This window comes from Phytobacter cepae, assembly GCF_054165735.1.
This window is the reverse complement of the sequence record NZ_CM135107.1, coordinates 3,208,075-3,323,417: the sequence shown is the minus strand read 5'-3', so window position 1 is coordinate 3,323,417 and position 115,343 is coordinate 3,208,075. Positions and strand designations below refer to the sequence as shown.

Here is a 115,343-nt window from a genome sequence, read left to right as displayed (position 1 = left end):
GAAGAATGTTTTGTGTGAAGCCGCGCACATTTACCGGGTCATAAGTTTTAGACATTGCGGCGCGTGTCACTGAATGATAAAACCGATATCCACTGTTATAACTTATTGCTTTTAGCGTGGTGAGGGGAAATGGCTCAGGTCTTTAATTTCAGTTCAGGTCCGGCAATGTTACCGGCGGATGTGCTCAAACAAGCTCAACAAGAGTTATGTGACTGGCAAGGTCTTGGTACATCGGTGATGGAAATCAGCCACCGTGGAAAAGAATTTATTCAGGTGGCAGAAGAAGCCGAAAAGGATTTTCGTGACCTGCTGAATATCCCCTCGAACTACAAAGTTCTCTTTTGCCATGGCGGTGGCCGTGGTCAGTTTGCCGGTATTCCGCTGAATATTCTGGGCGACAAAACGACTGCAGATTATGTTGATGCGGGCTACTGGGCAGCAAGCGCGGTAAAAGAAGCCAAAAAATACTGTGCGCCGAACGTGATTGACGCGAAAATCACCGTTGATGGTCTGCGTGGCGTGAAGCCAATGAGCGAGTGGCAACTGACCGACAACAGTGCTTACCTCCACTACTGCCCGAACGAAACCATTGACGGTATTGCCATTGATGAAACGCCGAACTTTGGCAGCGATGTTGTCGTGGCCGCTGATTACTCCTCAACCATCCTGTCGCGTCCACTGGATATCAGCCGTTACGGCGTGATCTATGCCGGTGCGCAGAAGAATATCGGCCCTGCTGGTTTGACACTCGTCATCGTCCGGGATGATCTGCTGGGCAAAGCGCATCAAAGCTGTCCGTCAATTCTGGACTACAGCGTTCTGGCTGAAAATGATTCCATGTTTAACACGCCTCCGACATTTGCCTGGTATCTGGCAGGCCTGGTCTTCAAATGGCTGAAAAATAACGGTGGCGTAACGGCAATGGATAAAATCAATCAGCAAAAAGCCGAGCTGCTTTATGGCGTGATTGATAGCAGTGACTTTTACCGTAACGACGTGGCAAAAGCGAACCGTTCACGCATGAACATCCCGTTCCAGTTGGCTGACAGCGCGCTGGATAAACTCTTCCTTGAAGAGTCCCTTGCTGCAGGTTTGCACGCTCTGAAAGGCCACCGTGTGGTGGGGGGAATGCGTGCTTCAATCTACAACGCCATGCCGCTGGAAGGCGTGAAAGCACTGACTGACTTTATGGCCGACTTCGAACGCCGTCGCGGTTAATCCTCTTTTTCTTCCGACCCCCGTGGCCTGCTGCGGGGGTTTTTATTCCGTTCTTGCAGAGAGTTTAGTTTCATGGAATCCCTGACGTTACAACCCATTGCGCGAGTAGATGGCACCATCAATCTGCCTGGCTCTAAAAGTGTCTCCAACCGCGCCTTGTTACTGGCGGCGTTCGCTGAGGGCACGACCGTACTGACCAATCTGCTGGACAGTGACGATGTGCGCCATATGCTGAACGCGCTGAGTGCGTTGGGCGTCTCATTTACGCTTTCAGACGATCGCACGCGCTGTGAAGTCACGGGTGTCGGTGGCCCCCTGGTTTCTGATAAACCGCTGGAGTTATTCCTGGGTAATGCTGGCACGGCGATGCGCCCACTGGCGGCGGCACTGTGTCCGGGCAATAACGACCTGGTACTGACCGGCGAGCCGCGCATGAAAGAGCGACCCATTGGTCATTTGGTCGATGCGCTGAGACAAGGTGGCGCGCAGATTGAGTATCTGGAGCAGGAAAATTACCCTCCGTTGCGTTTGCGCGGTGGGTTTGTGGGAGGGGCCGTTGAGGTTGATGGCAGTGTTTCCAGCCAGTTCCTGACCGCCTTGCTGATGACCGCGCCCGTGGCGCTGCAGGATACAACCATCACCATCAAAGGTGATTTAGTCTCTAAACCTTATATCGATATCACGCTGAACCTGATGAAAACCTTCGGCGTAGAGGTAGAAAATCAGGCGTACCAGCGATTTGTAGTCCGTGGGAATCAGCGTTATCAGTCTCCGGGTCACTATCTGGTAGAAGGTGACGCCTCTTCAGCGTCTTACTTCCTCGCCGCCGCCGCAATTAAAGGCGGTACGGTGAAGGTCACGGGCATTGGCCGTAACAGCGTGCAGGGTGATATTCGTTTTGCTGACGTGCTGGAAAAAATGGGCGCGCAGGTGGTATGGGGCGATGACTTTATCTCCTGTACCCGCGGTGAACTGAACGCCGTCGATATGGATATGAACCATATTCCGGATGCAGCCATGACCATTGCCACGACGGCACTGTTCGCGCGTGGCACCACAACGATTCGCAATATTTATAACTGGCGTGTGAAAGAGACCGATCGTCTCTTTGCAATGGCAACCGAGCTGCGCAAAGTCGGCGCCGAAGTGGAAGAGGGTGAAGACTATATTCGCGTCACGCCGCCTGCTCACATTCAGTACGCGGAAATTGGGACCTACAACGATCACCGCATGGCGATGTGTTTCTCGCTGGTGGCATTGTCAGACACGCCGGTGACCATTCTCGATCCGAAGTGTACGGCCAAAACCTTCCCTGATTATTTTGAGCAGTTAGCGCGTATCAGTACCCTCGCTTGATATGCCGGGCTGCCCTGTAACATATTGCAGGGTGGCCCGCACCTGTCATTTTTTGGTTATAACAACATCACCTTATAGTGTTAATCTCTGCGCGGTTTTTTCCTAATGGTGTCATTGATTAATACAAGGATGATGTAATGAAAAATAAAAAAGTACTCTTAAGTTGCCTGGTTGCGGCAACACTGATCTCTGGCTGTAAAACAATGAGTCTCGATCCTAATTCGCTGGCGAAATCAGGCATGTCTGCATATAAAGCCGCGACATTAAGCGACGCAGACGTTAAAACGCTGTCAAATGAAGCGTGTGCGGAGATGGATAAACAGAACACCGTTGCTCCGGCCTCGAGTTCTTATACCAAACGACTGGCAAAAATCTCCAAAGCGCTTGGTAGTTCCATCGACGGGACCCCGGTTAATTACAAAGTCTATGCCACTAAAGATGTGAATGCGTGGGCAATGGCCAACGGTTGTATTCGCGTTTATAGCGGCCTGATGGACATGATGACCGATAATGAAGTTGAAGCAGTGCTGGGTCATGAGATGGGACATGTTGCGTTGGGTCATACCCGTAAAGCCATGCAAACCGCGTATGCGACGCTGGCTGCACGCGATGCCATTTCTGCGAGCAGCGCCGTCGGTGCCCAGCTTTCGAATTCTCAACTTGGGGAACTGGGGGAGAAAATGATTAACTCCGCGTTCTCCCGTAGCCAGGAATCGGATGCTGATGACTTCTCCTACGATCTGCTTAAAAAGCGTAAGATTAGCACTCAGGGCTTAGTCACCAGCTTTGAGAAACTGGCTAAGCTGGATGCGGGCTCAGAAAAATCCATGTTTGACTCACACCCGCCTTCAGCAGAGCGCGCTCAGCATATTCGCGATCGCATCGCTGCCGATAAAAAGTAAATAATTGTCACTTTCGGGCTGGTGTTCTGCCAGCCCTCTATAATTGCGCAAACCTTCTTCACTCAATCCGATTCAATTCGTTATTTGCATACGGGAGTAACGGTTATTCACGTTGCAGCGTATAATGCGCGGCGTTCATGTTAATGGTACGCCTCAATGAAGGAGAAAAAGATGACAGCAATTGCCCCGGTAATCACCATTGATGGGCCAAGCGGTGCGGGGAAAGGCACCCTGTGCAAAGCGATGGCTGAAGCGTTGCAATGGCATCTACTGGATTCAGGCGCAATCTATCGTGTGCTGGCACTGGCTGCGTTGCACCACCATGTTGATGTCAATTCGGAAGAGGTTCTGGTTCCGCTGGCGGCTCACCTGGATGTGCGTTTTATCTCAACGAATGGCAACCTTGAAGTGATTCTCGAAGGAGAAGACGTGAGTGGCGAAATCCGCACCCAGGAAGTGGCGAATGCCGCCTCTCAGGTCGCTGCATTCCCGCGCGTCCGCGAAGCATTATTGCGTCGTCAACGTGCTTTCCGCGAAGCACCTGGCCTTATCGCCGACGGGCGCGACATGGGAACGGTTGTGTTTCCTGATGCGCCAGTAAAAATTTTCCTTGACGCCTCTTCTGAAGAACGCGCCCATCGCCGCATGCTTCAGTTGCAGGAAAAAGGCTTTAGTGTTAACTTTGATCGCCTTTTGGCCGAGATCAAAGAACGTGACGATCGCGATAGAAATCGTCCCGTTGCGCCGCTTATTCCCGCTGCTGATGCCTTAGTTCTGGATTCTACCAGTTTAAGTATTGAGCAAGTGATTGAAAAAGCGTTACAATATGCGCGCCAAAAATTGGCTCTCGCGTAAAGCGACCGAATTTGCAGTACCCCCGCAGCAATGGAATGTTAGCGGGTATGTTAAACAACCCCATCCGGCACGGAGCCAGGTGGACGTTAAATATGAAACCTGAAGATTAAACATGACTGAATCTTTTGCTCAACTATTTGAAGAATCCTTAAAAACAATCGAAACCCGTCCGGGTTCCATCGTTCGTGGTGTTGTTGTTGCTATTGACAAAGATATCGTACTGGTTGACGCCGGTCTGAAATCTGAGTCCGCCATTCCGGCAGAGCAGTTCAAAAACGCCCAGGGCGAGCTGGAAATCCAGGTTGGTGACGAAGTTGACGTTGCTCTGGATGCAGTGGAAGACGGCTTCGGTGAAACCCTGCTGTCCCGTGAAAAAGCTAAACGTCACGAAGCTTGGATCACGCTGGAAAAAGCTTACGAAGACGCTGAAACTGTGGTCGGTGTTATCAACGGCAAAGTTAAAGGTGGCTTCACTGTTGAGCTGAACGGTATTCGTGCGTTCCTGCCAGGTTCACTGGTAGACGTTCGTCCGGTGCGCGACACGCTGCACCTGGAAGGCAAAGAGCTTGAATTCAAAGTCATCAAGCTGGACCAGAAACGTAACAACGTCGTTGTTTCTCGTCGTGCCGTTATCGAATCCGAAAACAGCGCAGAGCGCGATCAGCTGCTGGAAAACCTGCAGGAAGGCATGGAAGTCAAAGGTATCGTTAAGAACCTCACTGACTACGGTGCATTCGTTGATCTGGGCGGCGTTGACGGCCTGCTGCACATCACCGACATGGCGTGGAAACGCGTTAAGCACCCAAGCGAAATCGTGAACGTTGGCGACGAAATCACTGTTAAAGTGCTGAAGTTTGACCGTGAGCGTACTCGTGTCTCCCTGGGCCTGAAACAGCTGGGCGAAGATCCATGGGTCGCTATCGCTAAGCGTTATCCGGAAGGTACCAAACTGACTGGTCGCGTGACCAACCTGACCGACTACGGCTGCTTCGTTGAAATCGAAGAAGGCGTTGAAGGCCTGGTTCACGTTTCCGAAATGGATTGGACCAACAAAAACATCCACCCGTCCAAAGTTGTTAACGTTGGCGATGTAGTGGAAGTAATGGTTCTGGATATCGACGAAGAACGTCGTCGTATCTCCCTGGGTCTGAAGCAGTGCAAAAACAACCCATGGCAGCAGTTCGCGGAAACCCACAACAAGGGCGACCGTGTTGAAGGTAAAATCAAGTCTATCACTGACTTCGGTATCTTCATCGGCCTGGACGGCGGCATCGATGGCCTGGTTCACCTGTCTGACATCTCCTGGAACGTTACAGGCGAAGAAGCAGTTCGTGAATACAAAAAAGGCGACGAAATCGCAGCAGTTGTTCTGCAGGTTGACGCAGAACGTGAGCGTATCTCCCTGGGCGTTAAACAGCTCGCAGAAGATCCGTTCAACAACTGGGTTGCAGTGAACAAGAAAGGCGCAATCGTAAACGGTAAAGTCACTGCAGTTGACGCTAAAGGCGCAACCGTAGAACTGGCTGACGGCGTTGAAGGTTACCTGCGCGCTTCTGAAGCTTCCCGTGACCGCGTTGAAGATGCCACTCTGGTTCTGAACGTTGGTGATGATGTAGAAGCTAAGTTCACCGGTGTTGATCGTAAGAACCGTGCAATCAGCCTGTCTGTTCGTGCTAAAGATGAAGCTGACGAGAAAGATGCTATCGCGACTGTTAACAACAAACAGGAAGAAGGCAACTTCTCTAACGCTATGGCTGAAGCCTTCAAAGCAGCTAAAGGCGAGTAATGCTCTGAAACCTCGGGCGTTTTGTCCCGAAGTATGATGAGTTTACTTGACAGATCACAGGATTCGTCCTGTAATCAAGCACAAAGGGCGGCTACGGCCGCCCTTGTTCAAGCTGTTAAGCTAATTTGCCTTGAAGGAAACCGGAGGAATCATGACCAAGTCAGAATTGATCGAAAGACTTGCCAGCCAGCACTCGCACATTCCCGCTAAAGCCGTGGAAGATGCAGTAAAAGAGATGCTTGAGCATATGGCCTCTACTCTTGCCCAGGGTGAGCGTATTGAGATCCGCGGTTTCGGTAGTTTTTCTCTGCACTATCGTGCACCTCGCACCGGACGTAACCCAAAAACGGGCGATAAAGTGGATCTGGAAGGTAAGTACGTTCCGCACTTTAAGCCGGGTAAAGAACTACGTGACCGCGCCAATATTTATGAGTAAGTTTTGCTTTTATTGAAACTTAGCCATCGTAAAAAGCACCGATAAGGTGCTTTTTTCGTTTCTGCGGTAGGCGAAGGAATAATGGAATGCGCTTCGCAGATTGAATGTCTGCCACGGCAAAGAGCTGGATAGGACTCAGCACTCGCCGCAAATCCCAATAATCCGAACAGACAGGGTTCATTAACCTGTTCACACTGCCCCTAACAAGGAGGTGTGGATGCCGTTACCTGCGCTGGCGATATGTCTCAATCTGGGGCTGTTACCGCTCTTATTTTTGCCCGGATTACCCGAACTCTCTCAACTTTGGTTGATTATCCCGCTGGCCTGCGTGTTGACTATGTTTCGGGCGAGTATGCTGAAATACAGTGGCCTCACGTTGCTTTTTTTCGTGTGGGGAGTACTGGCTGCCTTACAGCAAATCTGGCCAATGGAACACATTGCCGGACGCAATCAAAACGTGCATGTCATCATTACGGATACGGATCATGCAACAACCCACTATGCAAAAATTATCCATCTGAATGGTAAACGTCTGTATCCCGCGCCTGGAATCGTCTTGTATGGCCAATATCTACCTGAAACCGTATGTGTCGGCCAACAATGGGAGATGACGATCAGGGCGAGGGCGGTGCATGGTCAACTTAATGACGGCGGTTTCGATACCCAACGACACGCACTGTCCAATCATCAACCCCTCACGGGACGCTTTTTAAGCGCAACCGTCATCAATCGTGATTGCAACTGGCGCGGACTGTTCCTGCAATCGTTGAGCACGCGGCTTGAGCCATTTCAATGGCGCTCCGTGATTCTGGCCTTAGGCTTAGGCGAACGCTCCGCGCTGGCATCAGAAACAAAAGACATTATGCGCGAGACCGGTACGGCGCATTTAATGGCCATATCCGGGCTGCATATCGCACTCACCGCTATCCTGGGAGGACTACTTGCAAGAGGGATGCAATTTTTCTTTCAGGCAAGGTGGATTAACTGGCGATTACCACTCTGGGTGGGGCTCCTGTGTGCGGTGAATTATGCCTGGCTTACGGGGTTGCAGCCTCCTGCTTTTCGCACCGCCATATCGCTATTTGTCTGGGCTGCGTTGCGCCTGTCTGGACGACAGTGGACCGCCTGGCAAGTCTGGGTATGCTGCGTGGCCAGCATCTTATTGGTCGATCCTGTTGCCATACTGTCGCAGAGCCTTTGGCTGTCGGCTTTTGCTGTCGCTGCCCTGATTTTTTGGTACCAATGGCTACCCCTGAAAACGGACGCGATGGCCGGTTGGTATCGCTGGCTGGTCAACTTGCTGTATTTGCAGGCCGGGATGACGTTGCTGCTATTACCGTTGCAGATTCTCTCTTTTCATGGCATCAGCATAACGTCACTTGTGGCGAATCTTTTGGCGGTACCCCTGGTGACATTCGTTACCGTGCCGCTGATCCTGCTGGGCATGTTGCTCCATCTCACCGGGCCAATAGAAGCAGAAAGGGCGATCTGGTGGCTGGCTGACGGGTCGCTGCAATTCCTGTTCGGCTTTCTTGAACGATTGCCGCAAGGATGGGTTGAGGCGGATGCACGCTGGCTGGGACTGGCATGGCTACCCTGGCTGTTCCTGATTGCCAGGCGATTACAGCTCTATCGAACCGTACCTCTCCTTTGTCTGGCGATCATGATATTGCTGATATTCCCCCTCGTTCGTGAGCAGCGAGCGGATACCTGGCGCGTGCATATGCTGGATGTGGGGCAGGGACTCGCAATGGTTATCGAACGTAACGGTAAAGCCATTTTGTATGATACCGGTTTGGCCTGGCCCGGCGGTGACAGTGCGAAGCAATTGATTATACCCTGGCTTCGTTGGCACCATTTAAAGCCTGAAGGCATCATCCTCAGCCATGAGCATCTCGACCATCGTGGCGGATTAACGTCGTTATTGAATATCTGGCCTGAACTGTGGGTACGCAGTCCTATGGGATGGGAAAATCACCGCCCCTGTTTTCGTGGTGAAACCTGGCAGTGGCAGGGGCTGACGTTCAGTGCTCACTGGCCTGTAAAGCATGCGTTGATGCGTGGGAATAACCTCTCCTGTGTCGTTAAGGTAGATGATGGTAAGCAAAGTATTTTACTCACCGGCGATATCGAAACGCCGGCGGAGCTCGCGATGATGAGCCATTACTGGCAGCATCTTGCGGCAACGATTATTCAGGTTCCCCATCATGGTAGTAATACTTCATCAACCCTGCCTTTCATTCAACGGGTTAAGGGTGAGGCCGCTCTGGCTTCGGCATCACGCTATAATTCCTGGCGATTGCCTTCTGAAAAAGTAAAGGCACGCTATCTTAAAGATGGATACAACTGGTTTGACACCCCGCACCATGGGCAACTTACCGCCTCATTTTATCCGGAGGGTTGGGAAATCGTTAGCCTGCGAGAGCAAATTTTGCCTCGATGGTATCATCAGTGGTTTGGCGTACCTGGCGATAACAGGTAGAATATGCGGCTATTTCAACAAGTGCTGGTTTTTTGAATGCATAACGACAAAGATCTCTCTACATGGCAAACATTCCGCCGCCTCTGGCCTATGATTGCGCCGTTTAAAGCGGGGTTGTTCGTTTCGGGAGTCGCGTTAATCCTCAACGCCGCCAGCGATACCTTCATGCTATCGCTTCTTAAACCGTTACTGGACGATGGTTTTGGTAAAACGGACCGCTCAGTGTTGCTATGGATGCCGCTGGTGGTTATCGGGCTGATGATTTTACGCGGTATCACCAGCTATATCTCAAGTTACTGTATCTCTTGGGTTTCCGGCAAAGTGGTCATGACCATGCGCCGTCGTTTGTTCAGCCATATGATGGGCATGCCTGTCTCCTACTTCGATAAACAGTCGACCGGGACATTGCTGTCGCGTATCACCTACGATTCAGAGCAGGTTGCGTCATCCTCTTCCAGCGCGTTGATTACCGTCGTGCGTGAAGGTGCGTCAATCATTGGCCTTTTCATCATGATGTTCTATTACAGCTGGCAGCTTTCGGTCATTTTGATCGTCCTGGCGCCGGTTGTTTCTTTTGCTATTCGTATTGTCTCGAAGCGTTTTCGCAATATCAGCAAAAATATGCAAAACACGATGGGGCAGGTGACCACCAGTGCCGAGCAGATGCTGAAAGGGCACAAAGAAGTGCTGATGTTTGGCGGGCAACAGGTTGAAACCAGCCGCTTTGATAAAGTGAGCAATAAAATGCGTCTGCAGGGCATGAAGATGGTGTCTGCCTCTTCCATTTCGGACCCCATCATTCAGCTGATTGCCTCTCTGGCACTGGCGTTCGTCCTGTATGCCGCAAGCTTCCCGAGCGTTATGGAGACGCTGACCGCCGGTACCATTACCGTGGTCTTCTCCTCCATGATTGCCCTGATGCGCCCGCTGAAATCACTGACAAACGTCAATGCCCAGTTCCAGCGCGGTATGGCGGCCTGTCAGACGTTGTTCGCCATTCTGGACAGCGAGCAGGAAAAAGATGAAGGCAAGCGGGTCATTGAACGTGCGCAAGGTGACATTGAGTTTCGCAACGTGACCTTCACTTACCCGGGTCGTGAAACGCCGGCGCTGCGTAACATCAATCTGAAAATTCCGGCAGGGAAAACCGTTGCCCTGGTAGGGCGTTCGGGTTCCGGCAAGTCGACAATGGCCAGCCTCATCACGCGATTTTATGACATTGATGAAGGCGAAATCCTGATGGATGGCCACGATCTGCGCGAGTATAAACTGACCTCTCTGCGTAATCAGGTGGCCCTGGTCTCGCAAAATGTCCATCTGTTCAATGATACCGTTGCGAATAACATCGCTTACGCTCGCACGGAAGAGTTCAGTCGTGAACAGGTAGAGCAGGCGGCGAAAATGGCTTATGCCATGGACTTTATCCGTAAGATGGATAACGGGCTGGACACCATTATTGGCGAGAACGGCGTATTGCTTTCCGGTGGTCAGCGTCAACGTATCGCTATTGCCCGCGCGCTGTTGCGTGACAGCCCGATTCTGATTCTTGATGAAGCAACCTCCGCGCTGGATACCGAATCTGAACGCGCAATTCAGGCAGCGCTCAATGAGCTGCAGAAAAACCGCACCTCACTGGTCATTGCCCACCGACTGTCTACCATAGAACAGGCGGATGAAATCGTCGTCGTGGAGGATGGCCGTATCGTTGAACGAGGAAGCCATGCTGAGCTTCTTGAGCAGCGCGGCGTATATGCGCAATTGCATAAAATGCAGTTTGGCGAATGATAGCGCGCATCTGGTCCGGTGAGTCGCCGCTCTGGCTGCTTTTGCTGCCGCTCTCCTGGTTGTATGGCCTGGTGAGCGGCATCATTCGACTGAGCTGGCGATGCGGGCTGAGAAAACCGTGGCGCGCGCCGGTACCGGTTGTGGTGGTGGGTAATCTAACGGCGGGGGGGAACGGTAAAACCCCTGTCGTGGTCTGGCTTGTAGAACAACTGCAACAACGTGGCATACGCGTCGGGGTAGTTTCACGGGGGTACGGTGGAAAAGCGCCACACTACCCGCTAGTGCTGACGCCAGAGACCACCACCGTTCAGGCGGGTGACGAGCCGGTACTCATCTATCAGCGTACCGGAGCACCGGTTGCCGTTTCTCCTGTCAGGGTTGAGGCGGTACAGGCTTTGCTGTCACAGCATCCCGTGCAAATAATCGTCACTGACGATGGTTTGCAGCATTACCGTCTGCATCGTGATAAAGAGATCGTGGTCATTGATGGTGTGCGTCGTTTCGGCAATGGCTGGTGGTTACCCGCAGGCCCAATGCGTGAACGGGCATCGCGTCTGAAAACGGTTGATGCAGTGATCGCTAACGGCGGTGTGGCTTTCGCCTCTGAGATAGCCATGCAGCTTAAGCCCGGAAAAGCGGTGAACCTGTGTACGGGTGAACATCGCGATGTTCGCGAACTCCACCATCTTGTCGCTATGGCAGGTATCGGCCATCCTCCTCGTTTTTTCGCGACCCTGGCCCAATGTGGCGTAATCCCTGAATCTACTGTCGCGCTTGCCGATCATCAGGCCCTGACTCACGCGGGTGTAAAAAACCTTGTTAAACCGGGGCAAACGCTGATCATGACCGAAAAAGATGCCGTTAAGTGCCGCGCCTTTGCTGAAGATAACTGGTGGTATCTGCCCGTTGATGCTCAACTTGATGGCGAGCCAGCGGAAAAACTGCTGCAGGAATTGTTAACCCTGGTGCGCTAGTGTGTTGGCGGTGCACCTTGCTTTATAACAGGAAGCCTATGTCACTGCCGCATATCTCATTGCAAGTCGCCCGTAATCTGCATCTCGCCGCACAGGGATTACTGCGAAAACCCTCACGAAAAGCCAAACCCGCAGACATTCTCTCTATCATCCGGCAGATGTCATTGCTGCAAATCGATACCATCAATATTGTTGCCAGAAGTCCCTATCTGGTGTTGTTCAGCCGTCTTGGGCAGTACGCCCCTGAGTGGCTTGATGCTGCACTGGCGCGCGGTGATCTTATGGAATACTGGGCTCATGAGGCCTGTTTTCTGCCGCGCGAGGATTTTCAGCTTATCCGCCACCGCATGCTGGCGCCGGACAACATGGGCTGGAAATATCGTAAAGAGTGGATGCAAGAACATGCGGAAGAGATTGAGGCGCTGATCGCCCATATTCAGCAGAACGGTCCGGTACGTTCAGCAGATTTTGAACATCCTCGTAAAGGTGTGAGCGGCTGGTGGGAATGGAAACCGCATAAACGCCATCTCGAAGGATTGTTTACCGCCGGTAAAGTAATGGTCGTTGAGCGTCGGAATTTTCAGCGCGTCTATGATCTGACCAGCCGCGTGATGCCACACTGGGATGATGAACGTGATTTCCTTTCTCAAGCGCAGGCAGAGCACCTTATGCTGGTTAATAGCGCACGCAGCCTGGGAATTTTTCGTGCGCAATGGCTGGCAGACTATTATCGTTTACGCCAACCGTCTCTTCCTCTGTTACTCGACAGGCTACAAGAGGAGCAGGTTATTGTTCCGGTCAATGTTGAAGAACTCGGGCCAGCCTGGTTGCACGCTGATCTGCTACCGTTACTGGAGCAGGGAATAGCCGGAAAACTCAGTGCAACGCATAGCGCCGTGCTTTCACCTTTCGACCCGGTTGTCTGGGATCGTAAACGGGCAGAACAACTCTTCCATTTCAGCTATCGTCTGGAATGTTATACCCCTGCCCCTAAGCGCCAGTATGGTTACTTTGTTTTACCTCTACTGCATCGTGGAAGACTGGTGGGCAGAATGGATGCCAAAATGCATCGAAAAGAGGAGGTACTGGAAATTATTGCCCTCTATCTTGAGTCGGATGTGAAACCGACAGCTGGACTTGAACGCGGGCTCTTAACCGCAATCACTGAATTTGCTCGCTGGCAGGGGGCACAACGCATCACCTTTGGTCAATTGCCAGGCGGAATTTTTACTGAACAACGTAACGGACTGGAAATAGACGTAGCCTGAGAATCGATTATGTTAAGATTTGACGATTACACGTCCGGTCCATCAGGAGGAAATATGGATCATCGGTTACTGGAAATAATTGCCTGCCCGGTTTGTAACGGCAAACTGTATTACAGCCAGGACAAACAAGAACTGATCTGCAAACTGGATAGCCTTGCCTACCCGGTACGTGAAGGGATCCCGGTGCTTTTAGAAACAGAAGCCCGTCTCATGACAGAGGAAGAGAGTAGACCATGAGTTTCGTTGTTATTATTCCCGCTCGTTTTGCATCAACCCGTTTGCCAGGCAAGCCGCTGGTCGATATCAATGGCAAACCGATGGTGGTGCATGTGCTGGAACGCGCACGTGAATCAGGTGCTGCACGTATCATTGTGGCAACCGATCACGATGAAGTCGCGAAGGCCGTAGAAGCTGCAGGCGGTGAAGTCTGTATGACACGCGCCGATCATCAGTCCGGCACGGAGCGGTTAGCTGAAGTGGTGGAAAAATGTGGGTTCAGTGATGACACGGTCATTGTTAACGTTCAGGGCGATGAGCCGATGATCCCACCGTCCATCATCCGTCAGGTTGCGGAAAATCTGGCCGCACGTAAGGTTGGGATGGCGACACTGGCTGCTCCCATTCATAGCGCGGAAGAGGCTTTTAATCCTAATGCGGTAAAAGTGGTTCTGGATGCTGAAGGTTACGCGCTCTATTTCTCGCGCGCTACCATTCCGTGGGATCGTGACCGTTTCGCCGTTTCCAAAGAGACGATCGGCGAGACCTTGTTGCGTCATCTGGGTATCTACGGCTATCGCGCTGGGTTTATTCGTCGTTACGTTAGCTGGGAAGCCAGCCCGCTGGAAAATATAGAAATGCTTGAGCAGCTTCGTGTGCTCTGGTACGGCGAGAAAATTCATGTCGCGGTAGCGGCGGAGATCCCTGGCACGGGCGTTGACACCCCGGAAGATCTGGCGCGTGTACGCGCTGAAATGCGTTAAATTCTCCTTCTGTCCCCTCCGCCCGGAGGGGATTTATCCTTTTCCGCCAGATTCTCACGTTGATTTGATCTCATCAGGGTGACATCCCTCTGACAGGCGCTCATTATAAAAGCAGTGGTCTTCATGAGGGTAATCTTATATGGAACAACTGCGCGCTGAACTGAGCCACCTGCTGGGTGAAAGGCTGAGTCGAATGGAGTGTGTCAGTGAACGGCCTGACACGGCCTTATGGTCACTTTATGACAGTCAGGGAAACGCAATGCCCTTGCTCGCGAGAAGCTTCACCACCCCGGGGCTGGCGAGGCAACTGGCATGGAAAATCTCCATGCTTGCGCGCAGTGGGACCGTGCGTATGCCTGTCGTGTATGGCGTGATGACGCATGAAGATCATCCAGGCCCGGATGTGCTACTGATAGAGCGTTTGCGTGGTGTGCCAGTTGAAGCACCTGCGCGCACCCCCGAACGCTGGGAACAACTCAAAGATCAAATTGTTGAGGGATTACTGGCCTGGCACCGGCAGGACAGTCGCGGATGTGTGGGGACCGTCGACAGTACCCAGGAGAATATCTGGCCCTCCTGGTATCGCCAGCGGGTCGAGGTCCTCTGGACCACGCTAAACCAGTATCATAATACCGGGCTGACCATGCAGGATAAGCGCATTCTGTTTCGGACCCGCGAATGCCTGCCCGCCCTGTTTGACGGATTCAATGACAATTGTGTTCTGGTCCATGGGAATTTTAATCTGCGTAGCATGCTGAAAGATGCCCGCAGCGATCAACTGCTGGCAATGGTCGGGCCGGGCATTATGTTATGGGCACCCCGGGAATATGAGCTTTTCCGCCTCACTGACGGTCCTCTCTCCGACGGGCTGTTCTGGCATTATCTGCAGCGCGCGCCGGTGGCAGAAGCCTTCATGTGGCGGCGCTGGCTCTATTTGCTCTGGGACGAAGTGGCGCAGTTGGTGAACACCGGCCATTTCAATCGCAGTCATTTCGACTTAGCCTCTAAATCACTCCTGCCCTGGCTCGCCTGATTTGCCCTTGAGCCACTGCCAGATTTGGCCCAGCGTTTCGTAACCGACCCGGTCGCTGTGCATCAGCCAGACCGGGGAGGGAATGAGCCGTTCCCACGGATTAAGCGGGGAGTCGATCGCCAGTTGATTAGCGGGCGCAGGCAGAGGATGCAGACCCGCCTGACGGAAGAAGTTCATCGCCCTTTGCATATGCGATGCGGAGGTCACTAACAGGAAAGGCACATCTCCAATCTTCGCTTTAACCGCGTCGGCCTCTTCTTCCGTATCTTTAGGACGCTCAAGCGTGATGATATCGCTGCGAGGAACGCCGAGGCTCTCCGCCACGCGTGCCCCTGCCTCTGCAGTGCTGACGGGATTGGTTCGTGCGGCGGCACCGGTGAAAATCAATTTTGCCCCTGGATTGTCCCGCCATAAGCGAATAGCTTCATTCAGGCGAGGCAGGCTGTTGTTAATGAGGTTTGAACTTGGCGCCCACGCATCATTCCAGGTATAGCCCCCACCCAGAACGACAATATAATTGACCTTCTGCTCGCCACGCCACGTGGGGTAACGGTTCTCAATCGGGCGAAGCAGATTATCGGCGACGGGCTGCAAACTGATAAGCAATAAAACCAGCCAGCTTGCCGTGACCAGGCTTTTTCCGGTCTTTTGCCAACGACTGCACCAGACCATCAATAGCCCTAATCCCATCATCAGCAGCAAAAAAGGGAGGGGCAACATCAGGCCGCCAATGTATTTTTTGAGGGTGAAAAGCACGGCTTCCGTCTCCTTTTTGACCATACAGCTTGTGTTTCACGGCGATATTACACCAGGTGGGTTCATTCTCCGCACGGCTGTGACAAAATAGCGGTTTTGTCAGGATCGTGGAGCGGTCATGAAGGATCGTAATTTCGACGGCATCGCAGAAAAGTTCTCACGCAATATTTATGGCACCACCAAAGGCCAACTGCGTCAGGCGATCCTCTGGCAGGACCTGGAGACGTTGCTCTCCGGGTTGGGTGAGCAAAAGCTTCGCGTGCTGGATGCTGGCGGGGGAGAAGGGCAGACAGCTATACAGATGGCGCAACGTGGTCATCATGTGACGCTCTGCGATCTCTCTTCAGAAATGATCGCGCGCGCGCGGTTGGCAGCAGAAGAGAAAGGTGTGAGCGGTAACATGCATTTTGTACAATGCGCCGTTCAGGATATCGCGCAGCATTTGGAATCGCCGGTTGATCTGATATTGTTCCATGCGGTACTGGAATGGGTTGCTGAACCCGTTGAGGCTTTACGTACGCTTTGGTCGGTAATGTCGCCGGGCGGTGCGTTGTCGCTGATGTTTTACAATGCGAACGGACTGCTGATGCGCAATATGGTCGTCGGCAATTTCGACTATGTATTAGCCGGGATGCCGAAGAAGAAAAAGCGCACCTTGTCTCCGGATTACCCACGCAAGCCGGAAGAGGTTTATGGCTGGTTGAGGGAAATCGGCTGGCATATCACCGGCAAAACCGGTGTCCGTGTTTTTCACGACTATCTGCGAGATAAACAGCAGCAGCATGACTGCTATGCCGCATTACTTGAACTTGAAACGCACTACTGCCGTCAGGAGCCCTACTTAAGCCTGGGTCGTTATATTCACGTGACCGCGCTCAAGCCGCAGAGAGATGAAAGGATGAACGATGAGTGAATTTTCCCAGACAGTTCCAGAACTGGTTGCCTGGGCCAGAAAAAATGATTTTTCCATCGCACTACCGGTGGACAGACTCTCATTTTTACTGGCGGTCGCCACGTTAAACAGTGAACGACTGGATGGTGAAATGAGCGAGGGAGTGCTGGTGGACGCGTTTCGTCACGTCAGCGATGCGTTCGAGCAAAGCAGTGAAACCATCACCCAGCGCGCCAATAACGCCATCAATGACATGGTGCGTCAGCGTTTGTTGAACCGCTTTACCAGCGAACAGGCTGAAGGTAACGCCATATACCGACTGACGCCACTGGGCATTGGTATCACCGATTATTATATCCGTCAGCGTGAGTTTTCAACGTTGCGTCTTTCTATGCAGCTCTCCATTGTGGCAAGCGAACTAAAACGCGCCGCCGATGCTGCTGATGAAGGGGGGGACGAATTCCACTGGCATCGCAATGTTTATGCGCCGCTGAAGTATTCGGTGGCCGAGATTTTTGACAGCATCGATTTAACCCAACGTCTGATGGACGAACAACAGCAGTTGGTTAAAGACGACATTGCCCAGTTGCTTAATAAAGACTGGCGGGCGGCTATTTCCAGTTGCGAGCTCTTACTGTCAGAAACCTCCGGTACGCTGCGTGAGCTGCAGGATACGCTGGATGCAGCGGGAGACAAACTGCAGGCGAATCTGTTGCAGATTCAGGATGCTACGCTCGCGCATAACAACCTTGAATTTGTCGATCGCCTGGTCTTTGACCTGCAGAGCAAGCTGGACCGTATTGTCAGTTGGGGCCAGCAGGCCATCGACTTATGGATCGGTTATGACCGCCACGTACACAAATTTATCCGTACCGCCATCGATATGGACAAAAACCGCGTGTTTGCCCAGCGTCTTCGCCAGTCCGTCCAGACTTACTTCGATGCGCCATGGACACTCACCTATGCCAATGCCGACAGGCTGTTGGATATGCGTGATGAAGAGATGACACTGCGTGATGAAGAGGTCATGGGAGAGCTTCCTGCGGATCTCGAGTACGAAGAATTCAATGAAATTCGCGAACAGCTTGCGGCAATGATCGAAGAACAGCTGGCAATCTATAAAACCAGAGAAACCCCACTGGATCTCGGCCTGGTTGTGCGCGAGTATCTGCAGCGCTATCCACGTGCGCGGCATTTTGATGTTGCAAGGATCGTCATCGATCAGGCGGTACGCCTTGGCGTGGCGCAAGCAGATTTCACCGGCCTGCCACCCACATGGCAGCCGATTAATGATTACGGAGCCAAGGTACAGGCACATGTCATTGACAAATATTGAACAAATGATGCCGGTTAAACTGGCCCAGGCACTTTCTAATCCTCTTTTTCCGGCACTTGATAGCGCATTGCGTTCGGGTCGTCACATCGGTCTTGATGAGCTGGATAATCACGCTTTCCTGATGGATTTTCAGGAGTATCTCGAGGAGTTCTACGCCCGCTATAACGTAGAACTGCTGCGCGCGCCCGAAGGCTTTTTCTATCTGCGCCCTCGTTCGACGACCCTGATCCCGCGCTCCGTGCTGTCTGAACTGGATATGATGGTAGGGAAAATTCTCTGCTACCTCTATCTCAGCCCGGAGCGTCTGGCGAATGAAGGGATCTTCACCCAGCAGGAACTCTACGATGAGCTGCTGTCACTGGCTGATGAGAGCCGGTTACTTAAACTGGTGAACAACCGCTCGACGGGTTCCGATCTGGATCGGCAGAAACTCCAGGAAAAAGTGCGCTCATCCCTCAACCGCCTCCGCCGTCTCGGCATGGTCTGGTTTATGGGTAATGACAGCAGCAAGTTCCGGATAACCGAGTCCGTGTTCCGCTTTGGCGCTGATGTGCGCTCCGGGGACGACGCCCGTGAAGCGCAGCGTCGCTTGATCCGTGACGGCGAAGCGATGCCTGTCGAAAATCACCTGCAGCTCAATGATGAGCCCGAAGAAAGTCAGCCGGAAAGTGGAGAGGAAGAATAATGATTGATCGCGGTAAATTTCGCTCACTGACGCTGATTAACTGGAACGGTTTTTTTGCCCGTACGTTCGATCTGGATGAGCTGGTCACCACCTTATCCGGCGGCAACGGTGCCGGTAAATCCACCACCATGGCGGCATTTGTCACGGCGCTGATTCCGGATTTAACGCTGCTTCACTTCCGTAATACCACCGAAGCCGGAGCAACCTCAGGTTCACGTGATAAAGGCCTGCACGGCAAACTCAAGGCGGGCGTCTGTTATGCCGTGCTGGATGTGATTAACTCACGTCATCAGCGGGTGCTGGTGGGTGTGCGTTTGCAGCAGGTCGCCGGTCGCGACCGTAAAGTAGATATCAAACCTTTTGCGATTCAGGGTCTGCCAACCGCCTTTTTACCCACGCAGCTGTTGACTGAAACGTTGAATGAGCGTCAGGCGCGTGTACTGCCTTTACAGGAAGTCAAAGACAAACTGGAGGCGATGGAAGGGGTGCAGTTCAAGCAGTTCAACTCCATTACCGACTACCATGCACTGATGTTTGACTTGGGTATCGTGGCCCGTCGTCTGCGTACCGCCTCTGACCGTAGTAAATTCTATCGCCTGATTGAAGCGTCGCTCTATGGCGGTATTTCCAGCGCAATTACCCGCTCTCTGCGTGACTATCTGTTGCCGGAAAACAGCGGCGTGCGTAAAGCGTTCCAGGATATGGAAGCCGCGTTGCGTGAAAACCGAATGACGCTGGAAGCCATTCGCGTCACTCAGTCTGACCGTGATCTTTTTAAACATCTCATCAGTGAAGCGACGAATTATGTGGCCGCAGATTATATGCGCCATGCTAATGAGCGCCGCATTCATCTGGACAAAGCGCTGACCGATCGCCGCGATCTGTTCTCCTCGCGTCAACAGCTTGCCGCAGAGCAGTACAAGCATGTGGACATGGCACGTGAACTGGCTGAGCAGAACGGTGCGGAAGGGGACCTGGAGGCCGATTATCAGGCGGCCAGCGATCACCTGAATCTTGTGCAAACCGCACTGCGTCAGCAGGAAAAAATTGAGCGCTACGAGTCGGATCTGGAAGAGTTGCAGATTCGTCTTGAAGAGCAAACTGAAGTGGTCGCCGAAGCGGCCGACCGTCAGGAAGAGAACGAAGCCCGTGCCGAAGCGGCTGAGCTGGAAGTGGATGAGCTGAAAAACCAGCTAGCCGATTACCAGCAGGCGCTGGATGTGCAGCAGACTCGCGCCATTCAATACAATCAGGCGCTGCAGGCGCTTCAGCGTGCGAAAGATCTGTGTAAGCTGCCGGATCTGACTTCAGAAACCGCGGATGAATGGCTGGACACCTTCCAGGCGAAAGAGATCGAAGCCACCGAAAAGCTGCTGATGCTCGATCAACGCATGAGCGTGGCGCAAACCGCGCACAGTCAGTTTGAACAAGCCTATCAACTGGTGGTTGCCATTCATGGCCCACTGGCGCGCGGCGATGCCTGGAACGTTGCGCGCGATCTACTGCGTGACAGCGCCAACCAGCGTCATCTGGCGGGAGAGGCTTCCTCTCTGCGTATGCGTCTCAACGAGCTTGAACAGCGTTTACGTGAGCAGCAGGATGCCGAACGACTGCTGGCAGATTTCTGTAAACGTCAGGGCAAACATTATGACCCTGACGAACTGGAGTCGCTCCATCAGGAACTGGAAGCGCAAATTGCGGCATTGTCAGACAATGTCGCTAATGCCGGTGAGCAGCGTATGGCGCTGCGTCAGGAACTGGAACAACTGCAATCACGCATTCAGACGCTGACCCGGCGTGCGCCAGTCTGGCTGGCTGCGCAAAACAGCCTCACGCAGCTGTGCGAGCAGAGCGGCGAGCAGTTTGAATCCGGGCAGGACGTCACCGAGTACCTTCAGCAACTGCTGGAGCGCGAACGTGAAGGGATTGTCGAGCGCGATGAAGTCGGCGCACGCAAACGTGCTGTCGATGAAGAAATTGAACGACTCAGCCAGCCGGGCGGGGCGGAAGATGGGCGTCTCAATGCTCTGGCAGAGCGCTTTGGCGGCGTGTTGCTGTCTGAAATTTATGATGACGTCAGCCTCGAAGATGCCCCTTACTACTCTGCATTGTATGGTCCTTCCCGACACGCGATCGTGGTACCGGATTTATCTCTGGTATCGGAATTGCTTGAAGGCCTTGAGGAGTGCCCGGAAGATCTCTATCTGATCGAAGGGGACCCGCAATCCTTTGATGACAGCGTCTTCAGCGTGGATGAGCTGGAAAAAGCCGTGGTGGTCAAAATTGCCGACAGGCAGTGGCGCTACTCACGTTTTCCGTCTGTCCCCCTGTTTGGGCGTGCGGCCCGTGAAAGCCGTATTGAGAGTCTTCATGCTGAGCGGGAAGCGTTGGCAGAGCGTTTTGCCACCTTGTCTTTTGATGTGCAGAAGACACAGCGCCTGCATCAGGCATTCAGCCGCTTTATCGGCAGCCATCTGGCGGTGGCGTTTGATGCCGACCCGGAAGCGGAAATCCGCACCCTTAACGGTCGCCGCGGTGAGCTTGAGCGGGCTATCAGCGCGCATGAAAATGACAACCAGCAAAACCGGACCCAGTTTGAACAAGCGAAAGAGGGCGTTGCCCAGCTGAACCGCTTGCTGCCGCGTCTGAGTCTGTTGGCGGATGAAACGCTTGCCGACCGCGTGGACGAGATTCAGGAACGTCTGGACGAAGCCCAGGAGGCCGCGCGCTATATTCAGCAGTTTGGTCAACAACTGGCGAAGCTGGAGCCCATGGTCTCCGTATTGCAGAATGACCCGGAGCAGTTTGAACAGCTGAAAGAAGATTATGCCTTGTCGCAGCAGGCGCAGCGTGATGCCCGTCAACAGGCATTCGCCCTGACGGAAGTGGTTCAGCGTCGCGCGCACTTTAGCTATTCTGACTCAGCGGAAATGCTCAGCGGCAATAACGACCTCAATGAAAAACTCCGTCAGCGCCTGGAGCAAGCTGAAGCTGAGCGTAGCCGCTCACGTGAAGCACTGCGTAGCCATGCTGCCCAACTTGGTCAGTACAATCAGGTGATGGCATCGTTGAAAAGCTCGTTTGATACCAAAAAAGAGCTGCTTAACGATCTGCAAAAAGAGCTGCAGGATATTGGCGTTCGTGCGGACAACGGTGCCGAAGAGCGCGCGCGTATCCGTCGTGACGAATTGCATGCTCAGCTTTCCGGCAACCGTGCACGCCGTAACCAACTGGAAAAAGCGCTGACCTTCTGTGAAGCGGAGATGGATAACCTGACCCGTAAGCTTCGCCGTCTCGAGCGCGATTACCATGAGATGCGTGAGCAGGTCGTCACGGCGAAAGCGGGCTGGTGTGCGGTCATGCGCATGGTCAAAGACAATGGCGTTGAACGCCGCCTGCATCGCCGCGAACTGGCTTATCTCTCCGGGGACGAATTGCGTTCCATGTCGGATAAAGCCTTGGGTGCCTTGCGTCTGGCGGTGGCCGATAACGAGCATCTGCGTGATGTGCTGCGTATGTCTGAAGATCCGAAACGCCCTGAGCGCAAGATTCAGTTCTTTGTTGCGGTTTATCAGCATCTGCGTGAGCGCATTCGCCAGGATATTATTCGCACTGACGACCCGGTTGAAGCCATCGAACAGATGGAGATTGAGCTGAGTCGCCTGACGGAAGAGCTGACCTCCCGCGAGCAAAAACTTGCCATCAGCTCCCGTAGCGTGGCGAACATTATTCGCAAAACTATCCAGCGTGAGCAGAACCGTATTCGTCAGTTGAACCAGGGGCTGCAAAGCGTGTCCTTTGGCCAGGTCAACAGCGTGCGGCTGAACGTTAACGTGCGTGAAACCCATGCTACCTTGCTGACGGTGCTTTCCGAACAACATGAGCAGCATCAGGATCTGTTTAACAGTAACCGTCTGTCCTTCTCTGAAGCGCTGGCAAAACTGTATCAGCGTCTGAATCCGCAAATTGACCTTGGTCAGCGTACGCCGCAAACCATCGGCGAAGAGCTTCTTGATTACCGTAACTATCTTGAAATGGAAGTGGAAGTTAACCGTGGCTCCGATGGCTGGTTACGTGCGGAGTCCGGAGCGCTTTCTACCGGCGAAGCTATCGGTACAGGGATGTCGATTCTGGTGATGGTCGTGCAGAGTTGGGAAGATGAAGCGCGTCGTCTGCGTGGGAAAGACATTTCCCCTTGCCGACTGCTGTTCCTTGATGAAGCAGCACGTCTCGATGCCCGATCCATTGCGACCTTGTTCGAGCTATGTGAGCGTCTGGAAATGCAGCTGATCATTGCCGCGCCAGAAAATATCAGTCCGGAGAAAGGCACCACCTACAAGCTGGTGCGTAAAGTGGTGAACAATAACGAACATGTTCATGTGGTGGGGCTGCGTGGTTTTGCCGCCCAACTGCCGGAGACGCTTCCGGGCACCGCTGACGCATCCTGACCGTTATCTCCTCTTCAAGGGCTGCCGATGTGCCGCCCTTTGTCTTTTCTGAAACAGGTCCGCTGAGCGAGGGTTAGTCTTTAAACTTCTTTACATTTGGCAAGGCAAATGCTTTTTTGTCTTTATATAATTAGAGAAAGACTTAAATGATATTGGTTTACTGAGAAACAGGGGGCAAGGGATGTTGCTTATGAAGTCGTATGGTCGTCGGATGTCTGCACTAGGTTTATGCCTGACATTCGCACTCGCTCCACTGTTTAATGCGCAGGCTGATGAGCCTGAAGTGGTTCCGGTTGATAGCTCCGCAACGGCTGGCGATCAACCGGGCTTATTGCCCCAGCCGCTGGCGCAATCTCCCGTGACAGCGATGATGGCGGGGTTAGCGCCTTTCCCGACCGAAAATGCAGCCGCTTCGGCGCGCGCGTCATTGCAGGAGCTCCTGCCAGCTAACTGGACACCCGTCTACATGAATTCACTCGCTGCGCTTTACGCGGCTCGCGAGATGAAGCCTCTGTGGGAAAACCGGGAAGCGGTTCAGGCGTTCCAGCAGCAACTGGCGGAGGTGGCGATTGCCGGTTTCCAGCCGCAATTCACCGCATGGGTCGAGTTGCTCACCGATCCTGGTGTCACTGGCATGGCAAGGGATGTCGTGCTGTCAGACGCCATGATGGGTTACCTGCATTTTGTGGCCAGCATTCCTGTTAAAGGCAATCGCTGGCTTTACAGTACCAAACCTTATTCACTGGAAACGCCGCCGCTGTCGGTGATTAACCAGTGGCAGGTTGCCCTGGATAACGGCTATCTTCCCCGCTTTGTTCAGAGCCTCGCTCCTCATCATCCGCAGTATGAAGCTATGCATCAGTCACTCCTGACGCTGGTGGCGGATAATAATGCCTGGCCGCAACTCACGGGAACGACCTCGCTGCGCCCCGGTCAGTGGAGCATTGATGTGCCCGCGCTGCGTGAAATCTTGCAACGCAGTGGAATGATGGAAGAGCAACCGAAAATTGCCCTGCCTGGCGATACTGCCGGTGACGATGTTATCAGCCCGTCTGCGATTGCTGTTGAAGAGAGCAAAGCAGCAACGCCAGTGCCCGTTCAGCAAGGCAAAAAGCGCCAGCCGGTGACAGCGGTGCGCAGCGAATATGACCGCAAGCTGGTAGAGGCGGTGAAACGCTTCCAGACGGCGCAAGGTCTGCATGCGGATGGCGTTATTGGCACCGCGACCCGTGACTGGCTTAACGTGACACCTGCACAACGTGCTGGCGTACTGGCGCTCAACATTCAGCGTTTACGGTTGCTACCGGCTAAACTGTCCACCGGCATTATGGTGAATATTCCTGAGTACTCACTGGTTTATTACCAGAACGGTAACGAGGTGTTAGCCTCCCGCGTCATTGTGGGCCGACCGGATCGCAAAACGCCGATGATGAGCAGCGCATTAAACAATGTGGTCGTGAACCCGCCGTGGAACGTTCCACCCACGCTGGCGCGCAAAGATATTCTGCCAAAAGTCTGGAATGACCCGGGGTATCTTGAACGCCACGGTTATACGGTCATGCGTGGCTGGAATAGCAAAGAAGCCATAGACCCGTGGATGGTCGACTGGGCGACGATTTCGCCATCGAATCTTCCCTTCCGTTTCCAGCAGGCGCCGGGCGCGCATAATTCACTCGGTCGCTACAAGTTCAATATGCCGAGTTCTGATGCCATTTACTTGCATGACACCCCAAACCACAACCTGTTCCAGAAAGAGGCGCGAGCATTGAGCTCAGGCTGCGTGAGGGTGAATAAAGCCTCTGAGCTTGCCAATATGCTGTTACAGGATGCCGGCTGGAATGATTCCCGCATTTCCGACGCGTTGAAAGAAGGGGATACCCGTTACGTTAATATTCGTCACAACATCCCGGTGAATCTTTATTACCTGACGGCATTCGTGGGCGCAGACGGTCGCACGCAATATCGTACAGATATTTACAATTATGATTTACCGGCGCGATCCGGTGCACAAATTCTGGCGAAAGCGGAACAATTAATCAGGTAAATGAAGACGTTCTGAAAACATTGTTGTCGTAATACCTGAGGAAAACGGGCGAGATCTGTTGCAACGCCCGTATTTCCTGGGGTCAGGCTGCCTTGACGTGGGGGTTTTTGCCCGGTAAGGTGCCTTTCGTGCGCAATAAAAGTGCATAAAATACGATCACTTTGCTTTCTTGAAGACCTGAAAATCATGGACAAATTTGACGCTAATCGCCGCAAATTGTTGGCGTTAGGTGGTATTGCCCTTGGTGCAGCCATCTTACCTCAACGTGCATTTGCAACCCTATCCACGCCACGCCCACGTATTTTAACGCTGAATAATCTTCATACCGGCGAAACGATTAAAACCGAATTTTTCGATGGCAAGGGCTATATTCAGGATGAATTAGCAAAACTAAACCATTTTTTCCGTGACTATCGCGCGAATAAAATAAAGACCATCGATCCGCAATTGTTTGATCAGCTTTTCCGCCTGCAGGGGTTGCTGGGAACACGCAAACCGGTGCAACTGATTTCGGGGTATCGTTCCATTGATACCAACAACGAACTTCGTGCTCACAGCCGTGGAGTAGCCAAAAAAAGCTATCACACCAAGGGGCAGGCGATGGATTTCCATATCGAAGGGATTTCTCTGAGCAATGTTCGCAAAGCCGCGTTATCTATGCGCGCTGGTGGTGTAGGATATTACCCCAGCAGTGACTTTGTGCATATTGATACCGGGCCGTTACGGCACTGGTAATTCTCAGACAGAAAAACAGGAGCAGTATGAACTATCGTATTATTCCGGTAACGGCATTCTCGCAGAATTGTTCGTTAATCTGGTGTGAAGAAACCCGGCAGGCTGCCGTGGTCGATCCCGGCGGCGATGCAGAACGCATCATGAAAGAAGTCGATGCCTCCGGCGTAACCTTGACACAGATTTTGCTCACGCATGGTCACCTGGATCATGTGGGAGCAGCCGCCGAACTGGCGCAGCACTATTGTGTGCCGATTATCGGTCCGGAAAAGGAAGATGAGTTCTGGCTGCAGGGCTTACCCGCCCAGAGCCGTATGTTTGGCCTGGAAGATTGCCAGCCGTTGACCCCCGATCGTTGGTTAGATGAAGGGGAGACGGTGAACGTCGGCAACGTGAATTTGCAGGTGCTGCATTGTCCGGGTCATACCCCGGGGCATATTGTCTTTTTTGATGCGCAGTCAAGACTGCTGGTATCCGGTGACGTGATTTTTAAAGGCGGCGTCGGACGCAGTGATTTCCCGAAAGGCGATCATGCCCAGTTGATTGATGCCATTAAAAGGAAGCTATTGCCATTGGGCGATGACGTGACCTTTATTCCAGGACACGGACCCATCTCAACGCTGGGTAATGAGCGACTGCATAACCCCTTCCTGCAAGACGAGTTACCCGTCTGGTAAACAAAAAAAGCCGCGATAGCGGCTTTTTTCTTATTTCACATCGCTCAGAGTACGGCGACGATAGCTTCACACAACGGCGACATATTATCCGGCGTCATTCCCGCTACGTTAATACGGCCTGAGGCGACCGCATATACGCCAAACTCTTCGCGCAGGCGCAAAACTTGCTCCTTGGTCAGCCCACTGAAAGAGAACATACCGTTCTGCCTGGTGATAAAGCTGAAATCGCGGTTTGCGCCTTTCTCCTGCAGCGTGTTGACGAATAACAAACGCATGCGTTGAATACGCTGGCGCATATCCGTCAGCTCTTGCTCCCAGATTGCGCGCAGTGCGTCATTACCCAGAATGGTCGCCACCACGGATGCCCCATGCGCTGGTGGGTTGGAGTAGTTAGCGCGGATGGTAGCCTTCATCTGGCTGAAAGCACGGTCGGCGGTTTCGCTATTGGCGGTCACCAGCGTACAGGCGCCAACACGTTCGTTATAGAGGCCGAAGTTCTTAGAGAAGGAGCTGGCGACAATCAGTTCATCGTGAAGCGCTGCGAACGCGCGCAGGCCTTCAGCATCTTCTTCCAGACCACGGGCAAAGCCCTGGTAAGCAAAATCAAACAGCGGCAACCAGCCTTTTTCAACGGACAATTTGGCCAGGATTTCCCACTGCTCAAGCGTAGGATCGATGCCGGTTGGGTTATGGCAGCAGCCATGGAACAGCACTACGTCGCCCGCAGCCGCGGCTTCGAGGCTCGCCAGCATGCCCTCGAAATCCAGCGCATGTTTATCTGCATCGTAATAAGCGTAGTCGCATACTTCCAGACCAGCGGAATTAAACACGCCCTTATGGTTTGGCCAGCTCGGATTGCTTACCCAGATGCGTTTTGCAGAGGTATTTTTTGCCAGGAAATCCGCAGCAACACGCAGGCCACCGGTGCCGCCAGGCGTCTGCGCGGTACGTGCACGTTTGTCATTAATAATGACGCTGCCCTTGCCGAACAGTAATTCCTGGGTGCAACGACCAAATTCAGGAATACCATCGATACCGAGGTAATTCTTCGTAGTTTCATTTTCCAGCAGATATTGTTCAGCTTTTTTTACGCTGGTCAGAACAGGCGTTTTGCCGGTTTCGTCTTTGTAGACACCAATACCCAGGTTGATTTTGGTTGGACGTTCATCGGCGCGAAACAGATCGGCCAGACCCAGAATAGGATCGGCAGGGGCAGCGGTAATATTCTCAAACATGACGAGGTTCCATTTTGGTGACAGAAGGGAGGTCCGCTATCAGGTTAACGGGAGAACCGGTGATTGCCAACCGTTTGCAATAAAAAGCACGCCTCTTTTTGCAGGATAATTTTTTTGAGCCGCTGAAAACAAAAAAACAGGGCCGAAGCCCTGTTTCATATGCATATAACAACGAGTTCTGCTAATTAGAACTGGTAAGTTACACCCAGAGTAACCTGGTCGGAAGTACCAACCCAGGAGTAGTACTGGCTGTCTTTGTCGTCCAGCAGGTTGATACGGTAGTCACCGTATACGTTGAAGTTCTTGTTGAAGTAGTAGTAAGTACCTACAGTCACGTATTTAGCCAGGTCGTTGGAAACGCTGTTGCCGTTGTCATCCAGACCCAGTGCTTTGCCTTTGGACTGAACGTAAGAGATGGACGGACGCAGGCCGAAGTCGAACTGGTACTGTGCGATAACTTCGAAGTTCTGAGTTTTGTTAGCAATAGACTTGTCGTCGTTAACGTCAGTCAGGATGCTGGTGTTACGGGTTTCTGCGTAAACAGTTGCCAGGTAGATGTTGTTCGCATCATATTTTGCGCCAACAGCCCAGGTCTCTGCTTTCTCGCCTTTACCATCAGCTTTCTGGTATTTGGTACGGTTAGCGGTGCTGTATGCGCCGATCACGCCGAAGCCTTCACCGAACTCATAGCCCAGAGAGGTACCGAAACCGTCACCGTTGCCACGTTCAATGTCGTCGCTACGGTCGTTTTTACCCTGATACTGCAGCGCCAGGCTCAGACCATCAGCCAGACCGAAGAAGTTGCTGTTACGGTAGGTCAGAACACCGGTAGAACGGCTGGTCATGTAGTTGTCGGTGTTACCGCCGCCCCAGGTTTCGCCGGAGAAGGACGGAGCCATATCGGTGTAAGATTCTACATCGTAAACCACGCCGTAGTTACGGCCGTAGTCCAGAGAACCCGCGTCAGTCACTTTGATACCAGCGAATGCCAGACGAGTTACGTTGTCCTGGTTGCCTTCAGCTTTGCCCGCTTTGGTACGGTATTCCCATTGGCCGTAACCGGTAACATCGCTGTTTACCTGAGTTTCGCCTTTGAAGCCGATCTGGCCGTAAGAAGAGTCCTGGTTAGAAGTGCTGTCGCCGGAGGTGGTGAAGCCGTGCTCACCAACAACTTTACCGTACAGGTCCAGTTTGTTGCCGTTTTTATTGTAAACTTCAGCAGCGTTTGCTGCGCCAGCTACCAGCAGGGCAGGGATAACCACTGCCAGGATATTGCGCTTCATCATTATTTATTACCCTCATTGGTTTTTTTGAACACCTGCCACTGCCTCCAATAATTTCCGTCAATAATAATTTACGGAACTATTGATGAGAGTTTGGTGTCTTTCTGTGTCTGAGAGGCATCTTTCCATTCATATAATCGTTTCGCTAGCCTGAAAGTGCTACAAATGTCTTAAAGCAGTAACAGAAAGCAATAATGTGTAAGAATTTATGAATTTTAAGGAACTTTGTGAACCAACTCAAAGTTCAGGACATCTCGGAGCAAAAAATCATCATTCCTTTCCTATTTATATGAATTACTTATAATTAATAGAGATAATGGCAATTCTTATCCAATAATCATTCTCATCCCGGTTTTGCTTATACCTAAATTCAGACGTCTGGATTGCTGAGTGAATTTTATCCAAATGTGCTATCAGATGAGGAAAAACTAATCCACAAAACAGGTAGGGGTTATTTTTTGTTCAGAAATGTTTCAGTGCAGAAGTGTAAATTCAGGTCAGAATGGGTAAGTTTGCGTCAGTACTGGAGTGAGGGATAACGAAATAATGGCTAAAAAAAAGGCCAGCAGGTGCTGGCCTTAAAACATTTTAGAATGTTGCGCTGCGCGGTGTGCGCGGGAAAGGAATAACGTCACGTACGTTTTGTACGCCGGTGACGTAAGCGATAAGACGCTCGAAGCCTAAACCGAAGCCAGAATGAGGTACGGTGCCGTAACGACGCAGGTCGCGATACCACCAGTAGTCTTCTTTATTGAGCCCCATTTCTGCCATACGCGCATCCAGCACATCCAGACGCTCTTCACGCTGAGAACCACCGATGATTTCACCAATCCCCGGCGCCAGAACGTCCATTGCGGCCACGGTCTTACCGTCATCATTAAGGCGCATGTAGAAGGCTTTAATGTCTTTCGGATAGTTTTTAACCACAACCGGTGCTTTAAAGTGTTTTTCAGCAAGATAGCGTTCATGTTCGGAAGAGAGATCAACGCCCCAGTAAACCGGGTTTTCGAACGTCTGACCGCAGTTTTCCAGAATGGTTACTGCATCGGTGTAGTCAACCTGTGCGAAGTCCGCTGCGACGAAACGCTCAAGACGGGCGATGGCATCTTTATCTACGCGTTCTGCGAAGAACTTAAGATCATCCATACGTTCCGTCAGTACGGCGTTAAAGGCGTACTTCAGCATCGCTTCTGCCAGACGGGCGTTATCTTCCAAATCGGCAAAGGCGACTTCCGGCTCCAGCATCCAGAACTCGGCCAGATGGCGGCTGGTGTTGGAGTTTTCAGCACGGAAGGTTGGACCGAAGGTGTAAATTTTGGACAAGGCACAGGCATAAGTTTCGCCGTTGAGCTGACCGGATACGGTGAGGAATGACTCTTTACCGAAGAAATCTTTGTCGTAATCCACTTTACCCTGATCGTTACGCGGCAGATTTTCCAGATCCAGAGTGGAGACGCGGAACATCTCGCCAGCGCCTTCGGTATCGGATGCGGTAATCAACGGGGTAGAGACCCAGAAGAAGCCCTGCTCGTCGAAGAAACGGTGCAGCGCTTGTGCCAGCGTGTGGCGAACACGTGCGACGGCACCAATCATGTTGGTACGCGGGCGCAGGTGAGCAACTTCACGCAGGTATTCAATGCTATGACGTTTCGCCGCCATCGGGTAGGTGTCGGGATCTTCAACCCAGCCGGTCACTTCTACTTTTGTCGCCTGAATTTCAAAGCTCTGGCCTTCACCCGGCGATTCCACCACAACACCGGTAACAACCACGGAGCAGCCGGTGGTGAGACGCAAAACGTCTTCATTATAATTGGGCAGAGAATTATTAATAACGGCCTGTACAGGATCAAAGCAGGAACCGTCATAAACGGCGAGGAAGGAGATGCCAGCTTTTGAATCTCGGCGGGTGCGCACCCATCCGCGTACGGTGACTTCTTGGTCAACGGCAACGCGGCTATGGATTACGTCGGCTACAGGCACAACGCTCATAATATTCTCTCTGTTAATTGTCTGGAAAAAATAATCATTTATCCGCCCGAAAAAGGGGGGATACCTATGTTACCTGGCGTGCGCCATCAGACAAGCAGAATTAGCAGTGGAAGAAGATATTTCGGAAATTAATCGTGCCAGAGCGGCATTTGCGCCTTCCAGGTAGATGCCCGTGCTCCGATGAAAGACTTATTCGATGATTACCGTCATCTGCTGCTTAGCATTCTGCATCGAGACAATCGTATTGAATGTTTTGATGTTTCCGCAGGCAAAAAACAGTTCTCGGGTCAGGGTTTCATATTCGGCCATGTCACGGACGTTGATAACCAGCAGAAAGTCGAAATCGCCAGTCACGTAATAAACCTGCTGAACCTGAGGGCACTTAACAAAGCGTGATTTGGTCTCCTCAAGAAGATCGAGACGTTCATTTTCAATTTTTACCTGCACCATAATGGTAATAGGGCGACCCACAAGACTTGCGTTGATCACGCTCACGTTGGCGCTGATGATGCCAGCCGCTTCTAGCGCCGCAATACGTCGATTTACTGCTGAAGGCGACAAATTCACCCGATCGGCAATCTCGCGCTGAGAGAGGCGATTGTCGCACTGTAACAAGGTAAGAATTTTTTTATCCCAGGCGTCGAGCTTCATGGTTTCTGACCCACCTCTTAGAGTGTGATAACGATCGCAGTGCGCAACATCGTTGCATCTACTGGCGCAATAAGGATGAAAATTGCGTACATAAGAACAATTTTGCGCCATTTAATTGGTTTACGCATAGTACCATTTCAAACAGTTGAGTAACTAGCTGACGGAATATTTTCGTTAAATTACCTCAGTACGTTTATTTATTTTTACGTGATCGTCAGCTGATTTATTTGCTAGTGGTGACGTTGAATAATCATTTTATCATCCATTTAAATACCTATAAATAACAAGGTCTGGATATGACGAATGTAATAGATGTTCAATTTAACGGCAGTATAAAACCCTATGGGCAGGGTGTAGATTTAAATGTGTTAAATGAAAATGTTGGTCGAGAAGTTTTGGCATTTCATAAAAGCTTCTCTCAATACACAGTGACACCTTTGCGCTGCTTACCTTATTTAAGTCATCGACTGGGGCTGGGCGCGTTGCATATAAAAGATGAATCCTGCCGTTTTGGTCTTAATGCTTTCAAAGGACTGGGAGGATCATACGCTGTCGGAAAATATCTGGCACAAAAGCTTGGGCGGGATATTCAATCGCTAACGTTTGCTGATCTTAATGTACCGGAAGTTAAATCGCATATTGCTGATAGCGTTTTTGTCACTGCGACAGATGGCAACCATGGGCGCGGTGTAGCCTGGGCGGCGCAACAGCTGGGATTAAAAGCCGTGGTGTTCATGCCCAAAGGCTCTTCTCCCGTGCGGGCGGAAAACATTCGTCAACATGGTGCCGAATGCACTATTACCGATCTTAACTACGACGATACCGTGCGTCTTGCGAACAAAATGGCACAGGAGAAAGGATGGGTTTTATTACAGGACACGGCATGGGAGGGCTATGAGCAGATTCCCACCTGGATTATGCAAGGGTATATGACACTGGCGATGGAGGCCTATGACCAGTTGCTGGAAAGTGGCAATGGGCTGCCTACCCATCTGATTTTACAGGCAGGGGTTGGTTCCTTTGCTGGCAGCATCATGGGCTTTTTTATCGAAAAAATGAAAGAGAAAGCCCCGACGGTGATACTCGTTGAGCCGCATAAAGCGAATTGTCTTTATCGTTCAGCGGTAATAAACGACGGTGATCCTCATTCTGTCAGCGGTGATATGGCAACGCTGATGGCCGGGCTTGCCTGCGGTGAGCCCAACACGATCAGTTGGCCGATAATTCGTGACAATACGTCCTGCTTTATCTCTGCCGACGACAGACTTGCAGCCAATGGTATGCGAATTTTAGCGGCACCACGGCCGGGTACGGATGCTCCTTTTATTTCTGGAGAATCCGGGGCTATTGGTACCGGACTGATCTATGAACTCATGAGTCAGGACTGTTACCGGGAAATAAGAGAACGTCTGAACCTTAATATACATTCGCGTGTTCTGTTGATTAGCACGGAAGGTGATACCTCACCGGATGTCTATGAAGATATTGTCTGGTTTGGACGCAACGCCTGAAATAATAAATAAAAGCGCAAGGGTACCCTACATACCCGCTGAATAAAAACTCTCAAATTAATAAAAATGCACTATAGTGCGAAACGAGAAAGAGAATATCAGCCATGAAAAATGAAATAATATCAGTAAAACGAGATTATCAGGATGTATCCCGCTGGCATAATGAAGACACCATTTGGGTTTTAGGATTATTTGGTACCGCAATCGGGGCGGGGGTGCTTTTTCTACCTATAAATGCAGGCATCGGTGGGTTCTGGCCATTGTTGATTGTATTTGTCCTTGCCTTTCCCATTACTTATCTGGCGCATCGCGGTTTAGCACGCTTCATTTTTTCATCCAATACGCCAGAAAGCACTATAACCGATGCTATTGGTGAACACTTTGGTACCCTGGCGGGGAGGGCATTTACCCTCATCTACTTTTTTGCCATTTATACCATCCTCATTATGTACGCGGTCGCGGTGACGAATACCGCCCAAAGCTTTATCACTCATCAGTTAGGGCTGCCCGAACCGCCAAGAGGAGCCGTGTCGTTGCTACTGATTCTCGGCCTGATGTTTGTGGTTCGCCTGGGGCAACAGATCATCATGCGGGTGATGAGCACGTTGGTTTACCCGTTTATTGCTTCACTGATTTTCATGTCGCTGTTTCTCATCCCACACTGGAACGGCGCTATTTTACAAACACTTAGCCCCAGTTATTCGGGAAGCGGGCAAGGGATCGGTATGACACTCTGGATGACCTTTCCGGTGCTGGTGATGTCGTTTAATCACTATCCCATTATTTCCCCGATGGTAGTGCGGCAGAAACAGCGTTATGGCAAAGAAGTGGCTGATAAGAAGTGTGGGCAAATCCAGCGCCGTGGGATCCTGTTGATGGTTGTAGTGGTGCTGTTTTTTGTTCTGAGCTGTGTGCTAAGCCTCTCTCCTGTACAGCTTGCCGAGGCGAAAGCGCAAAATTTATCCATTCTTTCCTACCTGGCGAATCATTTTGATAATCCAGTCATTGCCTGGTTATCGCCGATTATTGCTTTTGTTGCCATCACTAAATCTTTTCTTGGTCACTATATAGGCGCTTATGAATCTTTGCGCGACATCATTCTGGACCGTGCCGCCGCAAGAGGAAAATCGTTAACCCTTCGCAGCGTAAACACCGTCATCTTTATAGTGATGGTACTGACCTGTTGGTTCGCTGCTTACAAGAACCCCAGCATTCTGGGCATTATCGAAAGCATTAGCGGCCCGACCGGGGCGGCGATTCTCCTTTTGTTACCCATGTATGCCATTCATAAGATCCCAGCGCTTGCACCCTGGCGCGGCAAAATCAGCAACATCTTTGTCACCCTAATCGGGCTTATCACGGTATCGGCCATTTTCTACGCGATGGTGAAATAGAAACGCAATTACAAGGAAACACATTCATGAGTCATCTTTTGAGAATCAACGGGCAGCGGCTGGTGGATTCACTGTTTGAACTGGGCCGTTGTGGCGCGCTGGAGGGCGGTGGGGTTTGCCGCCTGGCGGCAACAGCAGAAGATAAAGCGGGTCGCGACTTTGTGGTGGCGAGAATGAAAGCCCTGGGGCTGGCCATTCGTATTGATGCCATTGGTAACGTCACCGGTATTTATGCCGGCGAGCAGGATCTCCCGATGGTAATGATGGGGTCACATATTGATACCGTTGCGACGGGAGGGCTTTACGACGGCAACTATGGGGTAATGGCAGGGCTGGAAGTTATTGCCACCTTGCAAGAATCGGGTATTCGTCCTTTACGCCCTATCGCGGTGACGTTTTTTACTAACGAAGAGGGCGTACGCTTTCAGCCAGACATGATGGGAAGCGCCGTATTTGCTGGTAACTATCCTCTTGAGGCGGCTCTGGCAGCAAAAGATCGCGACGGTATCACCCTCGACGAAGCCCTTAGTGCCATTGGCTATAAAGGAAAGCACAAACCTGGTGACATGGCGGTCGACAGCTATGTTGAATTGCATATTGAGCAAGGCCCGGTTCTGGATAGAGAAGGGACGGATATTGGTGTTGTGACCGGCGTACAAGGCATCTCCTGGCGTGAATTTACCCTGACGGGTGTCTCCAATCATGCCGGGACAACGCCCATGGCAATGCGTCACGATGCTGGTCTGGTGGCCGCAAAAATTGCGGTATTTGCCCGCGTTCTGGCAAAAGAGATAGGTGGTCATCAGGTCTCAACGGTTGGCCATATGACTTTCAAACCCAATCTTATCAACGTTATTCCCAACCACGTGGTGATGACGGTGGATCTTCGCAATACCGATAACGCTGAGCTCATTCGCGCAGAAAAAAGGCTGAAAGAGTATGTCGAAAAAACGGCGCAGGAGGAGAGGGTAACAGTGAGTTCACGTTCGCTGGTGCGTTTTAATCCAGTTATTTTTGCCGAGGATATTGTCACGGCTATTCAGGCAGAAGCGGAGTCTCAGGGCTTTTCTCACCGCTGCTTGCCAAGTGGTGCCGGTCATGACGCCCAATTTATGGCGTCCGTTTGCCCCGCTGGCATGATTTTTGTGCCCTGCGTGGGCGGCGTCAGTCACAACATTCATGAGCACACCAAACCTGCCGATTTGATTGCAGGTGGCAATGTGCTGTTGCAGGTGATTTTAGAGCGTGCGCAGAGAGCCGCGTAATAAATAAAGGATGAAGAGATGAATCAGGAACAACTCAGGCAGCAACTTATTACGTGGCGTCACTATCTTCATGCTCACCCGGAAAGCGCATTCGAAGAGATTAAGACCGCGGATTTTATCGCATCCAGACTCGAAGAGATGGGCATTGAAGTACATCGGCAAATTGGTCAAACCGGTCTGGTAGGTGTACTCAAGTGTGGTGATGGCAAAGAGGTGATTGGCATTCGCGCCGATATTGATTGCATTCAACTCAGCGAACAGGGCGAACTGGACTATCGCTCAACCATACCTGAGCGGATGCATGGCTGTGGTCATGACGGCCACACCTGCATCGCACTGGGGGCGGCTCATCTGCTCAAAGAGCGTCAAAACTTCAATGGTACCGTCTGTTTCGTCTTTCAACCCGCGGAAGAGCCGGGTTACGGTGCTACCGCCATGATGAAAGATGGGTTACTGGAACGTTTTGGTATTATGGAGATCTACGGTTTGCACAATATGCCGGGTATGAAACTGGGAACAATAGCGACCCGCACAGACGGTATTATGGCCAGTGAAGACAACTTTGTTATCAAAATTAAAGGGCAGGGATCCCATGCCGCCCGCCCGCATATGGCGAAAGATCCACTGATCATCGCAGCGGAAATCATTCTGGCATTACAAACCATTGTGTCACGTAATGTTGATCCTAACCTACCGGCGGTCATCTCTTGTACCGAACTCCACACGGATGGGATTCGTAATGCGATTCCTACCCATGTTGAGATCAAAGGAGATACACGCAGTTATACACCCAACGTCCAGACGTTACTGGAAGAGCGGATGCGGACGGTTTGCGAAGCCATTTGTACCATGCACGGGGCTGAGTGTGATTTTTCTTATACCCATGAATTTGCGCCGACGGTGAATCACGCCTCCTGTGTCGAGGTGGCCATAAAGGCGGCACAAAGCGTGGTGGGCGTTGAGAATGTGGATGGCAACGTAGCACAGATGATGATCTCAGAAGATTTCGGCGCCTTCTTACAGCATATTCCCGGCTGCTTTGTCTTCCTGGGCAATGGAGACGAAACGGATGAGAAGGGCAATATTCCGCTCCATAACGCCTGCTACGATTTTAATGATGAGATATTACTGACGGGAGCAGCTTTTTTTGCGGAGATAATCGCAACACGTTTACCGCAGCAGGGGTAATGATTGCCCCTGTTATTGAGAAAGCCAGCGTCAGCTGGCTTTTTTAATCTGTGGCAGGTCGAAGGCTTCGCGCAACGCCCTGACGAAGGCTTTATCGTGGCAGATAGTTTTACCCGGACTGTCGGATAATTTTGCTACCGGCTTGCCATTACACTCCACCAGCTTGATGACAATGTTCAGGGGTTTGACATCCGGGATGTCGCAGGTCAGGCGAGTGCCAATACCAAAGCCGAGCTTCACCCGTGCAGCGAAGTGACGGTAAAGATCGAGGGCTTTATTGAGATCCAGATTGTCAGAGAAAATCAGCGTCTTCGACAGGGGATCGATACCGAGTTTTTCATAATGGGCAATGGCTTTTTCACCCCATTCAACCGGATCCCCCGAGTCATGGCGTAAACCCTGATAACGCTCAGCAAATTCAGGACCGAAATCGCGCAGGAAAGCGTCCATGGTAATGCAGTCGGTGAGGGCGATACCGAGTTGGGTTGGGTACTCTTCGAGCCAGGCTGCCAGCGCTGCCCGTTGGCTTGTTGCAAGGTCAGGGCTTATCTGCTGATGCGCCTGGAACCATTCATGGGCCTGCGTCCCCATGGGAGTTAATGATAAGCGACGCGCCAGATCGTAATTACTGGTGCCGATAAACCAGGGTTCCTGTTTGAGACGGGCGACGATGGCGTGCTGAACATCGCGTGAGAAGCGGCGGCGGGTGCCGAAATCCATCAAACGGAAAGCGGACATATCCAGATCCTGAGTGCGGGCAGCGAAATCCGCCAGTTTTGTCTCAAGATGCAGAAGAGCCTGCTGAACATCCGCCTGCGGAGAACGATAACGGTGAACCAGTTCGCTAATCACCGCCAGCAGAGGCACTTCCCACATGATGACTTCGCGCCACGGGCCTGACAGGCGGATGTGTAACTTACCGTTGTCATTACTTACAACCACCTGACGGGGATCGTAGCGAAACGCCCGCAGCCAGTTGAGATAGTCCGGTTTAAAGAAGGGGAGTCCCGAAAGCCACTGATACTCATCATCCTGCAGGTGCAGGTATTGCATGGCCTCAACTTCTTCCCGAATAGCCTCCGCGTAAATGCCGAGCAGGTCGTCGCCACGGCAGCGGAATTCTGCCGTTACATGCACATCATAGTAGTGGTGATACACCGCCTGCTGCATATGCAATTTGTAGGCATCAGTATCCAGCAGTGTCTGCAGAATAGGGTGAGCAAATTGAGTCATAGTGCGCCGTGGCATCCTCTCACAGGAGCGTTTAGTACAATAAACAAAGCAGCGGGAGTATAACCTGTTTATTGATTTATTGAACCCCGATCACACCATATAGCGCAAAACGGGTCGAGGGCATTTCGTGCCGCATGTTAGCCAAATGTAGCAAACAAAGCCTTTCTGTCTGAAAAGTTAAACATTCTGCGTGGCGGGATTCTGGCAACAGGAATAGACTGGAGACGTAACCAACAGAAGATGCTAAAGGTTTTTTATGACACAACAGCCACAAGCCAAATACCGCCACGATTACCGTGCGCCGGATTACCTGATTAGCGATATTGACTTGACCTTTGATTTGGATGCCGCAAAAACCGTCGTCACGGCGGTGAGTGTCGTCACCCGTCAAAACGCGACTGCCGTGCCACTGCGTCTGGACGGCGAAGACCTGACGCTCATCTCCCTTCATGTTAACGACCAGCCGTGGACTCACTATAAAGAAGAAGATAACCAACTGGTCATCGACAATCTGCCGGAACATTTTACCCTGCGCATCGTCAATGAAATCAGTCCGGCGGCGAATACGGCGCTGGAAGGGCTCTACAAATCAGGGGAAGCGTTGTGTACTCAGTGTGAGGCTGAAGGTTTCCGCCATATCACCTGGTATCTTGACCGCCCGGATGTGCTGGCCCGCTTCACCACGACGCTGATTGCTGATAAAGCCGAGTACCCGTTCCTGCTTTCCAACGGTAACCGCGTCGATCAGGGCGAGCTGGAGAACGGCCGCCACTGGATGAAATGGGAAGACCCGTTCCCGAAACCCTGCTATCTGTTCGCCCTGGTTGCCGGGGACTTCGACGTGCTGCGTGATACGTTTACCACCCGTTCCGGTCGTGAAGTGGCGCTGGAACTGTACGTCGACCGCGGTAATCTCGACCGTGCGCCCTGGGCGATGACCTCGCTGAAAAACTCGATGAAATGGGATGAAACCCGTTTTGGTCTCGAGTATGACCTCGACATTTATATGATTGTCGCCGTCGACTTCTTTAATATGGGCGCGATGGAAAACAAAGGCCTGAACGTCTTTAACTCCAAATACGTGCTGGCGCGTACCGATACCGCCACCGATAAAGACTATCTTGATATCGAACGTGTCATTGGTCACGAATATTTCCACAACTGGACCGGAAATCGCGTAACCTGCCGTGACTGGTTCCAGCTCAGTTTGAAAGAGGGTCTGACGGTATTCCGCGATCAGGAATTCAGCTCTGACCTGGGCTCGCGTGCCGTTAACCGTATCAGTAACGTGCGTACCATGCGTGGTCTGCAGTTTGCGGAAGACGCCAGCCCGATGGCGCACCCAATTCGCCCGGATAAAGTCATTGAAATGAACAACTTCTACACCCTGACGGTGTACGAGAAGGGTTCAGAAATTATCCGCATGATCCACACTCTGCTGGGCGAAGCGAACTTCCAGAAAGGGATGCAGCTCTATTTCGAGCGCCATGACGGCAGCGCCGCCACCTGTGACGACTTTGTCCAGGCGATGGAAGATGCCTCCAATGTCGATCTGTCCCACTTCCGCCGCTGGTACAGCCAGGCCGGGACACCGATTGTGTCTGTTCATGATGACTACAATCCGGCAACCGAGCAGTACACCTTAACCATTAGCCAGCGCACGCCGCCAACGGCAGAGCAGCAGGAGAAACATCCGCTGCACATCCCCTTCGACATTGAGCTCTACGATAATGAAGGAAAGGTGATTCCCCTGCAAAAAGAGGGTCACCCGGTCCACCATGTGCTGAATGTGACCCAGCCGGAGCAAACTTTTGTTTTCGATAACGTCTACTTCCAGCCGGTGCCTTCGCTGCTGCGTGAGTTCTCTGCCCCGGTTAAACTGGAGTATAAATGGAGCGATCAGCAGCTGACGTTCCTGATGCGCCACGCCAGCAATGATTTCTCCCGTTGGGACGCTGCGCAAAGCCTGCTTGCCACCCACATCAAACTTAACGTTGCCCGCCAGCAGCAGGGTCAGCCGCTGTCGCTACCGTTGCATGTTGCCGACGCCTTCCGCGCCATTCTGCTGGATGAAAAGATTGATCCGGCGCTGGCCGCAGAAATCCTGACGCTGCCATCCGCCAATGAAATCGCCGAACTGTTCGAGGTTATCGATCCCATAGCGATTACCGCGGTACGTGAAGCATTGACCCGCACGCTGGCTACTGAACTGGCGGATGAAGTGCTGGCGATTTATAACGCCAACAAACTTCAGACATACCGAGTGGAGCATGAGGATATCGGCAAACGTTCCTTACGTAACACCTGCCTGCGCTATATCGCCTTTGGTGATGCTGAGCTTGCCGATAAGCTTGTCAGCCAGCAATACCACCAGGCCGATAACATGACCGATGCGCTCGCCGCACTCTCCGCTGCCGTCGCCGCGCAGCTACCGTGTCGTGATGCGTTGATGCAGGAATACGATGATAAGTGGCACCACGATGGCCTGGTGATGGATAAGTGGTTCATTCTGCAGGCAACCAGTCCGGCTGAGAACGCACTGCAAACCGTACGTGAGTTACTGCAACATCGCTCGTTCAGTCTTAGTAACCCGAACCGTATTCGTTCGCTGATCGGCGCGTTCGCGGGCAGCAACCCGGCGGCTTTCCATGCGGAAGACGGCAGCGGTTATCAGTTCCTGGTCGAGATGTTAACCGAGCTTAATCAACGTAACCCGCAGGTCGCGTCACGACTCATCGAGCCGCTGATCCGCTTGAAACGTTATGATGCGAAGCGGCAGGCGTTGATGCGCGCTGCGCTGGAACAACTGAAAGGGCTGGAGAATCTCTCCGGGGATTTGTTCGAAAAAGTCAGTAAAGCACTGGCGTAATCTCAGGCCGGGTGGGCAACGATGCCTGCCCGGCTTTCCCTGCATTATCCTTCGATTCGCTGTCTCAGCGCAGAATTCACCTGTCGGAATGACGGTGCCTGAAAGTCACGCCGATGCAATGCCTGCCAGAATGTTTCCAGAGAAGCGTCCAGGCGCGCCTGTAAACACGGAGTAAAGCTCGGTTTATGTTGATAATCAATAATCTGACTGTCGTCGGCGAAGACGCCGTGCAGGATCTCCTGTGCTTTAAGGGCGTTAAGCACCGGTTTAAGGGCATAATCCACTGCCAGCATATGGGCAACCGTCCCGCCGGTGGCGACCGGTAGCACTACTTTTCCTGCCAGCGCCCGCTCAGGCAGCATATCCAGTAATGTTTTCAGCGCACCTGAAAAGGACGCTTTATAAACGGGCGTGGCGACGATCATACCGTCGGCCTCCGCGAGTTGTTCAATCAGCGCCTGCAAAGCCGGGCTTTCGAAGCGGGCATAAAGTAAATCTTCCGGGACGAAGTTATGCAGGTGCCAGTGACAGACCTCAACGTCCAGGGCGCTCAGCCGCTCACGGGCATATTCCAGCAATGCGCTGGAACGTGAAGGGTAGCGTGGGCTGCCCGCCAAAGTAACCACTCGCATGAATGCTCCTTATAACCGTTAGTTGTCATTTAACTATCTTTGATAACAAATAAGAGCAGTGTGGCAGAGGTGGGTTATTCCCTTAAATATTTTATTCGACGTAAAACAGCCAAAAAAAGCATATCAAAAGTCGTAAAGGGAAACGATTGCGTTCAGTTAACGTTTTTTTGCCCCAGGTCAATTCCCTTTTCCCAACGAATCACAGATAATACGCCCCCGGTTTGCACACCGGGAATCCAGGAGAGTTCATGTACTACCCCTTCGTTCGTAAAGCCCTTTTTCAGCTCGATCCAGAGCGCGCTCATGAATTTATCTTCCAGCAATTACGTCGTATCTCAGGAACGCCGCTCGAAGCGCTTGTGCGCCAGCGTCTGCCGGAAAAACCGGTGCAATGCATGGGCCTGACGTTTAAAAATCCGCTCGGTCTGGCGGCCGGGCTTGATAAAAACGGTGAATGCATTGATGCCCTGGGCGCAATGGGTTTTGGTGCGATTGAAATTGGCACTGTCACGCCGCGTCCGCAGCCGGGTAACGACAAGCCACGTATCTTCCGTCTGGTGGATGCGGAGGGATTAATCAACCGAATGGGCTTTAATAACCACGGCGTTGATAACCTCGTCGAAAACGTGAAAAAAGCCCATTTCGATGGCGTGCTCGGCATTAATATCGGCAAAAATAAAGATACACCTGTCGAGCAGGGCAAAGATGACTACCTGATTTGCATGGAAAAAATCTATGCTTACGCCGGTTACATTGCTATTAATATTTCCTCGCCAAATACGCCAGGCCTGCGCACGTTACAATATGGCGAAGCGCTGGATGACCTGTTAACGGCGATAAAAAATAAGCAATCTGCGCTGCAACAGATTCACCATAAATATGTTCCTGTCGCCGTGAAGATCGCCCCGGATCTTTCTGAAGAGGAATTGATCCAGGTCGCTGACAGTTTAGTTCGCCACAATATTGATGGCGTCATTGCGACCAATACCACGCTCGAAAGATCGTTGGTTCAGGGAATGAAACATTGTGATGAAACGGGTGGGTTGAGTGGTCGTCCGCTGCAATTAAAAAGTACAGAAATTATTCGCCGTCTCTCCGGAGAATTAAAAGGTCGTTTGCCGATTATCGGTGTGGGCGGCATCGATTCTGTGATTGCCGCCCGCGAGAAGCTGGAAGCAGGGGCATCACTGGTGCAGATCTATTCTGGCTTTATTTTTAAAGGTCCGCCGTTGATTAAAGAAATCATCTCTCATAACTAATCTTTTCTCTCTGATTTGCCTTACCAGGGCTTTATTTCGAGTCCTGGTTGATTTATATTCCCTCATTGTTGCTAATTTGTACATTTTAGTCTTTTCTTAATTTGGTAATAAGCGAAGCGGCAAAAAGGACTTTAGGGTCAGGGATGAATACGGGGAGGGGAGAACAGCATGCGAATTAAACCTGATGATAACTGGCGTTGGTTTTTTGATGATGAGCACGATCGTATGATGCTCGATTTAGCCAACGGCATGATTTTCCGCTCACGGTTTGCCCGCAAAATGCTTACCCCTGATGCGTTTTCTCCCAGTGGTTTTTGTGTTGATGATGCCGCACTCTTTTTCTCCTTTGATGAGAAATGCCGTGATTTGATGCTATCCAATGAGCAGCGTGCAGAGCTGGTACTTAATGCGTTGGTCGCCATTCGCTTCCTGAAACCGCAAATGCCCAAAAGCTGGCACTTCCAGAACCACAACGCACCGTGGTCTCCTGCTGCAGGCATGGCCGCCAGCGTTTCGTTAAGTGATACCGGTGAATCAGTGAATTTGCTGGTGGTCGAGTCCGGCGAAAACGCAGCACTTTGCCTACTGGCGCAACCCGGTGTGGTGATTGCCGGGCGCACCATGCAGTTGGGTGATGCCATTAAAGTAATGAATGACCGACTGAAGCCGCAATGTCACATTGACAGCTTCAGCTTTGAGCAGGCGGTTTAACTTTCCAGTCGTAACGATGTTTTGGGTACACAGCTGCAACTCAGAATTGTACCGTCAGCGGAAACGGCTGATTTCTTTAATGGGCTCACTTCACCTTCGATAAGCGTCATACGACAGCAGCCACAGATCCCCGCCCGACAAGAGTAGGGGACGCGGATGCCCTGGTTTTCCAGCTGTTCAAGTAATATCTGCTGATTATTCCCACGGAATTTCTGTCCTTTCCAGACAATATCGACCTCGCCTGCCGCTTGCGGTTCCGCTTCAACGGCTTCTGCGACCTTGCCTGCGCCATAGGGTTTGGCCGGGGCGCGGCTCAGAACGACAACCTCATCGCCAACACGGACAACGCCGCTGTTGCGGGCGATTAAATTTTGCCCGAAATCGACATCGCCATTGTCCTGGGCGGTGCGAAAACCCGTTAACGTGGTGAGTGGTTCACCCGCCGGATGCTTTTGCCCCCGTTCCGGACTGACGGTCGTAAACACGCAGCGGCTGCAAGGTTTAACCACATCAAATATGACTTCGCCAATACGAATCACTTTCCAGCTATCTTCTTCCCAGGCTTGTGCGCCAGTGACCACGAGGTTGGGGCGAAATTGCTCCATCGTTACGCTTGCCGGGCAGCGGTGCTGCAGATCGCGCAGCGACGCTTCGTTGGTCAGTAAGAAGGGAAAACCATCGGCGAAGGAGAGCGGGACATCGTCAAAACGTTTTACCCGGCGCGTCAGTTGTGGGCCCACCCAGCGTAACTGTACTTCCCGGCCAAAAAAGCCACTGAGCCAGAGATTAATGGCATCGGGTGCGACCAGAGCGGTGAAATGGTTCCCCCAGACCTCGGTCGGTTCGCCCTGCGGGGCAAAATCAGCGAAACGTACCACCGCACTGGTGCCATCTGGCGCGGTTAAATGCAGACCATCAGTAAGGGGAGAGGGGAGAAAGCGAACCATCTGCGGATACTGGCGCGCGGTAATAAAGGTGCCATCTTTTTGCGTGACCATAAAAACGCGGTCAAATGATAAACCACTGCTGTCTGCCAGCGCGTGTGTCAGGCTAATTCCGCGCATAGATTTAACCGGGTGAATAAAAAGACGCGAGAGCGTTGCCACGCTAATTCCTCTGACGACGAAAATAAGCCCTCAACTTTATGACATGCACGCCAGATTGGCTATAATGCGCAACAATTTTCTTCAAAGTTAAGTGACCTTATGATTTCTCTGTTTGCCAGTACGGCCCGTGGGCTGGAAGAGCTGTTAAAAACTGAACTGGAAAACCTGGGTGCTACAGAGTGCCAGGTGGTTCAGGGGGGCGTCCATTTCCATGGTGACACCCGGCTTGTCTATGCAAGCCTGATGTGGAGCCGTCTGGCCTCGCGCATTATGATGCCGCTGGGTGAGTGCAAGGTGTATAGCGATCTTGATCTCTATCTGGGCGTGCAGGCGATCAACTGGACGGAGATTTTCAACACCGATGCGACCTTTGCCGTGCACTTCAGCGGGCTGAACGACGAGATCCGAAACAGTCAGTATGGCGCACTGAAAGTGAAAGATGCCATCGTTGACAGCTTCACGCGTAAAAATTTACCGCGACCAAATGTCGATCGTGAGCAGCCCGATCTGCGTATTAACGTCTGGCTGAATAAAGAGACGGCACACATCTCTCTGGATCTGAGCGGCGAAGGTCTACATCTGCGTGGCTACCGCGATCGCACTGGTATCGCACCGATCAAAGAAAACCTGGCGGCGGCAATCGTCATGCGTTCCGGCTGGCAGCCGGGAACGCCACTGCTGGATCCAATGTGTGGTTCCGGTACGCTATTGATCGAAGCCGCGATGTGGGCGACCGATCGTGCCCCTGGTCTGCACCGTGGTCACTGGGGCTTTAGCGGTTGGGCGCAGCATGACGAAACGCTCTGGCAGGAAGTGAAAGCAGATGCGCAGGTCCGTGCGCGTAAAGGGCTTGCTGACTATCAGTCCCATTTTTATGGTTCTGACAACGACGCACGCGTGATTGAGCGCGCGCAGCGCAACGCCCGCCGCGCTGGTATTGCCGACCTGGTCACTTTTGAGGTGAAGGATGCAGCAAAACTGACCAATCCGCTGCCTAAGGGGCCGTATGGCACAATCATCAGCAACCCGCCTTACGGTGAGCGCCTGGAGAGCGAACCGGCGCTCATCGCCCTGCATAGCTTGCTGGGGCGCACCCTTAAATCGCAGTTTGGCGGCTGGAATCTCTCCTTATTCAGCGCTTCTGTCGATTTGCTTAACTGCCTGCAATTGCGTGCTGACCGCCAGTTCAAGGCTAAAAACGGTCCACTGGACTGCGTGCAGAAAAACTATCATCTGGCTGAAAACACCGGTGAAGTGCGTGCGCCGTCAATGGCAGACGATTATGCCAACCGTCTGCGCAAGAACGTTAAAAAGCTGGAGAAGTGGGCACGACAGGAAGGCATTGAATGCTATCGCCTGTATGATGCCGATCTGCCGGATTACAATGTTGCCGTTGACCGCTACGGTGAATGGGTCGTTGTTCAGGAATATGCTGCCCCGAAAACCATTGATGCGAATAAAGCCCGTCAGCGCCTGTTCGATATCATTGCTGCCACCATCGCCGTCCTGGAAATCGCACCGAATAAACTGGTGCTGAAAACCCGTGAACGGCAGAAAGGCACCAATCAGTATCAGAAAATGAACGAGAAGGGCGAGTTCCTGGAGGTCGGCGAATACAACGCGCGCCTGTGGGTCAACCTGACGGATTATCTTGATACCGGCCTGTTCCTTGACCACCGTATCGCCCGTCGTATGCTCGGGCAGATGAGCAAGGGAAAAGATTTCCTCAATCTGTTTGCGTACACCGGCAGTGCCAGCGTTCACGCGGGTCTTGGCGGAGCGAAAAGCACGACCACGGTTGATATGTCCCGCACCTATCTGGAGTGGGCAGAGCGTAACCTGCGTCTTAATGGCCTGAGCGGCCGTGCACATCGTTTGCTGCAGGCGGATGTGCTGGGCTGGTTGCGCGAGACTAACGAACAGTTCGATCTGATCTTTATCGATCCGCCAACGTTCTCCAACTCGAAACGAATGGAAGAGTCATTTGACGTCCAGCGCGATCACCTGGCGTTAATGAAAGATCTCAAACGTATGCTGCGTAAAGGCGGCACTATCATGTTCTCTAACAACAAACGCGGTTTCCGCATGGATCTCGACGGACTGGCAGAGCTTGGGTTAATAGCACAAGAAATCACCCAAAAAACGCAATCGCAAGATTTTGCCCGTAACCGCCAAATCCATAACTGCTGGCTGATTACCTCAGCCTGAAAGGATAAATAAATGTCATTAATCAGTATGCATGGCGCATGGCTGTCTTTCAGCGATGCCCCTCTCCTCGATAATGCTGAGTTGCATATCGAAGAAAACGAACGCGTCTGTCTCGTTGGTCGTAACGGCGCGGGCAAATCAACCCTCATGAAAATCCTTAATCGTGAACAAGGCCTGGATGATGGTCGCATTGTTTATGAGCAGGATCTGGTAGTTGCCCGTTTGCAGCAGGACCCACCGCGTAATGTGAGCGGCAGTGTCTACGACTTCGTGGCCGAGGGGATTGAAGAGCAGGCGGAGTATCTCAAACGCTACCACGACATTTCCCATCTGGTGATGACCGATCCGAGCGATAAAAACCTCAGCGAGATGGCACGCCTGCAGGATCTGCTTGACCATCATGGTCTGTGGCAGCTTGAAAGTCGTATCAACGAGGTGCTGGCGCAACTCGGGCTGGAGGCGGATATGCCGCTGGCCTCCCTTTCCGGCGGCTGGTTGCGTAAAGCCGCGCTGGGCCGCGCACTGGTCAGCGGGCCACGCGTGCTGCTCCTCGATGAACCAACTAACCACCTTGATATTGAAACCATCGACTGGCTGGAAGGATTCCTGAAAACCTTCAGCGGGACGATCATTTTCATCTCGCACGACCGTTCCTTTATTCGCAACATGGCGACACGCATTGTCGATCTCGATCGCGGCAAACTGGTGACCTATCCGGGCGATTACGACACCTATCTGCTGGAAAAAGAAGAGAACCTGCGCGTTGAAGAACTGCAAAATGCGGAGTTCGATCGCAAGCTGGCGCAGGAAGAAGTATGGATTCGCCAGGGCATCAAAGCGCGCCGTACACGTAACGAAGGCCGCGTGCGCGCACTGAAAGCGATGCGTAATGAACGTAGCCAGCGCCGTGAAGTAATGGGCAGTGCGAAAATGCAGGTCGAGGAAGCCTCCCGTTCCGGCAAAATCGTCTTCGAAATGGAAAATGTTGATTATCAGGTCGATGGCAAAGTGCTGGTGAAAGATTTCTCCGCGCAGGTCCAGCGTGGCGACAAAATCGCCCTGATTGGGCCTAACGGCTGTGGTAAAACCACGTTGCTGAAATTGATGCTAAGTCAGTTGCAGGCAGACAGCGGTCGCGTTCACTGCGGCACCAAGCTTGAAGTGGCCTACTTTGACCAACACCGCGCTGAACTCGATCCCGACAGAACGGTCATGGACAACCTGGCAGAAGGTAAGCAGGAAGTGATGGTCAACGGTAAACCGCGCCATGTGCTCGGTTATCTGCAGGATTTCCTGTTCCACCCAAAACGCGCAATGACGCCCGTACGCGCTTTGTCCGGTGGGGAACGTAACCGTCTGCTGCTGGCGCGTTTGTTCCTGAAACCCAGTAACCTGTTGATTCTCGATGAACCGACAAACGATCTGGATGTCGAAACCCTGGAACTGCTTGAAGAGCTGATTGATGGCTATCAGGGCACCGTGATGCTGGTGAGCCACGACCGTCAGTTTGTTGATAATACCGTTACTGAATGCTGGATCTTCGAAGGCGGCGGCCGTATCGGTCAGTACGTCGGCGGCTATCACGATGCGCGCGGCCAACAGTCTGCGTCGCAGGCGTTCAAAGCGCAGCCAGTGAAGAAAGAGGCAGAACAAGCGGTTGCCAAATCTGAGGCTGTCAAACGTGGCGCGAACAAACTAAGCTATAACCTGCAACGTGAGCTGGAACAGTTGCCACAAAAACTGGAAAAGCTGGAAGCAGAGCTGGAAGCGCTGCAGGCCCAGGTGGCAGACAACAGCTTCTTTAGTCAGCCTCACGATCACACGCAAAAAGTCTTAGCCGAACTGGCTTCGGCGGAGCAGGCGCTGGAAGAAGCGTTTGAGCGCTGGGAGTCGCTGGAGGCTCTTAAAAACGGCGCATAATTCAGGAAGCCAGTATGTGCGAACATCATCATGCCACTCATCACATTCTCTGTACGCAATGTGATCTGCTGGTCGCGCTGCCAGCGTTGCAACATGGCCACAAGGCGGCATGCCCGCGTTGTGGCACCACTTTGACCACGCGATGGGACGAGCCTCGGCAACGTCCCACGGCTTATGCTTTGGTGGCATTGTTCATGCTGCTGCTCTCGAATCTTTTCCCCTTTGTGAATATGAAAGTGGCCGGGGTCACCAGTGAGGTGACTCTGCTACAAATTCCCGGCGTGATGTTCTCGGAAGATTACGCCAGCCTTGGCACCTTTTTCTTACTTTTTGTCCAGTTTGTTCCGGCGTTTTGCCTGGTCACCATTTTATTACTGGTGAATCGCGTTCCGCTGTCGTTACGCACCAAAATCTTTCTGGCGCGGATTCTTTTTCAGCTAAGAACCTGGGGAATGGCGGAAATCTTTCTCGCCGGGGTGCTGGTGAGTTTTGTGAAACTGATGGCCTATGGTGACGTGGGTATTGGCAGCAGTTTTATCCCGTGGTGTCTGTTTTGCATTCTGCAGCTCAGAACGGTGCAGTGTGTTGACCGCCACTGGTTATGGGATGACATCGCACCCGCACCCGTTGTGACCAAAACGCTGCGCGTGGGTGTACCGGGTATTCATCAGGGCTTACGCAGTTGCCCCTGCTGCACGGCGATTGTGGCAGCGGAAAATCCGGTTTGTCCACGTTGCCATACGCGCGGATTTGTCCGGCGCAGGAACAGCCTGCAATGGACAATGGCGCTGCTCATTACCTCAATCATGCTCTATCTTCCGGCCAATATTCTGCCAATCATGATTACCGATCTGCTCGGCGACCAAATGCCATCTACGATACTGGCGGGCGTTGTGCTGCTCTGGAGTGAGGGCTCATACCCCGTGGCACTGGTGATTTTCATTGCCAGTATTATGGTGCCAACCCTCAAAATGATTGCGATAGCCTGGCTGTGTTGGGATGCAAAAGGGCACGGCCGGCGTGACAGTGAACGCATGCATTTTGTGTATGAAATTGTGGAGTTCGTCGGCCGCTGGTCGATGATTGATGTGTTTGTGATTGCCGTCTTGTCGGCGCTGGTACGTATGGGTGGGCTGATGAACATTTATCCGGCCATTGGTGCATTAATGTTTGCGTTAGTGGTGATCGTCACCATGTTTGCGGCCATGACGTTTGATCCACGTCTTAGCTGGGACCGGGATCCTGAATCAAGCCATGAGGAGCAGTAGGACATGGAGAAAAACAGTGGGGAGGCGAAAGTGCAGAAAGTAAAAAACTGGTCGCCGGTATGGATTTTCCCGATCGTGACAGCCCTGATTGGCGCCTGGATCCTCTTTTATCATTACAGCCACCAGGGGCCTGAGGTCACACTCATCACCACCAATGCTGAAGGTATCGTTGGCGGAAAAACGACCATCAAAAGCCGTAGCGTGGACGTGGGGGTTGTCGAAAGCACTACGCTAACCGACGACTTGACGCATGTGGAAATTAAAGCTCGCCTTAACACCGGGATGGAAAAATTGCTCCATAGCGATTCGGTGTTTTGGGTGGTGAAACCGCAGGTAGGTCGCGAAGGTATCAGTGGACTAGGGACGTTGCTGTCCGGAGCATACATTGAACTGCAGCCAGGAAAGAAGGGCAGTCAGCCTGAGGATTATAAGCTGCTGGACGCACCACCGCTTGCACCACCGGATGCCAAAGGGATCCGGGTCATTCTCGACAGCAAAAAAGCCGGGCAGCTCTCGCCGGGGGACCCGGTGCTGTTCCGTGGCTATCGCGTCGGTTCGGTGGAAACCAGTACCTTTGACACGCAAAAGCGCACCATTACCTATCAGCTCTTTATCAATGCACCTAACGACAGACTGGTGACCAGCAACGTGCGCTTCTGGAAAGACAGCGGCATTGCCGTGGATCTGACCTCTGCAGGAATGCGGGTTGAGATGGGGTCTCTGAGCACCTTGTTTGGCGGCGGAGTCAGCTTTGATGTGCCGGAAGGCAATGAACTGGGTGAACCGGTAGCAGAGAAAACGGCCTTTATGCTGTTTGACGACCAGCGGAGTATCCAGGAGTCTCTGTATACAGCGCATACCGATTATCTGATGTTCTTCAAGGATTCCATTCGCGGCCTGCAGCCAGGTGCGCCTGTTGAATTCCGTGGTATTCGTCTGGGAACCGTAGAGAAAGTCCCTTACTTCACGCCAGAGATGCGACAGAAACTCAATGATGATTATCGAATTCCTATTTTGATTCGTATTGAGCCTGAGCGGATTGCCAATCAGTTTGGTGGCGATGCGGACATTGATGGGCATCTTACCGAGCTGATGAAGCGTGGTCTGCGAGCAGCATTGAAGACGGGTAATATCGTCACCGGTGCGCTGTATGTTGATCTCGACTTCTACCCCAAAGCGCCGGCGATAAACGAAATGCCGGAGTTCGGTGGGCATCGTATTATTCCGACGGTCAGCGGCGGTCTGGCGCAAATTCAGCAGCGATTGATGGATACGCTCGATAAGATCAACAATCTGCCGCTCAATCCGATGATTGAACAGGCGACCAATACGCTCACCCAGAGCCAACAGACGATGCGACGTCTGCAGACGACGCTCGATAATCTCAACAAACTGACAGCCAGCCAGTCTATGCAGCAGCTCCCTGCGGATATGCAAGGCACGCTGCGTGAACTAAACCGCAGCATGCAAGGCTTCCAGCCTGGTTCTGCGGCCTATAACAAAATGGTGGCCGATATGCAGCGCCTCGATCAGGTTTTACGCGAGCTGCAACCGGTGCTCAAGACCCTGAACGAGAAGAGCAACGCGCTGGTATTTGAATCAAAAGGCAAAGACGATCCGCAGCCGAAGAGGGCGAAAGAATGAAGAAAGGCGCAGTAGCACTTCTGGCGGTCTTGCTGACCGCCTGTAGCGCGGGTGGTGACAACAAGAGCTATTACCAGTTGCCTTCTCCCACAGTCACCAGCCCGGCCCCTGCAGTCACGAGTGGGCAGCGTTTATTGTGGGTTGAACAGGTCAGTGTGCCGGATTATCTGGCTGGCAACGGCGTGGTCTATCAGACTTCAGACGTTAAATACGTTATTGCGGCCAACAATTTGTGGGCCAGTCCATTGGATCAGCAGCTGCGAACCACGCTGGTCGCTAATCTCAGCAACCAGTTGCCTGGCTGGGTCGTCGCCTCGCAGCCGCTTGGCAGCGTGCAGGATACGTTGAATGTTACGGTGACGGGTTTTCACGGCCGCTACGATGGGCGAGTCATTGTGAGCGGAGAGTGGTTGCTTAACCACCAGGGCCAGTTAACCAAGCGACCGTTCCACATTGAGCTTAAACAGCAGCAGGATGGCTATGACGAAATGGTCAAAGTGCTGGCTCAGGCATGGCAGCAGGAAGCGGCGAGCATAGCGGGTGAACTTTCGCGCTTACGATAAGTAGCATTCATGCAGTTTAAAAGCCGTCACGCTTTTTTGGGTGACGGTTTTTTTCGTTTTATGCCCAGTCAGTTACTTGTACTGGCTCACATTTTTTGTACAAATGAACTTATTTCCAGGTCACATTTATGACACTGGCGTGAATTTTGCGCATTGACGTCGCCCGCTATCCAGGGTATTCGTACCCTGTGGTTGCATGAATTATGACCACTGTTTTCTTTTCCACCAGACCAAAAGATGAGGGAAACGAGGCATGAAGAGACAAAAACGTGATCGCCTGGAACGGGCACATCAACGTGGATATCAGGCCGGTATTTCGGGACGGCCTAAAGAAATGTGTCCTTATCAGACGCTGAATCAGAGGTCCTATTGGCTCGGAGGCTGGCGAGAGGCCATGGGGGACAGGGCCGTAATTGCCTGATTCTGTCTCTTTAGAAAAAGAAACCTCCGCATAGCGGAGGTTTCGCGTTTCAGGAGCCGGGTAATCAGAACGCGGATGTGTCCTGGAACAGGCCCACTTTCAGGTCAGAAGCGGTATAGATGACGCGGCCATCAACCAGTACTTCCCCATCTGCCAGACCCATGACCAAACGACGGTTAATCACGCGTTTGAAATGAATGCGATAGGTGACTTTTTTAGCGGTAGGCAGAATCTGACCGGTGAATTTCACTTCACCCACGCCCAGGGCGCGGCCTTTACCTTCGGCACCCAGCCAGCCCAGATAAAAACCAACCAGCTGCCACATTGCGTCCAGACCGAGGCAGCCTGGCATAACGGGATCGCCAATGAAATGGCAACCGAAGAACCACAGGTCTGGATTGATATCCAGCTCGGCTTCGACATAGCCTTTGTCAAAATTCCCGCCGGTCTCGGTCATTTTGACCACACGGTCCATCATCAGCATGCTTGGTGCCGGCAATTGCGGGCCTTTCGCGCCAAACAGCTCTCCGCGACCAGAGGCAAGAAGGTCTTCTTTTGTATAGGATTCGCGTTTATCTACCATGTTCTCAGTAAGCCTTATTGTGAGTTTCGGACGCAGGATAGCTAACACGTGTACGCTGAACAAGTCCGATCAGTTCGGGCTGAACCAGCCAAGCCAGCGCAGCGGCCACGGATAACGATGACGTGCATCTTGTTGCGTTGCCAGGGCAATACGTTCAAGTATTGTTTGCTTCAGCGTAGTCTGTCCTTCTTCATCCCACACTAATTGGGTCAGAAGCGGCAGCGCATCCATTACGTCTTCAATAGCCCAGACAGAGAACTGCCCTGCCTGAACGGCTTCCAGTATGTCCTGACGCAGGCAGAGATGGCGCACGTTAGAGACCGGGATTATGACCCCTTGTTTACCGTCCAGCCCACGACTCTGGCAGACGGTAAAGAAGCCTTCAATTTTTTCGTTAAGCCCGCCCACCGGCTGCGAACGACCGAACTGATCGACTGAACCGGTAATGGCAATACTTTGCGTGACCGGTACGTCAGCCAGTGCGCTGATTAATGCGCATAGCTCGGCCATGGAGGCACTGTCGCCATCCACTTCGCTGTAGGATTGTTCGAACGTGAGCGAGGCTGAGAAGGGGATCTGCTGCTCGAGATCCAGCTCTGACATCAAAAATGCCTGCATGATCATCATGCCTTTCGCATGAATATTTCCGCCCAGCTCTGCCTTGCGTTCAATGTCATTAAACTCGCCGTCTCCAATATGGACGACGCAGCTAATACGCGAAGGCTCACCGAAGGCACGCGGATGCCCAGGAAATTCAATGACGGAGAGCGCATTAATCTGTCCGACACGCTCACCTTCGGTTTCGATGAGGATCTGTTCAAGTAGGATCTCGTCCTGCATGCGTTCGGCCAGATAGCCTTCACGCCACTCACGTTGGGTGAGCATGGTGGTGAATTGCTCAGCCGTGAAACGTTCACTGTCTGCAAATGCAGCCACTTCACGTAACTGGCGGGTAAGCCAGAGGAAACAGAGCGGGAGCGTTTCCTGATCGCCGGTGTAGCGAACCGCCTCACGGATCAGTACTGGCCAGGCATCAGCGGCGGGCGAGGGGAGCTCGGCGTTTTGTGCAATCAACAGTACCCACTGGCTCCAGAGTGCCATCGTTTCCGCATCGGCAATCTGTAGATTCTCTTCGTATTCGCTATAAATGGATTGTGCCGCAACTTCCGGCTCCATCTCCTGGAAGTCCGCCAGCGAATCACGCTCCCCCACCAGAATCACTTTGAGTTCCAGCGGCATGGAAGGCACGGAAACGGGCAACGGTCGCGATTCGTCGAAAGAGACCCAGTCGAAACGACCGCGCGTGATCATGGTCTTCAGACGCATCCAGAGCAGCGGCTGTGCCATAAGTGTGCGCAGTGAAATAACAAGGATACCGCCGTTGGCTTCATGAACGAGGCCAGGTTGCAGCGTAATTTCGTTATTAAACTGACGCACGCAACCAAATAGCTGCTCCGCTTCAATCCAGTCGGCAATGACCGCCTGCTGTTTTCCAGCAAAACGAGCCAGCGCATCCTTGGCCGGTTCAAACGTCACCGTCGAACCAGAAACCTGATAATCGCCGCCAACCACTTCCGACGTCTCAGGAAGCAGGTCTTGTAATGCCTGCGCAAGAACCCCGAGGTATTCTGCTTCTTCCGGCGCTTTGACCAGCATGAAATGCGAATCAGAGGACGGATGAAGGAATTGCTCCAGCGCGTACTGTAAACGGGGTTGGGTATCGCCCAGGAATAGGGCAGAGTCTTCGGATAATTCGGCCTGACTGAATAGGTCCTGATGACTTTCGGTCTCAGGAATCAGATCATTCCATTCAAGTTTTGTAATGGTCAAAGTCGTTTTTTTAGTCTGAAGTAAAGGGCGGGATTATACCGTAAACCTCTGTACGGCACACACGGATTACACGTTTTCCTTTCGCTGAATGACGGCTCTCGTCCGCAGAATGTGATTTCTTTGCAGCAGAGCAGGAAAAAACTGATATTCTGAACAGAGTTACACGGTAACGTTGAGATCGCAATGAAATATCAACAACTCGAAAACCTTGAAAGCGGCTGGAAGTGGAAATATCTGGTGAAGAAGCATCGTGAAGGCGAGCTCATCACACGATACATTGAAGCCAGCGCAGCCAAAGACGCTGTCGATGTATTGCTGACCCTCGAGAATGAACCGGTTCAGGTCAACGCGTGGATTGAAAAACATATCAATGCTTCGCTTATTAACCGCATGAAACAAACCATCCGGGCCAGGCGTAAACGTCATTTCAATGCTGAACATCAGCACACGCGTAAGAAATCCATCGATCTCGAATTTGTTGTCTGGCAACGGCTTGCGGGGCTCGCGCAGCGTCGCGGCAAAACACTCTCGGAGACGGTTGTGCAACTGATCGAAGATGCCGAGCATAAAGAAAAGTACGCAACAACCATGTCTTCGCTGAAGCAGGATTTGCAGGCGTTATTAGGTAAAGAGCAATAAAACGCTTTTTCAGGCAATAAAAAACCCCGCAATGCGGGGTTTTTTTATAAGACGTGGAAAACTTAAGCCTGCGGCTGAGTTACAACGTCTTTAACGCCTTTAACTTCGATCTCTACGCGACGGTCCGGCGCCAGGCAATCGATCAGCGCAGGACGCGCTTTCACGTTGTCACAGGTGGAGCCAGTAACTGGGTTGGATTCACCCATGCCACGTGCGGAGATTTTGTTAGACGGGATACCTTTAGAGATCAGGTAATCAACCACGGACTGAGCACGTTTCTCAGACAGACCCTGGTTGTAAGCGTCAGAACCGATGCGGTCAGTGAAGCCCAGAACAACAACGGAACCGTCTTTCGGATCCAGGTTGCTCAGCTGGCTGTACATCTGATCCAGTGCCTGCTGGCCTTCCGGTTTCAGGGTGGCTTTGTTGAAGTTGAACAGAACATCAGACTTCAGAGTGAAGTGTTTGGTCTGTACTTCTGGAGCCGGTGCCGGAGCCGGAGCAACAACTGGTGCTACGTCTTCCTGCTGGCCGAAACGGTAGGAAACACCTACGCTCAGCAGACCGTTGTCCTGACGGGTACCAACGGTGTTAGCATCACCGATGTTGTTAACCCACTGGTATTCCAGACGGGTAGCGATGTCGCGGGTAACTGCCCACTCAACACCACCAGCGAATACTGGGGAAACACCGGTGTCGTGATCTTTGAAGTGAGCGCCTGCAGCAGGAACATTTGCTTTAGAGTCTGCACGCCAAACCATACCACCCAGACGGGTGTAGATGTCCAGATCGTCTGCTACCGGGTAGCTCAGCTTAGCGGTCAGCTGTACGCCTTGAGCTTTAAAAGCACCGTTAACGGTATCGCCTTTATACTCTTCACGGCCCAGCCAGTCGTAGCCCATTTCGAAGCCAACATACGGGTTAACCTGATAGCCACCGAACGCGCCAGCACCCAGTTGGTTTTCATGAGTCGGGCCATCGTTAGGGATGAAGCCAGTATCATGGAACTGAGACCAGCCCAGTTTACCACCTGCATACCAGGTATTATCTTTCGGTGCGGCCTGCGCTACGGTAGCGAAACCAGCCAGTGCCACTGCAATCGCGATAGCTGTCTTTTTCATTTTTTGCGCCTCGTTATCATCCAAAAATCGCCATGGAAATCTCGGAGAGAAATCACGGTTAAATCCTTCACCGGGGGCCTTGCTCACTTGTTACTCAGCAGATATCTTCACGATATCTTTGGCTTATGCCGAGCACCCCTGGCGATGTAAAGTCTACAACGTAGTTGGAAACTTACAAGTGTGAACTCCGTCAGGCATATGAAAAAAAAGGCTTTGTATACACATTATTTAACAATTATGCGCAAGCAATCATCAGTGTGTAAACGCTGGAAGGCGCGGCGCGCATGACCTGGCGCGCTATTTAGTTGATAAACCTGCAAAGGGCATCAGAAGTAAAATTAATGCCAGGATTTATCTTATTTTTACTCAATGATACAAATTTGAGTGAATTTTTATCCCGGAATGCTGTCTGGCATGCTGAGGATCGCGACGCACTGGTCGCATCACAAACCCAATCGCATTTCCTTCTTCTGCCGCCACGGCCAGTTGATGATGCTCATCATCCGTCAATTCTTCGGCATGCCAGCCAATAACAACACTGTAATTACCCGTACGCAATGCACGAATCATGGATTCGAGCGTGACGTCAGGAGAAAGCTGGCTGATTTGCATCACTTTGGTTAAAGGTAGCCCGGCAGATTGCACCCACTCACGGCTCAGTTTCTGCTGCGGCGTGAGCCAGAGTTGCCAGCGTGACTGCTGACCGAGTTGCTGCAACAGCGGCAATAGTAGCAATTGGGTCATTGCGGGCTGGTCTTCACGATAAACCACCTCACTGATAAGCCCGGTTGGAGCATCGATGATTTGTGCACGAGGTGCGGAAGTGAATTGTGTTGAACGATTTGCACGGCTTAATGAGTGGTACATGATCAGCCCAGCCCTGGTAGTTACTGTATGTTTATACAGTAACCCTGGTGCGTTTAAAGATCAACCTCATTTTCTGAAAGAGGCTCGCAATTTTGCTGCCTTATTATCTACAAGCGTAAAATTTTCTTGCTGAGCGCCGCGGACTTGCCTATGTTCCTGAATAACGGATCCGTTAACGAAGATGCTGTTTTACTCCATGATTTACAAGGAAATAATCATGAAAAGCATATCCTATCAAAGGATCTATTTATCTCAGGAATACCTCGCCCCATTGGGAAAAGTTCAATCCCGGGCCCTGTTTGGCGGCTATAGCCTGGCGGTTGATAACGTTGTTTTTGCCATGGTCTCGAAGGGGGAACTGTACTTACGCGTATGTGAAGAAAGTGCAACTTATACAGTAAAACGACAGTCACCGTTACTGACCTATCAGAAGCGTGGTCGTGATATCTATCTCAATTACTATTACGTCGATGAAACCTTATGGCGGGATATCCCCCTGCTGGTGCGACTGTCTTCCTGTTCACTGAACGCAGCGCGCTCTGAAATCAAGCAGCGGAAGGCCATGTTACGACTGAAGGATTTGCCAAATCTGACGTTTCAACTGGAAGCGCTCCTCTGTGAAGCCGGCGTACGAGACGTGAAAATGCTTCGCATGCTGGGAGCGAAAGTCTGCTGGCTACGCATTAAAAAGATGAATAAAAATCTGGGAGTTAAAGTGCTTCTGGCCCTGGAAGGCGCCATTTTCGGTCTTCATGAAGCCGCGCTCCCGGCAACTAAGCGCCAGGAGCTTATAGACTGGTTCAACGCTCTGGACAGCAAAGTCTGGGAACATCACTGAACGACTTGTTGCTGTAAGTGACACATTTCAGGTAAGAGGGCGATCAGTAAACCAATTTGCTGCAACACAAGAGGCTCTTTACTGTCAGGCCGCGGTTCCAGATGTTTAATTCGTCGTGAAAGGTCTGCCAGCGCCAATTTTACGCGCTCTTCATCGGCAGGTTGATGATGCAGCGCGTCATCGACATAGCACACCGCATCATCTAACAGACGTAGAATAGCCGGATGCGTGAGCTGCTCACGATGCGCGCCCAAAGCGGAGATATAGCTGGTGAACGTATGGTTCAGACAAAGTAGACGGAATGCGACTTCGCGCTGTTGGGCTAACGTACCCGGTTCAGAGGCCATATTAGAGACAACAGAGGCCAGCTCCGCATCGCGATGATAGGCCCCACGGCGAGCAACACGGTATGTCAAACGGTTGTCCCGCCCCTGATGGTATTGCTCGAGAATAGCATCCAGATAGCGACAATTTGCATTGAAAGCCTGATCAATAACGCGCGCGAGATTCCGAAAGCGCCAGTCCGGCCAGATAAAACTCACCGCTGCCCATGCAATAGCACAACCTATCAGGGTGTCGATAACACGCGGCATAGCCACTTCGAACCCTTCACCAAGCAGGTTGAAGCAGAGTAAAACCAGTAACGTAATAAACATGGTGGCCTGTGCATATTGCACAAGACGAAAGGCAAAGAAGAGCACGCCGGTAATGACTATCAGGATCAATTGCCCCTCAAGGGAGGGAACGAAGTACAGCACCGGCAGACCCAGCGCAACGCCCGCCAGAGTCCCCATGATTCGCAGCGTCAGGCGATGGCGTGTTGCATTATAGTTAGGCTGGCAGACAAACAGGCTGGTCAGCAGAATCCAGTATCCATGGTGTAGCCCCATGATCTGAATCACGCCATAGCCCACGCACAATACAACTGACATGCGCACCGCATGGCGGAAAAGGGCAGATTCCGGGGTCAGGTTGCTGCGTAGCCGTAACCAGACATCACTTAACCCATGCAAGCTGTCGTCAGCCAGCATGCTCTCCGTTTCATTTAGCAACGACGTTTGCGGCTGGGCTGATTCAATTGATGCCAGTTGCGCATCAATCGCCCTCAGGTTATCCAGCAGAAACCCAAGCGCCTTGAGTTGTTCACTGGGTGTGGTTCCACTGGCTCGGATTCTGTCGAGTGCGGCATCAAGATGAATAAAGGCACGTTCAAATCGATTGTCGTGCTGATACGGTTTGCGCAATAAGATAGCCTGCGCAAGATGCGCGCAGGCCTGAGACTGCTGAGAGATCAGGCGCTGAAAGCGAAACATGATGTCGCTATAACGAAAGTGCTCTCTCAATGCCTGGTACTGAATATGCGATGAGCTAGCGCGTTCGTGAATATCCTGAGCGGTGAAATAATAACGCAACGTTCTGCGCGTGCCACGTTGACCACGGTCCCCACGCAAACGTGTTAACAGCGACGCCTTAGTCTGGTTCAGCGTCGTGACCAGTTGCCCGTTAGCCAGCGCCAGTTCATACAACGGCGCTTTGCTTTCATCTTCGATATCAGGATCAAAAAGGCGTGACTTAAGTTCAAGATAATGTGCGAGCTGTTCATAGCAGCGCGCAAGATTGTCCTGTAAAGGGCGGATGGGGAACACCAGGTGCCCTGCCAGGGTAAGCAGGTTAAACCAGACGGCCCCCGCAAGCAGCAGCAACGGCTGCTGATACCAGACGCTATATAGCGAAGCCCCCAGCATGGTGTAAATTGCGATCAGCAGTGCGCCAAACGCGATAGTGGCGTAGCGCTGCCCCAACCCCCCCAGCAGAATAAAACCGATGGTGGAGATAACCAGTCCAGGCGCAAACAGCCAGGGCCAGGGGAAGAGTAACTCCACCGATGCCGAGGCGATAAAAAACGAGATCAGGGTGATGATGAGGTTGCGCAGTCGCCCGGTCAGCCTGTCATCAAGGTCAGCCAGTGCCGCCGCCACCACGCCAAGCGTTAGCGGGATGGTCAGCTTTACCTCGCCAAGTAACCATGGTAACGCGGCACTGCCACTCAGGGCGATAAAAATGCGCACGTTATACAGCCAGGCACTGTTCCATGTATAACGGCGTACCAGGGGGCTTAGCATAAACTCAACATCCTGTTACTGAAAACGACGATGGGCGTTGGCCTCACGTGCCGCACGCGCAACCTCAACCGGGACGACGCGACGACCCACCGGCCATAGGGCAATGGCGGCAATTTTGAAATTGGCCACCCCCACCGGGATGCCGATGATGGTGATGCATTGTGCGATACCAGCAAAAATATGCATTATGCACAGCCACCAGCCGAACAGCACAAACCAGACAAGATTGAGTACCGTTCCGCCAGCATTGCGCAGCGAATTTTTGGTGCCGGGTTCCAGTTCATCCACATGGACGGCTTCATTACCCCAGGGAATCAGCGACAGCTTGGTGATTTCCCAGCAGGAGCGGGTCAATGGCAGTGTCACAACCAGCACCACACTCACCACCGTGGCAACTAACCAACCTAATGTGGTGGCAAAGCCGCCCAATACAAAATTCAGAATATTCAAAACCGTACGCATAACGCCTCGCTGTAATCCATTCAGTGAATGTTTTGGTCAATTGTAATGATTTTTTAGACTGGAGCACGTTTTCTCTGGCGGTTACACTGAGATTCACAGTCAGCTGAGAAACGATGTGTGATGGAACTTAAAGCAACCTCATTAGGAAAACGTCTGGCGCAGCATCCCTACGACCGAATCGTTCTACTCAATGCCGGGGTAAAAGTGTCCGGCGACAAGCATGAGTACCTCATTCCTTTCAACCAGTTATTGACCATTGAGTGCAAACGTGGACTGGTGTGGGGCGAGCTGGAATTCATCCTTGCCGATAATAAGGTCGTGCGTCTGCACGGAACAGAGTGGGGGGAAACTCAACGTTTCTTTCAGCATCTCAACGAGCGCTGGCAGCGCTGGAGCGAGGAGATGAGCGAGGTGGCCGCTGGCGTGCTCTCCGCCCAGCTCGATGCCATTGCGGGTCGGGTTAACCACGCCGCCTGGCTGACACGTGCACAATTATCGGGACTCAAACAGCAGCTTAATACCGCTTTCGACGCGCTGCCGGTACCACTCCGACGGCTGGAGACGTTTGATAATTGTCGCGAACTATGGCGCCAGTGCCAGTTGTGGCTGCAGGATACCGAAGGACGTCGTGCCGAACATAATCAGGCATGGACGCAAAAAATGCTCACTGAATACGCGGACTTCTTCAAGGACATCGAATCCTCGCCGCTGAACCCGGCACAGGCACGGGCGGTGGTAAATGGTGAACACTCACTGCTGGTGCTTGCTGGGGCGGGAAGCGGCAAAACGTCTGTACTGGTCGCACGTGCTGGCTGGCTACTGGCGCGGGGTGAAGCCTCTGAAGAACAAATTCTGCTGCTGGCATTTGGGCGGAAAGCGGCACATGAAATGGACGAACGTATTCGGGAGCGACTTCATACCGATGCGATTTCCGCGCGGACATTCCATGCGCTTGCCCTGAATATCATTCAGCAGGGGGGCAAAAAAGCGCCTGCCATTAGCGAGCTGGAAAATGATACGGCAGCAAGGCAATCCCTCCTGATTCAAACCTGGCAACAACAGTGTGCGGAGAAAAAATCGCAGGCTAACGGCTGGCGGCAGTGGTTGAATGACGAGTTAGACTGGACGTTGCCAGAAGAGGACTTCTGGAACGACAAAAAAGTGCTGCAGCGCATTGGCGTGCGCCTTGACCGTTGGATAAGTCTGATTCGTATGCACGGGGGCAGTCAGGCGGAGATGATAGAAGGAGCACCGGAAGAGATTCGCGCATTATTCAGCAAGCGAATTAAATTGATGTCTCCGCTATTGAAGGCCTGGAAAGCGGCCCTGAAAGCAGAAAATGCCGTAGATTTCTCGGGCCTTATTCACCAGGCCATCGCTGTACTGGAAAAAGGGCGCTTCGTTAGCCCCTGGAAACATATTCTGGTGGATGAGTTTCAGGATATCTCTCCTCAGCGCGCCGCGCTGCTGGCAGCATTACGGCGGCAGAATTCCGAAACCACACTGTTTGCGGTGGGGGACGACTGGCAGGCTATCTATCGGTTCAGCGGGGCGCAGCTGTCACTCACCACGGCATTTCATGACTATTTTGGCGAAGGCGACGTCTGCGCATTAGACACGACCTATCGCTTTACTACGCGCATTGGCGAAGTGGCGAATGGTTTTATTCAACAGAATCCGCATCAACTCAGTAAACCGTTGAACAGTCTGGCGGCGGGTGACAAGAACGCGGTGACCTTGCTGGCGGACGATCAACTGGATGCGCTGCTCGACAAGTTGAGCGGATATGCAACCCCGGACGATCGCATTTTGGTGCTGGCGCGTTACCATCATGGCAAACCGGCCAGCCTTGAAAAAGCCTCAACGCGCTGGCCTAAACTGCAGCTCGATTTTATGACCATTCATGCCAGCAAAGGGCAGCAGGCAGAATATGTCATTGTGCTCGGTCTTCACGAAGGGCAGGACGGTTTTCCGGCACCGGCCCGCGAATCACTCATGGAACAAGCCTTGTTGCCCATGCCGGAGGATTTTCCGGATGCGGAAGAAAGACGTTTGTTTTATGTGGCGCTTACGCGTGCCAAAAAGCGTGTCTGGGTGCTCTTTAATAAAGAAAACCCTTCACGATTCGTTGATTGCCTCAAAAAACTCAACGTGCAGGTTGCGCGTAAGCCCTGAGCATCAGGCGGCAATGACCGCCTGAGCCCGCTTACTTCAGGCGTTCAGCGAGATAGCGTGGATAATCCGGGATTAGGATATCGACGCTGTCATTGAAGTGGGGTGACTGAATAATAAAATCGGCAGTAGACAAGTTGGTGGCAACCGGGATGTTCCAGACCGTCGCCAGGCGCAGCAGGGCTTTGACGTCCGGGTCGTGTGGTACCGCGTTTAAAGGATCCCAGAAGAAAATTAAGACATCAATTTTGCCTTCCGAAATCAGTGCGCCGACCTGCTGATCGCCGCCCATTGGACCGCTCAGCATAGCGTTGACGCTCAGGCCCGTCGCCCGTTGTATAAGGTTGCCCGTTGTTCCAGTGGCATAAAGTTCATGCTCGCCCAGTTGAGCCTGATGACGTTCTACCCAGGACATCAGCATCTGTTTACAGTGATCGTGCGCCACCAGCGCAATGTGCTTGCGCACAGGTAAGGTGCGTGTAGTGAGTTCCATAATTCCATTCCGTTATTTAACTTCGCTACAGATTACTGGAAGCGCCTGATGCTGCAAGAGAAGTCGGCGAAAAAAACGGGGATGCAGAGCGTTATGTTAACTGACGCACTGTCAGGAAGAGGGCTGTTGTTTAATCCACTGTAAAAAACGGTCGCGCGTCGCAGGATCGGCCTGCTGGTACCAGTACTTGAGCCGCTGTTCCGTTAGATTTTGCGATTGCGCCGGCGGCATGTCTAATTCTGATACCCCCGAGAGCAGCGTGCTGTCGTCGGCCATCATGGTGGCAAAGTGCGGCAGTGAAGCATATTTTCCCGCTTTGTTATAGCTCTCCGTATCCGTCTCGTAATCAATGCCCTTAGGGCGTGTGATGATTTCAAGGATATCGAGCTTTACGGGAATCGGTGTCGCGTTACCGTCGAGCAGGGCTATATGCGGAGTGGCATTAAACCGTTCGGCTTCTTTTTGCGTGTCGAGTGGCGGCAGACTGAAATTCACTTGCCCGATTAACTGCGTGTTAAACGTAGCGATCAAGGGGACCGAGGTGAAGAGCCGTGATTCATGGTTACTACTATTAATGGTTTTTTCGACCCGGAAGACCACCTGGTGTAAACCATTTTCCAGTTCAATGCTCTCGGCCCCCCGCAGCAGAGAGCTGGACACTTTTTTGCCATCAAGCACCAGCAGATCAATATCGTTGGACAATCTCAGCGTTGTCGCCAGCACCTGAACGGGCAAGAAACTCGCCATAATTACAATCGCACACCCCCATCTCATTCTGTGCTCCCGCCGAGGCCTGACTGATGACCTGATTCATTGACTGAGATTATATTGATTAATATATAGGCAATCTTAAGCGAAACGCTCTCATACTTATGTATGGGATACATGGTTGCAACGGCATGTTTGGCGTACACTTTTAAAAACCGCAGGAGGAAATATGAAAGAGACTGACATCGCTGAGATCCTTACCTCGACCCGTACCATTGCATTAGTCGGTGCGAGCGATAAACCTGACAGGCCAAGCTACCGTGTGATGAAGTACCTTCTCGATCAGGGCTATCACGTCATTCCTGTTTCGCCGAAGGTGGCAGGCACGACGTTGCTGGGGCAACAAGGGTATGCGACCCTCGCGGATGTTCCGGAAAAAGTCGATATGGTGGATGTGTTCCGTAATTCTGAAGCGGCCTGGGGCGTAGCACAGGAAGCGATTGCCATTGGTGCGAAAACGCTATGGATGCAACTGGGTGTGATTAACGAACAGGCAGCTGTGTTAGCGAGTGAAGCGGGAATCAAAGTGGTGATGGATCGGTGCCCGGCGATTGAAATACCTCGACTGGGGCTCGCCAAATAAAAAAACACCCCGCCAGGGCGGGGTGTCGTCAGTGTCGGAGGCGTGGAGCCTGTAGCTGTTTACGGATAGAACGGGACAGCTCATCCATAGAAGACTGCTCTGGATGTTCATCCGCTATCTCACGCTGAAGCTGTGCTTCAGCCAGATAAGTATGAATCGGCTCTCCGTCATCACCCTCCATGATCACATGGTACCAGGGCGCAGCACGGAGCTCATCGTTTACCGCCATCTCATCAACCGGCGGTTCATCCAGAGAATATTCTGCATCGATATCAAGCACGACACCCAGATAACCCAACTGCGAGTGACGAACCTGCTGACCGATACCAAATTTGCTGGCTATCATAGTCACCTCCTGAAAACTGTTACTCCCCCAGATATGTGGGCAAAGTTCCAAAAATCAAGCTACATGACGCGACAGGCAAACCCTTTCAGGTACAACCCTTCCGGGTAAGGTGCAATCACCGGGTGATCCGCAGCCTGACGGAACTGTTCTATAAATTGTACATCACGACCCGCATCTATTGCGGCATCCGCAATAATTTTCTGGAATAAATCCGTGGTCATCAGGCCTGAACAGGAGAAAGTCATCAACACGCCGCCGGGATTGAGCAGTTGGATTGCCAGCATGTTGATATCTTTGTAGCCACGGCATGCGCCCTGAAGCTGACTTTTGTTCTCAACAAACTTCGGCGGATCCATCACGATAACGTCGAATTTTTCGCCCTGATCGCGATATTTACGCAGCAGTTTAAACACATCGTCACGGACGAACTCCGCTTTGCTGAGATCAAGTTGATTCAGCTCTACGTTCTTTTTTGCCACATCCAGTGCTTCCTGCGAGGTATCGACGCTGACGACCTGGCGGCAGCCACCCATTAAGGCTGAGATAGCAAATCCACCGGTGTACGAGAAGCAGTTAAGGACCCGTTTGTCTGCGACGTAGCGACGAGTGGCGAGGCGGCTGTCACGTTGATCAAGGTAATAACCCGTTTTGTGGCCTGCCTGAATATCGACAAACAGCTTCATGCCGTTTTCTTCAATAGCTAACAGTTCTGGTGGCATTTCACCAACCACCAGGCCTTGCGTCAGCTCCATTCCCTCTTTTTTTCGTACCGCAACATCGCTGCGATCGTAGATGGAACAAGCCGGATAGAGAGCTTGCAGAGCCGATAAGATCGCCGGACGTTGATATTCTGCACCGGCACTTAGCAGTTGCAGCACCAGGAAATTGCCAAAACGATCGATAGTTACGCCGGGTAAACCATCAGACTCACCGGCAATCAGGCGGTAGCTGTCCAGCCCATCACGCTGTGCCAGCCAGTCACGCCAGGTCTGGGCTTGCTGAATTCGGCGACTGAAGAAGTCGATATCAATCGCCTCTTCCTTATCGAAGGTCCAGACGCGGGCACGGATTTGTGATGCCGGAGAAAAAGCGCCGCGGGCCAGCCATTTTCCCTGAGCATCAACAATGTCAACGGTTTCACCCAGGCTGGCTTTTCCTTCCATGCGGGCGATAGCCCCGGAGAACACCCATGGGTGGCGGCGCAGCAGTGATTTTTCGCGGCCTTTGGTCAGTACTAAACGTGCAGTCATAGTCAATTATTCAGCTAAACGGGAGAAATTGGGCGCTATTGTCATGGGTTCATGGCGCAATTGCAACGTACCGCGTATCAATGCAAATTTTCGGTTTCAAAAATCACGATACCGAGCGTACTGGCTATTGCGCTGACGTGGCTGTCACCATATCGGATCCAATTTTTAATGAAGCTGATGAAATTTTTATCCTCCGACGCATCCCACAGATTGAAGTACCCTATGGCCTTCCAGTGACGCGCATCCTGGAAAAAGACGTGTTCGCAGAGGTACCAGGAAACACCATGGATATTTTTAAGCGTGGCCTGATCCCATATGCGGGTAATACTCTTGACCTCTAATACCGTAATATTGTCATTTATAAACTGAAGGATGGCGGAGGTGGGAATATTTTTGGGGACGTCCCGTAACACTGACCACAAATAATTAAACACTCTCTCTTTGTGCTCATTTATCTTTGGATAGCGGGCTAACGGCAGTGAATCCCAGTTCTGTTGAAAGTGGTAGAGGTTACACATTGCAGCAGCTTCACAAATGGCTTCTTCAAACCAGTGATGTTTATGCACATTCGCTCTGTCATAACGGCAGTACGCGTGACAAAACATATGGGTTACCTGATAGATAATCATTCCCCAGTTTGTTGCATCTGTAATATTTAAACAGACCCGGTAATAATCCTTGTCCCTATTGATTGACTGCGGAGAAAACACCATAGGGCATGAGGATTCGGCGGCATTGGTCAGAATAAAATCTTTTTCTAAATCGTACCCAACCATGCTGGAAAAGGAGCGGTACGCCTCGGCGAACAACACGTCCAGCACATCTGCTTCAATACCGCGCCACTGGTTTATATCACTGACTGTCATTCGAGCCTGAGTCATTTATCTTCCTGTGTGATATGGGGTTAACTACATTCCATCTAATGACAATCATCTGTTGTGAACAAACCTCACACAATCACGCACAACATTTGCGAAAATCAGCGAATATATTCACATTAATCAGAAGTTTAGTCTGACTTTTGAACCTGTGCGTACACTTTACTAAAATTAGTAACCTCAGCATCTGAAAAGAACAATTCTGGCCTTCAAAAGGGGGATTTATGAGTCATGAAAAGTCACCACATTGCACCATCTGCTGGGTTCATGGCCGAGTGCAGGGGGTGGGGTTTCGCTATAGCACCCAACGTGAAGCGCAGCGGCTTGGGTTGACGGGCTACGCGCGCAACATGGACGATGGGAGTGTGGAAGTGGTCGCCTGTGGCGACAGCCAAAAAGTTGAAGCGCTGATTGACTGGCTGAAGGCGGGCGGGCCACGAAGTGCGAAGGTTGAGCGGGTACTCACTGAGCCGCATCAACCCGGCAGCACGTGGACGAACTTCGGCATACGCTATTAAATACATTTCACCGGTTTAGGCAGGCCGGCAATTTTGGTCGCCTGCTTTGCCGGGCCTTTTGGAAACAGGCGGTAAAGATAGCGACTGTTTCCTTTCTCTTCGCCAAACTTATTGGCCATTGCCTTCACCAGCATGCGAATGGCCGGTGAGGTATTAAACTCCAGATAGAATTCGCGTACAAAACGCACCACTTCCCAGTGCTCAACGGCGAGGGTAATTCCTTCATTTTCGGCGATAGCCGATGCCAGTCCTTCGCTCCACAGCGTGGTGTCTTTCAGATAGCCTTCGCTATCGGTCTCTATTTCTATGCCTTCAAAAATCATGAGATATCACAATGTCAGTCATTCACTGCCGGGCAGTGTACCAAAAAACAAAGCCCCGCTTAAGCAGGGCTTTGGTTATACAGGCTGACGATTAGTCACGGCTGGCAAAGCCGAGAATGCTCAACAGGCTGACAAAGATGTTATAGATGGAAACATACAGGCTAACGGTCGCACGGATGTAATTGGTCTCACCACCGTTAATGATATTGCTGGTTTCATACAGAATGGCGCCCGTTGAAATCAGGATGAACACTGCGCTGATGGCCAGGTGCAGAGCCGGCAGCTGCAGGAAAATATTCGCCACCATCCCGATCAGTACCACAACAATGCCCGCCATCAGCATGCCGCCGAGGAAAGACATGTCTTTGCGTGTTGTCAGAACGTAAGCAGAACAGCAGAAGAACACCAGTGCGGTTCCCCCCAGAGCCAAACCAATCACATCTCCCATGCCCGCCGACAAATAGGCGTTCAGGATTGGACCCAGGATATAGCCGAGGAAGCCGGTAAAGGCGAACGCAGACAGTATGCCGATCGGTTGATTAGCCGTTTTATAGGTCAGGAACATCAGACCATACATACCAACCAGAGTAAGAATCAGGCCCGGAGACGGCAATGCCAGCAGGGTGCTTGCGGTTGCCGTCATGGCAGAAAACGCCAGCGTCAGACTGAGCAGAAAATAGGTATTACGGAGCACTTTATGGGTGCTAAGCAACGATGTACGGTCGCGCGAGGAGGTAACAATACGATCCATAGGGCACTCTCTTAGACAGATCAGAAGATATATGGGGTGAGGATAGGAAATCCCCGTTTCCTTACCTAGCTGTTTTACCCATCTTTACTCAATATGCAAGTGAATCCGGGCAGTAAAAAATCCTGACTTTACGATAAAAGACGGTATCAGTGCGCATTTGTAAAAAATAACCATACCGGTGTCTTATATGTCGCTGAAAAATATTGCTCTGGCCTGTTTTGAACGCTAATAAGAAGGTCAACGTATCGTCATCAGGAAAATACTCAGGACGAAGGATATGAAATCACATGCTTTGACGCGTATTGCACTAGGCCTCCTCACAATCAGCGGGTTAGGTATTAGCACATTTTCATTGGCCGCCAACGTACCTCAGGGTACTGAACTTGCTGCCCGACAGGAGCTGGTGCGTAATAATGGCAGCGAACCGGCATCGCTGGATCCGCATAAAGTAGAAAGCGACGTTGAATTTAATATTGTCAGTGATTTATTCGACGGGCTTGTAGCAGTCAAACTGGATGGCAGCATTGAGCCCCGTCTCGCGCAAGCATGGGAAAATAAAGACAATACTGTCTGGGTTTTTCATTTACGCCCGAACGCCACCTGGTCTGATGGCACCGCCATCACGGCAAAAGATTTCGTCTGGAGCTGGCAGCGCCTTGTTGACCCAAAAACGGCCTCGCCATATGCCAGCTACCCCGGCAATATGCATATCCAGAATGCCAGAGAGATAGCGTTAGGGGAGAAGCCACTGGACACCCTGGGCGTTAAAGCCGTGGATGACAACACCCTGGAAATTCGCCTGACGCAGCCCAATGCGGCATTTCTGGCCATGCTCGCTCATCCTTCTATGGTGCCGGTCGATAAAATCCTTATCAGTCGTTTTGCTGAAAAGTGGACCAAGCCGGAACATATTGTCACCAGCGGGCCCTATAAGCTGAGCGAGTGGGTGGTCAATGAAAAAATTATCGCCCAACGTAATACGCGCTACTGGAACAACAAAGCCACCGTCATCAACACGGTAACGTACCTGCCAATCAGTTCAGAAACCGCAGATGTAAACCGTTATAAAGCGGGTGAAATTGATATCACTAACACTATCCCCGTGAATCAGTTTGCGCAGTTGAAAGCGAGCATGGGCAGCCAGGTGAGCGTCCTGCCGCTGCTTTCCACCTATTATTATGAGCTGAACACCACCAAAGCCCCTTTCAATGATGCGCGTGTGCGCCGGGCCTTAAATATGGCGCTCGACAAGGACATCATTGCTGAGAAGGTTATGGGGCAGGGGCAGCGTCCGGCCTGGCTCATCAGCCAACCGGAGATTGGCGGCGTCACGTTAAAGGCACCGGACTACGCGTCATGGCCGCGGGAAAAACGAATCGAAGAAGCCAGAAAATTGTTGAATGAAGCAGGGTACAACGACGCTCATCCGTTATCGTTTAACTTGCTCTACAACACGATGGAGACTCACCAGCGGCTGGCGATAGCCGTCAGTTCAATGTGGAAGAAAAATCTGGGTGTAGAGGCGAAGCTGCAAAATCAGGAGTGGAAGACCATGCTGGACACCATGCACACCGGTAATTTCGACGCCGTGCGCTACGCGTGGATTGCTGATTACGATGATGCGGTTACCTTTTTAAACAACTTCCGTACCGGTGACAGCGAAAATACGTCGAAATACAGTAATCCGGCGTATGACGAGGTCCTGCATAACGCAGCAAAAGCGAAGGATGTAGCGGAACGGGGGCGGTACTACCAACAGGCGGAAGACATGCTGGCGCAGGATGTCCCGGCTATTCCTCTGTATCACTATGTGCGTACCCATCTTGTGAAGCCCTGGGTAGGCGGATTTGAACCCGATCGGCTGGGACGTTTCTACACCAAGGATCTTTATATCAAGAAGCATGAGGGGTGATGAGACGAGATCGCGTTGATTTAATAGTCAGTTTGTTGTTATTTCAGGCGATTAAATCACATTTGTCGATTTTTCAGGCAAACAGTAAATAACACGCTTTACAGACGTCACCGGGATGTTTATAGTGCGCCCCATACCGGAAGCGTGGCCGAGCGGTTGAAGGCACCGGTCTTGAAAACCGGCGACCCGAAAGGGTTCTAGAGTTCGAATCTCTACGCTTCCGCCAAATCGTACAAAGGGCCTACCACTTGGTAGGCCCTTTGTTTTTTGGCTTCCCGGCGCGATTAACACCGACAAGCTTCCCATTCTTCAACTATTCTATCCTCTCTCTGTCTCAGCAAGACGCTGCTCATTTCGTTACGCCTGTATAGTGAATCCCTGTTGAAGGCTATTCACGCGCTTAGCAGGGGGGAAACTCACGTATACTCACCCGACGCACATCCCATCTGTTTAATTACTTACGCGAAATCCTGATGAAAACGTTTTACTTGAGCTTTCTGTGCCTGATTTTTCTCGCCATCTTCGCGGGCCTTGCACTCTCTTTGCTCCAGCGGGAGTCGCTGAGCCAGGAGGGATGGTGGTCTGCGCGACGTGATTCTGCGGGGCTGGCTCCCGATGCCCGGCAATATGCGAAGGATGCCATTGTACAGGTCTATGCCGCACCGACATGGGGCTGGAAAGGAGTGGTCGCGGTACATCCGTGGATTATCTTCAAGCGCGCCGGAGAAACAGCCTATCACCGTTACGAGGTGATTAGCTGGGGGGCGGGAGATAAAGTGCGCCACAATCGTCATTCACCGGATGGTTACTGGTACGGCGCAAAACCGCGACTGCTGGTGGCCCATCGCGGGCCGGAGGCCGAAGCGATGATCCCGCAAATTGAAGCGGCCATTGCGTCTTACCCCTGGCCCACCACGTATCACGCGTGGCCGGGGCCTAACAGTAATACTTTTATCGCTCACCTCGGGCGAGAAGTGCCGGCTCTCAAACTGGATATGCCCGCCAATGCGGTAGGTAAAGATTTTCGCTCATTGCTTAACCCTGTTGGCCTGCCGCCATCAGGGCGCGGGGTCCAGATGTCGCTGCTGGGCGTGGCGGGCATGACCCTGGGAGCGGAAGAGGGGATCGAACTCAACGTACTCGGACTGAACATGGGGGTAGGGTTTTCACCGTTACGCCTGCGGCTGCCTTTTATTGGTGGGCCTGGGCGCGACAATTTGCAGAAAAATTCCTCAGAAAGTACGCCATAAAAGAGCGAAACCGAAAGGACAGTGCAAGCGCATAACGACACACGTCCGTACTCACCTTCCTTTATGGGTGAAAATAATGGGCTGCTGAACAGTTCGCAGCCCATAAAAAGCTGGTGCGGTCAGCCACGCCCCACAAATGGCATGGTTGTCGCCATTACAGTGATGAACTGAACGTTGGTATCAAGCGGCACGCCCGCCATATAGACCACGCTGTTGGCCACCTGCGAGACATCCATCATCGCTTCGACAACAACCTCCCCATTGGCCTGTTTCACCCCTTTTGCCATCCGCTGAGAAAGCTCGGTGTGCGCATTGCCAATGTCAATTTGACCACAGGCGATGCCATATTTGCGACCATCCAGCGAGATGCTCTTCGTCAGGCCAGTGACACCATGTTTGGTGGCCGTGTAAGCCGCGGAATCCGGGCGCGGGGCATGGGCTGAAATCGAACCATTATTGATAATACGTCCGCCCTGTGGAGATTGTTCTTTCATCAGGCGGAAAGCGCCCTGTGCGCAAAGAAACATTCCCGTCAGATTAACATCTACCACCGTCGTCCACTTCTCATAGCTCAACTCTTCAAACGGGATGCCCGGGAAGTTGGTGCCCGCATTGTTGAACAGTACATCAAGATGACCGCATTTTTCTTTAATCCGGGTGAACAGCGCCGCCACAGAATCTGGTTGAGTGACATCCGTGGGCACCACCATTGATTGCGCCCCGTCGCCCAATGCGGAGACGGTCTCAAGCAAGGGTTCCAGACGGCGTCCGGCAAGCACCACAAAATACCCGGCATGGGATAATGCAATGGCAGTGGCTCTGCCAATCCCGCTGCCTGCGCCCGTTACCAGCGCAATTTTCGTTGAATCGAACATTGTAAATTCCTTCTGCTAATCCCGTTGTCAGTAAAGTAAGGATACCCGCCTGCTTAGCTTGTCAGGCTGGCGTCCGGCCGCTGTCCACTCAGCGCCTGCGCCAGGCTTGCCAGTACCATTTCGCCCATTGCCGTGCGCGTCTCAACCGTGGCGCTGGCGCGGTGGGCCTGCAGAACGACATTGTCCATGCCGAGGAGCGGGGCAGGGACGTTTGGCTCGTCAACGAAGACATCCAGCCCTGCGCCCTGAATACGTCCTGCCACCAGCGCGTCAACCAGATCGGGTTCATTGACCAGTTTTCCGCGAGCGATATTAACTAAAAAGCCGTGCTCACCGAGCGCATTAAGCACGGCTGCATTGACGATGCCTTCGGCTTTATCGGCAGATGCGGAAAGAATCAGAGCGTCACTCTGGGCGGCCAGCGCCTGCAGATCGGCAATGAACGGGTAATCAAGATCGGTCATTGGCTGGAGGTCGGTATAGGCAATCGGGCAACCAAACGCAGAAGCGCGGGTAGCAATGGCGCGGCCCACGCGGCCCATGCCGACAATGCCGACGCGCATGCCGCTAAAACGGCGGGAAAGCGGAATGGCGCCGGGATGGGGATTTTTCGCCCACTCGCCATTACGTACCACGCGATCGCCAGAGCAAATGCCCCTGCAGGCTGCAATCAGCAGGCCGATTGCCAGGTCAGCCACGTCCTCCGTCAGGGCGCCCAGGGTCGCCGTGACATGGATATTACGCTGACGGGCATAGTTCAGATCAACGGCATCAACGCCGACGCCATTGATAGCGACCACTTCCAGCGCGGGCAGTTTTTCCATCAATGCATTGCTGATGCCGGTATGGCCGCCTGAGACAACGCCACGAATGCTGTTGCCGTACTCTTTAATAAAAGCATCTTTGTCTTCAATTTCAAAGTAACGGTACACGGTATACAGGGCGTTCAGTTTTTCGCTAATCGCGGGAATCAGAATAGGGTTTAGCTGCAGGATGCTGGGTTTCATAGCGTTATTTCCATAGTTGCGGCCAATGAGTGGCGAGCTAATGTCGAGATACGGCGTAAAGATGTAATGCTGGTTAACCGAGGCGCCTCTCCAGTATTTCAATGGAGATATTCTGCGGCCCACGGATAAAGCAGCCACGCACACCGGGGCGAATCGTAATGGGCTCCTGGGTGAAAATGACCCCTTTGCTTTTTAATTCGGCGGCGATGTCGTCCAGGTTATCGACAGTCAGGCCGAAATGATCCAGCCCCTGATAAGGTGGAAGTGGAGGGGGAGCCACACCGTCACCCTCCGTCACCGGGGCGATAAAGATATTGATGCCCGCCAGGCGCACATCGACTTTGCCGGGCTTACGAATAATTTCTGCGCCAAGGCAGCGCGCAAACCAGGCCGCAGTCTCTTCAGGAGCGGGACTGCGTAGCTGTAAATGATCCCATGTGTATTTAGTCACGCGTGTTCCTCTTTGTCAGTCATCCCAGCCTGAACCGTCCGTTGTAAAGCCGTTTCGTGACGGTTCAGGCTAGAAAATCAATGTATTGATCAATGCTTGCCTGTTGCCAGCAACCACACTCGATGCTGGCAACATTTCATTAATCCATCTCAATGCGGGACAAAGGTCCCAGCAGGAAGGAATAGGCAAATGCACCAATTAAACACATAATTCCCATCATGTTCAGTGCCCAGAAGAATTGACCGGTAACATGGAGAATATAACCAATCATGATTGGCGTAGTGACGCCGGCAATATTTGCCGCAAGACTGGTAATACTACTGGTTAATCCAATGTACTGACGTGGGGCTATTTCTGATACAGCAGCCCAGGATGATGAGCCTACGCCCTGAGCAAAAAATGAAATGGTTAAAATAACGATGATTAACTCATTTGAGGTCACAAAGTTAACCAGTAAAATAGATGATCCCAGTAATGTTCCGATAATCAATGGTGCTTTACGCGCCACCGACATCGAATAACCACGGCGAATAAAGAAATCTGAGAAAAATCCCGCTAACAATATTCCCGCGGTTGCGCCGAGGAAAGGCAAAGCCTGAAATATGCCGACTTTGATCATCGTCATCTGGCGCTCTTCAACCAGGTACGTCATAAACCAGGTGGTGAAAAATACCAGAATCGCGTTATTACAGAATTTACCCAGGCAAATGGCCAGAATCTGGCGATGCTTCAACAGACGGAGCGCATTTTTCCAGTCGAAACGGTCGCGTTCCTTTTTACCAACAAGGCCACCGCCTTCCTGGATATGCTTTAATTCGGCTTCGTTAACCGCACGGTGATTGAGCGGGTCGCGGTACCAGATGTACCACAGAATCCCAAACAGTACGCCAGCACCACCGGTTAAATAGAAAGCAGAGCGCCAGCCAAAACCGTTTGCAATCCACAGCAGCAGGCCGGTAAATAATGGTGTGCCAATATATTGGCCCATGACGTAGACGCTGGTGGCAAAGCCACGCTCTCCGGTCGGGAACCACATGGTGACCGCGCGGGCATTGGAGGGAAAAGCGGGGGCTTCAAGCGCACCAATTGCCAGGCGAGAACCAAACAGCATATTGAAGCCGCTGGCGACCCCCTGGGTCATGGTCGCCAGTGACCAGGTGATCAGTGAAAAGGCGTAGGCAATGCGCGAACCCAGCACGTCGGCAATAATCCCACCGGGGATAAGTGCGATAGCATAGGTCAGGCCAAATGCCGCAAAAATTTGCCCCATCTGTACTTTATCCAGCGCCAGATCTTTACTGATAAAAGGGGCCAGAATACCCAGACTCGATCTGTCGACAAAATTGATAATCGTGGCACATAAAATCAGCGCTAGCATATAATAGCGAATGCGCGTGGCTTTCTTTTGCGGAACCGCTCTGGCATCTATTGATGCCTCGCTAAGCTCTTGTTGTTGCGTATGATTCATATTTTTCGTCCTTCATGGATTTGTAGGTATACGTTATATTTACCAACCCTTTTATCCCGGCTGATAATTATTTTGTAAGGTGTCTTTCGACCAGTTGCCCATAGATTTTTTTGTGAGCTGCGGTTCAGTGAATAAAAAATCCAACGCGTTTCCTTGACGGATCGTAAAACCCGTGCGAACACCCTTTATTTTTATGTCGATCCCGCTGCGTGCTATTCATGCAATTCTTATGGGGCATCAATGTGTCAGGCTTCACTGCATAAGACGATTGATGAGGGTGACGTTAAAATAACGTATTGTCAGTATCAATCTTGATTAAAATAATCAATGCTAATCTTACCTTTTACTGTTTAGTAGTGTGACGGAAGAGCAAAAGATGGAACGAGTTTATTGACATATTCGAATAACAGATTAGCGGAAAAACCTGATGGCCTTCCTGCCAGGACGAACATTAAACGCAGAAGGTCATGTTGAACACTGCAAAAAATAAATCTGCAATTATGCGATCTCTCTATCAGTTGATTTTAACAATCAATCTTGATTGGAAAAAATCGCAATTATAGAGTGGCGAGATTCGGTTCGATCTACCCCAACGCGCGGCATGATGAGCACCCGAAGGCCGCGTCAGTCTCGTCACGAAAGGAAGCCAATGCGTTACCGAGTGCGCAATGGCACATGGGAGGGTACAGGAATGGCATATTCATCCGCAGCAAGCGCCGGCACGTCATCCGCACGGCAATTCAGCATCGGTTTTGAGGGGGCAATGTCGAGTTCGCAAGGCATTGGCGTACAGGAGATGGTGCGCGTAGCCCGGCAGCTGTCAGAAGGTCGTTTTGAATTTACGCTGTTTCCCGCCGCGCAACGGGGCAGTGGCCCGCAGATGGTCGAGATGACGCAGCAGGGCAAACTGGATATCTTTCTGGGCGGCGCAGGTTACTTCGCCTCACTCGATAGCCGTATCAACGTGTTTGATATTCCCTATCTGTTTGCAAACGTCACGCAGGCATATCATGTGATGGACAGCGACTTTGGTCGCGAAATGCTGGATGTGCTCGACAGACATGCGCTAAAAGGGTTGAGCTTCTGGGAAAACGGCATCCGCTCTTTTACCAATAATGTGAAACCTGTGTACCATCCTGATGATTTAAAAGGATTAAAAATCCGCACTATGCCGGGAAATCAGGTCCATGAAAGGCTTTGGCAGGCGGCAGGGCTGGAAACCATGCCATTACCCTCCGGTGAGATTTATGCCGCTATCCAGAACGGCAACATCAACAGTCAGGAACACCCCATTTCCGTCATCTATGCGCGAAAATTTTATGAAGTCCAGCGTTACCTGTCGCTGACCCGTCACCTGTATGGTCCGCTTATCCAGGTCATTAACCGCGACCGGTTTAATGCCATGGCGAGCGAGGAACAAGACATTATAATGAAGGCTTCCCTTGCCGGCGCCGTGGCCACACGTCAGTTCTCTAATGAAAATGAAGCTGCTTTCCTCGAGGAGATGAAACAGGCGGGTTTAGAGGTGAATGAGGTGGATCCCAGGGCGTTCAGGGAGGCAATGAGGCCTGCGATTGAGCGCGATTTCATTGCGCAAAACGGCGATCTGTGGCTCAACAAAATCAATGCCATGCTGGGGAAGCCTCTGCCTGAGGAGGGGTAACCCGAACCGCATTGTTTAACGCAGAGGTCGACAGACCGTGATTCACCCCTGGCAGAGCACTACCCGGACGGACGCATGCAACCAAAAACGAAGCTAACAGCCTGGCTCACGCTGGATGAAGTTCAGGAATTTCTCGGTGTTCGGGCGCAAACCATTTATGCCTATGTCAGCCGGGGGCTGATCGCCTCTCATCCCGATCCGCAAAACACCCGACGCAGCCTCTACAGCGCAGAGAACATCCAGAGCCTCAAGCAGAAAAAGCAGCAGGGCCGCAAGCGGGAAACGCTTGCGGTCAATACCCTTTTTGGCAATGAGCCCAGCATTCCGACCGCGATTTCAACCTTTTCCAAAGGGCATCTGTACTATCGGGGCAAAGATGTCATCGCATTTGCGGAATATGCCACGCTCGAAGAGACGGCCCGCCTGCTCTGGAGCGCAGAAATTAGCGCCGGGTTTTCTGTTCCAACCCGAGATTACCCGCACGCGGCACCTGAGCGTTCTCATGCCTTTATTGCACTCGCTACCGCCACGGCAACGGGGCATTCAACGCACGGTCGTACCGCCAGGGTGTTGCATGCGGAGGCGGCGACGCTGGTGGGGCATCTGGCCGCTACCTTTGGTGCAGAAAACCATCCCGAGATGTTAATTCACCAGCGTCTTGCCCTGGGGTGGGGAGTGAATGAAGAGGTGGCAGACATTTTACGCAGAGCGATGGTGCTGCTGGCCGATCATGAACTCACCAGCTCCGCCTTTGCCGCGAGGATCGCGGCCTCAAATGGTGCTTCGCTGCCTGCCTGTTTGCTTACCGGACTGGCCACCTTCACCGGCCCGTTGCATGGCGATGCCACTCAGCGCGTCAAAGCGCTATTTGATGAGGTCGAGCGTTCCAGTGCCGATCAGGTAGTGAACCGCTATCTCTCCTCCGCGCTCCCGATACCGGGGTTTGGTCATCATCTTTATCCGGACGGTGACCCACGAGCGGTTGCGCTGCTGGCGCGTTTTGAGCCACCGGAAGAGATCGCCAAATTCATCGAAAAGGTGATCACCCTGACCGGACTACTGCCCAATATTGATGTGGTGCTCGCCGCGCTGGTGACCCGCTACCGCTTGCTTGGCGATGCGGCGTTCGCGCTCTTTTCAATTGCCCGTAGCGTAGGCTTACTGGCGCATGCGATGGAACAGATCGGCACCGGAAAAGTGATTCGACCGCGCGGCCGCTACGTGGGGCCGGAACTGGAGTGAGCCGTGAGTCATTATGACCGAAACGTACAGTTTTAATGCCAGTCCGCTCTTGGGTAAATAAGCGTTTGAAAATACTGTTTAATTTTCTCGGCGTTAAGGGCGTGGGGCCATTGCCACCGCGCCCCCTTTTCCAATCAAAGCGAATAGCGTGACGCCGGTTTCCCGTTTCGCGATGCACTGAACAGCGCCAGCCGCGCCTCTTCCCACGACTGCCAGAGCCGCAGGTCCTCCACCGGAGGGAGGGTCACTGATTCACCGCGATCCCAACCCACCAGGGCCGCATCCACTAATGCTTCGGTCGTCATGACCGATCCTTCCGGCAGCTGTTCCAGAGTGATATTCGAGTGGTCCCAAATCTCTGTCGCGGTGGCGGCAGGCAGCACCGCCTGAATGCGGACGCCGGTCTCGGCAAACTCTTCCTGCAAACCCCGTGTGAAGTTAAGCACCCAGGCCTTGGTGGCGCTGTAAACGGCGCTACCCGCGCGGGCATGAAAAGCGACCACCGAGGCGATATTGATGATGCTCCCCTGGTTACGCTCCACAAAGCGCGGCAGTACTGCGAGGGTTAAGCGCATCAGCGCCGTTGTGTTAAGGGTATTGATGGCTTCGTGGGCTGCTGCATCGCTGGCTAAGAAGGGGGCGAGGTTGGCGGCACCCGCGTTGTTCACTAACACATCAATGGCCCTGGTTTGACGCAATATCTCCTCAATCGCGCCAATCCCTGCCGCAGTGGCGAGATCCGCTGACTGAACGGTGATACCTACGCCGTAGCGCTTCGTGAGCGCCTCTGCCAGCGCATGGAGTTTTTCCGTGCGCCGTGCCACCAGAAGAAGGTCATACCCCCGGGCGGCAAATCTGTCTGCATAGACGGCCCCAATACCGGAAGAGGCGCCGGTGATAAGCGCAGTTGAACGTTGTGCAGCCATGGTGTTACCTCATTGCGTAGAATGGTTTTATAATGAAACTAAATTCAGCATGAGATATTTAGTTTTATAATGCAACCAAACAGGGCGGCAAATCGTGCGCTTAACAGAAAGTGGATGTTAACGTTATGCTTTATCGGTGCCCGGCAGGCGAGGCGTAACCTCTTCAGGGCGTAGGGTGCGGCCATCTTCAGCCATCAGTTTTAGCGTCTTGAGGGGGCGACGCGACTGGGTATCGACCAGCACGGTGCTTAACTCATCGCTGGCATAAAGGTAGTGATTGCCCCACTGAGACAGGGCAACCAGCACGGTTTGCAGCGCCCGGCCTTTCTCGGTTAAGCCGTACTCCTGCCATGCGCTGCCATCCGAGGCGGGTTGCATCTGCAAAATACCTTCGTCTACCAGCAGTTTTAAGCGGGTGGTCAGCATATTTTTGGCGATGCCGAGGCTCTTCTGAAACTCGCCGAAGCGCGTCACGCCGCGCAGGGCATCGCGAACAATCAGTAAAGACCACCAGTCGCCAATGATATCCAGAGAGCGGGCGACAGGGCAGGTACTGGCTTCGAGACGGGTGCGTTTCATAAATCCTCCGGTTAGTGGTTTTATTATAAAACTACTGAGCGGTTCAGGGATACCCGAACCTGCGTGCGGCGTCACGAATGTGCGTCGGCTCCCGGCAAACCATCACAAATCTGTCACACTTTCCCTTCACCACTATCAGGATGAGGAAATCAGGATGAAGTATTCACTCTGGACGCTTGCAGTTGCCGCCACGTTCCCCTTTGCTGCAGGAACGCAGGCGCAAACGACGCCACCGGGCTATCAGCTTGAGCAAGTACTGATCATGAGTCGCCACAATCTGCGCGCGCCTCTGGCCAATAATGGCAGCGTGCTCGAACAATCCACCGCCAAACAGTGGCCTGAGTGGGACGTGCCGGGTGGGCAATTGACCACCAAAGGCGGGGTTCTGGAAGTGTACATGGGCCATTACATGCGCGAGTGGCTGGCAGAAAATAAGCTGGTGACGTCCGGTGAGTGCCCGACGCCCGGTGCGGTTTACGCCTACGCCAACAGCCTGCAACGTACCGTCGCCACAGCGCAATTTTTCATTACCGGCGCGTTTCCTGGCTGTGATGTCCCCGTCCATCATCAGGAAAAGATGGGCACCATGGATCCTACCTTCAACCCGGTGATAACCGAAGGTTCCGCCGCTTTTAGTGAGCAGGCAGTGAAAGCTATGGAGACCCAACGTCAGCACGATTCCCTCAACGAAAGCTATCAGCTGCTGGAGAAAATCACTCAGTTTAACGAGTCACCCTCCTGCAAAGAGAAACAGGTTTGCTCTCTTGCCAGTGGTAAAGATACTTTCAGCGCCAAAGTGCAGCAGGAGCCTGGCGTCTCCGGGCCGCTGAAAGTGGGTAACTCACTGGTCGATGCGTTCACGTTGCAATACTACGAAGGCTTCCCGCTGGACCAGGTGGCCTGGGGCGAAATTAAGTCTGACCAACAGTGGCGAGTGCTGTCGAAACTGAAAAATAGCTATCAGGATTCGCTCTTTACCTCGCCGGCAGTGGCGCAAAACGTGGCAAAACCGTTGGTGAAATACATTGATAAAACCCTGGTCACCGATGCGGCAAACGCCGCCAAAATCACCATTATGGTTGGGCATGACTCCAATATTGCCTCCCTGTTGACGGCGCTCGATTTCGCGCCATATCAGTTACATGACCAGTATGAGCGCACACCGATCGGCGGCAAAATTGTCTTCCAGCGTTGGAACGATCCGGCGGCGAAGCGGGAGTTAATGAAAATTGAGTACGTTTATCAAAGCAGCGATCAACTGCGGAATGCCGAGGTGTTAAGCCTGAAAGCACCGGCGCAGCGGGTCACGCTGGCGTTGAAAGGATGCCCGATAGACGATAATGGTTTTTGTCCGCTTGAGAAATTTAATACGGTTTTAAACGCGGCGGCGAAGTAAGAAAAGCCCCCGCAGAACGCGGGGGCAACACGGATTAGACGTTTTTACGCTCGATGGTTTGTTCACCCCAAAACAGCGAGTCTTTGTCGGTTTTATCAAAGGCGCGCACCAGCACTTCATCGCTGCCTTCTTCCCAGATTTTCTCTGCCAGCACCTCGTCATACTCCGCCACTTCGAAAATGGCTTCGGCAATTTCCGGCGAGGTATTACGCAAGCTGGCCCATTCCCCAACGCGATGTGCTTTTGCTTCTTGAGTTGGCATATTAATCCTCCTGTAGAACATTAGCCTTTGAGTTTGACCGCCAGACCGGCGACATATTCCCCTTGATACCGGGCGATGGACAGCTCTTCCTGGCTTGGCTGCCGTGAGCCATCGCCCCCTGCAATGGTGGTCGCCCCGTAGGGCGTGCCGCCGCGAACCTGTGACACATCGAACAGCTCCTGGGCAGCATAACCAATCGGCACAATCACCATCCCATGATGTGCAAGGGTAGTCCATGTAGAGGAAATCGTGTGCTCTTGACCACCACCGGTTCCGGTGGAGCTGAATACGCTGGCGAGTTTGCCGTAGAGCGCGCCGGAGGCCCAGAGCCCCCCCGTTTGATCGAGGAAGGTTCGCATTTGCCCGGACATGTTGCCAAAGCGAGTCGGCGTACCGAAGATAATCGCGTCGTATTCCGCCAGCTCTTGCGGCGTGGCAACGGGCGCAGTGTGGGTTTTACCCCCTGCTTTGGCGTAAGCTTCGGCGGACATGGTTTCAGGCACCCGCTTAATCACTACGTCCGCCTTGTCCACCTTGCCTGCGCCTTCTGCAATGGCCTGAGCAAGGGTTTCGACGTGTCCATACATGGAGTAGAAAAGGACCAGGATCTTTGCGCGACCGGATTCGGAATTTTGCATTTTTCAACCCTTCGTTGCGATGAGAACTTCATTGAGTGTAGCAAACGAAAATTCTCGCCTCGTATGCAGAGTGCCACAACATCCATCACGAAGGGTTAATTCAGACTAATGGCCAGGCGTAAATTCGAAACGGGCGACTTCCAGAAAGCCTGCCTGCTGAATAGCCTGCGACAGTTCATGGTAATACGCTTCCAGACCATAGGTTCTGACGGCTTCCAGGGCGGTGCGGATGGGGGCGCAAAAAATTTCTGCGTTGCCGGCTGCCACCTTTTTGTTGTTAGGGGGTAGTTCGCCCGTTATCGCCTTGAACCAGGTACGGGCTGAGCCCTTAAGTGCACCGGGCGCTTTAGCGATATCTTTATAGCCGGTGAGAATGTTCATGGTCGGGAATTGATTTTGTTCGACGGCAGAAGCCATTCGCTCAACGAACTGCTGGAACTGGTCAAAGGAGCGAAGATCTTCCACTCTTGGCGCCGTCGATTTGCGATTCTTATTGCCCAGTTTACTGGCTGGCTGCTTTATTTCATCAAAGTGGGTCGATTTCACTTTATCCAGTTGCAAATCAAAAAGAAGATTGCAGTGGATACGGCGTTCTTTGACATCCACAAAAGTCTCAAGAAATTCTTTAATAAAGGCGACGATGGGCAGATCGTACATCTCATTATTAATAAGCCACTGTTCACGAAGAAAACGTCCAGGCTCAGGGTACCAGGCGGGTTTTTCACTGACTGTAGTCATTTTACCTTTGCCGTCGAATTCAATGAACTCAGCGCCATCAGCAAGGGAAAAGCAGCAGTTTTTTAGCTTAGGTAACGGCGAACCCGCTGCGAAATCAATGGTGCCAAGCAGCCAGTCCACAACCGTTTGTGAAATCGAAAAGGTAGTGTCGTTGTCTTCGCGGATGACGGCGCTAAGGTCGGCAGGCGTGTTAACCCCGGGACGGATGCCCGTGATTTGTAGGAAGATATGAGGCATTTTATAGTTTTCCTGTTGTGTTTACCCCGCCTATGCTAGCACAGGAGAAGTCAACAGGGCATTAACAACAAGTGTTGCATCAGTCCATGATAAGACAGTGCACTATAAAATGATTAATTCGACAGCTTACAGACCGCCAGTCTGACAGTCTGTAAGGACGTTGTTTACTTCATGTAGCCCATAAATCTCCCAGACTGCATGAGCGCTACTTTGCCTGATTTATAGACAATTAAGGTGTTTAACCCCTGGCTGTAGGTCAGATTACCCTGATCGTTAGCATCCAGTGCTGCCGGTTTACCGTCGACGTAAACCTGTTGCCCGCGAATGTTAACCGTCAGGCCATAGCCCTTGAGCGTGCGCGTTTTTGTAGACTGCGAGGCGTGAGCAGCCCCAGGCTGGGCTGGGGAAGCGGCATAGGCCAGCATCGAGAGTCCGTACGCCGTCAAACCGAGCAGAATAAGTACCCCAATATTGAGGCGTTTATACGTTCTGGTCATGGTAATTAGTCCTCGCTATGGTGAGAAGAGTGATGTTTTTTACCCGACAGATCGACCGCTGCGGCATTACGGTAGGCCTGCGCCATAGCCTGATCGTTGATGCCTTGTTTACGTGACTGTTCAACCTGGTAACAGGTATCGCGGGAGATGCCTTGCGCTTCGCATTCATGCATGCGATCGGCTGAGGATTGGCACCCTGTCAACAGGCCGCTTGCAACCACGAAGACCCAGAAAAATTTTTGCATGTCATTACCCCTGTTCAAATAACGCTGTCGCAACCTGGGCCGAAGCTCGCTGTTGCAAATTAGAAAAGCGATTGTCGATTTCGCCTCGGGCGTTCAGCGTGGTCTCTTTTAAGAGGTTCATTCAGCGCCTTGCCTCAAAAAGGGCGCCGGAGCGCCCTGTTAATCTACCGATCAGAATGAAAATCAGAAGTCGCCGGAAAAACCAACGGAAGCCATATAGCCGCCATCCATTGAGGTAGATGCCTGCACGGTGGCAGCCGTGTGTTCGGTGAAGCCATGAGAAAGACCGCCAGCCAGTGCCGCACCCTCGCCGTTTGCCGTGCCCACTGACAGCGCATAGGCATCGTTAGAGTGATAGTGAAGACCGGTCATCGCCGCCGCGTTATTAAGACCTTTTTTCAGATCTTCGCGGGTGTCATCAATGCGTTTCGCGTTGCGGTCAATGCGTTGGCTGTTGTTGTCGATACGTTGGGTGTTAGAGGAAATCGCTGCCGCATTGTGATTAATCGCGACGGCTTCGCGCTGGATAAATTCACCCTGTACAGCCTGTTCGGAACGCACACCCCGGATAGCGGTTTCGTTGGCCGCCACTTTTTTCTGCGTGGTGGTATCGGTTTCTACCTTCGTAACAACGGTGGTTACCCCGTCTTTACCCTGTACGCCCTCTTTGCCGTCAACACCATCGCGGCCGATAACCGCCGCGACGTGCTGGTTCGCAGTACGCTCACGGTTGGCCTGCGCCATTTCGTCACCCTGCAGTTTTGCCGCGTTGGCACTGATGTTCACACGATCTTCATCAATGCGCATGTTAGTAATCTGAATCTGCCCGGTCTGAACGTCGTTGGTACGATCCTGCCTGGTAAGGGCAGCGGTGTTGGTTTTTACCTGATCCTGCGTTGCGGTGTCGGTTTCGACTTTAGTGGTGGTGATGCCATCTTTGCCGTTAAGACCATCTTTGCCATTTAGACCGGCGACGCCCTGAATGCCCTGAGCACCGTCTTTGCCGTTAAGACCATTGATGCCGTCCTTCACGCTGTTGGCATGATCAATCGCCGCCGACAACTGAGCCTCACGACGAGCCGTATCGTTGTTACCTGCATCCAGGTGAGAAGAACGGTCAATAAAGGGGGTAGCGGTAGCGCTGGCATGTGACAGCACGCTCTGAGTTGGGTGTTGGTCAGCAGTACGGTTTTGATTATCAATCGTTTTCTCGATACCCACCAGACGATTCACCTCTTGCATGTGCGCTTTGATGCGTGCAGCGTCGCTTTCAGCCTGGTAGTTAGAGTCAAGGTGCGTTGACAGGTCAAGAATTCCGGTCGCTGGGCGTTGAGGTTGAAGGGTAACAACCATGGATTGACCTACCGTTTGGGCTGTTGCCGGGCCGCGTGAATACTCCGTATGTGCACCCTCTTGATAGTCGTTGGTATAACGCGTCTCCTGAGAATAGTCATACTGACGAGCCTCTTTTTGCGTCTGAGCATCCAGGGTGGCCCACATGGAGCGTCCTTCTGCAAAAGTAATTCTGTGAGAGGCAAGGCCATCTACGAGGTCGATTGCCTGATTGATATCAGCGTATACAGGCGCAGACAGGGTAAAAGCGGTGGTTACTGCCAGAGCGATAATAGTCTTACGGTTAGTATTCATTTTTCAACATTCCAACAGATTCGTTAAGATTAAATGTCTTTAATAAGGCTTATCTAAGCCTTCGATGTCGCGAATCCTACTCTTGAAATAGATTGAATCAAGACTTTTTTGTGATAATTGTCACACAATAATATAAGATTTTGAAAAACAGATGAAAATACTTTTCTCATTTACACTTCTTTAGACTAAAAATAGTTTTGTTACTTTAAGGGAGTCTTCAGGCAGCAATCAGGTACTTGAATAGCGGGGAGGGTTGAGTGGGCAATCATCAGGTTGTCTTGGCTTACTCTAATTTTCGTACGAAAGTGTATTTTTTGACTGCTTAAGTCTTTTTGTTGTCTTTTATGGGGCATAAAATGTCCTGTGGCGGTTAATGCCCGCGCTTAAAACCCATGGCTGACTGCGAGAAAGCGGCAGGTATGAACAAAGCGCCCCGTGATAATGAGGGCAAAAATAACAGTTGGGCTGTTGCAAATTGACACATTTTTAACGCAGCCGTTTTCTTAATACATCAGAGCGGCTTATTAATTTTCAGTTTGGATATTCACGCATTTGTGCAGATTTGGTGTTGCAGAATATTACGATCCACTGGCTGAATAGCCCGTGTTCACTAAGATTAGATCCACGTGTCGCAGCCAATGGCTCTGCCATCGCGGCACGCGGTGAAAGATTCCTCTTTTACTGAATGCAATATGATGACTAATGTTTCACACAACCGGAGGTTCGAAATGGCAAACCATCGTGGTGGTTCAGGTAATTTCGCTGAAGACCGTGAAAGAGCATCAGAAGCAGGTCGTAAAGGTGGCCAGCACAGCGGGGGGAATTTCAAAAATGATCCTCAGCGCGCCTCAGAGGCTGGTAAAAAAGGGGGCAAAAGTAGCCATGGTAGCAGCCGCAGCAGTTAGCGTTGCCGCACCCTGGTGACGACGTTTTTTTGCGTCGTCAAACAGCCGCCGGGCTTACCCCCGGCGGTTTTTTTATGGGACTTACAGTTGAACAAAAGTGTGCGACAACGCACACTAACGGTTTACGTTAACCGGTCAGTAACATGCGTGCCTCTCGTTTAAAGTTTTCCATTTCACCACAGGAATCCCTGCTGATCCTCATCACCATGTTCTGGGGCGGTACGTTTCTCGCCGTACAGTATGCGGTCACGCTGAGCGGTCCCTTCTTCTTCGTCGGCCTGCGTTTTGCCACGGCGGCGTTGGCGGTCGCGCTGTTATCCCTCAACGTGTTGCGCGGTATCACCTGGCTTGAGGTTAAAGCGGGGGTGGCGATAGGCATCTCTATTGCGCTGGGTTACAGCCTGCAGACCTGGGGACTCCAGTCAATCTCCAGCAGTAAATCGGCCTTTATTACTGCGATGTATGTTCCGCTGGTGCCGCTTCTGCAATGGTTGTGTCTGGGCCGCATGCCTGGGTTGATGTCCTGCACAGGCATTGTGCTCGCCTTTATTGGCCTGATTTTGCTCGCCGGGCCGGAAGACAACATGCTCGCGCTCGGGGAGGGCGAATTGATAACGCTGGCCGGTGCACTGGCGATTGCCGCGGAGATTATTTTGATCAGCGCCTGGGCTGGTAAAGTGGATGTGCGCCGCGTGACGGTAGTGCAACTGCTCACCGCCTCGGTGGTGGCATTCAGCTGCATGGCGCCGGCGGGTGAATCCATTCCTGAATTGTCACCTTCTCTACTACTGGTCGCAGCAGGTCTGGGGATTTTTAGCGCGATTATTCAGGTCACCATGAACTGGGCGCAGCGCAGCGTGTCTCCCACCCGCGCCACGGTTATCTATACCGGAGAGCCCGTCTGGGCAGGGATCTTTGGTCGACTGGCAGGGGAGCGCTTGCCGGCGCTCGCCCTCCTCGGCGGGGCGTTTATCGTGGCCGGTGTGCTGGTGAGCGAACTGAAACTGAAAAAGCGGAAAAAAGCGGCGCTGGATGCTGCGCCGGAAGAGTCCTGATGGCGTTAACACGCCGGGCGGGGAAGAGTGTGGTAGTTACGGTTAAACCACATTAAACCGTCCGGGGCCGGAAGATGGGCAATGTCTTCAATCGTACAAAACAGGATATCGTGCGTACCCACGCTCACCACCTGGCTGATTCGGCAATCGAACGACGCCAGTGCCCCTGCCAGGCGCGGACAGCCGGTTTCACCGGTTTGCCACTGTGCCGCTCCAAAGCGCTCAGCCATTGACGTCTTGCCACCGAACAGGGTGGAGAGCGCCTCCTGACCGGCCGCCAGCGTATTGACACACAGCGCCTGATTTTGACTGAATACCGGCCACACCGACGCGGAGCGGTTGAGACACACCAGCAGCGTCGGCGGTGAATCGGTGACGCTACAGACCGCGCTGGCGGTAAACCCCGCCTGGCCTGCCGGGCCATCGGTAGTGATGATATTGACCGCCGCGCCCACGCAGGACATGGCATCACGAAAATGTTGTTGGCTGATTCCCATCCATCCTCCTTACAGCAGCTGGCAGGCGTCATCAAACGCCAGGCGCGGCAGACGACCAAAGAGTTTACCTTCATCGCCATAGCCAATATTCACCAGCAGAGTGCTGCGATAACCGCTGTCGGCAAAGAAGGTTGCGTCAACGATATCACGATCGAATCCCGACATCGGCCCGGTGTCCAGCCCCAGCGCGCGGCAGGCAAACAGCAGATACGCCGCCTGCATGGCGCTGTTACGAAATGCCGTCTCGTACGCCATCTCGGGGCTGGAGGTGAACCAACTCCGCGCATCACCGTGCGGGAATAACTCCGGCAGACGGTCATAAAACTGCGGGTCCCAGGCGACAATTGCGGTGACCGGCGCACTCAGCGTTTTCTGCAGATTGCCGCCGGAAAGCGCCGGGCGCAGCCTCTCTTTTCCTTCCGGCGTGCGGATAAACACAAAGCGGGCCGGGCTGCAGTTGGCCGAGGTGGGTCCCATCTTCAGCAGATCATAAATTTCGTGCAGTGTGGCATCGCTGATCGTTCTGTCCAGCCAGCCGTTGTGGGTGCGCGCCGTGGTAAACAGGGTATCCCGCGCGCTTTGATTAACGGCTTCACTCATAAATACTCCTTTTGCAACGGTACCGTCGCGGGTAACAGCGTCGTCAGCCCGTCGAGCAGCAGGCCGTTAAATTCATCGCTTTCGCTGACATTACAGGCATGCCCGCCGCGGGCCATGACAATGAGTTCACTCTGGCTAATCGTCGCCTTTAACCTTTGCGAACAGGTCCAGGGCACCAGCATGTCGTCCTGAGAACAGACGATGAGGGTCGGGCAACGGATCAGGTCAGCCGTCGTACTAAAGTCGGCATTTTTCAGGGCCTGCAAACGGCAGCGAAGATTATGCTCACCCTGAAAATGGGCCAGCGCCAGCGCTTCTTCCGCTTCCATTCGTGGTGCGTGGGCAGAAAGCCAGTCCGCCGGGTAGAGAAAAAGCGGCTGCGCCTCGACCCACGCCTGCGGACCACCTGCCAGCAATAATCGTTCGCGAATCTGAAAACAGCGCCGGGTATGCACATCCAGCGACAGCCAGCCATTCACCAGCACCAGGGCGCTGACTGCCTGCGGATAATCCAGCGCAAGCTGCATCCCTACCAGGGCGCCCAGCGCATGGCCAATCACGCAAAACCTGTCGATCCCCGCCTGTTGCAATGCACTGAGCAACTCATTCGCCATATCGCCTATCTGGTAGTTGTCCGGCAGCGTGGCGGGATTGTCGCCGGTGCCGCACTGGTCATAACAGACAACCTGAAACTGTGCCGCCAGGGCGTCACGTTGTGCCAGCCAGTAGCTGCCCGTCCCTCCCAGTCCTGAGATCATCACCACCACGGGCGCACCCGCTCTGGGGGGCGAGGTAAAGGCAAGTTTCATGGTTGCCTCACTTGCCAACATGGGCGACGGTAGCAATCTCGACCAGCGCTTCTGGCTTTACTAGCCCGCACTGAATGCAGAAACGTGCAGGTTTATCGCCGGGGAAAAACTCCGCATACACTTCATTAATCGCGGCGTAATTTTTCCAGTCGGTGATAAAGATGCTGTTGAACGTCACATCCTCCATCGTACCGCCCGCCGTCTCGATAACGGTACGAATCGTCTCGAGGACGTGGCGGGTTTGCGCCTTTGGGTCATCGGGGAAAACCACGTTATTTTGTTTGTCGAACGGTAGCGTACCGGAGACATAGACAATGCCGTCCGCCAGGGTACCCGGGACAAAAGGGGCTATTGGGGTGGTGGTGCCCGGCGGAATAATGACCTGTTTTGGCATGAGCGTGCTCCTAAGCGATTTTCACAAGGTTTTGCGGGGAGAGGGTGGCACAGAAGGTGTCGACGTCACTGACCCAGCCAAAGAATGTTTCGATGTTAAACAGCGCTGCCTGCTGTGCGAATGCCGGGCCAGCCTGATGGGTTGCGTCTTCAAGTACGATGCCGAAATACTCCAGGAAGAAGCCGTCGCGCAGGGTAGACTCCACGCAGACGTTGGTGGCGATACCGGTAAAGACGAGATGGCGGATGCCACGACTGCGTAAAATGCTGTCCAGTGGGGTGTTGAAAAAGCCGCTGTAGCGCGGTTTTGGCAGCACGATGTCGCCATCCTGCGGCACCAGTTCATCCACCAGTTGGTAATCCCAACTGCCTTTGGCCAGCAGCGTGCCCTGAAGCTCAGGCTGTTTACGCATGGTTTTCAGGGCGTTGGATTTGTAGTAGTTGGGCGAACCGGGTCCACCGGCCTCAACGTACTGATCGTCCCAGCCGTTCTGGAACCAGATTACCTGCATACCTGAGGCGCGGGCAGCGGCAACGGCGGTATGGATCTTCGCAATCACCGGGGCGGTGGCAGACACGTCAAACCCGGCGAGATCGAGGTAGCCGCCTTTACTGGCATAGGCATTTTGCATATCCACCACAATCAGTGCGCTCTGGGCAGGCGTGAAGGGGATGGCTTCCGGGCGGGCAGGTAAGGTAATCATTACGCCACCTCCCGTGTTGGCGCAGCAATGTGGTGACGACACTGCATCAGGGGCTGAATGCGCTCGCCAAAATCTTCCACGCCCTGCAGGAAATCATCAAAGGTCAACAGCACACCATCGGTACCCGGCACGGTGGCAACGTCATCCAGCATTTTCGCGACCGTAGCGTAGGAACCGACCAGGGTGCCCATGTTGATATTGACCGCCGACGTCGGGTCTGCCATCTGACGCACGTTGGTGTCGCTGCCGGAGCGGGTATCTTTCTGGCTTTGTTCGGTCAGCCATGACAGGGCTTCATCATCGGCACCGGCTTTGTAATGCTCCCATTTGGCGCGCGCCGCCTCGTCGGTCTCATCGGCGATAATCATAAACAGTACGTAGGAGCCGACATCGCGGCCGGTTTTCTGTGCCGCTTCGCACATGCGCTGGGCGGTGGGGGCAAACGCCGTGGGCGTATTGACGCCTTTGCCGAAACAGAAGTTGTAATCTGCATAGTGTGCAGAGAAGGCCATGCCAGCATCGCTCTGCCCGGCGCAGATCACTTTCATCGGCGTCGACGGCTGTGGGCTAACGCGGCAGTCATTCATGGTGAAAAATTCACCCTTAAAGTCGCTTTTGCCAGTGCCCCATAAATCACGCAATACCTGTACATACTCCGTCAGGTAGTCATAGCGGCGGGAAAAGTACTCGTCGCCCGGCCACATGCCCATCTGCTCATATTCCGGTTTTTGCCAACCGGTCACCAGATTGACGCCAAAACGTCCACCGGAGATCGAGTCAATGGTCGAGGCCATGCGCGCAACAATCGCCGGGGGAAGGGTCAGCGTGGCTGCGGTGGCATAAATCTGTATACGTGAGGTCACGGCGGCGAGTCCGGCCATCAGAGTGAAGGATTCCAGGTTGTGATCCCAGAACTCGGTTTTACCACCGAAGCCGCGCAGCTTGATCATCGACAGGGCAAAGTCGAAGTGGTAGTGCTCCGCCTTTTGTACGATCGCCTTGTTCAGCTCGAAGGTCGGTTTGTACTGGGGCGCATGAGTGGAAATGAGCCAGCCGTTGTTACCAATCGGAACGAAAACACCAATTTTCATCTCGTACCTCGCGTTGTCAGGTGAAGGAGGCGGGGCGCGGCTCAGTGCCGGGTTCTCCGTAGAGCCTTTACGCCTCACGAGAGACGTTTTGCAAAGGGAATGCCAGGTTTGAAAAGTACAGTGTTATCAGTGTGTTAAATAAAAGTTGATGGAATGGAGGTGAAAAAAGTGGACTAAATGGTCAAATTCGGTGCACAAAAAACAGGCATCTCTGCGCTATCGCTGTGCAGAGGTCGAGTCGGTAACCGGCATTTGTTATGCTGAGCGCAAATCAGAAAGGAGAAAGAACATGGCGCAGGATACGGCGAAAAAAACCGGCAAACGCACGCGGGCAGTCAATGAAAAACGCGGGCTTATTCTCGCCGCGGCGCGAGAGACGTTCTCTCTGTACGGCATTCACGGTACGCGGGTGGAACAAGTGGCCGAACGGGCCGGGGTGTCAAAAACCAATTTGCTCTATTACTTTGCGTCGAAAGAAGCCCTGTACCTTGCCGTGTTGCAGGAGATCCTCGACGTCTGGTTGGCTCCGCTTAAAGCCTTTCGCGAAGATCTCGCCCCGCTGGTGGCGATTCGTGAGTACATCCGCTCGAAGCTTGAAGTGTCACGGGATAATCCTCAGGCATCCCGGCTCTTTTGTCTGGAGATGTTGCAGGGCGCGCCGGTGCTCAATGCCGAACTGAGCGGTGCACTGAAAGCGCTGGTAGAAGAAAAGTCGGCGATCATAGCCGGGTGGGTGGCCAGCGGTAAACTGGCCCCGGTTGACCCACACCATCTGATTTTTATGATTTGGGCCTCGACGCAGCATTACGCCGATTTCGCCTCACAGGTGGAGGCGGTGACCGGCAAAACGCTGCAGGATGAGGCCTTTTTCAATAGCACGGTGGAGAACGTGCAGCGGATGATCATTGAGGGCATTCGCCCGCGTTAACTGGCTGGCGGTAACGGGCAGCTCAAATCGCCCTCTTCACACTGCAACAGTGAGGAGAGCCAGGCTTCGCGTTCAATGGTTTTGTCGGCGAGACACTGGTTATGGATCATTGGCTGAACGCTGCCGCCTTCAGTGCCGGAGGCGACAAACGCACAATCGGCGTCGCGCAGTTTAATCCAGCTCTGCTGGGCCTTTTTCATTAACTCACGCTGCTCAGGTGCGGCCCGTTTCAGCGCAACCTGCCAGGTCTGATTAAGTTTTTTATCAGCGGCGTCAAACTGTTGCGCCGTACACATATTCAGCGCCAGCTGGGTATCGGCATTGTCACATTCATCTGCCAGCGCACCGGCACTGGCCAGCAAGGTGACGGCAGCCATCAGGATACGTTTCATCTTCTCTCCCTGTTCTCGGTTCATACGTTACCCCGGCAACGCTGTGCTACCGGGGAATCCGCCTAAGTTTATCCGATGGTCATTAAACTGGCATTACCGCCCGCCGCTGCGGTGTTCACGCTCAACGAGCGTTCAATCCACAAACGTTCCAGCAGAATATTGCGCTCACCGCGGGCGAAGCCCTGTACCGACACGATCGCCCCTTCGCGGGCAGCCACTTTGGTACAGAGTTCACGCAGTTGATCGGAATCCCCATGGTAGATAACAGCATCAAAGGCTTCGGCCATCAGATCGTCCGGGCGCGCCATCGCAATATGGGACGCCAGTTCGTCCGGGAGCTGTTTGAGCAGGTCGCGATGAATACCGTCTTCCGGCCACAGCACTTTGCAGCCGGACGCCAGCGCGGCAGCCAGTTGCACCAGGGTATCTTCGGCGTTATCTGCCACGCACAGTACCCGCTCGCGAGGCAGCAGCGTCAGGGTATTACGTTCACCCGTCGGCCCCGTCAGCACCCGCTGCGTGCCGGCCTGCGCCAGTTCAGCGAATGTCCGGCACGCAGCCTGCAGGTCAGGTTTATCGCCGGCCCACTGGGTGAGAATATCCAGCGGCTTAAGCAGGGCGGTTTTAATTTGCGAATCCGCTGGCGTGAGGCCGTCGTGGCGGGTGAGGGTGCGCAGCACGGCATCTTCCGGGCGGCTGGCTAACAGGCGGTAAAGATAGAGCGGCCCCCCGGCTTTTGGCCCGGTGCCAGATAACCCTTCACCACCAAACGGCTGAACGCCAACCACGGCACCGACCATATTCCGGTTCACATACAGATTACCCACGCGGGCGCTACCGGTCACCTGGCCAATGGTTTCATCGATACGGGTATGCACACCCAGCGTCAGCCCGTAGCCAGAGGCATTGATCTGATTAACCAGCGCAGACAGATTATTGCGGCTATAGCGCACCACGTGCAGGACCGGCCCGAAGACCTCTTTTTGCAGTTCGTCAATGCTGTCCAGTTCAATCAGGGTCGGTGGCACGAAGGTGCCGGTGCGCCATTCACGCGCATCCACGCCATTTTCCTGTACCGCCTGGTATACGGTGCGGCCTTTGGCGCGCAGGGCGGCAATGTGTTTCTCGATATTCTCTTTGGCTTCGACATCAATAACCGGGCCGATATCGGTGGTCAGGCGCCCCGGATTGCCCATCCGGCATTCCGCCATCGCGCCGCGCAGCATTTTCAGCGTGTGGTCAGCCACCTCTTCCTGCAAACAGAGTATGCGTAGCGCTGAGCAGCGCTGCCCGGCACTGTCAAATGCAGAGGCCAGCACATCAATCACCACCTGCTCAGTGAGCGCGGAGGAGTCGACTATCATGGCGTTCATGCCGCCGGTTTCCGCAATCAGTGGCGTCGGACGCCCCTGGGCATCAAGGCGGGTTGCCACGGTGCGTTGCAACAGACTGGCGACCTCGGTTGAGCCAGTGAACATGACGCCGCGCACGCGTTCGTCAGCGGTTAACTGCGCGCCGACGGTTTCGCCACGCCCTGGCAGCAACTGCAACACGCCTGCCGGTACGCCCGCTTCCAGCAAAATGGCGATGCCCTGGGCGGCAATCAGTGGGGTCTGCTCTGCCGGTTTGGCCAGCACCGTGTTGCCCGCTGCCAGCGCTGCGGCTATTTGCCCGGTAAAAATGGCCAGCGGGAAGTTCCATGGACTGATGCAGACCACCGGACCCAGCGGACGGTGGGTAATATTATCGAAATCATGGCGTACCTGACCGGCGTAATAGCGCAGGAAGTCCACCGCCTCACGCACTTCGGCAATGGCGTTGCTGAAGGTTTTACCGGCTTCGCGTACCAGCAGGCCGATGAGCTGCTGCATCTGATCTTCCATCAGCACAGCCGCACGTTCGAGAATGGCGGCGCGCTCCTGTGGCGGAGTCGCAAACCAGATAGGCGCCTGATTCAGCGCATTATCCAGCGCCAGCGCCACCTCTTCTTGTGTGGCTTCCCGGACATAACCGACGATATCCTTCGGTTCTGCCGGGTTAACCACCGGTATCATCTCGCCGTCGGCAACAGGGGCTTCAAGCAGGGGTTTAGCCTGCCATTTTTGCAGTGCGCTGTTGAGCAAGGACGAGGAGAGCGAAGCCAGGCGGTGTTCGTTTGCCAGGTCCAGACCCGCTGCATTTAACCGACCCTGACCGTAAAGTTCACGCGGCAGCGCAATTTTGGGGTGCGGTAAACCGATGCTGCCTTCCTGGTGCGCCATTTTTTCTACCGCACTCACCGGATCGGCGACCAGTTCGTCAATCGGCAGGGTGGCATCGGCAATACGGTTCACAAACGAGGTGTTGGCGCCGTTTTCCAACAGACGACGTACCAGATAGGCCAGTAAGGTTTCGTGGGTACCCACCGGGGCATAAATGCGGCACGGACGGTTAAGTTTGCCGTCGGTCACTTTCCCCACCACCTGTTCGTACAGCGGTTCTCCCATGCCGTGCAGGCACTGGAACTCATACTGGCCCGGGTAGTAGTTCTGGCCCGCCAGATGATAAATCGCCGCCAGAGTGTGGGCATTATGGGTGGCAAACTGCGGATAGATAAGATTCGGCACCGCCAGCAATTTTTTGGCGCAGGCGATATACGACACGTCGGTATACACCTTGCGGGTATAGACCGGATAACCTTCCAGACCTTCCATCTGGGCGCGCTTGATTTCGCTGTCCCAGTAAGCGCCTTTCACCAGACGAATCATCAGGCGACGACGGCTGCGGCTGGCGAGATCGATCAGGTCATCAATCACGAACGGGCAGCGTTTCTGGTAAGCCTGAATGACAAAGCCAATCCCGTTCCAGCCCGCCAGTTCCGGCTCGAAACAGAGTTTTTCCAGCAGGTCGAGAGAGATCTCCAGGCGGTCAGCCTCTTCGGCATCGATATTAATACCGATGTCATATTGACGGGCCAGTAAAGTCAGGGATTTCAGGCGAGGGTAGAGCTCCTCCATCACGCGGTCATACTGCGCGCGGCTGTAGCGTGGATGCAGCGCCGACAGCTTGATGGAAATGCCGGGTCCTTCGTAAATACCGCGTCCGTTAGAGGCTTTACCAATCGCGTGAATGGCCTGCTGATACGAGAGCAAATAGGCATGGGCATCTGCGGCGGTCAGCGCTGCTTCACCCAGCATATCGTAAGAATAACGGAAGCCAGTCTCTTCAAGTTTGCGTGCATTGGCCAGCGCTTCGGCAATGGTCTCGCCGGTTACGAACTGCTCGCCCATCAGGCGCATCGCCATGTCGACGCCTTTGCGGATCAGCGGCTCGCCGCTTTTACCGATGATGCGGTTGAGCGAGCGGGAGAGGCTGGTTTCGTTGTGGGTCGACACCAGTTTACCGGTAAACAGCAGGCCCCAGGTGGCGGCATTCACAAACAAAGACGCACTGCGACCAATGTGTGACTGCCAGTTACCGTTACTGATCTTGTCGCGGATCAAGGCGTCGCGGGTGGCTTTATCCGGGATGCGCAGCAGGGCTTCAGCGAGACACATCAGTGCCACACCCTCTTGTGATGAGAGGGAAAACTCCTGTAACAAGCTTTGCACCATGCCTGCACGACCCGAGGCGGTTTTCTGATTACGCAATTTTTCCGCTAACTGATACGCCAGCTGTTGTGACTTTTGTGCGATGGGCTCGGGCAGGCGCGCCTGTTCAAGCAGCATGGGCACCGCGTCGGTTTCTGGTCGACGCCAGGCGGCGGTAATAGCGGCACGGGTGACGGACTGCGGCAGAATATTTTCTGCAAAATCGAGGAAAGGCTGCGCCGTTTCCTCCACGGGTGTTTCAGTGTCGTCAAAATCGCTCGCGCCATTAATATGCGTGGCGGGCAGCTCCGGGATCATCTCATTGTTTTCCAGCTTTTCCAGGTAACTGAAGATGGCCTGCTTAATCAGCCAGTGCGGCGTGCGATCAATTTGTGCTGCTGCGGCTTTCAGGCGTTCACGCGTTGCGTCATCAAGCTTAACCCCCATGGTCGTGGTGCCCATGCCTTTCTCCTTTGAATTCGTGGTGAGCAGACTATCTATCATGTTGCAACTTTGTGCAACCTTGTTAAATGTGACCTTTATGAGAAGGTCAAATCGAATAATAAGTTAATTGTATGTTACTTAATTTCAGCAAGGTTCTAACGTTAATAGCGCCCGATATTTGCGGTGCTTAACACTTTTATAAGGTGCAACCTTGAAAAGTGTGATTAAGTGCAACCTCTTAAAATTACCCGGTCGTTGCGGGATGAAATTGATGTAAATGCAGTGTTAAATCAATTGTGAATAAGCGAGGCTTCCGGCAGGATACGGGCGCCTTATACAACACACATATCCTCACCGCGTTCCGGTGGTGGAATAAAAGCAGCAAAGACGGCGTTTGCTGACGAATAATCCTGGAGAACTTTTGATGGCAATTAGCACACCGCTGCTGGTGACATTTATTATTTATATCTTTGGCATGATCCTCATCGGATTCTTTGCATGGCGTTCGACGAAAAACTTCGACGATTATATTTTAGGGGGGCGTAGCCTGGGGCCATTGGTCACTGCGCTTTCTGCCGGTGCATCCGATATGAGCGGCTGGCTGCTGATGGGGCTGCCGGGTGCCATTTTTCTTTCCGGGATTTCTGAAAGCTGGATTGCTATTGGTCTGACGCTGGGGGCATGGGTGAACTGGAAGCTGGTGGCAGGGCGTCTGCGTGTTCACACCGAGCACAACAATAATGCGCTGACGTTGCCTGACTACTTCACCGGACGCTTTGAGGACAAGAGCCGTCTTCTGCGCATCATCTCGGCGGTGGTGATTCTGCTGTTCTTCACTATTTATTGTGCGTCGGGCATTGTGGCAGGGGCACGCCTGTTTGAAAGCACCTTTGGCATGACCTACGAACACTCATTGTGGGCCGGTGCTGCTGCGACCATCATCTACACCTTTATCGGCGGGTTCCTCGCAGTAAGCTGGACTGACACGGTGCAGGCCAGCCTGATGATCTTTGCTCTCATCCTGACGCCGGTCATTGTGATCATGTCCGTGGGTGGCTTTGCCGACTCAATGGAAGTGATCAAGCAAAAAAGCATCGAAAACGTCGATATGCTTAAGGGGCTGAACTTCGTGGCCATCATTTCGCTGATGGGTTGGGGGCTGGGTTACTTTGGCCAGCCGCACATTCTGGCGCGTTTTATGGCGGCAGATTCCCACCACAGCATCGTGCATGCGCGTCGTATCAGTATGACCTGGATGATTCTGTGCCTGGCCGGCGCGGTAGCGGTTGGCTTCTTCGGTATTGCCTACTTCAACAACCATCCTGACCAGGCCGGCGCGGTTAACCAGAACGCCGAGCGCGTGTTTATCGAACTGGCGCAGATCCTCTTTAACCCATGGATTGCCGGGATCCTGCTGTCTGCCATTCTGGCGGCGGTGATGTCTACCCTGAGTTGCCAGCTGCTGGTGTGTTCCAGTGCGTTGACCGAAGATTTCTACAAAGCGTTCTTCCGTAAAAATGCCGGTCAGACTGAGCTGGTATGGGTCGGGCGTGTGATGGTGCTGCTGGTGGCACTGGTTTCTATTGCGCTGGCGGCGAACCCGGAGAACCGTGTTCTGGGTCTGGTCAGCTACGCCTGGGCGGGCTTTGGCGCCGCCTTTGGCCCGGTGGTCCTGTTCTCCGTCATGTGGTCGAGAATGACCCGTAACGGCGCCCTGGCCGGGATGGTGATTGGTGCGGTAACGGTTATCGTCTGGAAGCAGTTCGGTTGGCTGGGACTGTACGAAATCATTCCGGGCTTCGTTTTCGCCAGCATTGGGATCGTGGTGTTTAGTCTGTTGGGTAAAGCGCCGTCCGCCGCGATGGAAAAACGCTTTGCTGAGGCGGATGCGCACTATCATTCTGCGCCGCCGAGCCGTGTAGCCGCTAAATAAGTGTCGTTATCCTTTCCCTCCTCTTAGGGGAGGGAAGCCGTTTTTCCCTTGAAAATTCAGCGCCATTACGCTTTTATCAGCGTTCTAATAATAATCTGGATAAATTCATGAAGATAAAAACAGGGCTCACTGCACTGGTACTCGCGGCAGCACTGACGGGCTGCGTCGCACCGGCACACAAGACCACGGCTATGGAGCAAACCTGTAAAGCCGTAAACCAAATGCAGCAGACAACACTCTATTTCGGCTTAAATCGCCCGGCAGGCAAAGAGATAACCGCTGCTGAATGGCAGCAGTTTGTGGATGGTGACGTCACCCCGCGTTTTCGCGATGGTTTAACGGTATTTGATGCGCGTGGGCAATGGCTGGGAAATGACGGCAAGGTGGCGCGTGAGGCGAGCAAAGCGCTGATGCTGATCCACGCCAAAGACGCGACCAGTGAAACTAACATTGAAGCACTGCGCAACCTTTACAAAACCCGTTTTGCCCAGGAATCGGTGATGCGCGTTGACCAGCCGGTCTGCGTCCAGTTCTGACAGAAACACGGCGGGTGTTAAGCCCGCCGTAAATCTTAAAGCACTACGCCTGCAAAGGCGGCAGAGAGCAGGCTCACCAGCGTCGCGCCGTAGACCAGACGCAGGCCGAAGCGAGAAACCACATTCCCTTGCTGCTCGTTCAATCCCTTAATGGCACCCGCTACAATGCCGATAGAGGCAAAGTTAGCAAACGAGACCAGGAATACTGACAGAATCCCCAGCCCGCGTGGTGTCATTCCGGCGGCAATTTTTTGCAATTCAATCATCGCCACAAATTCGTTGGCCACCAGTTTGGTCGCCATAATACTGCCGGCGTTTAAGGCGTCACTAAGGGGAATGCCAATAAGCCAGGCCAGCGGATAGAAGACATAACCTAAAATTTGCTGGAAACTGATGCCAAACAGCGAAGAGAAGAGGGCGTTCACGGCGCTGATAAGTGCAATAAAGCCAATCAGCATCGCCAGAATAATCATTGCCACTTTGAAGCCTGCCAGAATGTATTCTCCCAGCATCTCAAAGAAACTTTGTGACTCGTGCAGTTTCTCTAGTTTGACCTCTGCTTCGGCATCCGCCTGCGTGGGGTTAATGACGGTTAAAATAATAAACGTACTGAACATATTCAGCACCAGCGCGGCAACCACATATTTTGCATCCAGCATGGTCATATACGCGCCCACAATGGAGAGCGATACCGTCGACATCGCGGTGGCGGCCATGGTGAACAGGCGGCGGGAGGAGAGATCGCCCAGGATGCCTTTGTAAGCAATGAAGTTTTCCGACTGGCCGAGAATCAACGAACTGACGGCATTAAAGGATTCAAGCTTGCCCATGCCATTGAGTTTTGATAGCAAGGTACCGATCACTCGGATGAATACGGGCAGAATGCGCCAGTGCTGCAAAATGCCGATTAGCGCAGAAATAAAGATAATCGGGCAGAGTACACCGAGGAAAATAAAGGCCAGCCCTTTTTCACCCATTCCACCAAACACGAAGTTGGTGCCTTCGGCTGCATATTTCAGCAGAACTTCAAAGAAGCCGGAGACATATTTAATTAGCGTCAGACCGCTCTCTGCATGCAGGAAGAACCAGGCGAGTGCCAGTTCAATGACCACCAGTTGCAAAATGAAGCGCAGACGAAGCGTGCGACGGTCGAAACTCACCAGCCAGGCCAGCACAAGAATCACCACCAGTGCCAACAAGAAATGTAAAAAGTTAATCATATCGAGGATATTTGCAGGTAAATGGGCGCTTATTTAGCCATACCGCGCAAGTTCAGTAAACAGAAAGTTAAAGTTTTGTAAGCAAAAATAATTCCATATATCAATCACTTCTGCATAAGGCTGCGGGCAGGGATGATTAGCCTGCGAGGCATTTACATCCAGTTATCATTCTCATGATATTTTGCTTGAGTTTCCGCGTTGCGTAATGATAATCACTATCAAAGAAGTTTACTTTTCTTTTCAGTTATTGACCTTATATGACGCAGGGGCGTTCTCATGTTTGTGCCATTTCTCATTATGTTACGTGAAGGCCTCGAAGCGGCGCTGATCGTCAGCCTGATTGCCAGTTATTTGAAGCGTACCCAGCGTGGTCGCTGGATAGGCGTGATGTGGATTGGTGTATTCCTCGCCGCGGCCCTCTGCCTGGCGCTGGGCATTTTCATTAACGAAACCACCGGAGAATTCCCGCAAAAAGAGCAGGAACTGTTTGAGGGCATTGTTGCCGCGATTGCGGTGGTGGTTCTCACCTGGATGGTGTTCTGGATGCGCAAAGTGTCGCGCAATGTGAAAGTGCAACTGGAACAGGCGGTTGACAGCGCACTGGCACGCAGCAACAACCATGGTTGGGCGCTTATTATGATGGTCTTCTTTGCCGTTGCGCGCGAAGGGCTGGAATCGGTGTTCTTCCTGCTGGCGGCTTTTCAGCAGGATGTGGGCATCTGGCCACCGATTGGCGCCATGCTGGGGCTGGCGACCGCCGTGGTGTTGGGCTTCCTGCTTTACTGGGGCGGGATACGGCTGAATCTGGGGACTTTCTTTAAATGGACCAGCCTGTTCATTTTGCTGGTGGCGGCAGGCCTGGCCGCAGGGGCGATTCGTGCCTTTCATGAAGCAGGGCTGTGGAACCACTTCCAGGATGTTGCCTTCGATCTCAGCAACGTGCTGACCACACACTCCTTAACGGGCACGTTACTGGAAGGCATTTTTGGTTATCAGGAAGCGCCAAGCGTCAGCGAAGTGTTCGTCTGGTTCATTTACCTGATTCCGGCGCTGGTGCTGTTTGCATTGCCACCGCGTGGCGGCGTGCAGCCGTCCAGCGCGTCGCGCTAAATATTCTGTCCGGGCTTATTGTAGTTACAACATACATATTTAAGGGAAGGGTCATGGCAATTCATTTTCGTCGTAGTGCAATACAGGTTGGTGTCGCAGCGTTGATCGCCTGCGCGTGGGGTGCCGAGGCAGCCGACATTCCTCAGGTAAAAGTGACCGTCACGGACAAAGCGTGCGAGCCAATGAACCTGACGGTCAATGCGGGTAAAACGCAATTCCTGATCCTTAACCACAGCCAGAAAGCACTGGAGTGGGAGATCCTGAAAGGGGTGATGGTCGTGGAAGAGCGTGAAAATATCGCACCGGGCTTTAGCCAGAAACTGACGGCCAACTTACAGCCGGGCGACTATGAGATGACCTGTGGCCTGCTGACTAACCCGAAAGGTAAGCTGACAGTGAAAGGGGCGGCCACCGCCGATGCCGCGAAAAGCGAAGCCCTGCTGAGCCTCGGTGGCGCCATCACCGAATACAAAGCCTATGTCACTGCTGAAACCGCTGCGCTGGTTACCGGCACCAAAGCCTTTACCGACGCGGTGAAAGCGGGCGACATTGCTAAAGCCAAATCGTTGTACGCCTCTACGCGCCAACACTACGAGCGAATTGAACCGATTGCAGAGTTGTTCTCCGATCTGGATGGCAGCATTGATGCCCGTGAAGATGATTACGAGCAGAAAGCGGCCGATCCGAAATTCACGGGTTTCCATCGCCTGGAGAAAGCATTGTTTGGCGACAACTCGGTAAAAGGCATGGACACCTATGCTGATCAGCTTTACACCGATGTGCAGGACCTGCAAAAACGCATCAGCGAACTGGCGTTCCCACCGTCAAAAGTGGTGGGCGGGGCGGCTGGCCTGATCGAAGAAGTTGCTGCCACTAAAATCAGTGGGGAAGAAGATCGCTACAGCCACACTGACCTGTGGGACTTCCAGGCTAACGTTGACGGCGCACAAAAAATCGTCGATCTCCTGCGTCCGCAGTTGCAGAAAAATAACGCTGAACTTTTGGCTAAAGTCGACGCTAACTTCAATAAAGTCGACACTATTCTGGCGAAATACCGCACTAAAGACGGTTTTGAGACTTACGATAAGCTGACCGATGCAGATCGTAACGCGCTCAAAGGGCCTGTCACCGCACTGGCGGAAGATCTGGCGCAACTGCGTGGTGTGCTGGGTCTGGATTAAGCATCATGATTGATAAAAAAGAAAATGACGTCGTCACTGAGCCTTCACGACGCCGTTTGTTAAAAAGTATGGGCGCGCTGGGAGGCGCGCTTGCTCTTGCCGGAGGATGCCCGGTGGCCCATGCGGCCAAACCGCAAAGCGCGCCTGGTACGCTTTCTCCTGATGCGCGTATGGAGAAACAGCCCTTTTACGGTGCGCATCAGGCGGGGATTTTGACACCTCAGCAGGCATCAATGATGCTGGTGGCGTTTGATGTCCTGGCGGCAGACAAATCCGATCTGGAACGTCTGTTTCGCCTGTTAACGCAGCGTATTGCGTTTCTGACCACAGGCGGCCCGGCACCGGATACGCCTAACCCGCGTTTACCGCCGATGGATTCCGGTATTCTTGGCCCCTTTATTGCGCCAGATAACCTGACCATTACCGTTTCACTAGGGGCATCGCTGTTTGATGAGCGCTTTGGTCTGGCGGCACAGAAGCCTAAAAAGCTGCAAAAAATGGTGCGATTCCCGAACGACTCTCTGGATGCTGCGCTTTGCCATGGCGATCTGCTGTTGCAGATATGTGCGAACACGCAGGATACGGTGATCCATGCCCTGCGCGATCTTATTAAACATACGCCGGATCTACTCAGCGTACGCTGGAAGCGAGAAGGGTTTATCTCCGACCATGCAGCACGCAGTAAGGGCAAGGAGACGCCTGTCAATTTACTCGGCTTTAAAGATGGCACGGCGAACCCGGACAGCAGTAACACAACATTAATGGATAACGTGGTGTGGGTAACGCCGGAGCAGGGGGAACCCGGCTGGGCCGCAGGCGGCAGCTATCAGGCGGTGCGTATCATCCAGTTTCACGTCGAATTTTGGGATCGCACCCCTTTGAAAGAGCAGCAGACCATCTTTGGTCGCGACAAGCACTCCGGCGCGCCGCTGGGTGGCAAGAACGAGCACGATGTGCCCGATTACGCCAACGACCCCGACGGTGATGTGATTGCCCTCGACAGCCATATTCGTCTGGCCAATCCGCGTACCGCAGAAACCGAATCCAGCCTGATGATGCGCCGGGGCTACAGCTATTCCCTTGGGGTGACCAATGCGGGTCAACTCGATATGGGGCTGCTGTTTGTCTGCTATCAGCATGACCTGGAAAAGGGTTTTCTCACCGTTCAGCAGCGTTTAAATGGTGAAGCGCTGGAGGAATATATCAAGCCGATAGGTGGCGGTTATTTCTTTGTGCTGCCAGGCGTGAAGGACAGTAGCCAGTACATCGGACAAGCATTACTCGACGCCTGAAACTCATCCTGCCCACTCCCGGGCAGGATAATCTCTTATCTGTTGCATCTGTTCACACTTTTTCTGCCATCCAACCATCAAATTTTCGTATGAGAAAGTATCTGTTATCTTTCTGTAATATTTCTGATAGACACTCTTCAGCATAGCGATAACGTTAAAGAACGTTATGTTTAAGTAAAAATAATGTTGCATTTTTGATGCCTTCTGATGTACTTAAACGAGAGCGGTAGTTCCCGGCAGTCAGTGAAAGCTTTCACTATGGAGATCGCGAATGGTCAGGTCCTACAGTGGACATAAAGACAAAAATTCTCGCAAGACCCAGCTCGGGGAAGCAAACTCCGGCAGCGACCTTCTCGCCCCAAATTTTCCTTCAACTGATACACCTCCTCTTTCCACCGACATGGCAGACGACGATGGCTGTCGTGCTGCTATGTTGATTTCAAAAGCAAGCCAAGGCTTAAAAGGAAGCCAACCCTCAGACGTTCGTGCGCATAATCGCGTCAGTACCGACGCGTGTGATGTAAACCAACAACTCAAGGTGCTATCCATGGGAAGACAAAAAGCAGTGATCAAAGTTCGTCGTGAAGCGAAACGTGTGCTGAGACGGGATTCACGTAGCCATAAACAGCGTGAAGAAGAATCGATCACCTCGCTTGTGCAGATGAGTGGCGTAGAAGCAATTGGCATGGCGCGGGACTGCCGTGATAACTCCCCAATTGCTGCGCGGAACGAGGCTCAGGCGCACTACCTGAATGCTATTGAGACGAAGCAATTGATATTCGCAACCGGTGAGGCAGGTTGCGGTAAAACATGGATCAGCGCAGCGAAAGCGGCGGAAGCCCTGATTCATAAGGATGTGGACAGGATTATTGTGACCCGACCGGTCCTGCAGGCCGACGAAGACCTCGGCTTCTTACCCGGTGATATTTCGGAGAAGTTCGCGCCTTATTTCCGACCCGTTTACGACATTCTCGTTAAACGTTTGGGCGCGTCCTTTATGCAATACTGCCTGCGACCAGAGATCGGTAAGGTAGAAATCGCGCCGTTCGCCTATATGCGCGGACGTACCTTTGAAAATGCGGTTGTCATTCTTGACGAGGCTCAGAATGTGACTGCTGCGCAAATGAAGATGTTTTTAACGCGCCTCGGGGAGAACGTGACGGTCATCGTTAACGGTGACATTACCCAGTGCGACTTGCCCGCCAGCGTAAAATCTGGCTTGAGCGATGCGCTGGCACGTTTTGAGGAAGATGAGATGGTTGGGGTGGTCCGTTTCACAAAAGACGACTGCGTCCGTTCCGCCCTCTGCCAGAGAACGCTTAAAGCGTACGATTAACCTGTTTGCTAACAGTAAAGCCCGGGAAACCGGGCTTTATTCTCTGGTTTTTAAACTCCGCAGTATCCAACCATATTAAGCCTTTTCTCACTGTCTTTTATTTTGATGACAATGGTCGCTTTAACATCATTTCCTTCTTCGTTATTTGACTCTGGCATCGGAGTCTGTTTTATGGTGATAGAAACATCATTGTTTTTATATTGTGAATGATTATCGCCTGACGATATCTGTTTCAGTATGGTTATCTTTCCATTCAATTTCATGATGGCAGAGTATGTACATTCTTGTTCATCAGCAGGACAAATTGCACCTTCAATATAGTTCCATGTATTTTTTCGGTTACTATCAGCCAGGTGCAAAGTGCAAGTCGAGTGTCTTAAATCATCAGTAATCTCTTCCTCTGAAATTTCACCAACGTCTAAACTCTTTGTATTGAGATCATCTGGCACTTTGTTACTGGGTTCGATAGCAAGGCAACCAATAATCCCTGATAGCATCAGAGTTAAAATAAATACAATTTTTTTAAGCATTTTCACAACTTTCGCTGAAATTAACGTTTAGGGAGGTTATTTTTCCATACATTCAGATAGGGTGCAGGGTCCGTTATGTCGGCACGCCTTTTGAAGACTCCTGCACGTGTTGACAGACTGGCTGAGGAAGCTCCGTTAGTATAAATCTCCAGATGCAACATGGATGAACCACTCTTCAATAACCCGACCTTAGCAATAATCTGACCTTTTTTGACAATCGCTCCGCTAGTATATGAGCCCGGCGCTATTTCGCCATAACGGAGAATGATATCTCCATGTCTGATTTCTACAGCATAGGTACCTGAGTAGAAGGGGTAGGGCTTCTGAAGTAAAATTCCATCAGCTACAGCATGAATAGGCGTCCCTGCCGGGAATTTTAAATCACAACCTGCATGTTTACGGCCTTCAGTGCGCCAGGCCCCAAATTGGCGGCCACCACTCGTCCATGACAGGGTGGGAAGCTTCGTGAAGGGAAAGCAAAATTCCTCATTTGCTTCTCTAATTGTATTGTTTGATATCTCTTTAGTAACATCATCTGAACCGGTAGCTAAATCCATTGGGAATTGAGAGTCGGTCTCCTGAACTCCTAATTTTCGCCAGGTTTTATGCCCTACAATACCATCAGTTTCAAGATCATTATTCCTCTGGAATGTTATGACTGCACTATATGTATGACTTCCAAAGTTGCCATCTTCTATAAGCTTTGGAGTCACGCCATTCTTATTAAGAAGCTTTTGTAACGTTAATACATGGCTACCTTTATTAAATATCTTAAGTGTTGTTGCCATAACTACCCTCCTGGTAGTTTTTAATTATATGGATCTGTCGGGCCTAATCTGAAAAAGTAAGTGAATTGACCATCTGGATGCGGGGTAACTCTGATCTGCGTGATGGTGAGATCGCCATTGTTCCAACCGTAACAGACTTGGATGATCCGCTCAGACCCGCCGTCTAGGGGCGTTTCCTGCACCAGTTTGCCGGTGCGACGGCCCAGGGGGGCGTACAGATTATAGGTTGAACGACTCTTTAGTTTTATAACAATTTTGTTAAGTGTGTTAAATGCTGAGAGGTATAAACTCGTTATTGTATACGTTCATCATTTGTTAAATATTGCCTGTTAACTATTTTTGGCGTACCGAACAGTTCTAATGACATTGAGGCCGCGCCGAATTGAATAGTGCATCCTTTATCAGTCGTGATTATTTTCCATTTGTAATAATGATTGCCTGTGTTTGATAATGAAGACTCTATCTTTTCTTTTAAAATATCCAAAATATATATCCCCGATGTCAAACTAGAAAACTGACTATGATTTGTATTTTCCAAGGATAAGTTTATAACAAGATCGCTTACGTCATGAAATTTAAGTGTTGCTTTCGAAACGGAAAATAATGAATCTCCGGGTTGTGTTGAGCAATTTACCCACTCTAATATATGATCAATATCAAAGTGAATATCTGAGCTAAAATCTTCCATGCCAGAAGCAAAACATATGCCTCGTATTAAATTGTCGTGGAATGTATGTTCGCTTATGACTTCAGGCATCATGCTTAAACTCCTATTTGGCTGATTAAGTACTAAATATTAAGGAATGGCAAAATCACCGAGGATATTTTCTCTTTGTAAGTTTTTATATGTCTTCAGATTATGTATATTAGAATCATGGTGCTAATATACAGGGCTGCCAGTGAGTATTTCACATTCATGTGAACCGTCAGATAGCCTCCAACCGGTATGAACCTTACAGTGGTTTTCTATATTATATTTTCTCCGGCAGGAGGATTGCATGGCGGGCATTCTTCTTACCAGGATGATATTTAAATCATCATAATAACAATCGAGGTTGCATATGCTTACTCATGCCTTTTCGCTTTGGCTCCTATATTCTATAGGAATGTAGGTTGTTCTCTTATGTAACAAGCTACATAATATTTAAGGTTTTATTAAACGGGTGGGCTCATTCTCAATAAATTGTCGGATAGATTCTCTTTCATCGGCAAGTAAATATTGTCTTTCGGTTTTCTTCGCATCTCCTATGAGAATTATTGACATTGAAGATGCAGCGAATGAAAAATGATAATTGCTATTGTTGGTTATTATTTCCCACCTGTAATACTGAGGTAGCCGGAGAGGGGTTTTAACAGTTGTTCTTTTTATATCAAGAATATAAAGACCAACCTCTGAGGCGGAGTAATTGCTGTTCGACCATGTAATGTTTATTTTAAGGTCTGTGACGTCATAAAAGGAAATAATGCCTTGACATACCGAGAATATCACTTCTCCACTGCTTGAACATTCTGTCCATTCTATTATATGATCTATATCAAAACATAGAGGGGATGTTTCCTCACTAAGGTTCTCAGGTAAATAAAAACCATGTATAGCATTATCATGAAAAGAAACGCTTTCAAAATCATTTATCATAATTAACCCTCCTCTCATTACGGCGCAACGCCGCATCCGCCAAAAACATGTTCAGCATGTTTACATTCACATGTTTTTGGAATTTGGTTATTAACATCATAATGCCAATGAACTGGACTGCCAGTTTTTCCCATACAACCATGGCTACCCTTCAGTGGATCTGTGTCACGCCCATGTTTTGAATAATGAGTCACTTTATTAAACTTTTCACCTGCAGGAGGCTCACATGGTGGACAATCCTCTTTATCACTAAAATTTTCATTTAACCATTTTGTTAAGGCTCTTGCCGCTCTGTCGTTTAAGGCTTGTGAAGCACTCCAGACACCACAAGATGGAGAAGGTCGAGATAACGGTTCATCCGATAAACCCAGCGGATCCACCCCCATAACCGGATCAAGTGGATACGCATACAGATTCCATCCCCCCGCCAGCCCAATTGGATCCTGCGTGATATACCGCCCCTGGCGCGGATCGTAATAGCGGTGGCGGTTGTAATGCAGCCCGGTTTCCTCGTCATACTGCTGGCCCGGCAGGCGCAGGTGTTGTACCAGATGCTGCGGATTATTTTCACTGAGCACATTCCCCCACACGTCGTATTCCGCAGACCAGTCTGTTTTTCCGTCACCTCTAATGAGCGCCAAGGGCAGGCCGCGGTGGTCGCAGTGGTACAGGTGGACAGTACGCTGAGGGGTATGCACCGGCTCCAGCTGGTTCTGCATCCGCTCCGCCGTCAGGCCGCACCGGGCCAGCCACTGCTGACTCTGTTCGCTGAGGTGGCCGCTTCGCAGTTCGCCTTCCAGCCTGTCGAGCAGGGTGACCAGCTCCGGAGGGGAAGGTGACGCCACCGTCCTGCTGCAGTTTTTCCGCGAGAGTGCGGCGTGTGGCTTTCTGCAGTTCTGCCGTGGCGGTTTCTATTTTGACCAGGGGTGTGAAGCTGCCCGGAAGATACACCGTCTGGATACGGGCGGTGTCAGTCTGGGTGGTGGTCAGGTGGTCGCCATCCCAGCCGTACCAGGCGCGGGTGACCCGCTCAGGGCTGCCGTCACCGGGCGTTTCCTGGATCACTTTGCCGGTGCGACGGCCCAGCGGGTCGTACAGGTAGCGGGCGCGGGTCAGGGTGCTGTCCTGCTGGCTGCGGGTGTAGTGCACCAGCCGGTGCTGGTGGTCGTAGTGATACCGGTGGCAGTGGCTGCCGCCGTCGCGGATAAGGCGCTCATCCCGTCCGGTCAGCCTGCCGTAGCTGTCATGGTGGTAAAAATTTTCCGCATCCCCGCTGATACGGTTGTCCGGCCAGACCGCGGGCAGGGCGGGGTGCGCGACCCGGTCAGCCAGACGGTTACCGGCCGGGTCGGTGGTGTAATGCCGTAACAGGTCGTAGTGCTGTGCGCCGGCGAGCCGCCCCGTGCCGTCATACCGGTAGTGCTGGTCCGCGTTTGCCTGGCTGATGCGCACCAGCTGCCCGTTGTCGTTATAACCGTATTCCCGGTTCAGCACCGGGTCACTGAACGTGTGACTCAGCAGCTGCCCGGTGGCACGGTAGCGCGTGCTCTGCTCATACGCACCGAAGTCACGCTGCGTTTCCCGGTGCAGGCGGTCCGGGGTGGTGCGGTGTGCCAGACCGTGGTGGTAATCGTGCTACTCTGCCGGTTCACCGTCCACCGTGCGGTGGCTGAGGCGGTCCGACGCATCATAGTGCCGCCGGGTCAGAATACCCTCATCCTCGCTGCGGATAAGCTGTCCGATGACGCTGTAGTGGTAGCGCTGCGTCCGGCCGTCAAAACCGGTCTCCTGCACCAGCCTGTCCAGTGCATCATACGCAAAGGCCATGCGGCTGTCGTTCTCGTTGACCAGCCCGGTGACGCGCCCGGCCGCATAGTCACAGAGGTTTGGTCAGTTGCGTATTCTGGAGGTGAAATACTGGCGAAAAACAGGCGAGGCAGAAATCCTTACCTCAGAACCAAAACATCTGATGCTGAAATAGTTCTCTGGGTTTATACCGGGATGAAAACAATGGGCTCCAGCAGGAGATACAATTCGAAGTAATCAGCTTAGGGGGCGTTCTCGCTAATAACGGGTCATTACAGTTCATGTCGCCCTATTCCCTGCTCTGGAATAAAAGATTTAGCCAATAGTGACTGTACCGCTGCCGATAATCACACCGCCGCAGTCAACTACATCACCCGTTCTGGCCGCAGGCAGACCATCAATAAAAACCGTACCAGAACCACTGGCTATTTTTCTTGGATGGGGAGGATGATTTGGTTTTGAATGGGGAGTTAGTGGATCTCCTTTTCGGGCTGCGGCGAGGCTATCTATAAATACAGTGGGTGAACCTGCAGTAATGACGGTTTCACGATAACCGTTATGTTGGGTACCTACATCGTGAACTTTGGCGGCTAAAGACATATATTTCTCCAGGTTTAAGGGTAAAGCTTAGATGTAGTATTAAAATTCGGCTTGCGTTCTCCCATGAAATAAAAAATTTCGTCTCATGAAGAATGTGAAAAGTATGCCTATTGCTGTTATAAAAAACTTTCATCAAAACTATACTTAATAGGCAAGAGGTAAAAAAATAACATTACATCTAAGTGATAAGTAAGTAGTTTAGGACACTGCGTCTTCTGTTTGAGCTTGTTGATAAGGTGCGATTTAAAATTAATCAAAATTGTTATGCTTCTATTTTCTATGCTTTTGATAGGTTGGCTTTTTTTGAAAATACTTAGTGTTATCTTCATTTTTTTAGTAAATATTGCATTCGCGTTGAGTTGCTTTGAAGGGGTTTTTATTTTCCATTAAGTATCATTTTGACATAAAACGCTGGCGCTTTTTGTATCTTAATGACCATCTTCGTGTTTTTTAATTCGTGTTAGTGCGTGGTGTTATTTTTTTAGATGTAACTGGATGGTAGGGCTATTTCTTTATTTCATTTTGTAAGTTCTGTTTTTATTTGCTGCGCGGTCATGTTTAAGGGGTGACATGTTCCATTAATAAACTTATAAATATTGTCATAATATATCTCAAAGCTAAGTTGCTGCGGGGGTGGTAATTATCGACTTTTACTCATTATTATTTGTGCTTGTTTTATCTTCCAAGAAATTTGATCCAGCATAATACCATATTACCTTAAGATATTTTCCGGTAGTACTTTTATAGATAGAGACTAGCCAGCAATTTGAAAATTGGTCATTAGTAATAATATTTTCATAAAATAAATCTCTTATGTTTACGATGGCGTACACATAATTATTGCTTTTTTTATAATACTCAATGTTTTTATGCTCCTTACTACCTAAGACATTAATGTATGTAAGAGTGATATTGGTTAGCTCAAACCCACCAACTGAAAATGGAAATTCCATCTCTTGATTGCTTTCCGGTATGGGTCTTCGTAGCTTTGAACTAGATCTTGGATATATACGCTCAGTCCAGTCCCAATCAATGCGATTATCTTTTAAACATACGTTTTTTGTTGACATATTATCGCAATCGTATATAACACTTGCTCTGGTTTCGTTCCCATTTACTTTATATGAATAAATTTTACTTCTAATAATATAAATATCATTCATCGGTTTTTCATGGCACACCTCTAACTCATTAAGCTTGTTTTTAAGCACGCTGTATATTTTCTCGTTTTTTTCTTTTTTATCCTCGAGAGATTTTTTTAAATCATAGAATGCTTGGTAATCATGTTCTTCTTTACATGTTTTCGCCCCCAACGTGCCGAAAGATAGGTGTAGTGAAATCAATAAAATGTAAATTTTCATTTTGTTATTTCTCCACAATTAATTTCCCCACATATGTTCCATCAGTGCCTGGTATTCTGTGGGAAATAAGATAATCATATATAATATTCCACTTCTCCACATCATATACTGTTACGCAACCATGTGATACATTACCAAGGTGTATATATCTTGAACTATTCCCTTTCATTCCTTCTAATTCAATCGGAAACCAGATGTCATTACACCTTATAGTGCCTTCGGGAAATGCATCCCTATATCCTGTAGTGTCACCTTCAACTCTATGAGAGTAGTCTGGCGCCATTATTTTATGAGTTCCAGGAGGGATTGGTGAATACGGATGGTTTGGTGGCCATGCACTGTTTAGTGTTACTCTGATATTTTTTTTATTAAAGCTCATTGTTGCAAATTGTTGAGAAAGCGTACCTCTTTTAAATATTGAATACTCGTCAATGCGCCCCCCGCTGTATGTTATTTTTACTGTGGCGCTTTCTTGTGTCGGGCCTTTTTGATGAGTGCATAGTTTTGCATTTTCCTTTTTTAAGCTAATTATTTTCCCCATTAAGTCTTTTCTATCACTCATAACCCTATAATAAATGCGTTCATTTTTTTCACCCAATGTAAGAAGCTTGATGTTTTCGTGAATGTTATCAATGGTACCATTTTCTAATGCTACCATAAGCCATCCATCTTTATCCTGTGGCCTGATGTTACTATAAACCACCTTACCCTTTACTATTTGTACGCTACCTGTGGTTTGATTTGATACGCCAGCATTATTATTCAAAGGCATGCTTTACTCCATGTCATCTATGTCGTACTCAAAAAATAGATTTTCAGAAAAATATGTGCTTATTCTTTGGGTTCTCCCTTCGCTAGAGGTTAACCCTCTAAAAATTTCACCACTACTCGTCGTAACTTTATACTTCTGGAATGGGATGGGATTATCTTCATCATCAAGGAGCAGGAACTGCTCATCAAATACATAATCATCCTGATTTTCTTCTCCTTCACTCTTGTAACCCGCATTATTTTCTTCCTCTGGACAATCCCCAAAATTTTCACCAACTTGTTCGCCCTGTATATTTTCGTCGTTATCCTCCAGCCCCTCCATCACCCCCGGTAACATCACCCCCACCGGTGTCCCCGGACGTCCGCCACTGTTCAGGTTGATTTTCGGCCCCACAATGTCCACCCCGCCGGGGTGTATCACCACAAAGGAGCCCCCCACCCGCAGGGTGATTTGCGTGTCGCTCTGCAGCACAATTTCACCCCGCGCACGGGTGCCGGAGGCGCCCGTCACCTTCAGTGCCTGGTCGCCGTTGACCGCCAGACTGTGCCTGCCCTCCACCCGGCTGAGGTGGTCCCCGGTGGTGCTGTGGTTCTGGTTTCCCTCCACGGTCACCGTGCGGTCATTTGCCACGTGCAGTCCGTCGTCGTGACCGGTGCTCACCCGCCTGTCGTTCTCCACACTAAGCATCTGGTCATTACGCACGGTAACGGTCCGGTCACGGGCCACGGTGAGGGTCTGGTCGTGCCCGATGCTAATCCGCTGGTTGTTGCCAATGGTCTCGGTGTGGTCCACCTTCACGTCCGTGGTGCGGTTGTTCAGCACCTCGGTGTCCATGTCCTTCTGGGCGTGGATGTACACCTGCTCCTGGTCCGTCGCATCCTCAAAGCGCAGTTCGTTAAACCCGTCACCCCGGTAGGTTTTTGAGCGGATGGTCATCTGCGTCTTCGTGTCCGGCAGGCGGCCGGGGGCACGGTTCACGTCATGGTACAGACGCCCCGTGATGACCGGCTGGTCCGGGTCACCGTGGAGAAAGTCCACAATCACTTCCTGGCCGACGCGGGGCAGGGCCAGATTGCCGAACCCGGCCCCCGCCCAGGCCTGGGAGACCCGTATCCAGCAGGAGCTGTCTTCGCTGTTGCCGTGGTAGCGGTCCGGGTGAAAGCGCACCCGCACGCGGCCGTATTTGTCACAGAAGATTTCCTCGCCCGGCGGGCCCGTGACCACCGCGCTCTGCGGACCGTCGACCCGCGGCTTCGGCAGCGGGGAGCGTCGCCAGGTGCGG

The 115,343-nt window shown here is 52.2% G+C and carries 102 protein-coding genes, 1 tRNA gene and 1 pseudogene (1 of these 104 running past the window's edge); 53 read left to right on the top strand and 51 right to left on the bottom strand.

The window, feature by feature from the left end:
* The first annotated feature begins 129 nt into the window (after positions 1-129).
* The 13 genes from serC to ACUY4Q_RS15590 all read left to right on the top strand — a co-directional run bounded on the left by serC (position 130) and on the right by ACUY4Q_RS15590 (position 15,075).
* Positions 130-1,218, top strand: a complete 1,089-nt coding sequence (gene serC, locus ACUY4Q_RS15650; RefSeq protein WP_458043656.1) for a 3-phosphoserine/phosphohydroxythreonine transaminase — start codon at positions 130-132, stop codon at positions 1,216-1,218.
* Between the two features lie 72 nt (positions 1,219-1,290).
* Positions 1,291-2,574: a 3-phosphoshikimate 1-carboxyvinyltransferase gene (gene aroA, locus ACUY4Q_RS15645; RefSeq protein WP_458043655.1), complete on the top strand. Its 1,284-nt coding sequence runs from the start codon at positions 1,291-1,293 to the stop codon at positions 2,572-2,574.
* Positions 2,575-2,711: 137 nt separating this feature from the next.
* Positions 2,712-3,476, top strand: coding sequence for a metalloprotease LoiP (gene loiP, locus ACUY4Q_RS15640; protein ID WP_458043654.1), 765 nt, complete (start codon positions 2,712-2,714; stop codon positions 3,474-3,476).
* A gap of 171 nt (positions 3,477-3,647) precedes the next feature.
* Complete coding sequence (gene cmk / locus ACUY4Q_RS15635) at positions 3,648-4,331, top strand: (d)CMP kinase (RefSeq protein WP_458043653.1); 684 nt, start codon at positions 3,648-3,650, stop codon at positions 4,329-4,331.
* 112 nt (positions 4,332-4,443) lie between these two features.
* Positions 4,444-6,117, top strand: coding sequence for a 30S ribosomal protein S1 (gene rpsA / locus ACUY4Q_RS15630; protein ID WP_458043652.1), 1,674 nt, complete (start codon positions 4,444-4,446; stop codon positions 6,115-6,117).
* A gap of 151 nt (positions 6,118-6,268) precedes the next feature.
* On the top strand, positions 6,269-6,553 hold the full coding sequence (gene ihfB, locus ACUY4Q_RS15625; RefSeq protein WP_437431301.1) for an integration host factor subunit beta: 285 nt from the start codon (positions 6,269-6,271) through the stop codon (positions 6,551-6,553).
* Positions 6,554-6,770: 217 nt separating this feature from the next.
* On the top strand, positions 6,771-9,035 hold the full coding sequence (locus tag ACUY4Q_RS15620; RefSeq protein ID WP_458043651.1) for a ComEC family protein: 2,265 nt from the start codon (positions 6,771-6,773) through the stop codon (positions 9,033-9,035).
* Between the two features lie 36 nt (positions 9,036-9,071).
* Complete coding sequence (msbA, locus tag ACUY4Q_RS15615) at positions 9,072-10,820, top strand: lipid A ABC transporter ATP-binding protein/permease MsbA (protein WP_458043650.1); 1,749 nt, start codon at positions 9,072-9,074, stop codon at positions 10,818-10,820.
* Positions 10,817-11,794, top strand: coding sequence for a tetraacyldisaccharide 4'-kinase (lpxK, locus tag ACUY4Q_RS15610; RefSeq protein ID WP_458043649.1), 978 nt, complete (start codon positions 10,817-10,819; stop codon positions 11,792-11,794). Before msbA ends, lpxK begins: the two co-directional genes overlap by 4 nt.
* Before the next feature lie 38 nt (positions 11,795-11,832).
* Entirely contained in the window at positions 11,833-13,062 is a 1,230-nt protein-coding gene (locus tag ACUY4Q_RS15605) for a winged helix-turn-helix domain-containing protein (RefSeq protein WP_458043648.1), read from the top strand.
* A gap of 54 nt (positions 13,063-13,116) precedes the next feature.
* The gene (locus ACUY4Q_RS15600; RefSeq protein ID WP_458043647.1) at positions 13,117-13,299 is read left to right on the top strand and encodes a Trm112 family protein; all 183 of its coding nucleotides are present in this window, start codon (positions 13,117-13,119) and stop codon (positions 13,297-13,299) included.
* Positions 13,296-14,042, top strand: coding sequence for a 3-deoxy-manno-octulosonate cytidylyltransferase (gene kdsB / locus ACUY4Q_RS15595; protein WP_458043646.1), 747 nt, complete (start codon positions 13,296-13,298; stop codon positions 14,040-14,042). Before ACUY4Q_RS15600 ends, kdsB begins: the two co-directional genes overlap by 4 nt.
* Before the next feature lie 139 nt (positions 14,043-14,181).
* On the top strand, positions 14,182-15,075 hold the full coding sequence (locus ACUY4Q_RS15590; RefSeq protein ID WP_458043645.1) for a YcbJ family phosphotransferase: 894 nt from the start codon (positions 14,182-14,184) through the stop codon (positions 15,073-15,075).
* Here ACUY4Q_RS15590 and elyC read toward each other — a convergent pair.
* Positions 15,052-15,831, bottom strand: coding sequence for an envelope biogenesis factor ElyC (gene elyC, locus ACUY4Q_RS15585; RefSeq protein ID WP_458043644.1), 780 nt, complete (start codon positions 15,829-15,831; stop codon positions 15,052-15,054). The genes ACUY4Q_RS15590 and elyC overlap by 24 nt on opposite strands.
* A 118-nt stretch (positions 15,832-15,949) precedes the next feature.
* On the opposite strand from elyC, the gene cmoM reads away from it, so the two are divergent.
* From cmoM to ACUY4Q_RS15550, 7 genes are all read left to right on the top strand, one after another.
* On the top strand, positions 15,950-16,744 hold the full coding sequence (gene cmoM / locus ACUY4Q_RS15580; protein ID WP_458043643.1) for a tRNA uridine 5-oxyacetic acid(34) methyltransferase CmoM: 795 nt from the start codon (positions 15,950-15,952) through the stop codon (positions 16,742-16,744).
* Positions 16,737-18,059, top strand: coding sequence for a chromosome partition protein MukF (gene mukF, locus ACUY4Q_RS15575; RefSeq protein WP_458043642.1), 1,323 nt, complete (start codon positions 16,737-16,739; stop codon positions 18,057-18,059). Before cmoM ends, mukF begins: the two co-directional genes overlap by 8 nt.
* Complete coding sequence (mukE, locus tag ACUY4Q_RS15570) at positions 18,040-18,744, top strand: chromosome partition protein MukE (protein WP_458043641.1); 705 nt, start codon at positions 18,040-18,042, stop codon at positions 18,742-18,744. The genes mukF and mukE overlap by 20 nt, the downstream gene beginning before the upstream one ends.
* Positions 18,744-23,192 carry a chromosome partition protein MukB gene (gene mukB, locus ACUY4Q_RS15565; RefSeq protein WP_458043640.1) on the top strand — a complete coding sequence of 1,483 codons (4,449 nt, stop codon included), beginning with the start codon at positions 18,744-18,746 and terminating at the stop codon, positions 23,190-23,192. The genes mukE and mukB overlap by 1 nt, the downstream gene beginning before the upstream one ends.
* 181 nt (positions 23,193-23,373) lie before the next feature.
* Complete coding sequence (gene ldtD, locus ACUY4Q_RS15560; protein ID WP_458043639.1) at positions 23,374-25,236, top strand: L,D-transpeptidase; 1,863 nt, start codon at positions 23,374-23,376, stop codon at positions 25,234-25,236.
* Between the two features lie 186 nt (positions 25,237-25,422).
* Positions 25,423-25,971, top strand: coding sequence for a peptidoglycan L,D-endopeptidase MepK (gene mepK, locus ACUY4Q_RS15555; protein ID WP_458043638.1), 549 nt, complete (start codon positions 25,423-25,425; stop codon positions 25,969-25,971).
* 26 nt (positions 25,972-25,997) lie between these two features.
* Complete coding sequence (locus ACUY4Q_RS15550) at positions 25,998-26,645, top strand: MBL fold metallo-hydrolase (RefSeq protein WP_458043637.1); 648 nt, start codon at positions 25,998-26,000, stop codon at positions 26,643-26,645.
* 44 nt (positions 26,646-26,689) lie between these two features.
* Here the strand turns inward: ACUY4Q_RS15550 and ACUY4Q_RS15545 are convergent, their stop codons facing one another.
* From ACUY4Q_RS15545 to ACUY4Q_RS15530, 4 genes are all read right to left on the bottom strand, one after another.
* Complete coding sequence (locus ACUY4Q_RS15545; protein ID WP_458043636.1) at positions 26,690-27,880, bottom strand: amino acid aminotransferase; 1,191 nt, start codon at positions 27,878-27,880, stop codon at positions 26,690-26,692.
* Between the two features lie 185 nt (positions 27,881-28,065).
* Positions 28,066-29,166, bottom strand: coding sequence for a porin (locus tag ACUY4Q_RS15540; RefSeq protein ID WP_458043635.1), 1,101 nt, complete (start codon positions 29,164-29,166; stop codon positions 28,066-28,068).
* Positions 29,167-29,751: 585 nt separating this feature from the next.
* Positions 29,752-31,152, bottom strand: coding sequence for an asparagine--tRNA ligase (gene asnS / locus ACUY4Q_RS15535; RefSeq protein WP_458043634.1), 1,401 nt, complete (start codon positions 31,150-31,152; stop codon positions 29,752-29,754).
* Positions 31,153-31,341: 189 nt separating this feature from the next.
* A complete protein-coding gene (locus ACUY4Q_RS15530) occupies positions 31,342-31,803 on the bottom strand; it encodes an Lrp/AsnC family transcriptional regulator (RefSeq protein WP_458043633.1) in 462 nt (153 codons plus the stop codon).
* 296 nt (positions 31,804-32,099) lie between these two features.
* Here ACUY4Q_RS15530 and dpaL point away from each other — a divergent pair, with 296 nt between their 5' ends.
* From dpaL to ACUY4Q_RS15510, 4 genes are all read left to right on the top strand, one after another.
* Positions 32,100-33,314, top strand: coding sequence for a diaminopropionate ammonia-lyase (gene dpaL / locus ACUY4Q_RS15525; protein WP_458043632.1), 1,215 nt, complete (start codon positions 32,100-32,102; stop codon positions 33,312-33,314).
* A gap of 104 nt (positions 33,315-33,418) precedes the next feature.
* Positions 33,419-34,708, top strand: a complete 1,290-nt coding sequence (locus ACUY4Q_RS15520) for an aromatic amino acid transport family protein (RefSeq protein ID WP_458043631.1) — start codon at positions 33,419-33,421, stop codon at positions 34,706-34,708.
* 26 nt (positions 34,709-34,734) lie between these two features.
* Positions 34,735-35,973 (top strand): Zn-dependent hydrolase, encoded by a 1,239-nt coding sequence (locus ACUY4Q_RS15515; protein ID WP_458043630.1) that lies wholly within the window; start codon positions 34,735-34,737, stop codon positions 35,971-35,973.
* An 18-nt stretch (positions 35,974-35,991) separates the two neighbouring features.
* Complete coding sequence (locus tag ACUY4Q_RS15510; RefSeq protein WP_458043629.1) at positions 35,992-37,161, top strand: M20 aminoacylase family protein; 1,170 nt, start codon at positions 35,992-35,994, stop codon at positions 37,159-37,161.
* Positions 37,162-37,191: 30 nt separating this feature from the next.
* Here the strand turns inward: ACUY4Q_RS15510 and pncB are convergent, their stop codons facing one another.
* Positions 37,192-38,394, bottom strand: coding sequence for a nicotinate phosphoribosyltransferase (gene pncB / locus ACUY4Q_RS15505; protein ID WP_458043628.1), 1,203 nt, complete (start codon positions 38,392-38,394; stop codon positions 37,192-37,194).
* A 256-nt stretch (positions 38,395-38,650) separates the two neighbouring features.
* On the opposite strand from pncB, the gene pepN reads away from it, so the two are divergent.
* Positions 38,651-41,263 (top strand): aminopeptidase N, encoded by a 2,613-nt coding sequence (pepN, locus tag ACUY4Q_RS15500; RefSeq protein WP_458043627.1) that lies wholly within the window; start codon positions 38,651-38,653, stop codon positions 41,261-41,263.
* A gap of 44 nt (positions 41,264-41,307) precedes the next feature.
* Here the strand turns inward: pepN and ssuE are convergent, their stop codons facing one another.
* Entirely contained in the window at positions 41,308-41,895 is a 588-nt protein-coding gene (gene ssuE, locus ACUY4Q_RS15495) for an NADPH-dependent FMN reductase (RefSeq protein ID WP_458043626.1), read from the bottom strand.
* 248 nt (positions 41,896-42,143) lie between these two features.
* On the opposite strand from ssuE, the gene pyrD reads away from it, so the two are divergent.
* Complete coding sequence (gene pyrD, locus ACUY4Q_RS15490; RefSeq protein ID WP_458043625.1) at positions 42,144-43,154, top strand: quinone-dependent dihydroorotate dehydrogenase; 1,011 nt, start codon at positions 42,144-42,146, stop codon at positions 43,152-43,154.
* Between the two features lie 168 nt (positions 43,155-43,322).
* Complete coding sequence (zapC, locus tag ACUY4Q_RS15485) at positions 43,323-43,865, top strand: cell division protein ZapC (protein ID WP_458043624.1); 543 nt, start codon at positions 43,323-43,325, stop codon at positions 43,863-43,865.
* Here zapC and ACUY4Q_RS15480 read toward each other — a convergent pair.
* Positions 43,862-44,971, bottom strand: coding sequence for a YcbX family protein (locus ACUY4Q_RS15480; RefSeq protein WP_458043623.1), 1,110 nt, complete (start codon positions 44,969-44,971; stop codon positions 43,862-43,864). The two genes, zapC and ACUY4Q_RS15480, sit on opposite strands and share 4 nt — an antisense overlap.
* A gap of 99 nt (positions 44,972-45,070) precedes the next feature.
* On the opposite strand from ACUY4Q_RS15480, the gene rlmKL reads away from it, so the two are divergent.
* From rlmKL to rmf, 6 genes are all read left to right on the top strand, one after another.
* Positions 45,071-47,179 (top strand): bifunctional 23S rRNA (guanine(2069)-N(7))-methyltransferase RlmK/23S rRNA (guanine(2445)-N(2))-methyltransferase RlmL, encoded by a 2,109-nt coding sequence (gene rlmKL, locus ACUY4Q_RS15475; protein WP_458043622.1) that lies wholly within the window; start codon positions 45,071-45,073, stop codon positions 47,177-47,179.
* Positions 47,180-47,191: 12 nt separating this feature from the next.
* On the top strand, positions 47,192-49,099 hold the full coding sequence (locus tag ACUY4Q_RS15470; RefSeq protein WP_458043621.1) for an ABC transporter ATP-binding protein: 1,908 nt from the start codon (positions 47,192-47,194) through the stop codon (positions 49,097-49,099).
* Between the two features lie 14 nt (positions 49,100-49,113).
* Positions 49,114-50,367 carry a membrane integrity-associated transporter subunit PqiA gene (gene pqiA / locus ACUY4Q_RS15465; protein ID WP_458043620.1) on the top strand — a complete coding sequence of 418 codons (1,254 nt, stop codon included), beginning with the start codon at positions 49,114-49,116 and terminating at the stop codon, positions 50,365-50,367.
* A gap of 3 nt (positions 50,368-50,370) precedes the next feature.
* On the top strand, positions 50,371-52,011 hold the full coding sequence (pqiB, locus tag ACUY4Q_RS15460) for an intermembrane transport protein PqiB (RefSeq protein ID WP_458043619.1): 1,641 nt from the start codon (positions 50,371-50,373) through the stop codon (positions 52,009-52,011).
* Positions 52,008-52,574 carry a membrane integrity-associated transporter subunit PqiC gene (gene pqiC / locus ACUY4Q_RS15455; RefSeq protein WP_458043618.1) on the top strand — a complete coding sequence of 189 codons (567 nt, stop codon included), beginning with the start codon at positions 52,008-52,010 and terminating at the stop codon, positions 52,572-52,574. The genes pqiB and pqiC overlap by 4 nt, the downstream gene beginning before the upstream one ends.
* 253 nt (positions 52,575-52,827) lie before the next feature.
* Entirely contained in the window at positions 52,828-52,995 is a 168-nt protein-coding gene (rmf, locus tag ACUY4Q_RS15450; RefSeq protein WP_458043617.1) for a ribosome modulation factor, read from the top strand.
* A 64-nt stretch (positions 52,996-53,059) separates the two neighbouring features.
* Here the strand turns inward: rmf and fabA are convergent, their stop codons facing one another.
* Positions 53,060-53,578 carry a bifunctional 3-hydroxydecanoyl-ACP dehydratase/trans-2-decenoyl-ACP isomerase gene (fabA, locus tag ACUY4Q_RS15445; RefSeq protein WP_437431331.1) on the bottom strand — a complete coding sequence of 173 codons (519 nt, stop codon included), beginning with the start codon at positions 53,576-53,578 and terminating at the stop codon, positions 53,060-53,062.
* Positions 53,579-53,647: 69 nt separating this feature from the next.
* Positions 53,648-55,408, bottom strand: coding sequence for an AAA family ATPase (locus ACUY4Q_RS15440; protein ID WP_458043616.1), 1,761 nt, complete (start codon positions 55,406-55,408; stop codon positions 53,648-53,650).
* 183 nt (positions 55,409-55,591) lie between these two features.
* On the opposite strand from ACUY4Q_RS15440, the gene matP reads away from it, so the two are divergent.
* Complete coding sequence (gene matP / locus ACUY4Q_RS15435) at positions 55,592-56,047, top strand: macrodomain Ter protein MatP (RefSeq protein ID WP_458043615.1); 456 nt, start codon at positions 55,592-55,594, stop codon at positions 56,045-56,047.
* A gap of 62 nt (positions 56,048-56,109) precedes the next feature.
* Here the strand turns inward: matP and ompA are convergent, their stop codons facing one another.
* Positions 56,110-57,168 (bottom strand): porin OmpA, encoded by a 1,059-nt coding sequence (ompA, locus tag ACUY4Q_RS15430; protein WP_458043614.1) that lies wholly within the window; start codon positions 57,166-57,168, stop codon positions 56,110-56,112.
* A 366-nt stretch (positions 57,169-57,534) separates the two neighbouring features.
* Positions 57,535-58,035 carry an SOS-induced cell division inhibitor SulA gene (gene sulA, locus ACUY4Q_RS15425; protein ID WP_458043613.1) on the bottom strand — a complete coding sequence of 167 codons (501 nt, stop codon included), beginning with the start codon at positions 58,033-58,035 and terminating at the stop codon, positions 57,535-57,537.
* Between the two features lie 217 nt (positions 58,036-58,252).
* Between sulA and ACUY4Q_RS15420 the strand changes: the two genes are divergently transcribed.
* A complete protein-coding gene (locus ACUY4Q_RS15420; RefSeq protein ID WP_458043612.1) occupies positions 58,253-58,873 on the top strand; it encodes a TfoX/Sxy family DNA transformation protein in 621 nt (206 codons plus the stop codon).
* Here the strand turns inward: ACUY4Q_RS15420 and yccS are convergent.
* Complete coding sequence (gene yccS / locus ACUY4Q_RS15415) at positions 58,867-60,996, bottom strand: YccS family putative transporter (RefSeq protein WP_458043611.1); 2,130 nt, start codon at positions 60,994-60,996, stop codon at positions 58,867-58,869. The genes ACUY4Q_RS15420 and yccS overlap by 7 nt on opposite strands.
* 15 nt (positions 60,997-61,011) lie before the next feature.
* Positions 61,012-61,458: a YccF domain-containing protein gene (locus ACUY4Q_RS15410; RefSeq protein WP_458043610.1), complete on the bottom strand. Its 447-nt coding sequence runs from the start codon at positions 61,456-61,458 to the stop codon at positions 61,012-61,014.
* A gap of 120 nt (positions 61,459-61,578) precedes the next feature.
* Here ACUY4Q_RS15410 and helD point away from each other — a divergent pair, with 120 nt between their 5' ends.
* On the top strand, positions 61,579-63,633 hold the full coding sequence (gene helD / locus ACUY4Q_RS15405; RefSeq protein WP_458047359.1) for a DNA helicase IV: 2,055 nt from the start codon (positions 61,579-61,581) through the stop codon (positions 63,631-63,633).
* Positions 63,634-63,664: 31 nt separating this feature from the next.
* Here helD and mgsA read toward each other — a convergent pair whose 3' ends face one another.
* On the bottom strand, positions 63,665-64,123 hold the full coding sequence (gene mgsA / locus ACUY4Q_RS15400) for a methylglyoxal synthase (RefSeq protein ID WP_458043609.1): 459 nt from the start codon (positions 64,121-64,123) through the stop codon (positions 63,665-63,667).
* 111 nt (positions 64,124-64,234) lie between these two features.
* Positions 64,235-64,897, bottom strand: coding sequence for a curli synthesis inhibitor (csgI, locus tag ACUY4Q_RS15395; protein ID WP_458043608.1), 663 nt, complete (start codon positions 64,895-64,897; stop codon positions 64,235-64,237).
* Positions 64,898-65,060: 163 nt separating this feature from the next.
* Here csgI and ACUY4Q_RS15390 point away from each other — a divergent pair, with 163 nt between their 5' ends.
* Positions 65,061-65,474 (top strand): CoA-binding protein, encoded by a 414-nt coding sequence (locus ACUY4Q_RS15390; RefSeq protein WP_458043607.1) that lies wholly within the window; start codon positions 65,061-65,063, stop codon positions 65,472-65,474.
* 28 nt (positions 65,475-65,502) lie between these two features.
* Here ACUY4Q_RS15390 and hspQ read toward each other — a convergent pair whose 3' ends face one another.
* The 3 genes from hspQ to ACUY4Q_RS15375 form a co-directional block, all read right to left on the bottom strand.
* Positions 65,503-65,820 carry a heat shock protein HspQ gene (gene hspQ / locus ACUY4Q_RS15385; protein ID WP_458043606.1) on the bottom strand — a complete coding sequence of 106 codons (318 nt, stop codon included), beginning with the start codon at positions 65,818-65,820 and terminating at the stop codon, positions 65,503-65,505.
* A 59-nt stretch (positions 65,821-65,879) separates the two neighbouring features.
* Positions 65,880-67,070, bottom strand: a complete 1,191-nt coding sequence (rlmI, locus tag ACUY4Q_RS15380) for a 23S rRNA (cytosine(1962)-C(5))-methyltransferase RlmI (RefSeq protein WP_458043605.1) — start codon at positions 67,068-67,070, stop codon at positions 65,880-65,882.
* A 77-nt stretch (positions 67,071-67,147) separates the two neighbouring features.
* Entirely contained in the window at positions 67,148-67,951 is an 804-nt protein-coding gene (locus ACUY4Q_RS15375; RefSeq protein WP_458043604.1) for a hypothetical protein, read from the bottom strand.
* 221 nt (positions 67,952-68,172) lie between these two features.
* On the opposite strand from ACUY4Q_RS15375, the gene yccX reads away from it, so the two are divergent.
* Positions 68,173-68,466 (top strand): acylphosphatase, encoded by a 294-nt coding sequence (gene yccX / locus ACUY4Q_RS15370; RefSeq protein WP_458043603.1) that lies wholly within the window; start codon positions 68,173-68,175, stop codon positions 68,464-68,466.
* Here the strand turns inward: yccX and tusE are convergent.
* Positions 68,463-68,789, bottom strand: coding sequence for a sulfurtransferase TusE (gene tusE, locus ACUY4Q_RS15365; RefSeq protein WP_458043602.1), 327 nt, complete (start codon positions 68,787-68,789; stop codon positions 68,463-68,465). The genes yccX and tusE overlap by 4 nt on opposite strands.
* Before the next feature lie 91 nt (positions 68,790-68,880).
* Positions 68,881-69,540, bottom strand: a complete 660-nt coding sequence (yccA, locus tag ACUY4Q_RS15360) for an FtsH protease modulator YccA (RefSeq protein ID WP_458043601.1) — start codon at positions 69,538-69,540, stop codon at positions 68,881-68,883.
* Positions 69,541-69,817: 277 nt separating this feature from the next.
* Between yccA and ACUY4Q_RS15355 the strand changes: the two genes are divergently transcribed.
* The 3 genes from ACUY4Q_RS15355 to ACUY4Q_RS15345 all read left to right on the top strand — a co-directional run bounded on the left by ACUY4Q_RS15355 (position 69,818) and on the right by ACUY4Q_RS15345 (position 72,702).
* On the top strand, positions 69,818-71,452 hold the full coding sequence (locus ACUY4Q_RS15355; RefSeq protein WP_458043600.1) for an ABC transporter substrate-binding protein: 1,635 nt from the start codon (positions 69,818-69,820) through the stop codon (positions 71,450-71,452).
* A gap of 138 nt (positions 71,453-71,590) precedes the next feature.
* Positions 71,591-71,678, top strand: a tRNA-Ser gene (locus ACUY4Q_RS15350).
* Positions 71,679-71,925: 247 nt separating this feature from the next.
* Positions 71,926-72,702, top strand: coding sequence for a DUF3750 domain-containing protein (locus ACUY4Q_RS15345; RefSeq protein ID WP_458043599.1), 777 nt, complete (start codon positions 71,926-71,928; stop codon positions 72,700-72,702).
* A gap of 119 nt (positions 72,703-72,821) precedes the next feature.
* On the opposite strand, the gene ACUY4Q_RS15340 is transcribed toward ACUY4Q_RS15345, so the two are convergent.
* The 4 genes from ACUY4Q_RS15340 to ACUY4Q_RS15325 form a co-directional block, all read right to left on the bottom strand.
* Positions 72,822-73,577 (bottom strand): SDR family oxidoreductase, encoded by a 756-nt coding sequence (locus ACUY4Q_RS15340; protein ID WP_458043598.1) that lies wholly within the window; start codon positions 73,575-73,577, stop codon positions 72,822-72,824.
* Positions 73,578-73,630: 53 nt separating this feature from the next.
* Complete coding sequence (locus tag ACUY4Q_RS15335) at positions 73,631-74,584, bottom strand: 2-hydroxyacid dehydrogenase (protein ID WP_458043597.1); 954 nt, start codon at positions 74,582-74,584, stop codon at positions 73,631-73,633.
* 73 nt (positions 74,585-74,657) lie between these two features.
* Positions 74,658-75,035: a VOC family protein gene (locus ACUY4Q_RS15330; RefSeq protein WP_458043596.1), complete on the bottom strand. Its 378-nt coding sequence runs from the start codon at positions 75,033-75,035 to the stop codon at positions 74,658-74,660.
* Between the two features lie 139 nt (positions 75,036-75,174).
* Positions 75,175-76,503 carry an MFS transporter gene (locus ACUY4Q_RS15325; protein WP_458043595.1) on the bottom strand — a complete coding sequence of 443 codons (1,329 nt, stop codon included), beginning with the start codon at positions 76,501-76,503 and terminating at the stop codon, positions 75,175-75,177.
* Positions 76,504-77,194: 691 nt separating this feature from the next.
* Here ACUY4Q_RS15325 and ACUY4Q_RS15320 point away from each other — a divergent pair.
* Together ACUY4Q_RS15320 and ACUY4Q_RS15315 are read left to right on the top strand one after the other, a co-directional pair.
* Positions 77,195-78,166 (top strand): DctP family TRAP transporter solute-binding subunit, encoded by a 972-nt coding sequence (locus tag ACUY4Q_RS15320; RefSeq protein WP_458043594.1) that lies wholly within the window; start codon positions 77,195-77,197, stop codon positions 78,164-78,166.
* A 75-nt stretch (positions 78,167-78,241) separates the two neighbouring features.
* Positions 78,242-79,408 carry a citrate synthase family protein gene (locus ACUY4Q_RS15315; protein WP_458043593.1) on the top strand — a complete coding sequence of 389 codons (1,167 nt, stop codon included), beginning with the start codon at positions 78,242-78,244 and terminating at the stop codon, positions 79,406-79,408.
* 134 nt (positions 79,409-79,542) lie between these two features.
* Here ACUY4Q_RS15315 and ACUY4Q_RS15310 read toward each other — a convergent pair whose 3' ends face one another.
* Both ACUY4Q_RS15310 and ACUY4Q_RS15305 read right to left on the bottom strand, forming a co-directional pair.
* A complete protein-coding gene (locus tag ACUY4Q_RS15310) occupies positions 79,543-80,334 on the bottom strand; it encodes an SDR family NAD(P)-dependent oxidoreductase (RefSeq protein ID WP_458043592.1) in 792 nt (263 codons plus the stop codon).
* Between the two features lie 123 nt (positions 80,335-80,457).
* A complete protein-coding gene (locus tag ACUY4Q_RS15305) occupies positions 80,458-80,913 on the bottom strand; it encodes a winged helix-turn-helix transcriptional regulator (protein WP_458043591.1) in 456 nt (151 codons plus the stop codon).
* A gap of 154 nt (positions 80,914-81,067) precedes the next feature.
* On the opposite strand from ACUY4Q_RS15305, the gene agp reads away from it, so the two are divergent.
* Positions 81,068-82,309 carry a bifunctional glucose-1-phosphatase/inositol phosphatase gene (gene agp / locus ACUY4Q_RS15300; RefSeq protein WP_458043590.1) on the top strand — a complete coding sequence of 414 codons (1,242 nt, stop codon included), beginning with the start codon at positions 81,068-81,070 and terminating at the stop codon, positions 82,307-82,309.
* Between the two features lie 34 nt (positions 82,310-82,343).
* On the opposite strand, the gene ACUY4Q_RS15295 is transcribed toward agp, so the two are convergent.
* The 6 genes from ACUY4Q_RS15295 to ACUY4Q_RS15270 form a co-directional block, all read right to left on the bottom strand.
* Positions 82,344-82,571, bottom strand: coding sequence for a YccJ family protein (locus tag ACUY4Q_RS15295; RefSeq protein ID WP_458043589.1), 228 nt, complete (start codon positions 82,569-82,571; stop codon positions 82,344-82,346).
* Between the two features lie 20 nt (positions 82,572-82,591).
* A complete protein-coding gene (wrbA, locus tag ACUY4Q_RS15290) occupies positions 82,592-83,209 on the bottom strand; it encodes an NAD(P)H:quinone oxidoreductase (RefSeq protein WP_458043588.1) in 618 nt (205 codons plus the stop codon).
* Positions 83,210-83,314: 105 nt separating this feature from the next.
* Complete coding sequence (locus tag ACUY4Q_RS15285; protein ID WP_458043587.1) at positions 83,315-84,184, bottom strand: hypothetical protein; 870 nt, start codon at positions 84,182-84,184, stop codon at positions 83,315-83,317.
* Positions 84,185-84,348: 164 nt separating this feature from the next.
* Complete coding sequence (locus ACUY4Q_RS15280; protein ID WP_458043586.1) at positions 84,349-84,681, bottom strand: hypothetical protein; 333 nt, start codon at positions 84,679-84,681, stop codon at positions 84,349-84,351.
* A 5-nt stretch (positions 84,682-84,686) separates the two neighbouring features.
* On the bottom strand, positions 84,687-84,926 hold the full coding sequence (locus tag ACUY4Q_RS15275) for a hypothetical protein (protein ID WP_458043585.1): 240 nt from the start codon (positions 84,924-84,926) through the stop codon (positions 84,687-84,689).
* A gap of 183 nt (positions 84,927-85,109) precedes the next feature.
* A complete protein-coding gene (locus tag ACUY4Q_RS15270) occupies positions 85,110-86,573 on the bottom strand; it encodes a hypothetical protein (RefSeq protein ID WP_458043584.1) in 1,464 nt (487 codons plus the stop codon).
* Between the two features lie 728 nt (positions 86,574-87,301).
* Between ACUY4Q_RS15270 and ACUY4Q_RS15265 the strand changes: the two genes are divergently transcribed.
* The gene (locus ACUY4Q_RS15265) at positions 87,302-87,478 is read left to right on the top strand and encodes a con-10 family general stress protein (RefSeq protein WP_458043583.1); all 177 of its coding nucleotides are present in this window, start codon (positions 87,302-87,304) and stop codon (positions 87,476-87,478) included.
* Between the two features lie 143 nt (positions 87,479-87,621).
* Positions 87,622-88,533: a DMT family transporter gene (locus tag ACUY4Q_RS15260; protein WP_458043582.1), complete on the top strand. Its 912-nt coding sequence runs from the start codon at positions 87,622-87,624 to the stop codon at positions 88,531-88,533.
* Positions 88,534-88,538: 5 nt separating this feature from the next.
* On the opposite strand, the gene rutF is transcribed toward ACUY4Q_RS15260, so the two are convergent.
* From rutF to rutA, 6 genes are read right to left on the bottom strand one after another with little or no spacing between them, the layout of a single operon-like run.
* Positions 88,539-89,030, bottom strand: a complete 492-nt coding sequence (gene rutF / locus ACUY4Q_RS15255) for an NADH-dependent FMN reductase RutF (protein WP_458043581.1) — start codon at positions 89,028-89,030, stop codon at positions 88,539-88,541.
* 9 nt (positions 89,031-89,039) lie between these two features.
* Positions 89,040-89,630 carry a malonic semialdehyde reductase gene (locus ACUY4Q_RS15250; RefSeq protein ID WP_458043580.1) on the bottom strand — a complete coding sequence of 197 codons (591 nt, stop codon included), beginning with the start codon at positions 89,628-89,630 and terminating at the stop codon, positions 89,040-89,042.
* Positions 89,627-90,439, bottom strand: a complete 813-nt coding sequence (gene rutD, locus ACUY4Q_RS15245; RefSeq protein ID WP_458043579.1) for a pyrimidine utilization protein D — start codon at positions 90,437-90,439, stop codon at positions 89,627-89,629. The genes ACUY4Q_RS15250 and rutD overlap by 4 nt, the downstream gene beginning before the upstream one ends.
* A 7-nt stretch (positions 90,440-90,446) precedes the next feature.
* Positions 90,447-90,833, bottom strand: coding sequence for a pyrimidine utilization protein C (gene rutC, locus ACUY4Q_RS15240; protein ID WP_458043578.1), 387 nt, complete (start codon positions 90,831-90,833; stop codon positions 90,447-90,449).
* Positions 90,834-90,843: 10 nt separating this feature from the next.
* The gene (gene rutB / locus ACUY4Q_RS15235; RefSeq protein WP_458043577.1) at positions 90,844-91,536 is read right to left on the bottom strand and encodes a pyrimidine utilization protein B; all 693 of its coding nucleotides are present in this window, start codon (positions 91,534-91,536) and stop codon (positions 90,844-90,846) included.
* On the bottom strand, positions 91,536-92,627 hold the full coding sequence (gene rutA / locus ACUY4Q_RS15230; RefSeq protein WP_458043576.1) for a pyrimidine utilization protein A: 1,092 nt from the start codon (positions 92,625-92,627) through the stop codon (positions 91,536-91,538). Before rutA ends, rutB begins: the two co-directional genes overlap by 1 nt.
* A 289-nt stretch (positions 92,628-92,916) precedes the next feature.
* Between rutA and rutR the strand changes: the two genes are divergently transcribed.
* Positions 92,917-93,555, top strand: a complete 639-nt coding sequence (gene rutR / locus ACUY4Q_RS15225; RefSeq protein ID WP_458043575.1) for an HTH-type transcriptional regulator RutR — start codon at positions 92,917-92,919, stop codon at positions 93,553-93,555.
* Here the strand turns inward: rutR and ACUY4Q_RS15220 are convergent.
* On the bottom strand, positions 93,552-93,947 hold the full coding sequence (locus ACUY4Q_RS15220) for a lysozyme inhibitor LprI family protein (RefSeq protein WP_458043574.1): 396 nt from the start codon (positions 93,945-93,947) through the stop codon (positions 93,552-93,554). The two genes, rutR and ACUY4Q_RS15220, sit on opposite strands and share 4 nt — an antisense overlap.
* Positions 93,948-94,015: 68 nt before the next feature.
* Positions 94,016-97,978 carry a trifunctional transcriptional regulator/proline dehydrogenase/L-glutamate gamma-semialdehyde dehydrogenase gene (putA, locus tag ACUY4Q_RS15215; RefSeq protein WP_458043573.1) on the bottom strand — a complete coding sequence of 1,321 codons (3,963 nt, stop codon included), beginning with the start codon at positions 97,976-97,978 and terminating at the stop codon, positions 94,016-94,018.
* 406 nt (positions 97,979-98,384) lie between these two features.
* Between putA and putP the strand changes: the two genes are divergently transcribed.
* Both putP and ACUY4Q_RS15205 read left to right on the top strand, forming a co-directional pair.
* Positions 98,385-99,893, top strand: a complete 1,509-nt coding sequence (gene putP / locus ACUY4Q_RS15210) for a sodium/proline symporter PutP (protein ID WP_458043572.1) — start codon at positions 98,385-98,387, stop codon at positions 99,891-99,893.
* Between the two features lie 107 nt (positions 99,894-100,000).
* A complete protein-coding gene (locus ACUY4Q_RS15205) occupies positions 100,001-100,429 on the top strand; it encodes a DUF3574 domain-containing protein (protein ID WP_458043571.1) in 429 nt (142 codons plus the stop codon).
* 35 nt (positions 100,430-100,464) lie between these two features.
* Here the strand turns inward: ACUY4Q_RS15205 and ACUY4Q_RS15200 are convergent, their stop codons facing one another.
* Positions 100,465-101,649 (bottom strand): NupC/NupG family nucleoside CNT transporter, encoded by a 1,185-nt coding sequence (locus ACUY4Q_RS15200; RefSeq protein ID WP_458043570.1) that lies wholly within the window; start codon positions 101,647-101,649, stop codon positions 100,465-100,467.
* Between the two features lie 276 nt (positions 101,650-101,925).
* Between ACUY4Q_RS15200 and efeU the strand changes: the two genes are divergently transcribed.
* The 4 genes from efeU (at position 101,926) to phoH (ending at position 106,568) form a co-directional block, all read left to right on the top strand.
* A complete protein-coding gene (gene efeU / locus ACUY4Q_RS15195) occupies positions 101,926-102,759 on the top strand; it encodes an iron uptake transporter permease EfeU (RefSeq protein WP_458043569.1) in 834 nt (277 codons plus the stop codon).
* A 53-nt stretch (positions 102,760-102,812) separates the two neighbouring features.
* Positions 102,813-103,940 carry an iron uptake system protein EfeO gene (efeO, locus tag ACUY4Q_RS15190; protein WP_458043568.1) on the top strand — a complete coding sequence of 376 codons (1,128 nt, stop codon included), beginning with the start codon at positions 102,813-102,815 and terminating at the stop codon, positions 103,938-103,940.
* A gap of 5 nt (positions 103,941-103,945) precedes the next feature.
* The gene (gene efeB / locus ACUY4Q_RS15185) at positions 103,946-105,232 is read left to right on the top strand and encodes an iron uptake transporter deferrochelatase/peroxidase subunit (protein ID WP_458043567.1); all 1,287 of its coding nucleotides are present in this window, start codon (positions 103,946-103,948) and stop codon (positions 105,230-105,232) included.
* 547 nt (positions 105,233-105,779) lie between these two features.
* A complete protein-coding gene (gene phoH / locus ACUY4Q_RS15180) occupies positions 105,780-106,568 on the top strand; it encodes a phosphate starvation-inducible protein PhoH (protein ID WP_458047358.1) in 789 nt (262 codons plus the stop codon).
* A 50-nt stretch (positions 106,569-106,618) separates the two neighbouring features.
* Here phoH and ACUY4Q_RS15175 read toward each other — a convergent pair whose 3' ends face one another.
* From ACUY4Q_RS15175 to ACUY4Q_RS15135, 9 genes and pseudogenes are all read right to left on the bottom strand, one after another.
* Positions 106,619-107,098: an adhesin gene (locus tag ACUY4Q_RS15175; protein ID WP_458043566.1), complete on the bottom strand. Its 480-nt coding sequence runs from the start codon at positions 107,096-107,098 to the stop codon at positions 106,619-106,621.
* A gap of 20 nt (positions 107,099-107,118) precedes the next feature.
* Positions 107,119-107,886 carry a peptidoglycan-binding protein gene (locus ACUY4Q_RS15170; RefSeq protein ID WP_458043565.1) on the bottom strand — a complete coding sequence of 256 codons (768 nt, stop codon included), beginning with the start codon at positions 107,884-107,886 and terminating at the stop codon, positions 107,119-107,121.
* A 292-nt stretch (positions 107,887-108,178) separates the two neighbouring features.
* Entirely contained in the window at positions 108,179-108,646 is a 468-nt protein-coding gene (locus ACUY4Q_RS15165; protein WP_458043564.1) for a hypothetical protein, read from the bottom strand.
* 384 nt (positions 108,647-109,030) lie between these two features.
* Positions 109,031-109,522 (bottom strand): hypothetical protein, encoded by a 492-nt coding sequence (locus ACUY4Q_RS15160; RefSeq protein WP_458043563.1) that lies wholly within the window; start codon positions 109,520-109,522, stop codon positions 109,031-109,033.
* A gap of 17 nt (positions 109,523-109,539) precedes the next feature.
* Positions 109,540-111,373: pseudogene (locus ACUY4Q_RS15155) on the bottom strand (RHS repeat-associated core domain-containing protein); the annotation flags it as partial.
* A gap of 270 nt (positions 111,374-111,643) precedes the next feature.
* Positions 111,644-111,928 carry a type VI secretion system PAAR protein gene (locus ACUY4Q_RS15150; protein WP_458043562.1) on the bottom strand — a complete coding sequence of 95 codons (285 nt, stop codon included), beginning with the start codon at positions 111,926-111,928 and terminating at the stop codon, positions 111,644-111,646.
* Between the two features lie 650 nt (positions 111,929-112,578).
* Complete coding sequence (locus tag ACUY4Q_RS15145) at positions 112,579-113,289, bottom strand: hypothetical protein (protein WP_458043561.1); 711 nt, start codon at positions 113,287-113,289, stop codon at positions 112,579-112,581.
* Positions 113,290-113,293: 4 nt separating this feature from the next.
* On the bottom strand, positions 113,294-114,061 hold the full coding sequence (locus ACUY4Q_RS15140; RefSeq protein WP_458043560.1) for a hypothetical protein: 768 nt from the start codon (positions 114,059-114,061) through the stop codon (positions 113,294-113,296).
* A 3-nt stretch (positions 114,062-114,064) separates the two neighbouring features.
* Positions 114,065-115,343: the 3' portion of a type VI secretion system Vgr family protein gene (locus ACUY4Q_RS15135; RefSeq protein WP_458047357.1), read on the bottom strand. The gene runs 1,055 nt beyond the window's last position; only the last 1,279 of its 2,334 coding nucleotides appear in the window; its start codon lies beyond the right edge, outside the window — the gene reads right to left on this strand; the stop codon is at positions 114,065-114,067.

Bases quoted from the DNA above. Each gene is read 5' to 3' on its own strand.
- pncB (WP_458043628.1), bottom strand. From the start codon at position 38,394: ATGACTCAATTTGCTCACCCTATTCTGCAGACACTGCTGGATACTGAT.
- ACUY4Q_RS15420 (WP_458043612.1), top strand. From the start codon at position 58,253: ATGAAAAGCATATCCTATCAAAGGATCTATTTATCTCAGGAATACCTC.
- sulA (WP_458043613.1), bottom strand. From the start codon at position 58,035: ATGTACCACTCATTAAGCCGTGCAAATCGTTCAACACAATTCACTTCC.
- ACUY4Q_RS15620 (WP_458043651.1), top strand. From the start codon at position 6,771: ATGCCGTTACCTGCGCTGGCGATATGTCTCAATCTGGGGCTGTTACCG.
- mukF (WP_458043642.1), top strand. From the start codon at position 16,737: ATGAGTGAATTTTCCCAGACAGTTCCAGAACTGGTTGCCTGGGCCAGA.
- hspQ (WP_458043606.1), bottom strand. From the start codon at position 65,820: ATGATAGCCAGCAAATTTGGTATCGGTCAGCAGGTTCGTCACTCGCAG.
- mgsA (WP_458043609.1), bottom strand. From the start codon at position 64,123: ATGGAACTCACTACACGCACCTTACCTGTGCGCAAGCACATTGCGCTG.
- matP (WP_458043615.1), top strand. From the start codon at position 55,592: ATGAAATATCAACAACTCGAAAACCTTGAAAGCGGCTGGAAGTGGAAA.
- ACUY4Q_RS15605 (WP_458043648.1), top strand. From the start codon at position 11,833: ATGTCACTGCCGCATATCTCATTGCAAGTCGCCCGTAATCTGCATCTC.
- ACUY4Q_RS15325 (WP_458043595.1), bottom strand. From the start codon at position 76,503: ATGAATCATACGCAACAACAAGAGCTTAGCGAGGCATCAATAGATGCC.
- mepK (WP_458043638.1), top strand. From the start codon at position 25,423: ATGGACAAATTTGACGCTAATCGCCGCAAATTGTTGGCGTTAGGTGGT.
- ACUY4Q_RS15220 (WP_458043574.1), bottom strand. From the start codon at position 93,947: ATGAAACGTATCCTGATGGCTGCCGTCACCTTGCTGGCCAGTGCCGGT.
- ACUY4Q_RS15540 (WP_458043635.1), bottom strand. From the start codon at position 29,166: ATGATGAAGCGCAATATCCTGGCAGTGGTTATCCCTGCCCTGCTGGTA.
- ACUY4Q_RS15150 (WP_458043562.1), bottom strand. From the start codon at position 111,928: ATGTCTTTAGCCGCCAAAGTTCACGATGTAGGTACCCAACATAACGGT.
- pepN (WP_458043627.1), top strand. From the start codon at position 38,651: ATGACACAACAGCCACAAGCCAAATACCGCCACGATTACCGTGCGCCG.
- ACUY4Q_RS15335 (WP_458043597.1), bottom strand. From the start codon at position 74,584: ATGAAACCCAGCATCCTGCAGCTAAACCCTATTCTGATTCCCGCGATT.
- ACUY4Q_RS15545 (WP_458043636.1), bottom strand. From the start codon at position 27,880: ATGTTTGAGAATATTACCGCTGCCCCTGCCGATCCTATTCTGGGTCTG.
- ACUY4Q_RS15340 (WP_458043598.1), bottom strand. From the start codon at position 73,577: ATGTTCGATTCAACGAAAATTGCGCTGGTAACGGGCGCAGGCAGCGGG.
- asnS (WP_458043634.1), bottom strand. From the start codon at position 31,152: ATGAGCGTTGTGCCTGTAGCCGACGTAATCCATAGCCGCGTTGCCGTT.
- zapC (WP_458043624.1), top strand. From the start codon at position 43,323: ATGCGAATTAAACCTGATGATAACTGGCGTTGGTTTTTTGATGATGAG.
- yccA (WP_458043601.1), bottom strand. From the start codon at position 69,540: ATGGATCGTATTGTTACCTCCTCGCGCGACCGTACATCGTTGCTTAGC.
- ACUY4Q_RS15310 (WP_458043592.1), bottom strand. From the start codon at position 80,334: ATGGCTGCACAACGTTCAACTGCGCTTATCACCGGCGCCTCTTCCGGT.
- wrbA (WP_458043588.1), bottom strand. From the start codon at position 83,209: ATGCAAAATTCCGAATCCGGTCGCGCAAAGATCCTGGTCCTTTTCTAC.
- ACUY4Q_RS15590 (WP_458043645.1), top strand. From the start codon at position 14,182: ATGGAACAACTGCGCGCTGAACTGAGCCACCTGCTGGGTGAAAGGCTG.
- ACUY4Q_RS15320 (WP_458043594.1), top strand. From the start codon at position 77,195: ATGGCATATTCATCCGCAGCAAGCGCCGGCACGTCATCCGCACGGCAA.
- tusE (WP_458043602.1), bottom strand. From the start codon at position 68,789: ATGATTTTTGAAGGCATAGAAATAGAGACCGATAGCGAAGGCTATCTG.
- ACUY4Q_RS15265 (WP_458043583.1), top strand. From the start codon at position 87,302: ATGGCAAACCATCGTGGTGGTTCAGGTAATTTCGCTGAAGACCGTGAA.
- dpaL (WP_458043632.1), top strand. From the start codon at position 32,100: ATGACGAATGTAATAGATGTTCAATTTAACGGCAGTATAAAACCCTAT.
- csgI (WP_458043608.1), bottom strand. From the start codon at position 64,897: ATGAGATGGGGGTGTGCGATTGTAATTATGGCGAGTTTCTTGCCCGTT.
- ACUY4Q_RS15520 (WP_458043631.1), top strand. From the start codon at position 33,419: ATGAAAAATGAAATAATATCAGTAAAACGAGATTATCAGGATGTATCC.
- ACUY4Q_RS15260 (WP_458043582.1), top strand. From the start codon at position 87,622: ATGCGTGCCTCTCGTTTAAAGTTTTCCATTTCACCACAGGAATCCCTG.
- mukE (WP_458043641.1), top strand. From the start codon at position 18,040: ATGTCATTGACAAATATTGAACAAATGATGCCGGTTAAACTGGCCCAG.
- ihfB (WP_437431301.1), top strand. From the start codon at position 6,269: ATGACCAAGTCAGAATTGATCGAAAGACTTGCCAGCCAGCACTCGCAC.
- efeU (WP_458043569.1), top strand. From the start codon at position 101,926: ATGTTTGTGCCATTTCTCATTATGTTACGTGAAGGCCTCGAAGCGGCG.
- ACUY4Q_RS15270 (WP_458043584.1), bottom strand. From the start codon at position 86,573: ATGAATACTAACCGTAAGACTATTATCGCTCTGGCAGTAACCACCGCT.
- ACUY4Q_RS15355 (WP_458043600.1), top strand. From the start codon at position 69,818: ATGAAATCACATGCTTTGACGCGTATTGCACTAGGCCTCCTCACAATC.
- agp (WP_458043590.1), top strand. From the start codon at position 81,068: ATGAAGTATTCACTCTGGACGCTTGCAGTTGCCGCCACGTTCCCCTTT.
- ACUY4Q_RS15205 (WP_458043571.1), top strand. From the start codon at position 100,001: ATGAAGATAAAAACAGGGCTCACTGCACTGGTACTCGCGGCAGCACTG.
- ACUY4Q_RS15550 (WP_458043637.1), top strand. From the start codon at position 25,998: ATGAACTATCGTATTATTCCGGTAACGGCATTCTCGCAGAATTGTTCG.
- ACUY4Q_RS15280 (WP_458043586.1), bottom strand. From the start codon at position 84,681: ATGACCAGAACGTATAAACGCCTCAATATTGGGGTACTTATTCTGCTC.
- loiP (WP_458043654.1), top strand. From the start codon at position 2,712: ATGAAAAATAAAAAAGTACTCTTAAGTTGCCTGGTTGCGGCAACACTG.
- mukB (WP_458043640.1), top strand. From the start codon at position 18,744: ATGATTGATCGCGGTAAATTTCGCTCACTGACGCTGATTAACTGGAAC.
- cmk (WP_458043653.1), top strand. From the start codon at position 3,648: ATGACAGCAATTGCCCCGGTAATCACCATTGATGGGCCAAGCGGTGCG.
- phoH (WP_458047358.1), top strand. From the start codon at position 105,780: ATGGGAAGACAAAAAGCAGTGATCAAAGTTCGTCGTGAAGCGAAACGT.
- ACUY4Q_RS15200 (WP_458043570.1), bottom strand. From the start codon at position 101,649: ATGATTAACTTTTTACATTTCTTGTTGGCACTGGTGGTGATTCTTGTG.
- ACUY4Q_RS15515 (WP_458043630.1), top strand. From the start codon at position 34,735: ATGAGTCATCTTTTGAGAATCAACGGGCAGCGGCTGGTGGATTCACTG.
- helD (WP_458047359.1), top strand. From the start codon at position 61,579: ATGGAACTTAAAGCAACCTCATTAGGAAAACGTCTGGCGCAGCATCCC.
- rpsA (WP_458043652.1), top strand. From the start codon at position 4,444: ATGACTGAATCTTTTGCTCAACTATTTGAAGAATCCTTAAAAACAATC.
- ACUY4Q_RS15295 (WP_458043589.1), bottom strand. From the start codon at position 82,571: ATGCCAACTCAAGAAGCAAAAGCACATCGCGTTGGGGAATGGGCCAGC.
- rutR (WP_458043575.1), top strand. From the start codon at position 92,917: ATGGCGCAGGATACGGCGAAAAAAACCGGCAAACGCACGCGGGCAGTC.
- fabA (WP_437431331.1), bottom strand. From the start codon at position 53,578: ATGGTAGATAAACGCGAATCCTATACAAAAGAAGACCTTCTTGCCTCT.
- ACUY4Q_RS15390 (WP_458043607.1), top strand. From the start codon at position 65,061: ATGAAAGAGACTGACATCGCTGAGATCCTTACCTCGACCCGTACCATT.
- ACUY4Q_RS15170 (WP_458043565.1), bottom strand. From the start codon at position 107,886: ATGGCAACAACACTTAAGATATTTAATAAAGGTAGCCATGTATTAACG.
- ACUY4Q_RS15345 (WP_458043599.1), top strand. From the start codon at position 71,926: ATGAAAACGTTTTACTTGAGCTTTCTGTGCCTGATTTTTCTCGCCATC.
- ACUY4Q_RS15530 (WP_458043633.1), bottom strand. From the start codon at position 31,803: ATGAAGCTCGACGCCTGGGATAAAAAAATTCTTACCTTGTTACAGTGC.
- ldtD (WP_458043639.1), top strand. From the start codon at position 23,374: ATGTTGCTTATGAAGTCGTATGGTCGTCGGATGTCTGCACTAGGTTTA.
- rlmI (WP_458043605.1), bottom strand. From the start codon at position 67,070: ATGACTGCACGTTTAGTACTGACCAAAGGCCGCGAAAAATCACTGCTG.
- serC (WP_458043656.1), top strand. From the start codon at position 130: ATGGCTCAGGTCTTTAATTTCAGTTCAGGTCCGGCAATGTTACCGGCG.
- kdsB (WP_458043646.1), top strand. From the start codon at position 13,296: ATGAGTTTCGTTGTTATTATTCCCGCTCGTTTTGCATCAACCCGTTTG.
- rutD (WP_458043579.1), bottom strand. From the start codon at position 90,439: ATGAAACTTGCCTTTACCTCGCCCCCCAGAGCGGGTGCGCCCGTGGTG.
- ACUY4Q_RS15250 (WP_458043580.1), bottom strand. From the start codon at position 89,630: ATGAGTGAAGCCGTTAATCAAAGCGCGCGGGATACCCTGTTTACCACG.
- rlmKL (WP_458043622.1), top strand. From the start codon at position 45,071: ATGATTTCTCTGTTTGCCAGTACGGCCCGTGGGCTGGAAGAGCTGTTA.
- ACUY4Q_RS15160 (WP_458043563.1), bottom strand. From the start codon at position 109,522: ATGATAAATGATTTTGAAAGCGTTTCTTTTCATGATAATGCTATACAT.
- cmoM (WP_458043643.1), top strand. From the start codon at position 15,950: ATGAAGGATCGTAATTTCGACGGCATCGCAGAAAAGTTCTCACGCAAT.
- pqiC (WP_458043618.1), top strand. From the start codon at position 52,008: ATGAAGAAAGGCGCAGTAGCACTTCTGGCGGTCTTGCTGACCGCCTGT.
- ACUY4Q_RS15175 (WP_458043566.1), bottom strand. From the start codon at position 107,098: ATGCTTAAAAAAATTGTATTTATTTTAACTCTGATGCTATCAGGGATT.
- rutF (WP_458043581.1), bottom strand. From the start codon at position 89,030: ATGGGAATCAGCCAACAACATTTTCGTGATGCCATGTCCTGCGTGGGC.
- rmf (WP_458043617.1), top strand. From the start codon at position 52,828: ATGAAGAGACAAAAACGTGATCGCCTGGAACGGGCACATCAACGTGGA.
- yccS (WP_458043611.1), bottom strand. From the start codon at position 60,996: ATGCTAAGCCCCCTGGTACGCCGTTATACATGGAACAGTGCCTGGCTG.
- rutC (WP_458043578.1), bottom strand. From the start codon at position 90,833: ATGCCAAAACAGGTCATTATTCCGCCGGGCACCACCACCCCAATAGCC.
- yccX (WP_458043603.1), top strand. From the start codon at position 68,173: ATGAGTCATGAAAAGTCACCACATTGCACCATCTGCTGGGTTCATGGC.
- rutB (WP_458043577.1), bottom strand. From the start codon at position 91,536: ATGATTACCTTACCTGCCCGCCCGGAAGCCATCCCCTTCACGCCTGCC.
- efeB (WP_458043567.1), top strand. From the start codon at position 103,946: ATGATTGATAAAAAAGAAAATGACGTCGTCACTGAGCCTTCACGACGC.
- ACUY4Q_RS15410 (WP_458043610.1), bottom strand. From the start codon at position 61,458: ATGCGTACGGTTTTGAATATTCTGAATTTTGTATTGGGCGGCTTTGCC.
- ACUY4Q_RS15600 (WP_458043647.1), top strand. From the start codon at position 13,117: ATGGATCATCGGTTACTGGAAATAATTGCCTGCCCGGTTTGTAACGGC.
- rutA (WP_458043576.1), bottom strand. From the start codon at position 92,627: ATGAAAATTGGTGTTTTCGTTCCGATTGGTAACAACGGCTGGCTCATT.
- aroA (WP_458043655.1), top strand. From the start codon at position 1,291: ATGGAATCCCTGACGTTACAACCCATTGCGCGAGTAGATGGCACCATC.
- putA (WP_458043573.1), bottom strand. From the start codon at position 97,978: ATGGGCACCACGACCATGGGGGTTAAGCTTGATGACGCAACGCGTGAA.
- ACUY4Q_RS15145 (WP_458043561.1), bottom strand. From the start codon at position 113,289: ATGAAAATTTACATTTTATTGATTTCACTACACCTATCTTTCGGCACG.
- ACUY4Q_RS15510 (WP_458043629.1), top strand. From the start codon at position 35,992: ATGAATCAGGAACAACTCAGGCAGCAACTTATTACGTGGCGTCACTAT.
- ACUY4Q_RS15315 (WP_458043593.1), top strand. From the start codon at position 78,242: ATGCAACCAAAAACGAAGCTAACAGCCTGGCTCACGCTGGATGAAGTT.
- msbA (WP_458043650.1), top strand. From the start codon at position 9,072: ATGCATAACGACAAAGATCTCTCTACATGGCAAACATTCCGCCGCCTC.
- ACUY4Q_RS15470 (WP_458043621.1), top strand. From the start codon at position 47,192: ATGTCATTAATCAGTATGCATGGCGCATGGCTGTCTTTCAGCGATGCC.
- efeO (WP_458043568.1), top strand. From the start codon at position 102,813: ATGGCAATTCATTTTCGTCGTAGTGCAATACAGGTTGGTGTCGCAGCG.
- lpxK (WP_458043649.1), top strand. From the start codon at position 10,817: ATGATAGCGCGCATCTGGTCCGGTGAGTCGCCGCTCTGGCTGCTTTTG.
- putP (WP_458043572.1), top strand. From the start codon at position 98,385: ATGGCAATTAGCACACCGCTGCTGGTGACATTTATTATTTATATCTTT.
- ompA (WP_458043614.1), bottom strand. From the start codon at position 57,168: ATGAAAAAGACAGCTATCGCGATTGCAGTGGCACTGGCTGGTTTCGCT.
- ACUY4Q_RS15375 (WP_458043604.1), bottom strand. From the start codon at position 67,951: ATGACTCAGGCTCGAATGACAGTCAGTGATATAAACCAGTGGCGCGGT.
- ACUY4Q_RS15140 (WP_458043560.1), bottom strand. From the start codon at position 114,061: ATGCCTTTGAATAATAATGCTGGCGTATCAAATCAAACCACAGGTAGC.
- ACUY4Q_RS15305 (WP_458043591.1), bottom strand. From the start codon at position 80,913: ATGAAACGCACCCGTCTCGAAGCCAGTACCTGCCCTGTCGCCCGCTCT.
- pqiA (WP_458043620.1), top strand. From the start codon at position 49,114: ATGTGCGAACATCATCATGCCACTCATCACATTCTCTGTACGCAATGT.
- ACUY4Q_RS15275 (WP_458043585.1), bottom strand. From the start codon at position 84,926: ATGCAAAAATTTTTCTGGGTCTTCGTGGTTGCAAGCGGCCTGTTGACA.
- pyrD (WP_458043625.1), top strand. From the start codon at position 42,144: ATGTACTACCCCTTCGTTCGTAAAGCCCTTTTTCAGCTCGATCCAGAG.
- ssuE (WP_458043626.1), bottom strand. From the start codon at position 41,895: ATGCGAGTGGTTACTTTGGCGGGCAGCCCACGCTACCCTTCACGTTCC.
- ACUY4Q_RS15285 (WP_458043587.1), bottom strand. From the start codon at position 84,184: ATGCCTCATATCTTCCTACAAATCACGGGCATCCGTCCCGGGGTTAAC.
- pqiB (WP_458043619.1), top strand. From the start codon at position 50,371: ATGGAGAAAAACAGTGGGGAGGCGAAAGTGCAGAAAGTAAAAAACTGG.
- ACUY4Q_RS15165 (WP_458043564.1), bottom strand. From the start codon at position 108,646: ATGATGCCTGAAGTCATAAGCGAACATACATTCCACGACAATTTAATA.